General features: G+C 56.8%; 88 protein-coding genes and 10 pseudogenes. 43 read left to right on the plus strand and 55 right to left on the minus strand.

Going from position 1 to position 115,343, the window contains the following annotated elements; genetic code table 11:
• Positions 1-184: 184 nt before the first annotated feature.
• The 6 genes from ACUN0E_RS16800 to ACUN0E_RS16825 all read left to right on the plus strand — a co-directional run bounded on the left by ACUN0E_RS16800 (position 185) and on the right by ACUN0E_RS16825 (position 6,894).
• Positions 185-940 carry an SDR family NAD(P)-dependent oxidoreductase gene (locus ACUN0E_RS16800; RefSeq protein ID WP_445567308.1) on the plus strand — a complete coding sequence of 252 codons (756 nt, stop codon included), beginning with the start codon at positions 185-187 and terminating at the stop codon, positions 938-940.
• Between the two features lie 183 nt (positions 941-1,123).
• On the plus strand, positions 1,124-2,533 hold the full coding sequence (locus tag ACUN0E_RS16805) for an acyclic terpene utilization AtuA family protein (RefSeq protein ID WP_445567309.1): 1,410 nt from the start codon (positions 1,124-1,126) through the stop codon (positions 2,531-2,533).
• On the plus strand, positions 2,526-2,840 hold the full coding sequence (locus tag ACUN0E_RS16810) for a DUF4387 domain-containing protein (RefSeq protein ID WP_445567310.1): 315 nt from the start codon (positions 2,526-2,528) through the stop codon (positions 2,838-2,840). Before ACUN0E_RS16805 ends, ACUN0E_RS16810 begins: the two co-directional genes overlap by 8 nt.
• A 161-nt stretch (positions 2,841-3,001) precedes the next feature.
• A complete protein-coding gene (locus tag ACUN0E_RS16815; RefSeq protein ID WP_093647309.1) occupies positions 3,002-3,940 on the plus strand; it encodes a LysR family transcriptional regulator in 939 nt (312 codons plus the stop codon).
• A 554-nt stretch (positions 3,941-4,494) separates the two neighbouring features.
• Positions 4,495-5,970: an aldehyde dehydrogenase gene (locus ACUN0E_RS16820; RefSeq protein ID WP_093647311.1), complete on the plus strand. Its 1,476-nt coding sequence runs from the start codon at positions 4,495-4,497 to the stop codon at positions 5,968-5,970.
• Between the two features lie 30 nt (positions 5,971-6,000).
• The gene (locus tag ACUN0E_RS16825; RefSeq protein WP_445570454.1) at positions 6,001-6,894 is read left to right on the plus strand and encodes an NAD(P)-dependent oxidoreductase; all 894 of its coding nucleotides are present in this window, start codon (positions 6,001-6,003) and stop codon (positions 6,892-6,894) included.
• Here ACUN0E_RS16825 and ACUN0E_RS16830 read toward each other — a convergent pair.
• Complete coding sequence (locus ACUN0E_RS16830; RefSeq protein ID WP_093647315.1) at positions 6,891-7,811, minus strand: LysR substrate-binding domain-containing protein; 921 nt, start codon at positions 7,809-7,811, stop codon at positions 6,891-6,893. The two genes, ACUN0E_RS16825 and ACUN0E_RS16830, sit on opposite strands and share 4 nt — an antisense overlap.
• A 1,220-nt stretch (positions 7,812-9,031) precedes the next feature.
• On the opposite strand from ACUN0E_RS16830, the gene ACUN0E_RS16835 reads away from it, so the two are divergent.
• The 7 genes from ACUN0E_RS16835 to ACUN0E_RS16865 all read left to right on the plus strand — a co-directional run bounded on the left by ACUN0E_RS16835 (position 9,032) and on the right by ACUN0E_RS16865 (position 18,232).
• Entirely contained in the window at positions 9,032-9,475 is a 444-nt protein-coding gene (locus ACUN0E_RS16835) for a hypothetical protein (protein ID WP_445567311.1), read from the plus strand.
• Positions 9,472-10,509: an amidohydrolase family protein gene (locus ACUN0E_RS16840; protein ID WP_445567312.1), complete on the plus strand. Its 1,038-nt coding sequence runs from the start codon at positions 9,472-9,474 to the stop codon at positions 10,507-10,509. Before ACUN0E_RS16835 ends, ACUN0E_RS16840 begins: the two co-directional genes overlap by 4 nt.
• 288 nt (positions 10,510-10,797) lie before the next feature.
• Positions 10,798-12,426, plus strand: coding sequence for an acyl-CoA synthetase (locus ACUN0E_RS16845; protein WP_445567313.1), 1,629 nt, complete (start codon positions 10,798-10,800; stop codon positions 12,424-12,426).
• Between the two features lie 569 nt (positions 12,427-12,995).
• Complete coding sequence (locus ACUN0E_RS16850; protein ID WP_445567314.1) at positions 12,996-14,786, plus strand: acyl-CoA dehydrogenase; 1,791 nt, start codon at positions 12,996-12,998, stop codon at positions 14,784-14,786.
• A gap of 527 nt (positions 14,787-15,313) precedes the next feature.
• Positions 15,314-16,558, plus strand: a complete 1,245-nt coding sequence (locus ACUN0E_RS16855) for a Crp/Fnr family transcriptional regulator (RefSeq protein WP_256456680.1) — start codon at positions 15,314-15,316, stop codon at positions 16,556-16,558.
• A 70-nt stretch (positions 16,559-16,628) separates the two neighbouring features.
• Complete coding sequence (locus ACUN0E_RS16860) at positions 16,629-17,393, plus strand: flagellar motor protein (protein ID WP_445567315.1); 765 nt, start codon at positions 16,629-16,631, stop codon at positions 17,391-17,393.
• Between the two features lie 125 nt (positions 17,394-17,518).
• Positions 17,519-18,232 (plus strand): OmpA family protein, encoded by a 714-nt coding sequence (locus ACUN0E_RS16865; RefSeq protein ID WP_445567316.1) that lies wholly within the window; start codon positions 17,519-17,521, stop codon positions 18,230-18,232.
• A gap of 369 nt (positions 18,233-18,601) precedes the next feature.
• On the opposite strand, the gene ACUN0E_RS16870 is transcribed toward ACUN0E_RS16865, so the two are convergent.
• The gene (locus ACUN0E_RS16870; RefSeq protein ID WP_445567317.1) at positions 18,602-19,297 is read right to left on the minus strand and encodes a GntR family transcriptional regulator; all 696 of its coding nucleotides are present in this window, start codon (positions 19,295-19,297) and stop codon (positions 18,602-18,604) included.
• Positions 19,298-19,829: 532 nt separating this feature from the next.
• On the opposite strand from ACUN0E_RS16870, the gene ACUN0E_RS16875 reads away from it, so the two are divergent.
• The 3 genes from ACUN0E_RS16875 to ACUN0E_RS16885 all read left to right on the plus strand — a co-directional run bounded on the left by ACUN0E_RS16875 (position 19,830) and on the right by ACUN0E_RS16885 (position 24,287).
• Complete coding sequence (locus tag ACUN0E_RS16875) at positions 19,830-20,918, plus strand: porin (RefSeq protein WP_445567318.1); 1,089 nt, start codon at positions 19,830-19,832, stop codon at positions 20,916-20,918.
• Positions 20,919-21,204: 286 nt separating this feature from the next.
• Positions 21,205-22,551: an ABC transporter substrate-binding protein gene (locus ACUN0E_RS16880; RefSeq protein ID WP_445567319.1), complete on the plus strand. Its 1,347-nt coding sequence runs from the start codon at positions 21,205-21,207 to the stop codon at positions 22,549-22,551.
• A gap of 1,010 nt (positions 22,552-23,561) precedes the next feature.
• Positions 23,562-24,287, plus strand: a complete 726-nt coding sequence (locus ACUN0E_RS16885; RefSeq protein ID WP_445567320.1) for an SDR family oxidoreductase — start codon at positions 23,562-23,564, stop codon at positions 24,285-24,287.
• Between the two features lie 1,193 nt (positions 24,288-25,480).
• Here the strand turns inward: ACUN0E_RS16885 and ACUN0E_RS16890 are convergent.
• The 4 genes and pseudogenes from ACUN0E_RS16890 to ACUN0E_RS16905 all read right to left on the minus strand — a co-directional run bounded on the left by ACUN0E_RS16890 (position 25,481) and on the right by ACUN0E_RS16905 (position 28,467).
• Positions 25,481-26,344, minus strand: coding sequence for a 3-hydroxybutyryl-CoA dehydrogenase (locus ACUN0E_RS16890; RefSeq protein ID WP_445567321.1), 864 nt, complete (start codon positions 26,342-26,344; stop codon positions 25,481-25,483).
• A 54-nt stretch (positions 26,345-26,398) separates the two neighbouring features.
• A pseudogene (locus tag ACUN0E_RS16895) lies at positions 26,399-26,566 on the minus strand (acetyl-CoA C-acyltransferase); the annotation flags it as partial.
• A 205-nt stretch (positions 26,567-26,771) separates the two neighbouring features.
• Positions 26,772-27,704 carry an electron transfer flavoprotein subunit alpha/FixB family protein gene (locus ACUN0E_RS16900; RefSeq protein WP_445567322.1) on the minus strand — a complete coding sequence of 311 codons (933 nt, stop codon included), beginning with the start codon at positions 27,702-27,704 and terminating at the stop codon, positions 26,772-26,774.
• Between the two features lie 13 nt (positions 27,705-27,717).
• Positions 27,718-28,467 (minus strand): electron transfer flavoprotein subunit beta/FixA family protein, encoded by a 750-nt coding sequence (locus ACUN0E_RS16905; protein WP_097390076.1) that lies wholly within the window; start codon positions 28,465-28,467, stop codon positions 27,718-27,720.
• A 178-nt stretch (positions 28,468-28,645) separates the two neighbouring features.
• Here ACUN0E_RS16905 and ACUN0E_RS16910 point away from each other — a divergent pair, with 178 nt between their 5' ends.
• The gene (locus ACUN0E_RS16910) at positions 28,646-29,656 is read left to right on the plus strand and encodes an AraC family transcriptional regulator (protein ID WP_445570455.1); all 1,011 of its coding nucleotides are present in this window, start codon (positions 28,646-28,648) and stop codon (positions 29,654-29,656) included.
• A gap of 460 nt (positions 29,657-30,116) precedes the next feature.
• Here ACUN0E_RS16910 and ACUN0E_RS16915 read toward each other — a convergent pair whose 3' ends face one another.
• The 6 genes from ACUN0E_RS16915 to ACUN0E_RS16940 all read right to left on the minus strand — a co-directional run bounded on the left by ACUN0E_RS16915 (position 30,117) and on the right by ACUN0E_RS16940 (position 35,279).
• Entirely contained in the window at positions 30,117-30,725 is a 609-nt protein-coding gene (locus ACUN0E_RS16915; RefSeq protein WP_445570456.1) for an NADPH-dependent F420 reductase, read from the minus strand.
• Positions 30,726-30,824: 99 nt separating this feature from the next.
• Positions 30,825-31,580 carry an SDR family oxidoreductase gene (locus tag ACUN0E_RS16920; protein ID WP_445567323.1) on the minus strand — a complete coding sequence of 252 codons (756 nt, stop codon included), beginning with the start codon at positions 31,578-31,580 and terminating at the stop codon, positions 30,825-30,827.
• 49 nt (positions 31,581-31,629) lie between these two features.
• On the minus strand, positions 31,630-32,031 hold the full coding sequence (locus tag ACUN0E_RS16925; protein ID WP_445567324.1) for a nuclear transport factor 2 family protein: 402 nt from the start codon (positions 32,029-32,031) through the stop codon (positions 31,630-31,632).
• A 58-nt stretch (positions 32,032-32,089) separates the two neighbouring features.
• Complete coding sequence (locus tag ACUN0E_RS16930; RefSeq protein ID WP_445567325.1) at positions 32,090-33,199, minus strand: alkene reductase; 1,110 nt, start codon at positions 33,197-33,199, stop codon at positions 32,090-32,092.
• Positions 33,200-33,222: 23 nt separating this feature from the next.
• Positions 33,223-34,212 (minus strand): zinc-dependent alcohol dehydrogenase family protein, encoded by a 990-nt coding sequence (locus ACUN0E_RS16935; RefSeq protein ID WP_445567326.1) that lies wholly within the window; start codon positions 34,210-34,212, stop codon positions 33,223-33,225.
• Positions 34,213-34,379: 167 nt separating this feature from the next.
• Positions 34,380-35,279 (minus strand): LysR substrate-binding domain-containing protein, encoded by a 900-nt coding sequence (locus ACUN0E_RS16940; RefSeq protein WP_445567327.1) that lies wholly within the window; start codon positions 35,277-35,279, stop codon positions 34,380-34,382.
• Positions 35,280-35,887: 608 nt separating this feature from the next.
• On the opposite strand from ACUN0E_RS16940, the gene ACUN0E_RS16945 reads away from it, so the two are divergent.
• The gene (locus ACUN0E_RS16945; protein WP_445567328.1) at positions 35,888-36,913 is read left to right on the plus strand and encodes an MFS transporter; all 1,026 of its coding nucleotides are present in this window, start codon (positions 35,888-35,890) and stop codon (positions 36,911-36,913) included.
• Positions 36,914-37,152: 239 nt separating this feature from the next.
• Positions 37,153-38,118: a D-2-hydroxyacid dehydrogenase family protein gene (locus ACUN0E_RS16950; protein WP_445567329.1), complete on the plus strand. Its 966-nt coding sequence runs from the start codon at positions 37,153-37,155 to the stop codon at positions 38,116-38,118.
• Positions 38,119-38,501: 383 nt separating this feature from the next.
• Here ACUN0E_RS16950 and ACUN0E_RS16955 read toward each other — a convergent pair.
• The 13 genes and pseudogenes from ACUN0E_RS16955 to ACUN0E_RS17015 all read right to left on the minus strand — a co-directional run.
• Positions 38,502-38,639 (minus strand): annotated as a pseudogene (locus tag ACUN0E_RS16955) (transposase domain-containing protein); the annotation flags it as partial.
• Positions 38,640-38,752: 113 nt separating this feature from the next.
• A complete protein-coding gene (locus tag ACUN0E_RS16960) occupies positions 38,753-39,754 on the minus strand; it encodes a tyrosine-type recombinase/integrase (protein WP_159004773.1) in 1,002 nt (333 codons plus the stop codon).
• Complete coding sequence (locus ACUN0E_RS16965) at positions 39,751-40,677, minus strand: tyrosine-type recombinase/integrase (protein ID WP_063498244.1); 927 nt, start codon at positions 40,675-40,677, stop codon at positions 39,751-39,753. The genes ACUN0E_RS16960 and ACUN0E_RS16965 overlap by 4 nt, the downstream gene beginning before the upstream one ends.
• A complete protein-coding gene (locus tag ACUN0E_RS16970) occupies positions 40,674-41,915 on the minus strand; it encodes a site-specific integrase (protein WP_445567275.1) in 1,242 nt (413 codons plus the stop codon). The genes ACUN0E_RS16965 and ACUN0E_RS16970 overlap by 4 nt, the downstream gene beginning before the upstream one ends.
• Positions 41,916-41,956: 41 nt before the next feature.
• Positions 41,957-43,531 (minus strand): annotated as a pseudogene (gene tnpC / locus ACUN0E_RS16975) (IS66 family transposase).
• A 93-nt stretch (positions 43,532-43,624) separates the two neighbouring features.
• Positions 43,625-43,804 (minus strand): IS66 family insertion sequence element accessory protein TnpB, encoded by a 180-nt coding sequence (gene tnpB, locus ACUN0E_RS16980; protein WP_445567330.1) that lies wholly within the window; start codon positions 43,802-43,804, stop codon positions 43,625-43,627.
• Positions 43,805-43,980: 176 nt separating this feature from the next.
• Positions 43,981-44,751, minus strand: coding sequence for an IS21-like element helper ATPase IstB (gene istB, locus ACUN0E_RS16985; protein ID WP_445567331.1), 771 nt, complete (start codon positions 44,749-44,751; stop codon positions 43,981-43,983).
• Positions 44,748-46,376: an IS21 family transposase gene (istA, locus tag ACUN0E_RS16990; protein ID WP_445567332.1), complete on the minus strand. Its 1,629-nt coding sequence runs from the start codon at positions 46,374-46,376 to the stop codon at positions 44,748-44,750. Before istA ends, istB begins: the two co-directional genes overlap by 4 nt.
• Before the next feature lie 230 nt (positions 46,377-46,606).
• Positions 46,607-47,593, minus strand: coding sequence for an ABC transporter permease (locus ACUN0E_RS16995; RefSeq protein ID WP_445567333.1), 987 nt, complete (start codon positions 47,591-47,593; stop codon positions 46,607-46,609).
• The gene (locus ACUN0E_RS17000; RefSeq protein ID WP_445570457.1) at positions 47,547-47,747 is read right to left on the minus strand and encodes a hypothetical protein; all 201 of its coding nucleotides are present in this window, start codon (positions 47,745-47,747) and stop codon (positions 47,547-47,549) included. Before ACUN0E_RS17000 ends, ACUN0E_RS16995 begins: the two co-directional genes overlap by 47 nt.
• 637 nt (positions 47,748-48,384) lie before the next feature.
• A complete protein-coding gene (locus ACUN0E_RS17005) occupies positions 48,385-51,555 on the minus strand; it encodes an EAL domain-containing protein (protein ID WP_445567334.1) in 3,171 nt (1,056 codons plus the stop codon).
• A 755-nt stretch (positions 51,556-52,310) separates the two neighbouring features.
• A complete protein-coding gene (locus tag ACUN0E_RS17010; protein WP_445567335.1) occupies positions 52,311-53,480 on the minus strand; it encodes a porin in 1,170 nt (389 codons plus the stop codon).
• Positions 53,481-53,706: 226 nt separating this feature from the next.
• Positions 53,707-55,101, minus strand: coding sequence for an ammonium transporter (locus ACUN0E_RS17015; protein WP_445567336.1), 1,395 nt, complete (start codon positions 55,099-55,101; stop codon positions 53,707-53,709).
• A 1,083-nt stretch (positions 55,102-56,184) separates the two neighbouring features.
• Between ACUN0E_RS17015 and ACUN0E_RS17020 the strand changes: the two are divergent.
• Both ACUN0E_RS17020 and ACUN0E_RS17025 read left to right on the plus strand, forming a co-directional pair.
• A pseudogene (locus ACUN0E_RS17020) lies at positions 56,185-56,943 on the plus strand (IS5 family transposase); the annotation flags it as partial.
• A gap of 135 nt (positions 56,944-57,078) precedes the next feature.
• Positions 57,079-58,116, plus strand: a complete 1,038-nt coding sequence (locus ACUN0E_RS17025; RefSeq protein WP_445567337.1) for a methyl-accepting chemotaxis protein — start codon at positions 57,079-57,081, stop codon at positions 58,114-58,116.
• Between the two features lie 5 nt (positions 58,117-58,121).
• Here ACUN0E_RS17025 and ACUN0E_RS17030 read toward each other — a convergent pair.
• Positions 58,122-58,692 (minus strand): annotated as a pseudogene (locus ACUN0E_RS17030) (porin); the annotation flags it as partial.
• A gap of 107 nt (positions 58,693-58,799) precedes the next feature.
• Between ACUN0E_RS17030 and ACUN0E_RS17035 the strand changes: the two are divergent.
• A pseudogene (locus ACUN0E_RS17035) lies at positions 58,800-59,054 on the plus strand (transposase); the annotation flags it as partial.
• On the opposite strand, the gene ACUN0E_RS17040 reads toward ACUN0E_RS17035, so the two are convergent.
• The 3 genes from ACUN0E_RS17040 to ACUN0E_RS17050 all read right to left on the minus strand — a co-directional run bounded on the left by ACUN0E_RS17040 (position 59,032) and on the right by ACUN0E_RS17050 (position 62,828).
• Entirely contained in the window at positions 59,032-59,970 is a 939-nt protein-coding gene (locus ACUN0E_RS17040; RefSeq protein WP_445567338.1) for a LysR substrate-binding domain-containing protein, read from the minus strand. The pseudogene ACUN0E_RS17035 and the gene ACUN0E_RS17040 sit on opposite strands and share 23 nt — an antisense overlap.
• Before the next feature lie 1,653 nt (positions 59,971-61,623).
• Positions 61,624-62,352 carry an SDR family oxidoreductase gene (locus tag ACUN0E_RS17045; RefSeq protein ID WP_445567339.1) on the minus strand — a complete coding sequence of 243 codons (729 nt, stop codon included), beginning with the start codon at positions 62,350-62,352 and terminating at the stop codon, positions 61,624-61,626.
• Positions 62,353-62,423: 71 nt separating this feature from the next.
• A complete protein-coding gene (locus ACUN0E_RS17050; protein ID WP_445567340.1) occupies positions 62,424-62,828 on the minus strand; it encodes a nuclear transport factor 2 family protein in 405 nt (134 codons plus the stop codon).
• Between the two features lie 363 nt (positions 62,829-63,191).
• Here ACUN0E_RS17050 and ACUN0E_RS17055 point away from each other — a divergent pair, with 363 nt between their 5' ends.
• Positions 63,192-63,788, plus strand: coding sequence for a TetR/AcrR family transcriptional regulator (locus tag ACUN0E_RS17055; protein ID WP_445570458.1), 597 nt, complete (start codon positions 63,192-63,194; stop codon positions 63,786-63,788).
• A 731-nt stretch (positions 63,789-64,519) separates the two neighbouring features.
• Here the strand turns inward: ACUN0E_RS17055 and ACUN0E_RS17060 are convergent.
• The 12 genes and pseudogenes from ACUN0E_RS17060 to ACUN0E_RS17115 all read right to left on the minus strand — a co-directional run bounded on the left by ACUN0E_RS17060 (position 64,520) and on the right by ACUN0E_RS17115 (position 80,722).
• On the minus strand, positions 64,520-67,111 hold the full coding sequence (locus tag ACUN0E_RS17060) for an autotransporter domain-containing protein (protein ID WP_445570459.1): 2,592 nt from the start codon (positions 67,109-67,111) through the stop codon (positions 64,520-64,522).
• A pseudogene (locus ACUN0E_RS17065) lies at positions 67,112-67,885 on the minus strand (IPT/TIG domain-containing protein); the annotation flags it as partial.
• A 1,018-nt stretch (positions 67,886-68,903) separates the two neighbouring features.
• Complete coding sequence (locus ACUN0E_RS17070; protein WP_445567341.1) at positions 68,904-69,029, minus strand: hypothetical protein; 126 nt, start codon at positions 69,027-69,029, stop codon at positions 68,904-68,906.
• A 379-nt stretch (positions 69,030-69,408) separates the two neighbouring features.
• Positions 69,409-71,358, minus strand: coding sequence for an AMP-binding protein (locus ACUN0E_RS17075; protein WP_445567342.1), 1,950 nt, complete (start codon positions 71,356-71,358; stop codon positions 69,409-69,411).
• Positions 71,359-71,612: 254 nt separating this feature from the next.
• Positions 71,613-72,800, minus strand: coding sequence for a porin (locus ACUN0E_RS17080; protein WP_445570460.1), 1,188 nt, complete (start codon positions 72,798-72,800; stop codon positions 71,613-71,615).
• Between the two features lie 206 nt (positions 72,801-73,006).
• Complete coding sequence (locus tag ACUN0E_RS17085) at positions 73,007-73,900, minus strand: SMP-30/gluconolactonase/LRE family protein (RefSeq protein ID WP_445567343.1); 894 nt, start codon at positions 73,898-73,900, stop codon at positions 73,007-73,009.
• 48 nt (positions 73,901-73,948) lie between these two features.
• Entirely contained in the window at positions 73,949-75,274 is a 1,326-nt protein-coding gene (locus tag ACUN0E_RS17090; protein ID WP_445567344.1) for an MFS transporter, read from the minus strand.
• 257 nt (positions 75,275-75,531) lie between these two features.
• On the minus strand, positions 75,532-76,401 hold the full coding sequence (locus ACUN0E_RS17095; RefSeq protein WP_445567345.1) for a fumarylacetoacetate hydrolase family protein: 870 nt from the start codon (positions 76,399-76,401) through the stop codon (positions 75,532-75,534).
• A 24-nt stretch (positions 76,402-76,425) separates the two neighbouring features.
• Positions 76,426-77,178 carry an SDR family NAD(P)-dependent oxidoreductase gene (locus tag ACUN0E_RS17100; protein ID WP_445567346.1) on the minus strand — a complete coding sequence of 251 codons (753 nt, stop codon included), beginning with the start codon at positions 77,176-77,178 and terminating at the stop codon, positions 76,426-76,428.
• A gap of 73 nt (positions 77,179-77,251) precedes the next feature.
• Positions 77,252-78,703, minus strand: a complete 1,452-nt coding sequence (locus ACUN0E_RS17105) for a flavin-containing monooxygenase (protein WP_445567347.1) — start codon at positions 78,701-78,703, stop codon at positions 77,252-77,254.
• 114 nt (positions 78,704-78,817) lie between these two features.
• Positions 78,818-79,648 (minus strand): SDR family NAD(P)-dependent oxidoreductase, encoded by an 831-nt coding sequence (locus ACUN0E_RS17110; RefSeq protein ID WP_445567348.1) that lies wholly within the window; start codon positions 79,646-79,648, stop codon positions 78,818-78,820.
• A 144-nt stretch (positions 79,649-79,792) separates the two neighbouring features.
• On the minus strand, positions 79,793-80,722 hold the full coding sequence (locus ACUN0E_RS17115; protein ID WP_445567349.1) for a LysR substrate-binding domain-containing protein: 930 nt from the start codon (positions 80,720-80,722) through the stop codon (positions 79,793-79,795).
• 422 nt (positions 80,723-81,144) lie between these two features.
• On the opposite strand from ACUN0E_RS17115, the gene ACUN0E_RS17120 reads away from it, so the two are divergent.
• The 3 genes from ACUN0E_RS17120 to ACUN0E_RS17130 are packed head-to-tail and all read left to right on the plus strand — an operon-like array spanning position 81,145 to position 83,651.
• Positions 81,145-81,600 carry a nuclear transport factor 2 family protein gene (locus ACUN0E_RS17120; protein ID WP_445567350.1) on the plus strand — a complete coding sequence of 152 codons (456 nt, stop codon included), beginning with the start codon at positions 81,145-81,147 and terminating at the stop codon, positions 81,598-81,600.
• Positions 81,601-81,630: 30 nt separating this feature from the next.
• Entirely contained in the window at positions 81,631-82,506 is an 876-nt protein-coding gene (locus ACUN0E_RS17125; protein WP_445567351.1) for a TauD/TfdA dioxygenase family protein, read from the plus strand.
• On the plus strand, positions 82,503-83,651 hold the full coding sequence (locus ACUN0E_RS17130; RefSeq protein WP_445567352.1) for an alpha-hydroxy acid oxidase: 1,149 nt from the start codon (positions 82,503-82,505) through the stop codon (positions 83,649-83,651). The genes ACUN0E_RS17125 and ACUN0E_RS17130 overlap by 4 nt, the downstream gene beginning before the upstream one ends.
• A 138-nt stretch (positions 83,652-83,789) precedes the next feature.
• Here the strand turns inward: ACUN0E_RS17130 and ACUN0E_RS17135 are convergent, their stop codons facing one another.
• Complete coding sequence (locus ACUN0E_RS17135; RefSeq protein WP_445567353.1) at positions 83,790-83,921, minus strand: hypothetical protein; 132 nt, start codon at positions 83,919-83,921, stop codon at positions 83,790-83,792.
• Between the two features lie 186 nt (positions 83,922-84,107).
• On the minus strand, positions 84,108-85,211 hold the full coding sequence (locus tag ACUN0E_RS17140; RefSeq protein WP_445570461.1) for an IS5 family transposase: 1,104 nt from the start codon (positions 85,209-85,211) through the stop codon (positions 84,108-84,110).
• A gap of 399 nt (positions 85,212-85,610) precedes the next feature.
• Here ACUN0E_RS17140 and ACUN0E_RS17145 point away from each other — a divergent pair, with 399 nt between their 5' ends.
• From ACUN0E_RS17145 to ACUN0E_RS17165, 5 genes and pseudogenes are all read left to right on the plus strand, one after another.
• Positions 85,611-86,615, plus strand: coding sequence for a porin (locus ACUN0E_RS17145; protein ID WP_445567354.1), 1,005 nt, complete (start codon positions 85,611-85,613; stop codon positions 86,613-86,615).
• A gap of 213 nt (positions 86,616-86,828) precedes the next feature.
• Positions 86,829-87,251: a DUF6431 domain-containing protein gene (locus tag ACUN0E_RS17150; protein ID WP_445567355.1), complete on the plus strand. Its 423-nt coding sequence runs from the start codon at positions 86,829-86,831 to the stop codon at positions 87,249-87,251.
• Between the two features lie 130 nt (positions 87,252-87,381).
• Positions 87,382-88,731 (plus strand): DDE-type integrase/transposase/recombinase, encoded by a 1,350-nt coding sequence (locus ACUN0E_RS17155; protein ID WP_445567356.1) that lies wholly within the window; start codon positions 87,382-87,384, stop codon positions 88,729-88,731.
• A 1-nt stretch (position 88,732) separates the two neighbouring features.
• Positions 88,733-89,527, plus strand: a complete 795-nt coding sequence (locus ACUN0E_RS17160) for an ExeA family protein (protein WP_200568535.1) — start codon at positions 88,733-88,735, stop codon at positions 89,525-89,527.
• Between the two features lie 312 nt (positions 89,528-89,839).
• Positions 89,840-90,016 (plus strand): annotated as a pseudogene (locus ACUN0E_RS17165) (porin); the annotation flags it as partial.
• A 341-nt stretch (positions 90,017-90,357) separates the two neighbouring features.
• On the opposite strand, the pseudogene ACUN0E_RS17170 reads toward ACUN0E_RS17165, so the two are convergent.
• Positions 90,358-90,945, minus strand: a pseudogene (locus ACUN0E_RS17170) (OsmC family protein).
• 523 nt (positions 90,946-91,468) lie between these two features.
• Between ACUN0E_RS17170 and ACUN0E_RS17175 the strand changes: the two are divergent.
• Positions 91,469-91,750, plus strand: a complete 282-nt coding sequence (locus ACUN0E_RS17175) for a hypothetical protein (protein WP_445567357.1) — start codon at positions 91,469-91,471, stop codon at positions 91,748-91,750.
• Positions 91,751-92,034: 284 nt separating this feature from the next.
• Here ACUN0E_RS17175 and ACUN0E_RS17180 read toward each other — a convergent pair whose 3' ends face one another.
• The 3 genes from ACUN0E_RS17180 to ACUN0E_RS17190 all read right to left on the minus strand — a co-directional run bounded on the left by ACUN0E_RS17180 (position 92,035) and on the right by ACUN0E_RS17190 (position 95,416).
• Positions 92,035-92,499: a GAF domain-containing protein gene (locus ACUN0E_RS17180; RefSeq protein WP_445567358.1), complete on the minus strand. Its 465-nt coding sequence runs from the start codon at positions 92,497-92,499 to the stop codon at positions 92,035-92,037.
• 489 nt (positions 92,500-92,988) lie between these two features.
• The gene (locus ACUN0E_RS17185) at positions 92,989-93,687 is read right to left on the minus strand and encodes a response regulator transcription factor (protein ID WP_445567359.1); all 699 of its coding nucleotides are present in this window, start codon (positions 93,685-93,687) and stop codon (positions 92,989-92,991) included.
• Positions 93,688-94,822: 1,135 nt separating this feature from the next.
• Entirely contained in the window at positions 94,823-95,416 is a 594-nt protein-coding gene (locus ACUN0E_RS17190) for a TetR/AcrR family transcriptional regulator (protein WP_445567360.1), read from the minus strand.
• Between the two features lie 762 nt (positions 95,417-96,178).
• On the opposite strand from ACUN0E_RS17190, the gene ACUN0E_RS17195 reads away from it, so the two are divergent.
• The 3 genes from ACUN0E_RS17195 (at position 96,179) to ACUN0E_RS17205 (ending at position 98,715) form a co-directional block, all read left to right on the plus strand.
• Positions 96,179-97,168 carry a zinc-dependent alcohol dehydrogenase family protein gene (locus ACUN0E_RS17195; protein ID WP_445567361.1) on the plus strand — a complete coding sequence of 330 codons (990 nt, stop codon included), beginning with the start codon at positions 96,179-96,181 and terminating at the stop codon, positions 97,166-97,168.
• Between the two features lie 217 nt (positions 97,169-97,385).
• Entirely contained in the window at positions 97,386-98,033 is a 648-nt protein-coding gene (locus ACUN0E_RS17200) for a glutathione S-transferase family protein (protein WP_445567362.1), read from the plus strand.
• 190 nt (positions 98,034-98,223) lie between these two features.
• Positions 98,224-98,715, plus strand: coding sequence for a TetR/AcrR family transcriptional regulator (locus tag ACUN0E_RS17205; RefSeq protein WP_445570462.1), 492 nt, complete (start codon positions 98,224-98,226; stop codon positions 98,713-98,715).
• 109 nt (positions 98,716-98,824) lie between these two features.
• On the opposite strand, the gene ACUN0E_RS17210 is transcribed toward ACUN0E_RS17205, so the two are convergent.
• Together ACUN0E_RS17210 and ACUN0E_RS17215 are read right to left on the minus strand one after the other, a co-directional pair.
• Positions 98,825-99,145: a DUF4387 family protein gene (locus tag ACUN0E_RS17210; RefSeq protein ID WP_445567363.1), complete on the minus strand. Its 321-nt coding sequence runs from the start codon at positions 99,143-99,145 to the stop codon at positions 98,825-98,827.
• A 413-nt stretch (positions 99,146-99,558) separates the two neighbouring features.
• Positions 99,559-100,026, minus strand: a complete 468-nt coding sequence (locus tag ACUN0E_RS17215) for a hypothetical protein (protein WP_445567364.1) — start codon at positions 100,024-100,026, stop codon at positions 99,559-99,561.
• 99 nt (positions 100,027-100,125) lie between these two features.
• On the opposite strand from ACUN0E_RS17215, the gene ACUN0E_RS17220 reads away from it, so the two are divergent.
• Positions 100,126-101,856 (plus strand): methyl-accepting chemotaxis protein, encoded by a 1,731-nt coding sequence (locus ACUN0E_RS17220; protein WP_445567365.1) that lies wholly within the window; start codon positions 100,126-100,128, stop codon positions 101,854-101,856.
• 13 nt (positions 101,857-101,869) lie between these two features.
• Positions 101,870-102,166, plus strand: coding sequence for a hypothetical protein (locus ACUN0E_RS17225; protein WP_093647707.1), 297 nt, complete (start codon positions 101,870-101,872; stop codon positions 102,164-102,166).
• Positions 102,167-103,158: 992 nt separating this feature from the next.
• Here the strand turns inward: ACUN0E_RS17225 and folE are convergent.
• From folE to ACUN0E_RS17245, 4 genes are all read right to left on the minus strand, one after another.
• Positions 103,159-103,797: a GTP cyclohydrolase I FolE gene (gene folE / locus ACUN0E_RS17230; protein ID WP_445567366.1), complete on the minus strand. Its 639-nt coding sequence runs from the start codon at positions 103,795-103,797 to the stop codon at positions 103,159-103,161.
• A 942-nt stretch (positions 103,798-104,739) separates the two neighbouring features.
• On the minus strand, positions 104,740-105,624 hold the full coding sequence (locus ACUN0E_RS17235) for a haloalkane dehalogenase (protein ID WP_445567367.1): 885 nt from the start codon (positions 105,622-105,624) through the stop codon (positions 104,740-104,742).
• Positions 105,625-105,698: 74 nt separating this feature from the next.
• Positions 105,699-107,228 (minus strand): AMP-binding protein, encoded by a 1,530-nt coding sequence (locus tag ACUN0E_RS17240; protein ID WP_445567368.1) that lies wholly within the window; start codon positions 107,226-107,228, stop codon positions 105,699-105,701.
• A 167-nt stretch (positions 107,229-107,395) separates the two neighbouring features.
• Positions 107,396-108,715 (minus strand): MFS transporter, encoded by a 1,320-nt coding sequence (locus ACUN0E_RS17245; RefSeq protein ID WP_445567369.1) that lies wholly within the window; start codon positions 108,713-108,715, stop codon positions 107,396-107,398.
• A 718-nt stretch (positions 108,716-109,433) separates the two neighbouring features.
• On the opposite strand from ACUN0E_RS17245, the gene ACUN0E_RS17250 reads away from it, so the two are divergent.
• The 4 genes from ACUN0E_RS17250 to ACUN0E_RS17265 all read left to right on the plus strand — a co-directional run bounded on the left by ACUN0E_RS17250 (position 109,434) and on the right by ACUN0E_RS17265 (position 111,518).
• Positions 109,434-109,745: a hypothetical protein gene (locus ACUN0E_RS17250; RefSeq protein WP_445567370.1), complete on the plus strand. Its 312-nt coding sequence runs from the start codon at positions 109,434-109,436 to the stop codon at positions 109,743-109,745.
• A gap of 114 nt (positions 109,746-109,859) precedes the next feature.
• Positions 109,860-110,162 (plus strand): hypothetical protein, encoded by a 303-nt coding sequence (locus tag ACUN0E_RS17255; protein ID WP_445567371.1) that lies wholly within the window; start codon positions 109,860-109,862, stop codon positions 110,160-110,162.
• A gap of 350 nt (positions 110,163-110,512) precedes the next feature.
• Positions 110,513-110,893 carry a helix-turn-helix domain-containing protein gene (locus ACUN0E_RS17260; protein ID WP_445567372.1) on the plus strand — a complete coding sequence of 127 codons (381 nt, stop codon included), beginning with the start codon at positions 110,513-110,515 and terminating at the stop codon, positions 110,891-110,893.
• Positions 110,894-111,386: 493 nt separating this feature from the next.
• On the plus strand, positions 111,387-111,518 hold the full coding sequence (locus tag ACUN0E_RS17265; RefSeq protein ID WP_445570615.1) for a hypothetical protein: 132 nt from the start codon (positions 111,387-111,389) through the stop codon (positions 111,516-111,518).
• 54 nt (positions 111,519-111,572) lie between these two features.
• On the opposite strand, the pseudogene ACUN0E_RS17270 reads toward ACUN0E_RS17265, so the two are convergent.
• Both ACUN0E_RS17270 and ACUN0E_RS17275 read right to left on the minus strand, forming a co-directional pair.
• A pseudogene (locus ACUN0E_RS17270) lies at positions 111,573-111,668 on the minus strand (IS5/IS1182 family transposase); the annotation flags it as partial.
• A gap of 133 nt (positions 111,669-111,801) precedes the next feature.
• Positions 111,802-112,620, minus strand: a complete 819-nt coding sequence (locus ACUN0E_RS17275; RefSeq protein ID WP_445567373.1) for a Crp/Fnr family transcriptional regulator — start codon at positions 112,618-112,620, stop codon at positions 111,802-111,804.
• A 636-nt stretch (positions 112,621-113,256) separates the two neighbouring features.
• On the opposite strand from ACUN0E_RS17275, the gene ACUN0E_RS17280 reads away from it, so the two are divergent.
• Entirely contained in the window at positions 113,257-114,366 is a 1,110-nt protein-coding gene (locus ACUN0E_RS17280; protein WP_093647846.1) for a TauD/TfdA family dioxygenase, read from the plus strand.
• Positions 114,359-115,195 (plus strand): class II aldolase/adducin family protein, encoded by an 837-nt coding sequence (locus ACUN0E_RS17285; RefSeq protein ID WP_445567374.1) that lies wholly within the window; start codon positions 114,359-114,361, stop codon positions 115,193-115,195. Before ACUN0E_RS17280 ends, ACUN0E_RS17285 begins: the two co-directional genes overlap by 8 nt.
• Positions 115,196-115,343: the final 148 nt, after the last annotated feature.

Raw genomic sequence — 115,343 nt, forward strand, 5'->3', positions numbered from 1 at the left:
CCTGGCTAGTCGCTGAAGAACGTGATCGATTCAACGCGTAGATATTTCTCATGAACTCGGACTTGAGCGCGAGGTTGTGACTAGACGAGTTTCACCCACTCGCGATCGAGACACGTGTTCTCTCGACTCCTGGTCGTGAATGACAGACGCCTCAGCGAGCAGAGTCCATTCTTAAAGAATAAACATGAATCTGAAACTGGAAGGTCGACGCTGCCTCGTCACCGGAGCTAGTGCCGGCATCGGCGCGAGTATCGTAGAGTCGCTGGTCCGGGAGGGAGCTCGCGTCGTGGCGACCGCTCGACGCTCCGACGCACTCGATAAGTTTGCCGATTCGATCGAACGTGTTGGCCATCATCGCCCCGTGACGGTTGCCGGCGACATCACTGAAGCGGATGAAGTCAAGCGGATTGCGAAAGAAGCTGCAGCCGCGATCGGCGACATCGAAATTCTCGTCAATTGCGCTGGCGGGTCAAGACCGTTGCCCATTGATGCCAGCGAAGAGGCGTGGGAAGAGTCTTTTTCACTCAATTTCACACAGGTGCGCCGCATGACAGGCGAAGTCCTACCGGCAATGCGCCGCGCTCGATGGGGTCGAATTATCAACATCACCGGCATCATGGAGCCGCGTGGGATCAACGGGGCAATCGCTGCAAAGGCAGCCGTCCACTTGTGGGCGAAAGGGTTATCTCGCGACGTTGCCCGTGAAGGTATCACGGTTAATAACGTGCCGCCCGGCCGCATCGAGAGCGAGCAGATTGCGAGAATGTATCCACCGAAGGAACGTTCTGAGTTCGTCGATGCGAATGTGCCGATCGGCTACTTTGGCGAACCTTCTGATCTCGCCCCGCTGGTCGTGTTCCTTGCCTCTCCCATCTCCCGATATATTACTGGAACCGTCATCCCGGTAGATGGCGGTATGACTTATTTCGGAGCGGCCTGATCGGAAGTCAACGGTAGTTCATCGTACCAGCTGGTTGGCAAAACATACAACCGCGGAGAGCGCGCGAAGAAGCCTCCAGAACAAACGGCGTGCACTTCCGCTGGATCGTGTTGCTGACCAGCCCGAACGCAGTCAGCATTACCACTGCCTCGCGAGAGGCGAAACATTTAGTGCCCTGAGACTATGCCCTCTTCAAACTTCTCGTCATCTACTGCGGCGTCTGCCTCTACCTGCAATGTGCTTGTCCCCTGTGGCGCCCTCGGCATCGGCGTTCGGGAGAACGACATTTTCGCGGCGCTTCCCGATGCTCACGCTATCGCCGTCGATGCTGGGTCAACCGACAGCGGGCCTGCCTATCTAGCCACCGGGAGAGCAAAATACTCACGCGATGCTGTACGGCATGACCTGTCGGTTCTGATGCGGGCTCAAGCCAAGGCGGGCATTCCGCTCGTCATCGGCTCCTGTGGGACCTCCGGCAATGACGAGGCACTCGAATGGATGCGTGACATAGCACTAGATATCGCACACGAGCACGGCTTGACTCCGCGGATCGCGCTGCTTTACTCCGAGCAGTCTCCCGAAAGCATGGCCGAGCGCGCCCAGGCTGGCCGAATTACTCCCCTCGCACCGTTACAAGACACGAACCCGGAAGATTTCCGCTCGTGCGACCATATCGTTGCCCTGATGGGCGTCGAGCCCTACATAGAGGCCCTACAGGCCGGGGCCGACATCGTTCTCGGTGGGCGCACGACTGACACGGCTGTCCTAGCCGCTGTTCCACTAATGCGAGGCGCCGGCGCGGGACCTGCATGGCACTCGGCGAAAATCGCTGAATGCGGTGCGCTTTGCACAACTCACCCGCGCGAAGGGGGTGTGATGATACGCGTGGGCGCCGAGCATTTCACGGTCGAACCTCTTGCCGCACACAGCCGTTGTACTGAGGAAACCGTGTTCGCGCACATGCTCTACGAGAATAGCGATCCGTTTGTCCTGTACGAGCCGGGCGGCGTACTCGACGTAACAGACGCTGAGTATGTGGCGATCGACGACCGCGTGGTGCATGTAACAGGTTCACGTTTCGAACCGCGTCCGTACACAATGAAGCTCGAAGGTGCGCGCGGCGGCAGTTATCAGACGATCATGCTGGTTGGAATCGAGGATCCGAAAGTACTCGCAAACATCGACCGTTTCGTTGCCCACATGCACGAAATTCTCACGGCACGTGTTGGGGAAACGATGGGCGCACGTAGCGGGAATTTCGACATCTCGCTTCGTCCCTATGGCTGGAATGCCGTGAGCGGTTTGCCTGTAAGCGCTTCAGCTCAACCACCACGCGAGATCGGCTTGATGTTTGTTGCGACCGCAGAGACTCAGGCCATCGCGACGCAAATCGCAAAAACCTGCAATCCATGGTTTTTCCATCTGCAGGTCGAGGCTAGCCTTGAGTTGCCGAGCTATGCTTTCCCGTTCTCACCGGCGGAGCTTGAGCGCGGCCAAGTCTATGAGTTCAAACTCAATCACATTGTGCATGTCGATCACCCTATGGAACTCGTACGCCTTCAGTTTGTAAATACAGAGGTGGCGCATGCCTAAGATTATTGAAGTCTGTAACCAGGTACGCTCGAAGAACGCGGGACCGTTTTGGATTACCATCGATTTGCGCTTCCCGGACGATGCCAGTTTCCAGCGCTACCATCTGGCGCCGGCCTTGCAGCCCAACGCCATCGCCGCTCTGTACGGCGTTGACCCCAACCTGATCAAGTATTTTTCCCTGCCTACGCTGCGAGTCGTTAAAATTTCATATCCACGTTTGTGCCCACAGGGCGGGGCCGTCGAGCGAGACATGCACGGTGGGCAGCAATACGTGCGGCTGCTCGACGTAGAACTTGAAGCCCAGTGAGATGCGTCCGGGTGATACGAAGAAAAGGCAACGTTTGCATCAACGGCTTCTTGATGTAACACTCCGCAAACAATGTCTGGGGGAAGCTCCGCGTTGTGCGGAACTCACGCGCGGGGTATTCCCTTGGTTCTCGACACCACTTCGGATCCCCGCACGCACACATGAAACCGCCGCAACCGCAGGTCAGATTCCACCTTCCCGAACTGGAAACATTTCTTGTAGTCGTCGAGGAAGGCTCATTCAGCAAGGCTGCCGATCGCCTTTGCATCTCCCAACCGTCAGCTTCCAGCCGCATTAAACGCTTGGAGGAAGTATTACGCGTGAAATTGTTGCGACGCACAACCCGCAGTCTGGAACTCACTGAAGACGGCAAATTGCTGAAGGTGGCTGCGGAGGAAACACTCGCCGGACTATATGAGGTTCTCAAGCAATTTCGCGACCGGTCGGAAGCCGCTCGCAACCGGGTCGTCGTTGCTGTCACGCCAATGATCGGCGCGACTTTCATGCCGTGGGTTCTGCAATCGTATCAGGAGCGATATCCCGACGTTGAGGTGGAGTTGCGTGACGTGCCCTACGATCAACTTCTTCGTATGATAAATGACGGGGGAGCAGACGTAGCGGTAGCGGGCGTCGACAGCGATCATGATCATCTTCTGTTCCGCTGTCTCGCTGAAGAAGCTTTGGTGTTGATGGTGCCCGCGAAGCACCCGTTGTCTGGAATGTCGCAGATTCCCCTTTCCACCATCCTGCCATTCCGTATAAATCTCCTGAACCGCTATTCGAGCCTGAGGGAGCACCTAGCTGCTGAGTTTCACCGTCTCGGTACCGAGTTTGAAGCAGGCACGACGGGTACCATGCCTACCCTGCTCGGACTGCTTGATGCTGGCAGTTGCATTACGTTTCTCCCGCGCTCAGTGGCGAAAACGAACCTTCGAGCTGGCCGAGTGATAGTCACGATGGAGAATTTTCATCACGTGCGACGATACGGAACACTCACGGCACCCAAGGTTGCACAAACACCGGCAGTTCAGAGTTTTCGGGAGCACTTGCACCGCGAATTTGGACCTCTCATAGAACGGCTGGACCAAACCACAGACTGACTCCGTGGAGAGTACGCCTGCCGATGCGCAGACACACGCATACGCGGCGCGCGGCAGTCCACGCCAGTGGGACCCGCTCGGCCATTCCATGTGATGGACGCTCGCTCCCGCCAGATTTTCCTCTTCATCCATTGTGTGTAGACCGTGCGCGCATTCCTGCGTACTCAATTTTCCCGGGAAACACGTAGTCTCTCAATACTCAAGCTTGCGTTGATGTATGCGTAAATATCGGAACCACTCTGATGCCGACTGTGACAATACCGATGCGCCATCGCGTCCTAGCCACTCCTTCGGTCTCTGAACATCGATCTTTCGTCTAATTTCACCGCAACTTATTTTGTTCTCCTTTGCGTTCCAGAATCGCATAAAAATGGCCGCCGGCATACGTTCTCCCACGACTGAGGATTGCGCAGTCGACACTCGAATAGCTGAAAGACGAAATACATATTGGACGAAAGCCGCACACTGACACTAAATTCGGTTTTTAGGCATCGCCGCCCGGATACACAGGGCGGCTCCATTACACGCGCTTGAGATAACCCGCAGGAGACAGCATGATCGAGCACAAGCTTTACATTAACGGCCAATATGTCGATGGCCACAGCGGCCGCAGGCTGATCAGCGTGAATCCCTATACGGGTGAAGGCTGGGCCTCCGTCCCCGAAGCCGACGCGCAAGACGTCGCTGCCGCCGTTTCCGCAGCGCAAAGTGCCTATCGCGAGACATGGCGTCAAACCTCCGGGATTGCTCGAGCCGGGATGATGCTGAAGCTCGCATCATTGATCGAGGCATCTGCTGAGCGTATGTCCGTTACCGAAAGTAGCGACAACGGGAAGATAGTGCGAGAGACTTTCCCGCAAATGAAATGGGTGGGACGTCAGCTTCGCTTTGCCGCCGGCTACGCTGACAAGCTCTATGGTCAACATATTCCGCTTGACCAACGCGACACCCTCGACTACTTGATTTATGAGCCGTATGGTGTTGTTGCCCTGATTACGGCATGGAATTCACCGCTATCACTGTTGGCCAACAAGCTCGCTCCGGCACTTGCTGCTGGTAACTGCGTCGTTGTGAAGCCATCCGAGCATGCATCAGTGTCCACGCTCGAATTCGCTGCCCTCGTCGAGGAAGCGGGCTTCCCGCCGGGGGTGTTTAATGTCATCACCGGCGGAGCCGAAGCAGGGCGTGCTTTGGTCAATGCCGAAGGAGTGGCGAAGGTCAGCTTCACGGGAAGTCCTGGAGTGGGTCGTGAGATTGCGGCGGCTGCGGGTCGACGTCTGGTTCCGGTCACGCTCGAGCTGGGCGGAAAGTCGCCCAACATCATTTTTGACGATGCCGATGTTAATAAAGCCGTTGTCGGAGCGCTTGCCGGAATTTTCGGTGCTACGGGCCAGACCTGTATTGCTGGCTCACGTCTTCTGGTACAACGCGGCGTTTATGACGAAGTGGTGCGGCGCGTGGCAGAGCGCGCAGCCAACATCCGCATGGGAAATCCGCTCGATTCCAGCACGGATATGGGCCCAGCAGCTAACGAACCGCAGATGCAGAGAATTCTTGGCGCGATTGAATCGGCTAAGGCTGCGGGTGCGCGCCTGGTCACCGGCGGGAGCCGTGCTAACGGCGCGGGTCTCGATAACGGGTTCTTCATTGAACCAACGGTGTTCTCGAACGTGAGCAATGAAAGTCATCTCGCGCAAGAGGAAATTTTTGGTCCGGTCCTGGCCGCAATTCCTTTCGATACCGAGGAAGAGGCTATCGCGATTGCAAACAATTCGCGATATGGCCTGGCAGCCGGGATTTGGTCCCAGAATATCTCACGAGTTATGCGAGTGAGTCGCGAAGTACAGGCGGGTAGTGTATGGGTAAATACCTACCGCGCCGTCGCTGCGCAAGCCCCGTTTGGCGGTTTCAAGGAGTCCGGCATTGGCCGCGAACGCGGAGAGGCCGGATTGCGGGAATTCATGACGACCAAGAACGTCATGATCGACTTCTCAAGCGCGGAACGCGATCCGTTTTCCGCCAAGCTCTGACAGGAGATAGCTGAAGTGACTTCTCCTTCTATCAGGAAATTGAGACTCGGATTCGTGGGGCTAGGCGTCATGGGCGAACCCATGTGCGCGAATCTGATACGCAAATCCGGTGTTCCAGTCTATGTGCACGACCTCGATTCGGAACGTCTCATACGTGCGGTCGACGCAGGGGCCATTGCCGTAGATTCGGTGGAAGCCGTCGGCGCTGAAGCAGACGTGATTTTCCTGTCGCTCCCTTCGATCGTGCAAGTCGAGGCTGTCTGTGCTTCCCTTCTAGACCTAGGCCGTCCGATCCTGGTCGTGGATATGAGCACCAGCGACGTTGCGCGCACCCGATTGCTCGCGGAACGTCTAGCTGCAGCAAACATTCAATTCGTGGATGCTCCCGTTGCGCGCACGAAGGAAGCGGCCGTACAAGGTACATTGTTCATATCGGTCGGAGGTAGCCACGAGCTATTTGAGACCGTACAGCCATTCCTTGCGCACATGGGAAGCGACGTTTTGCATTGCGGCGATGTTGGTTGTGGGCAGATTGTGAAGGTCCTGAACAACATGATGGCTTTGATGACCATCAATGCTCTTTCCGAAATTTTGACAATCGGACGTCGTGCGGGAATGGACGGAAAACAACTCTTCGACGCTCTCGCCCGCAGTTCAGCGGACAGTTTCATCCTTCGCAACCATGGCATGAAGTGTCTTGTTCCGGACAGCTTCCCGGAAAAGGCTTTCCCTGTGGACTACGCAATCAAGGATGCGTCAACGGCACTGCAACTGGCCGAACAGGTGGACTTCCATCCACGCATCGCTCGATACACTCACGACGTGCTTTGTACGGCTCAGGAGGCCGGTTACGGCCTCAACTATCACCCGGTGGTGATCAGGGTGGTCGACGGGCGTGTGGCGTCGACGTTAGGCGAGCTTTAAACGGTCTTGCCGGATTGCGATCGCGCCAAAGCTCCGGCGAGTTTTGGCGCAAGTTCTGCAACGACCTTACGAGCGAGATCGGCCCCGAGCCGGTCGCTCCAGATTAGCTCCAGACGCAACAGATTCTGACCGTCATCCGGTAGCTCCCGAAGCACCACGCCGGGATAGCACGCCGACTTGTACGATGCGGGAACAAGTCCGAAACCGAAGCCCATGGATACCATCTGGAATATGGTGAATGCACTTCGGGCGGAATGCTTGATAAGTGGACTAAATCCGGCACGCGTACACGCCGAGATAGCGGCGTCGTAGATCGACGGACCGTGGCTTCGCGCAAGCGTCACCATCGGTTCATCTGCGAGGTCGCTTAACGTGAGGTCGTCCTTTCCCACACATTCGTGAGATTCCGGAAGCACAAGGGTCAGATGATCGGTGAAAACACGTGCGCGATTGACGCGAATACGCTCCGGCAATGCGTGAACGATTCCGATGTCCAACGCACCCTGAAGCACAGCGCGGGCTTGCTCGTCAGATTGTATGTCGTTCACCAGCACGTCAATATCGGGAAAAGACGTCCTCATTATTTCGAGAAATGTTGGCATGACGCTGAACAGGGCCGAAGTTGCGACGCCGACTCGGAGCGTGCCCGCATTTGATTCGCTCGCATGAACGGCCGAGTTGACGGCGGTCAGAAACTGCTCCAGAAGTATACGGCTTTCCCGAAGGAATACGGTTCCGGCATGGGTGAGACGAACTTCACGCGAGTTCCGCAAGAACAGTTCGACACCCATCTCCTCCTCCAGAGCTTTGATCTGTTGGGACAGTGGCGGCTGTGACATGTGAAGTCGAGTCGCCGCCTTGCTGAAGCTCAGTTCTTCAGCGACGGTGACGAAGTACCGCAGTTGCTTGAGGTCCATGAACGTGTTTCGACGATCGTAATCGTTGGCCTCGAAATTCCGAGACCAGTGGATGAGCCTCGCGACCTCTGCTATCTGGTCGCGGTGGTGCGTAGTGCCAGAGTGTACGGGATCAGGCGGAGGCAGGCTCGCGAAGAAATCCGATGCCAATTAGCGCCCGGCGTCAGCCGAGGTGGCAACCATATCTCCCAGTCGACTGCACAATCGCCGCCGTTGATACGAGCGAAGGCAGCTACATCGACACAGATCAATAGCCCACCCGTCGCGGGTGGTGGCACAGCAAGAATGCGATTTGCGTTCCGCTGCTCCGGAAGCAAATAGTCATCTCGAAACACGCGTCAGCAATCCCATTGCGCCCATCCGGTCTGACCGCTCCGACCAGCACATCGGTTGCGTTTGAGTCATATCGTATAACGATTTGCTGACAACAGGCCGACTTCCGACAAAACGTGAGAAAGGTCACACACGCCGTCTACGATCTCCTCACGTCAAGGCTGTTATGGAAGAGCGTCCTACAGCGCGCCACCACTAAAAATCAAGCGACACGCCTCGACACCGTCTGCATAGCACACATACTCGAAAATACCCGCGTTGCGATGCCCCGTATCGCAGCCCATCGTGCCACAAACATGTACAAGTCATCACCCCACAACCTGCGAACCGGACTCATAAAATTTCTCTATCAGTCTATTCTCATTGCGACATTGTGCGGTTTCGGCTTCTTCTCAATACTCTGTTCTGTGGTGCTCAGACGAGATTACTTGATGAGATATCTGCCTCAAGTCCGTCCAGCGTCTATACATGCTGCGCTGTGTGCCTCGTCTGTGCTCAACAAAGTTTGACGAAAATGGAGATGAATTGCGAGTTGAAACGGATTCGTTTCGCCAGAAGCACGAGATGCGAGATGCAATCATCTTCGCAACGACTTTGGAGGGAATGAATCTGCATCAAATTGACGTCCGGGACACCAAATATCCTGACGGCCGTGTCCTCGTTGTAGGCGCAGCAGATCGGCGGGTCAACTGTGTCCTTTCGGCGGCGGCGCCGCTAACGTCAGCATCGATCGCGCTCAAGCTACTTATCGGAACCATGAATTACGAGGCACATTTGACATAGCTGTACGATGCCCGACAAAAGGAGATACGGCGCATAGATGTGTGATCTAAGCGGCGCTCTATGCACACTGAGACGTTTTCGTAATCTGCTCGATCAGAGACAACATGGGAAAACAGGACGTCCATGTCCTGTCTAGCGACATCTTTGTGAAGTTCGGGCCAGTGGACTACGTAGCTCGAATCGTTCGAATATCGCTACCCATGATTGTTTCCGAACGCGACACGCACGGCAGTACAGACTTGCAATGGGGTACATACGTTCTAGATCGCATATCCACGACCCTGCATGGTTTTGTGATTGGCGCTATGAATCTCACGTCGAGACTTTTACTAAACCAAACGTGCCTTCTCGAAATTGATGAAGACGTAACTACATGTATTCCTATGACACGCAAAGCGAAGAAATTGAGTATGCGGATTTCCTCCTCTTCTCAAGAAGCTGGAAGTCAATTCCCGATGAGCGATGCTACGCTTCCGACGGTTGGATATGGCGCGCTGTGCAGGAAATTTTGTCTATATGAGCAGCTTACCGAGGAGTTTCAGAAATGAGTGTTGAAGATGATCAAAACCTGTTGCAAATCGTCCAGACCCGCCCAGATCCAGACTGGCTGAGCGTCAGCCGTGAAGATCCTATCGAGCCCGATCTCCCTATTATCGATGCACATCATCACTTTTCGGAGCATTGGGGCGGCTATATGCCCGCCGATCTTATCGAGGACAGTCAGGGCCACAACGTTGTCGCGACGGTATACGTCCAATGTGGATGGAACTATCGCGATGGCGGCCTCGAACGAATGCGTCCCGTCGGTGAAGTCGAATCTGTAGTTGACGTGACTCGTCAAGCCAATTCCAAACAGTCAAAGACGAATCTGGCGGCCGCGATCGTTGGATTCGCAGATCTACGACTCGGTGATACTGTTGACGACGTACTTGCAACGCAAGTTGCCGTCGGCGATGGGAGATTTCGCGGAGTCCGAGTAAATGGGACTCGTCACGCGACGTTTCGATTCGGCATTCTGCCGCGCCCCCCCTTCCATCTCTACACCGATCCGATGTTCAAGGAGGGCTATGCCTGTCTTGGACGTCACGGACTCAGCTTCGACGCGTGGGTCTATCACACTCAACTCGATGACGTAGCCGAACTGGCCGCCGAATTTCCATCTATACCGATTGTACTGAATCATTTGGGCGGACCCATAGGTGTCGCCGGCTATCAAGGTAATCAAGACGTGACGATCAAGGAGTGGATTCCCGCCCTCAAACGTGTCGCGCAACTGCCGAATATAACAGCGAAAATCGGCGCCCTTGGCGCGACAGTATTCGGCTACGACTTTGTCTCGCGCCCTGCCCCACCGACCTCGAAAGAACTGGCGGACGCCTGGCGACCGCTGGTCGAACCGGTCATCGAAACATTCGGCCCCGACCGATGCATGTTTGAAAGCAATTTTCCGTTAGATCGGAGCTCCGGTAGCTATGGTGTGGTTTGGAATGCTTTTAAACGACTTGCTTCGGGGACAAATGCTGAAGACAAGAGAAGTCTCTTTCACGATACGGCTAGGCGGGCCTATCGGATTGGTCAATGACATGCCAATAGACAGACGGTGGACTAAATTATTAGAAGAGGAGTTTCTTCTCGCGGGAGCTCGCCGCACACCACTCATTAGACCGTGGTTGTGAACTTCGTCGAATCGGTGCAAATGATCAGTCGAAAGACGCAATCTCCGGGATTGCTTGATGACCCGATGAAAGGAGACGGCATCGGACAAAGTAAAAATAGAAGGCAGCAAAAAAAATACCGATAGACGAATGTCATTTCATGCGTTCTTTTTCCTCGTACATGTACCGAATCATTAATTCAACAAATACAGATCATGAATCACTACGACGAACTTGAACGAAATAGTGCCAACTATGTTCCGTTGAGTCCCCTCAGTTTTATCCACAGAACTGCCGCAATCTTCCCTGATCGTCTCGCTATCATCTATGGCACGCATCGTCAGACGTGGAAAGAGACTTTTGAGAGATCGCGTCGGCTCGCCAGTGCATTAACGAGGAACGGAATTGGTAAAGGCGATACGGTTGCCGTGATGCTGCCGAACATCCCCGCTATGTTTGAGGCTCACTTCGGCGTGCCAGCCACAGGTGCAGTCCTTAACACGTTAAACACACGGCTTGATTCCGCGTCGATCGCTTTCATGCTCGACCACGGCGATGCCAAAGTCATTCTTTACGATCCGGAATACGCTGACGTGGTCGAAGCGGCAGTGAAATCTCTCGAACGGCCGCCTCTAGTCATTTCTGTTCCCGACGGTCAGTTACAAGATGTCGCACCGACAGAGGTCATCACTTACGAAGACTTTTTGAAACAGGGAAATTCACTACATCCGTGGGACCTGCCCGTGGACGAGTGGGACGCCATCGCGCTGAACTACACCTCCGGTACGACCGGAAATCCGAAAGGAGTGGTAACGCATCACCGCGGCGCATATTTGAACGCATGTAGTAATGTTATCAGCTGGCAAATGCCCCAGCACCCGATTTATCTCTGGACATTGCCGATGTTCCACTGCAATGGCTGGTGCTTTCCCTGGACCATGGCTCTCGTGGCCGGCACGAGCGTATGCACACGGCGCGTGGATCCTCAGACAGTCTACTCTCTCATTAGAGAGCACCATGTCACCCACATGTGCGGGGCACCGATCGTCTATAGTATGTTGGGTGCAGCCCCAGCATCCATGCGTTCAGGCATCGAACACACTATTCAAGGACTCATAGCAGGCGCAGCGCCACCAGCAGCAGTCATCGAGAGTTGCGAATCGGTTGGCATCAAACTCACACATGTGTACGGTCTTACTGAAGTATATGGGCCAGCAGCCGTGTGCGCCAAGCAGCCTGAATGGGAACTTTTGCCGCTTTTCGAGCGTGCGAGACTCAACGGCCGCCAAGGCGTGTCATATCCGTTGCAGGAAGCCGTGGCCGTTCTTGATCCTGTTACGTTCGAGCCCGTCCCCCCAGACGGCGAATCTCTGGGAGAAATCTTCTTCAGAGGAAACGTGGTGATGAAGGGCTATCTGAAGAACGCTGCAGCGACTTCGGAGGCGTTCGCTGGCGGCTGGTTCCACACAGGTGATCTTGCCGTCGTTCATCCTGACGGCTACATCAAAATCAGGGATCGAAGCAAAGACGTAATTATCTCAGGCGGCGAGAACATCAGCTCGCTCGAAGTCGAAGACGTGCTTCACCAGCACCCCTGTGTTCTTCTTGCCGCAGTAGTCGCCATGCCGGACACCAGATGGGGTGAAGTCCCTTGCGCGTTTATCGAACTGAAATCAGGACTCGAATGCACCGAAGGAGAATTTCTGGAGTTTTGTCGTTCTCGACTTGCCCGATTCAAATTACCAAAGAAGATCGTGTTTGGAGAATTGCCCAAGACGTCCACGGGAAAAGTTCAGAAATTTCTTCTTCGCGACCGAGTTGGATCGATTTCGGCTATTGAGTAAGTTGTCCGGTCCGCCGAATCATTTAGGGTACCTCGTTACCTGTCGTTCTGGGTGTACGACATCGCAAACCTGTCATTTCGGTGCCGCGAACGATTGTTTGACGGATGAGCTTCTGCGCAGTCCTGTTCGTACGGGCCGGACTATGCAGAAGCCCAGAAAATTGGTGAACGAGCTCATTAAGACGCAGGACGAGGCTGTGAGTCGTGTCTGATGCGGCGACATCGGTAGCATCGCGACGCCAGTTAATCACGTGCTCTAGACGTTTCGTCAACTATTCCGGAAATCAGCAGGTCTAGCTCCGTCACTTGAACCGTCCAACCGCGTTGAGAATTTTGCCACGTCGACTTCTCCTATTTGATAAGCGCTAATGTTTGACCAAACGTGGCTACGAATTTTGAAACGCATCATTCAAATCTCGTCTCATCGGCACATGTCGAGATGTCTCATTCTATGTTTCCTCTCGCCCTGTATCGACCGTTTTAATCTCGCCGACCCCATACGAACGTTATTGTCATACATATCGCCGGCCGAAAGTCCGGTATCTATATTTGTTTATTTCGGAGTTTGCTATGGATTACAGAGCGCCTCTCAAGGACATGATGTTCGTCCTCACCGAGCTTGCTGGTATCGATAAGATTGCGACATTGCCGGGCTTTGACGATGCCAATGTCGACACAATTCAAGCAATCCTTGAAGAATCTGGACGGTTCTGCGGCGAAGTCGTCGCCCCGTTAAATGTTGACGGAGATCAAAATCCAAGTGCATGGAAGGATGGAAATGTGGCGGCCACGCCCGGTTTCGGCGACGCTTTCAGACAATTTTCTAAAAGCGGTTGGCAAGGAATTCAGCATCCAGACGCATACGGTGGACAAGGTCTCCCAAAGCTGATCGCCACGCCATGCATCGAAATGTTGCATGCAGCAAATATCTCATTCGCACTTTGCCCCATGTTGACCGATGCCGCGATTGAAGCTCTCCTGATCGCAGGCAGCGAATCGCAGAAAAATACCTTTGTCCCAAAACTCATATCAGGAGATTGGACCGGGACTATGAATCTGACGGAGCCTCAGGCGGGATCGGACCTCGCCGCGATACGGACCCGTGCAATTCAGCAATCCGACGGCTCGTTCAGAATCTTCGGGACGAAGATTTTTATCACATGGGGCGAGCACGATATGGCGGACAACATCGTGCACCTCGTCCTGGCACGTACACCCGATTCGCCTGAAGGAGTCAGAGGAATTTCCCTTTTCCTCGTTCCCAAATTTTGTGTCAAGGAGGACGGCTCGCTAGGCGACCGCAACGACGTGCACTGCACATCCATTGAACATAAACTAGGCATCAAAGCGAGCCCAACAGCCGTGCTTCAGTTTGGTGACCACGGGGGTGCTATCGGTCACCTGGTAGGTGAGCAGAATCGTGGCCTCGAATACATGTTCATCATGATGAACGCGGCGCGTTTCGCGGTTGGGATTCAAGGTGTCGCCATATCCGACCGGGCATATCAACATGCAGTTTCTTATGCTCGCGACCGTATCCAGAGCGGCCCAGTCGACGGCTCGACAAAGCAGGCGGTGCCCATCATTGACCACCCCGACGTTCGCCGGATGCTCGCAACGATGCGCGCGTTGACCGAGGCCTCCCGTGCTCTAGCTTACGTGGCCGCGTCCCATTGCGATATAGCTCATCGCGATTCAGATGACAACGTCCGCGCCGAACACAAGGCGATCTTTGAATATATGGTTCCGATCGTCAAGGGCTGGAGTACTGAACTCTCTCTGGAAGTAACCAGTCTCGGAGTACAGGTACACGGAGGTATGGGTTTCATAGAAGAGACTGGCGCCGCCCAGTACTATCGTGACGCGCGTATCCTCCCGATTTACGAAGGAACCACCGCGATCCAAGCCAACGACCTCGTAGGTCGCAAAACGGTTCGCGATGGCGGAGCGATCGCAAAGCGACTGCTTAACGAAATTAACGACACTTTGAAATTGCTAGAGGAGCATAGCGACGCAGCCTTCCTTTCAATGCGTCGTCAACTTGCGCTCGGGCACGCTTCGCTCGCGTCAGCTGTTGACTTCATTTTGGCGACAATGAAAACGGATCCGAATGCTGTATTCGTCGGTAGCGTTCCATACCTGAAACTTGCCGGCATCGTGCTTGGTGGCTGGCAAATGGCCCGCGCCCTCATCGCATCCAAGAAAAAATTGAACGATGACCCTTCGTTCTACAATACAAAAATTGCGACTGCGCAGTTTTATGCTGAGCACCTGCTTCCATACGCTTCGGCGCTCGAAGGAACGATCATCTCTGCTAGCGGATCAGAAGGAATTCTTGCACTCGACGCAGCTGCATTCTAACTTATCCTCTCGGACAACGGAGTCGATCCCTGGCACTCTCACGCTGGGGATACCACTGACCGGTAACTGTCAGATTGAATCGTCTATCATCCACCGGTAGTTTCTTGTTGCTGATGACGCCAGCCGGGCGCGTGCGATTCAAGTGAAGGTAGCATTGAACGAAAAAACACGGCGAAGTGCCAAGCGTGCTATAGCTTGACACATTCAGCGCCGACACCTCGTCTTCGGCATTCCGTTCACGCTTGAGCCATTTGTTCAGCGCCGTTTTGTCGTGCTTTTCAGTCTCATGAACCTGAAGGATGTTTTTTTTCAGATCGATGCCAATGATTATAATCGAGCCTCCTTTCGCATGCCAAACGTTTGCGCCAGAACGCCTGCTTTGCATCGCATGTCTGATGATTCTCGTGTGCTAAAGATTTGCGTTTTGCATGTCGTTATCCAGTCAAATAAGTCAGGACCATCGCACATACCCGCGCCTCATGAAGACGCGGGATGAGCGAGGCAATAGCTCTACGGGGGATTGAATTTTGAATCAACAACGATCGCCATGGTCGCGCGCAGCGGCTCCGGGCGAAGTCATCTATTCCGAAGGCTTCGCGGGCGACGCCGTCATCTACGTAATCGCAGACGGCAAAGTCGAAATCTCCACCCAATGCGACGAAAAGAAGGTCATTCTCGCCACGCTCGGCAAGGGCGAGTTTTTTGGCGAAGCCTCGTTGTTGCCAGCCGAGCCACGAGCGCACACCGCGAAAGCCATCAGCTTCTGTCAATTGACCGTCATCGCGGCAAGCGTGGTGGAAGAGGAGCTCGAACGCGTATCGCCGCTGCTGCGCCATATCGTGCGCACCATGATTCGACGTGTGAGAAAGAAGGACGATGTCCTCGCTACCAACACGCACGCTGATTTTCTGCCAGGGGTTCTTTCCTACGCGCATGTTCTGTCGCTGATGGCGGGTATTGAGAGCGCGGACCGGGTGGATGGGCGCGCGCGCCGCGGCCAGGGGGAGGAGTGCTCGGTGCCGTTGCCCGAAGTCATCAAGAAGTGTCATGCAATTGCCGGTCATTCCCGTCCGCATGTGATGGCGATGCTCAAGCGCATGGAAAAACTCAACCTCGTTACGCTCGAACCAGGCCGCTCCGATCGCGTGAGCACCCTGTCGGCGCGCTATTCGGCGCAGGACGGCGCAGCCGGTCGGCAGCTCGTGACTTTCGATCCCGTGCGGATCACGGAACGGGCCCAGCAGGTGGCGGACCACGATCTCGACGTGTCGATCAACAGCGAACTGGAACTGATCGAACTGGCCGACCTGGAAGCCCTGATCGGTGTCGAGAAGAACCTGATTCTCAACAAGCTCGCGCATGCGGAAATCGCCGAAGACATCTTCGCGTTCCGCAAGACCAAGGTACTGAACTACGTCGAGGAAAAGGGCGTCACGTATTTTTCCCGGCGTACGCCCCGTGGCGCAAGCGAGCTGAAGTCGCTGGCCGATCTGGAGTTTGTCGACCAGCGAACCCTATTCGAAGCCATCAGCGCTTTCGACACCTATGATCTCGCGAAACTGCTTTCTGCTGTCACAGGCGAGCCGATTTGCGATCGCCTGTTCTCGGTGATGACCGAGGCGCGCAAGAAGGAGGTGTCGTGGGTCATGCGCCGTGAAATCAAGATCGATCCGCTCGAGATTGCCGAGATCGAGGAGCGCTTCATCGAGACCGTGCGCGCGATCAAATCTCCGGCTGCCGCTGCAGCGCCGCTTTCCAATGTGGATGCCTGAGGCCTGATGGTCGGACCACGGACGCTTTCAGGTCCGGTCCGATCACTGGCGCAGCCGTGCGAGAGGATGTATGGATCTGTTGACGCTATTTGGCGCCCTGTTCGGCGTGACGGCTATCGTGGCCGGATTTTCGCTCGAGGGTGGTCACTTCACCTCGCTGTTTCAGCTGGAGGCGTTCGTCATCGTATTGGGCGGCACCTTCGGCGCGGTGATGATCCAGAACACGTGGGCGAGGTTTTATGACGGCATGAAGCAATTGCGGCTCGCGTTTGTGAAAGCGCGGCAGGTCGACCGGCAAAGCTTGTCGGTCCTGCTCGAGTGGGGTGATCAGGCGAAGCTGAACGGCATGCTCGGATTCGAGTCGATCGAGGCGGGCGGCATTAACGCGTTTGCCAAACGAGGCCTGGAGCTTCTGGCCAACGGGGTGTCGACGGCCGTGCTCGAAGACGCCCTGCAACGGGAACTGGATGCCTATGAGCGCAATCACATGGCGGCGGCGCGGATATGGCAGCAGGCCGGTGGCTACGCGCCTACGTTCGGCATTCTGGGGGCGGTGCTTGGCCTGATTCAGGTCACGGGCCATATGCTTGAGCCAGCGCAACTCGGACAAGGCATTGCCGTCGCCTTTGTGGCGACGCTGTACGGTCTTGCGCTGGCGAATCTGGTTTTTCTGCCGCTGTACGGAAAGATCAGGGCGCAGGTGGATAGCGAATTGCGCTTCAGACGTTTGTACCTCGATGGCTTGCTCGCGATTTCGCGCAAGGAGTCGCCCCATACGATCGAAACCCGGCTCGCGGGCGACGTCCGGGAACGATCGGCGGAGTTGCTGGGGTAACCAGGGGTCGCCCTGGGATTGCCCTGGGATTGCCTTGGGATAACTCGGGATAGCCGGCCTCGATCGGTTGGCGCTAGCGCGCGACGCGCCCATTCAAACGCAATTCGGAAGCACACGTTTCGAGCATGACAATCTCCTCGGGTAACAAACGCCTTGCGGCGGACAAAGCCGGTTATAGGCACGACGACGACGACGGCGATGGCGAGGCGCAGTCCGGGCGTTGGTTGATTTCCTACGCGGACCTCATCACCACGTTGATGGTGCTGTTCCTCGCGCTTTACGCGCTGCAGCTGGCGAAAAACCGGGAGCTCGAAGTCAGGATGCTGGAGCGCCGCGAGGTGAAAACGGCGACGGCTGCCGGCACCGCCCACGCGCCGGTGGCAGCAGTGCCGGGCGCACCGGAAGCCGCGAGACGGCAGCTTCTTGCCTTGCTGGCGCCGCTTCAGGACAACCGGCAGATCACGATTTCGAATGCCTCACAGGGCGTGGAAATCGCCATCAACGCGAAAATTCTCTTCAACTCGGGCGACGCGCGCTTGTTGCCGGAGTCGTTCGGCGTCCTGAATCAGATCGCAGGGGTGCTGCGCGACCGTTCAAAGAACAACATCCTCGTCGAAGGGCACACGGATAATGTGCCGATATCGACAGCGAAATACGAATCCAACTGGGAGCTGTCGTCGGCACGCGCCGGCGCCGTGGTTCGATTCTTTGCCGACAAGGGCATTGAGCCTCACAGAATGGCCGCCATCGGCAGGGCGGACAACTTCCCCCTGATCATCGGCGACGCTGCCGCAGCGCGCGCTGCGAATCGCCGTGTCACCATTCTTGTGGATTATTGAGGCACATGCGGTGGCTGCAATGCGTCCCCCGCATGCAATCGCTGACGCATTCTTTGCGACAGCGCCCTCTCCCACGAAAACTCTCGAATCTTGCACAAGCACCCACCGGACAACTAGCGCCTCAAAGCCCATCGAGCAATTCCCCGTCCGGCCCTGACAATTGATATATTCGGAGCGCTGCGGGTCGGACGCTAGCGCTGCCCTTCATGATACGGCCGCAGCTTCAACTGAAAGCTTAGCTCCTGCACCACGCACACGAACGTGCGCAAGATCGCGTGCGAAATCTCCCGTGGGGTTTGCGACACTTTCAACCTCGAGCGCCACATTGCGCGCGAGCAGTCATAGTCGCGGACAGGAGCGCAATCCCCGTCACTCCACGTTCCGGAACACCTCACGAAGGTCGGCGGCGCCCTGCGATGGCCGATCAAGCATCTTTCGCTCGACGCTCTGCAGGTGATGAGACATCAAGCTGACTGCTACTTCTGTGTTCCCGGCCTCAATTGCTTCGAGAATGACTTCGTGCTCCTCATAGGAACACGAACTCCGCCCGAACGATTCGTACAGCGCCGAAATCAGCGTCGAGCGAGCGACCAACTCATCGAGACAATTGCAAAGTACGGAGTTACCAGTGAGTCGACCGAGCTCCGTATGAAACTCACCAGAAAGCCGTACCCACAACGGAAAGTTGCGTCCTTCGAAGGCCTTTTGTTCGCGTCCAATCTTTTCCCGTATTGCACCAAGTCGTCGCGCACGAAGCGATGAGATTCTCTCGACGACTGCAAGCTCGATGATCCGTCGCATTTCAAATACCTCGTGTACATCTTGCAACGACGGGCTAGCAACAAATGCCCCGCGGTTCGGCTCGAGATCGACAAGGCGATCGGCCGCCAGCAGTGCGAGTGCCTGCCGGACAGTACCTCGCTTGGTTCCAAAAACCTCACACAATTGCCCTTCTCCTAATTTCGCTCCCGGCGCCAGCCGGTGTTCGATGATAGCGGCCCGGATGTGGCCGGCAATTGTCTCGGGCTTCGGGCCACGTGAGGTGACAGCTTCTTTTATGGACATGACTTCGTGTGTTAGGGAGCCGAACTAGATCAACTAGAGTCTGGCAGGGTTGCTTCAATATTGTTGACAATATTTTGCATCGACTACAACCAATTGAATGGATTTCTAAGGAATCCGATGACATTGTAGGTGCATTGATGCTTGCACACTTTCGGAGCATGCGGTCGGCCGCCTTACGGCAACCTATCAACGGTCTCACCTTCGACGAGATGCTCTCCCAACTCTCCGGTTAGCCCATATTTTCCGGCATATCCATGCCAACAAGCAATGCAATCATCAAATGCCGACGAAACAACAGGCGAGTACTCGCCGGGTCCTTTCCATCTCTTGGACCATCACTATCGATCCGTCACATGATCGATCTCGGGTCGCCAACAATATTTTATAAATCGTTGACAATGTTTATGTCGTCGCTAGCATGCAGGTTCCATGTGCATACGCACGTAAGCACCGGGGCGGCTATATCAGATACTCGCCAAGTCAATCGTTCGCCGAGTCGGTGCGTGAGGCGAATTATTTAGGAGCCTTCATCTTGAAGAACCATATGAACATACCCCTGCTGTCGGCTTTGACCGCCTCGGTAATCGGCATGAGTGCGTCCTCGTCCTTTGCACAATCAGTGACGCTCTACGGACAGATAGATACAGGGTTCGCTTACGCGACACATGTTGGCGATGGTCATCAATCTGTGCTCAAAGCACAAGACAGCATCCTCGGCGTGTCTAGCTTTGGCTTCAAAGGAAGTGAAGACCTCGGCGACGGAGTGAAGACAATCTTCAATCTTCAGTTCGGGTTCAATCCGTCAAATGGCAAGATGGACAATCCGAATGACCAGGGCTTCGATCGCAACGCTTATGTTGGACTCGAGACCCGGGTCGGAACTGTGACCTTCGGACATCAATGGGGTCTAAACGACGACTGGCTGGTGGGCAGCGTCTTCGGCGGCGGATATAACTCCGGAGCGGCCTTCAAATTTCACGAGTTTGACGCTATCAGCGAGTACTACAACAACGCGGTCAAGTACGTCACACCAGTTATGTATGGCCTGCAAGGCGCGGCGTTTTACTCGTTTGGGGGCACGCCCGGCGACTTCACCCGCGGCTCGGTGTTCAATGTTGGTGCGCGCTACTCTTCCGGTCCGATCTATATTGGAGGCACCTACGACCAGGAGAGTTCCGGTTCCGCAAGCGGTGCCAAGTACAAGCTGCTGACGCTCGGCGCACGCTACGACTTCGAAATCGTGCGTGCCCGCTTCGGATATTCCCATGCCGATGTGACAGGTTCAGGATCGTTTCAGTCAATTGCTGGACAGCCTGCTCAACGTGCGAGTCTCTATGAGGCGGGTATCGACATTCCGTTCACCCCAGCGTTCACAGTGTCGGGCGACTATCTTTATAAAAATAATTCCTCCTTCTCCAATCACACGACGGAGTACAGACTGCTGGCGTCTTATGCGCTTTCGAAACGGACGACGTTGATTGGCAACCTTGCCTACTTGAAGAACTTCGGTGGCGCAACGGAGGCTATGTACAACATGGACAACGTCCCAGCGGGCACTTACGGAGCGTTGCCCAATGGCAGCCAGTTCGCAGTAACAGCTGGTATTCGGCATTCGTTCTGAGTCCACACGCATGAACGGGATGCCCGCTGCGTCACATTACTTGCAGCGGGCTGATGAAATTTTTCTGCGTCATCGTCGGGAGCGCGACATCAGCAAGCGAACCATTCAGAGCCTTAATTCATGGCGCCTGACCCGCGCAACGCTATTCCGTAATTCGCGGATCCTGTGTTCGCTGGTCGCAAACCTCCAAGCATGAAGCACCGACACCAGTTGGTGCATTTCTCCAATGCGCGAGATGACGGCTGCTAATTTCGTTTAACCGGTGCTTTATCCACAAGAGATCAGAATGACCAAACTATACAAACACAAAGAGCTGTCCAAACAAAGCGAAATCGTGACACCAGACCAACCCGTCCTGATCAACTCCAGTGTTGACGAAGGAAATGGGAAAAGTCTATCGCGCCGTACGTTTATCAAGGGGGCCGTCGCCGCTGCCGGTATTGTCGGATTCCCGTATGTGCATGCGCAAGGAAAGATTGCTCTCCGCTACCTTGGCACCGCTGTGAACCAGAGCGCTGACATTGCGAGGAAATTCAAGGAAGACACTGGCATCGAAATCCAGTATGTGCCAGTGACCACCGATGACGTCGCCAAGCGCATCATCACGCAGCCGAACTCGTTTGATATAGTCGATACCGAGTATTTCTCGCTTAGGAAGCTTATCCCAGCCGGCACGCTCGCAGGAATGGACGCGAAGCGCATCAAGCTCTCCGACAAGATTACGCCGGTGCTGACGCGCGGCGAGATCAACGGCAAGAAGATCGGAGATCAGGGCACCGCGCCGAAGAAAGTGATGTTTCTGACCGGTCCACGCTCCACCGAATTCTCTGCGACACCGACAGAATGGATGACGCTGATTCCCACCACATACAACGCCGATACGCTCGGCATCCGTCCGGACCTCATCAATCGTCCGATTGACAGCTGGGCGGAACTGCTCAATCCGCAGTTCAAGGGCAAGGCGGCGCTACTAAACATTCCCGCGATCGGCATCATGGATTCGGCGATGGCGATCGAAGCGATGGGTCACGTGAAATACGGTGACAAAGGCAATATGACGAAAGCTGAGATCGACCAGACCATCAAGATCCTGATCGAAGCCAAGCGCGCCGGCCAGTTCCGTGCCTTCTGGAAGGACTTCAACGAAAGCGTGAATCTGATGGCTTCCGGTGAAGTGGTGATCCAGTCGATGTGGTCGCCGGCGGTGACGAAGGTGCGCACGATGGGCATCGCCTGCAAATTCCAGCCGCTCAAGGAGGGCTATCGCTCCTGGGCCTCTGGGTTCGGCTTTCCGCGCTCGCTGCAGGGCAGGAAGCTCGATGCCGCGTATGAGTTCGTCAACTGGTTCCAAGACGGCTGGGCTGGTGCCTACCTGATGCGCCAGGGCTATTACTCGGGTGTGCTCGAGACGGCGAAGACTCACATGCAGCCTTACGAATGGGACTACTGGATCGAAGGCAAAGCTGCTGCGCAGGACATCAAGGCACCTGATGGCCAGTTGCTCGAAAAGGCCGGCACGGTGCGCGACGGCGGCTCGTACAACCAGCGCATGGGTGCGATCGCCTGCTGGAATGCGGTGATGGACGAGAACATCTACATGGTTCAGAAGTGGAACGAGTTCATCGCTGCATAGGCACCACATGTCAGCGAAGCTGGGGACGCGCCGCTGGCGCGGTCCCACTTCCGTATGTCCACTGGCCAAGCGACGTTCGCAGCCTTGACCTGCGTCACTCACCTCTTTACTTCAGCCAATATCCGCGCTTGATCAGCAATTACAAGTAGATCCTACCGTATCCAAAGCATGCGCTGTTAGCGTAAAGTCAGCTAGTGACCCAGTACTCGCCCACGATACTTCCTAATGAAGTCTGGTCCAAATGGGAAACTACGTCCCGCGAACACACCATCATCGCTCGTGAGCAAGGTGATTGACGAATCAGCGAATCCCGGATGTGTGTAAATCACACAATAGCCCATCGTGGCGCGCGTCAGTTTCAAGCGCCTGACTATCTCTATTTAATTCGCCATCGTCCGCAGACAGGACAATGCGTGCATGTAACCAACGCAGCCGCTTGTCGAGCGCGACCGCACCGTCGAAGCAAGTTGCGACTATTCCGGTTCGCTCAGCGCCAACTCGACCTTCTGTCGTCCACGTCACCCCTTCCGTCTTTTCTTTGATATCCGCAAACGAGATGTGGGCCCGCATAAGCAGTTGCCCCCGCTTCAGCGCCCGAACGGATCGTGCGATCGAAATGCCGCACGCAACGCCGCGTCCCCGTCCCTTCCCGCTCAGCTCCATGTCAACTGGGACACTTCTCGCACCAGGGACACCGCACTAAAACTGCAAACGTCGGCGATCGCCACGAAAGTGGCCCATCCGAAGAATCCGCGACCAAGCATTTGTGAATTTGCTACATAAGCATATGAAACTCTAGCCCATTGCTACGGTGAATGAGGGTGCTTAGACTCACGGCAAGCCGTATCGGACCGACTGAGGCCAAAGCGGAGACGCAAGATCTCAAAGAAAGCCTTGCTGATCCGGACGACGGTGCTCATACTCAATAACGCACTCGTCGTTTTCTTTCTTTCAGACTCGAGTCTGAACTGGCTGCGAGCTACAAATCGACAAGGTTCAGGAGAAACAATATGCAGATGCAGAATTTGGCGGGCAAGGTTGCCGTTATCACAGGGGCATCCAGCGGTATCGGCGAAGCAGCAGCCCGACTTCTAGCAGCCGAAGGCGTACACGTCATACTCGCCGGGCGCCGCAGGGAGCGCATCGATACACTGACAAGCGAAATTGGCGCCCTTGCAACAGCTGCCTACGTGGATGTACGGGAAGCCGACCAAGTGACCGAACTGTTCGACATTGCACGCAAACAGCATGGCGGTCTCGACCTGCTATTCAACAACGCCGGTCTAGGCATTCATGGAGCCTTTGTCGACAGCAAGCCGAGCGAGTGGCGCGAGCAAATCGACGTCAATCTGTTTGGTTTGCTCAATTGTTCACGAGCGGCCATCCCACTGATGAAAGGTCGCGACGGCGCAATGATCTCATCAGTGTCGAGCGTTGGCGGACGGTATGGCGTGCCAGGCTGGTCGGTGTATAGCGCAACCAAGTTTGCCGTCATCGGCTTTCACGACGCATTGCGCAAGGAACTTGGCGGGGAAGGCATCCGTGTTTCGGTGATCGAGCCAGGCGCCGTGTGGACTGAATTTGGTCACAACATCGACCAACAGGCACGCCGCAGTGAATTGAACGCGCTGACACCGGAAGATGTCGCACGGGCACTTGTCTACGCTTTCGCGCAACCCTCGCGCGTACTCGTCGAAGAGATACTGATTCGCCCTGTCAAGCAGGTCGTGCCGTAAAACCATTTCCTTGCGCCCATTCAGAAGGAGAAGCTCGGATTGCCAACAGGACTGCCCGAACAAACGGGTAGCTGACATGAGACAGGAGGGTCAATATCGAATGTATCTGGTCGATTATGGAGTACTCCACCGGTCTTGCTGACGTCTTACCCGAGTGTGGGGAAGGTATCTTTCCGGCAACTTGTCTTTGCACGTCTCATATTGGCGCAAGCAATCCATTCCGACAATTGAATTAATGTTATATATTTTCGCATTGGATAAATGAGCGAACTGCCTCCGAATAGGTGCGGAGATCGACTCTCTTATCCAACCGAAACGGCTAGGCTCCAGATGTTTGGCCAACAGATATTGCCTGCTTCCAAGCGAGTAAAGGTACCTGACGGGTCACCAAGTCACACGATTCAATATATCGAGCGCAAACCGTCGTTGTTGCGTACAATCGGCATCGCGGGTATGCCCGTGACTATCGACTGGTCCGTCATTAGGACGCTGCGGCAATCGAATGACTCATATAAAAGCGCCGCAACAGATCCCGCGCGAAGACGCTCGACGCGTCAATATGTTCGGCAATGTCGGTGGGCGAATCGCATGTAAGCGCGGACGCGTTTTATTTTTTCGCCAGATCCTCCGCGGCCCGAAACAGCCATCATGAGTCGGTCAATCATCAAACCCTGTATCAACAGAAGGACACTCTGTCGATGGCGTCGAAACCATTGAACCGGCATTTCCAAGCGGCCGTGCCGAATGAGGCATGAAGCGATATAGCCTTCATTGCGATCAACGAAAGCTGACTGCACCTCGCAGGCCTGAAGGACTTGTCCAGCGGCGAACCAACCAACTACGCCATAAGCGTGCGTATGACGAGGCATCACGGTAGGTGCGCATTGTTTCGCGCGGTGACCTGACAGTATCCGACGGTCATTCTTATCTGCCACCTGCGTACCAGTTCTACCATTTCGTCGAGAATCGCAGCAGCGGCCAGCAGTTGGGCCCCCCAAGGTGGGCAATTCAGCAATACCGACAGGCCCGGCGAGTTTGGTGAGAACAGAAGTTCATGTCTCCCTGGGGCGCGTCATACCCGGGCGCGATCCATCTCCTCTATCGCATACGCGTAACGAGTACAACGCTCGAAATCAGACTAATCTGTAGTCAATGCGGGCTCTTCCCCCGCATTGGAAAGGCGAGCGGACAGCTCACGTGCGGCTTGGGTTATAGTCATAAACCCCACGGTCGGTTTTCCGACCGAGGAATCCCGCGCCAACCATTTCGCGCAACAGTGGGCTCGCACGGTATTTCGGATCGCCGAAATCCGCATGGAAGACATCCATCACGGCCAGACATACATCCAGCCCGATCACGTCAGCAAGGGCGAGAGGGCCCATAGGATGATTGGCACCCAGTTTCATGCCTGCATCGATCTCTTCGGCCGCCGCCACACCCTCGGCGAGAAGGCAAAACGCCTCGTTGATCATCGGCACGAGCAAGCGATTCACCACGAAACCCGGAGAGCTACTGACGACAATCGCCGTTTTACCCAGCGCGACCGTCAGTTCACGCACGACCTCAACCGCTTGCGTGCCGGTTTGCAAACCGCGCACGATTTCCACCAACGGAAGCAAGGGCACTGGATTAAAGAAATGCATGCCGACCAAGCGTGCTGGATTCGAATTTGCCGCTGCCAACCGTGTGATCGATATCGACGACGTGTTCGACGCCATCACAACGTCGTCGCGGACAGCCTCGCCGATTTGTCGCAGGATACGCAATTTCGCATCAATATTCTCGGTTGCCGCTTCGATCACAAAGTCGACGGCTCGCAATCTCGCGTAGTCTGTCGACGTGGTGATGCGAGTCAACGCATCCTCTTTTGCAACGGCAGTCAGCTTGTCTTTATTGACGAGCCGGTCGAGATTGCCACCGATACTCCCGACTGCATTTTTCAGTGTTGCATCGCTTAGATCCACCAGAACTACGCTAAAACCCGCACAGGCAAAGATCTGGGCGATACCCTGCCCCATCGTTCCCGCGCCAACCACGCCTACCGATTTAATATTCACTTGTGCTCCTTCACCGGACTTTGCCGCATCGGACCAATCGTTCTCAATTCACACTCACATCCGCTCGAACACAGCGGCAATGCACAGTGCACCACCAAAGCACATCGCGACTAGCACATAGCGTCCGCCTACGCGAAGCAACTCATCGACCGCCTTGACGATAATCTGTGCATCTGCCGCGCCAATCGGATGGCCGACTGAAATGCCGGAATCATTGGCGTTTCTTCTTCCGCCTCCCTCCGGCTTCGACACGCAAGAGCACCTCGCGTACAATTTATGCGGCCAAATCCGCCGGCGCGATGTCTTTCAGGCGCCCGTCACAAACTGCCGATCGCAGTCCGCACACCGTCGACCGCAATTTCGCGTTTCATGGTTGTCTAACGGCGTCAATCCGATCCGATCATTCCTGCGTTAAAGAAAACGAGGGTTAAAGGGCTGCAGTCAGTTCGGGGATTGCGCCGAAAAGGTCAATTTCGAGACCATAATCAGCGACGCTGAAAATCGGCGCTTCCGGATCCTTGTTGATCGCCACGATAACCTTCGAGTCCTTCATGCCGGCCAGATGCTGGATCGCACCCGAGATGCCGACCGCCACATACAGTTGCGGCGCGACGATCTTGCCGGTCTGGCCGACCTGATAGTCGTTCGGTACGAAGCCCGCATCGACGGCCGCGCGCGATGCGCCCAGCGCTGCGTTCAGCTTGTCCGCCAGCGGCTCCAGAACCTTGGTGTAGTTCTCGCCATTGCCAAGACCGCGGCCACCCGAGACAATGATCTTCGCCGAGGTCAACTCCGGACGGTCCAGCTTCGTCACTTCACGGCTCACGAACTGCGACAGGCCCGTGTCAGCTGCCGCTTCGATCTTCTCGACCGTTGCGCTGCCGCCTTCTGCTGCGACCGGGTCAAAGCCGGTCGTGCGGACCGTGATGACTTTGATCGGGTCTTGAGATTGAACCGTGGCGATCGCGTTGCCCGCGTAGATCGGGCGCTCAAACGTGTCTGCGCTGTCCACGGCGGTGATGTCGCTGATCTGCGCGACGTCGAGCTTCGCGGCGATGCGCGGCGCGATGTTCTTGCCGTAGGCGGTCGCCGGCGTGAGGATGTGCGTATAGTCCTTCGCGATGTTCATCACGGTTGCCTGGACGTTTTCCGCGAGACCCGCTTCGAGTTGCGCGGCGTCAGCCAGCAGCACCTTCGAAACACCTGCAATCTTCGCTGCCGCATCCGCCGCAGCCTTTGCGTTGTGACCTGCGACCAGCACGTGAATATCACCGCCAATCTTCTGCGCGGCTGCAATCGTGTTCAGCGTCGCAGCCTTGATCGACGCGTTATCGTGTTCAGCAATTACCAGATTCGTCATTTCGTCCGTCTCCTCACAGCACCTTGGCTTCGGTCTTCAGCTTCTCGACCAGCGTCTTCACATCCGGCACCTTCACACCGGCGGAGCGCTTCGGCGGCTCAACGACTTTCAGCGTCTTCAGGCGCGGCGTCACATCAACGCCGAGGTCTTCCGGCTTGACGACTTCCAGCGGCTTCTTCTTCGCCTTCATGATGTTCGGCAGCGTCACATAGCGCGGCTCGTTCAGGCGCAGATCGGTCGTGATCACAGCCGGCAGGCTCAGCGACAGCGTTTCCGCACCGCCGTCGACTTCGCGCGAAACCGTAGCCTTGCCGTCCGCCACGACAACCTTCGACGCGAAGGTAGCTTGCGGCAGATTCGCCAGCGCAGCAAGCATCTGACCGGTCTGGTTCGAATCGTCGTCGATGGCCTGCTTGCCGAGGATGACGAGCCCAGGCTGTTCCCTGTCGACCAGCGCCTTGAGCAGCTTGGCGACCGCCAGCGGCTGCAGTTCTTCACCCGACTCGATCAGGATCGCGCGGTCCGCGCCGATTGCCAGCGCCGTGCGCAGCGTTTCCTGCGCTTGCGTTACACCGGCCGACACGGCGATCACTTCAGTCGCCACGCCCGCTTCGCGCAGACGCACCGCTTCTTCAACCGCGATTTCGTCGAACGGATTCATCGACATCTTCACGTTCGCGATGTCGACGCCCGTGCCGTCCGATTTCACTCGAACTTTCACGTTGTAGTCGACCACTCTCTTGACTGGCACCAGGATTTTCATTGTTGCTCCTCTCACTTTGCAAATCGCACATCACAGCGGACAACACAAGCTCGGCCCGAGCGTAACGCCGGATACTGTCTGGCCCATTACCCAATGATGCCGATTTCATGACAAAATCTGCCAGCTTCGAACATTGCTACACCACGGTTCAATCTATGCAGGGTTCCATCCGCTAGTCATGACATCACCTCAGGCAACCGTCCCGATATCCCTCGTCAATGGATTTCTTGCAGCCGTTAACGTAGAAAAAATGTCCATTGACCGATTCGTGGCTCGCGCGGGCATCTCTCAATCGTTACTCGGCAAACGCGGTGCCCGCGTCACCCAAGTGCAGTTCGCTACGCTTTACCGCATGCTGGCTGTCGAACTGGACGATGAAATGGCCGGGATTTTTTCCCGCCCACTGCGCAACGGCTTCCTCAAATATCTGTGTTTGAGCTTACTTGATGCGTCAAGTCTCGAAGTTGCAATGCATCGTTTCGAGCAGTTCTTCCATCTGATCCTCGACGATGTGGAAATCGAGTCGTCAGTGAACGCCGGCCGCGCGCGCATCGCCGTCGTCAAACCGCACGGCGGCCCTGAGGTGAGCGTGCTTGGTATGGAGTTGACGCTCAAGCTGGCGCACGGCGTCGCATCGTGGCTGGTGGCACAGAAGATTCCGTTGCTGCAGGTGGAATTCGATTTCACCCGGCCGGCGCATGCGAGCGACTACCTCTATTTGTTCCCCGGTCCCGTTCAGTTCAACTGCGAGCAAACCTCGATGCAATTCGAGGCGAGCTACTTCGCATTGCCGATCCGTCAGCGCAAATCCGGCTTGCGGACGTTTCTTGCGCGTGCACCTGAGGACTGGATTTTTACGTCATTCAGCGATCAGGTTGCAAGCCACCGGGTGCGTCAATATCTCGAGTCGAAGCTACCCGAGATCGCGACCGTCGACGTGGTCGCGCATGCACTGCTCTACTCCGCGCGAACGCTGGCTCGCCGTCTCCGCGCCGAGGGCACGACCTTCCAAGCGGTCAAAGACGAACTGCGCCGTGATATTGCAATTCAAAGACTGACCACGACTGACGACGCGCTGGCATCAATCGCCTTCGACATCGGCTTCGACGACCCCACCGCGTTTCATCGCGCCTTCCGGCACTGGACAGGCAGCACGCCCAGCGCCTACCGGGACGTAAGCCGAAATTGAAGTAGTTCAACTGTTCCACGGACGTCTGCCGTCCGCAGACAGGTCAAAACATTCTCAGTCAGCACCTGCTCATATCGCGCAGTGTGCGCAGATCGACCCGCGATCGACGAAGCTATTCCACCTATCGGAGGGGCGTCTGAATCAATCGGCAAGCATCTTCATCGTTTCCGCGATAAAGTCATTGACCAGCCCGTGTTCATCGCGACTCGAAGTCCCGCAGAGTCGCCGTCTGCCAGCGGTTTTTGCGTATGAGCCTCGACTTATATCCGTCACTTTGTACCGTAAATCTGGTCATCTTGCGGCGATAGTCAAATATCGTCATGGGGTGCGAGATTGATCAGAAATAAAAAACCTCTTCGCGGCCTGTGTCGCCTAGCGTCGACGACCAGCATCCATCGATGCAGTCGATATCTCCTTCGCGAAGCGCATCACGCAAACGTCAGGGGGAGCCAGAGATTGATCAGTCCGCTCGAAACGCATGAAAACTGATCGTGCGGCCGTAACCTGAATCCATTGCCAGGTGCACCGCAAACATGCCCATCATCTCCGCATAAAGCGCCGCCGCAAGTTTGCCCCCACTGATCGGCTCGAACCCCAGTTCAGTCGCCAAGCCCGACACTACGTCCTTCGCATCATTTTCGTCCAAGCATACGAAAACGCTAGTCTTGCCAGACCTCCCCGGCTCGCGAATGACGTTAGACCAGATCGATGAAAAAGCGCTAACAAGTGTTGCATCGGGGAGTAGCGCCGGCATGCGTGCCGCAGCGCTGAGTAAGCCGTCGTATCCGACACTGCCGGATACCGATACCGCCGCCACGATGCCCCGATAGTTATTCAAGGTTGCGATCGCCTGCTCAATTGCCGCAGCCGGCGCGACAACAAAGACAATATTGCTCGCAAGAAGATCCTCCGTTGTTGCTTCCCCGACTCCGAGCTCATCGATCAACCTGCGCGCCGACGCGCTACCGGCCTGCGAACCGCGCACTCTCAGCGAATGGCGCGTCTTTCGGCTGATGGCGGTAGCGATGGCTCCCCCCATGTCGCCAGTCCCCAGTATGGATATCTTCAGTTTTTGCGTTTTCTCCCGAAGGCCATCTCAGCTACACTCCCTCAATAGCGAAAATCTTTAGCTTATTAAACACACCTCATTGCTGAAATCGCATATGGGTCAACCGGCCAACATTTCCATCATTTGCGCGTTGAAGCCGTTGACCAGATTTCGTTCTTCCGGTCCAGGATTGCCGCGGAACAGTTTTGCTCGTTCAACCAGAATCTCATCCGCCTCAGTTCCGAGGACAGCGATCGCTTTGTCAATGAAGGCATCAAGCGGCATCGCCTGCTCGGCCTCGCGGCTATTCATGAGATCCGTGCGCACCCAGGGTGGCGCGATCTCTAGTACCTGAATCTTCGTGTTCCGCAGCATGAAGCTTTGCGAGAGGATGTACGAATGCAGCGCGGCTTTGGTTGAAGAGTATACGGCTGTCGCGGCCAGTGGCACGAAGGCCAGCGCCGAGGTGGTATAGGCGACCACGGCGTCGTTCCGGGTTTTGAGATGATCGAGCAGCGCCGATGTCATGCGGATCGGCCCCATGAGGTTGGTCGTAATGGTGGACACCATCAGCGCATCGTCAATGTGGCCGCCCGCCTGGTCAGGCTGCATGATCCCGGCGTTGTTGATCAGCACGTTGAAATCGGGATAGTCCGCGATCAGTTTCGCCGTTACCTTCTCGATGCTGGCCGGGTCGGCAATGTCAAGCTCGATTGCCGACATGCCGGGATTCGCCGCCACCACCTCGTCGAGATGGCCGCGCCGGCGGCCGCTGATGATGACCTTGTTGCCGCGCTTGTGGAGCGCCTCGGCAAGCCCGCGGCCAATGCCTGAACCGCCGCCAGTGATGAAGATCGTGTTTCCGGTGAGTTTCATGATCGTCTTCCTGATGAAGTTGAAGTTGCGGAAAGTGAGGTTGGCGCGGTCAGGCAGGGAACCGGTCGCCAAACATCGGCAAGCCGCTTGCGGATTCGGGCCGGGTTACTTCGTCCTGGAGCACGTCCCAGTGCTCGACGAGCTTGCCGTCTTCGAAGCGGACAATTTCCACGGCAATCCATGCGGCGGGGCGTTCATTGCCGGGAAAACGGCCATGTGCAATGACATAGTCGTGCTCGGCCATGATCAACTGGTTCTCATAGCGCAAGGTGTCGGGAAGGGTGCGGATCAAGGCAAACAGGCCTTCGCGCCCCGACGCGATATGCGCGCTGCGCTGAATGTAGCGATCGGACCAGAAATGTTCGGCAGCCGCGTAGTCGCGCTTGTTGAACCGGGTGTCGAAGTCCTCAAGGACGAGGACTTTGTTCCGCTCAGGTGTGGAACTGTTCATTCTAGTCGGGTGAGGATTCGGTGAGTCAAATCATCTCGACGGGTCAACGAGACGCTGCTTAGAAGTTGGCAACGTGAATATCGGGATAGTCGGAATAACCTTGCGGACCCGACGAATAAACGGTGGGCCAGTCGATTTCGGCGAGCGGCAGGCCTTTCGCCAACCGCTCGACCAGATCGGGATTGGCGATATAAGGCCGCCCAAACGCCACCATGTCGGCGAACCCTTGTTCAAGCAGGCGGTTGCCGCGTTCGGCGTCCATCCCGACGTTCGCTATCAGAGTGCCGCTGAATATGGGACGAAAATGGCGGAACATACCGTCGCCCATCAAGGATTCAATAGGCGTGCCGGTGAAGTCCGTCGTGTTGCCCATCAACAGCAGATGCGACAGGTTGTACCCATTTAATTCTCGTATTGCGTACTCCGCCATCGGCAGCGTCTCTTCGTTCGCGGCGAACGGGCCACCTTCGTGCATCGGGCTGATTTTCACGCCGACCTTTGATGGTTCGACCTCGTCGAGCACGGCCTCAACGACCTCGAACAGAATTCGCGCTCGATTTTCCAAGTTGCCGCCGTATAGGTCGGTGCGACGATTGGTCGAACGATTGAGGAACTGCGCGAGCAAATAGAGATAATTGGCGAGGATTTGAACACCGTCGAAGCCCGCCTCGATTGCATTGCGAGCCGCGCGTGCATAGTCCGCGACAGTCTGGCGAATTTCGTCCCGGGTCATTGGGCGCGGTGTGACGGTTGACTTACGTCCACCCGGCGTCACAGATTCCTGAAGCGGATTGATGTCTGACGCCGACAACGGTTGCGCGCCGTTGCGCAGATCTGGATGCGAGATCGCTCCCGTATGCCACAGTTGCGCGATGATGCGCCCGCCCTTCGCATGCACAGCGTTCGTGACACGGCGCCAGCCACGTACCTGCTCCGGACTCCAAAGCCCCGGAGTATCGGCCCAGCCGAAACCTTCGGGACTGATTGCGGTCGCTTCCGCAACTATCAATCCGGCAGAGGCACGTTGCGCGTAGTACTCCACCTGGAGATCGGACGGTACGTGATCGTTCGATCCTGCTCTCATGCGGGTTAATGGTGCCATCACGATTCGGTTGGGCAGATCGAGGCCGCCCATACGAATGGGTGTAAAAATTGATTGGGTGGACATGTTTCGGACCTTGAGTTAATTAGTTAAAGCGTCACGACAATCTTGCCGACATGCTCGCCCGCTTCGATAAACCGATGTGCAGAGACGATGTCGTCAAAGGCAAACGTGCGGGCAATCGTGGGACGTAGCGTGCCGTCGGCAATGCCCTCGTCAACAAAGCGTTTAAGCGCCGTCAGCTGCGTGTCATCGCGCGTGCGGGTCGGGAGGGCAAGCCCGCGAATAGTCAAATCACGCGCCAGGATCTCGAATGGCGGCACAACCGTGTGATCGGTCGCCAGAGCGCCATAGAGAATCAGCATGCCGCCGTTGGCGGTCGCCCGCGCGAGGTGAGCAAAGCCAGGGCCGCCCACTGGGTCGAAGACAAGATCGGCACCCCGATCCTTGGTCAGCCGCTTGACTTCAGCAACCACGTCCTGCTCATCGGCGGATATGGCGGCTACGGCGCCATGGCTTAGCAAGGCATTAACTTTCGCCCGCGACCGGGTCAGCGCGACAGGACGCGCGCCGACACGATTGGCGATTTGAATAGCGGCAAGGCCTACGCTGCTCGACGCAGCCGAGATCAGCACAGTCTGCCCGGCCGTAAGGTTACCAATCGCCATGAGTCCGGCCCACGCGGTTCCATAGGCCGACCACGTCGCAGCCGCCTCGACGAAACTAATGCCATCGCGGACCGCAACCAGTGAACGTGAGGGTGCTACCGACACTTCGCCGTAGAGCGCGTATTCCGCGGCACCGTACGCGGGCACCAACGCCACGCGATCACCCACAGCGAAGTTGAAGACATCAGGCCCAAGTGCTTCAATCACGCCCGCCGCTTCGAAGCCGAGACCGCTCGGCAGCATCGGCCTGACCGGACTTCGACCGGAGCGCAACGTCAGCTCAGTCCGATTCAGACCAATGGCATGAATGCGCAGGCGCACTTCGCCTACCCCAGGTTGAGCCATCGGCACGTCTTCGATGTGTAACACATCGGGATTGCCAAACTCGTGGATGCGCACAGAACGGACCATCGTTTCTTCCTTCACTTCTAATTGCGTTGTGAAGTAGAAGATAACGTTGGTCCCACGCGAGCGGTAGCTACCCGATTCTGCTATCTCTTATGTATGAGGCGCATAAACGACTAGGCACTGACATCTGGAGCCGCGGTACCAAAGAAACCTGCGACCCAGCCACCCGGTCAGACAGAAAAGCGCTCGTCGCGCTTGAAACCCGCGGTGAGATACTCAACGACTGCGCGGCCTGCGGCCCGCGTTGCACGTCCCATGGGAAGGTAGGCGTAAACCGGGATGTCAGCAGTCGTCCAGTCCACCAGCAGCCTGACGAGTGATCCATCGCCCAGTTCACGGCGACACGCCCACTCGCTCGTCGAGGTAATGCCGAGGCCCGCTGTTGCCGCCGCCACGGAACCTTCGTTTTCGTCGGTAAAAAAGTGCGGTTCGAGATCGATGACAATCTCGTCGACCCCGCGCTTAAATTTCCATGCAGCGGAGACCACCGATGCCGGGCCACCGACGATCCGATGCTGCTTTAGTTCTTGCGGGGTAGCTGGCGCGCCGTTGCGTTCGATGTAGGCGCGGGATGCAACGATTACGCGCGGTATTTTGGCAATCATCGACGCTGTTGCACTTGAGTCGAAGAGTCGCCCGAGCCGGATAGCCACGTCCACCGCTTCCTTTACTAGATCCTGTGGGCGATCGCTCAGCAAAATCTGCACTCGAAGCTCCGGGTGCAGGTCAACGAATGTAGCCAGGCGCGGGATGACTTCACGGATCGCCACGCTACTCGGCATGCTCATCCTAAGCGTGCCGCGCAGCTCGTTGCCTTCACGTACGCTGTGTTCGGCCTCATCGAGCGAGATGAGAATCGGGTCGAGCCGGGAGAGAAACTCGGCGCCAGCGTCCGTCATCACGACCGCACGAGTCGTGCGCGTGAGCAAACGGGCCCCCAAATCGCTTTCGAGATCGGCGATGATCCGGGAAACCTGAGGTTGCGAAAGCCCGCACTCGCGCGCCGCAGCAGAGAAGCTGCCAAGCCGCGCAACACGCGTGTACAGCTTCAATGAGAGAATGTCCTTCACGGGGCCAACCTATTGTCAGAGCGAACGAACCTGAGCAAGGCTATCGGATTGATGCAAATTCCGCAACGCGCGCGCAAGACTCAGCAAACGCATCTCCGAGAATCTCCGTCTGCGTTTTTTAGATTAGCGCGCGATGGCTCCAACCATTCAGAACAGGATTTGCCATCGCGGGCGTGATCACTGTCGCGACTGCGAACCTATCTTGCGACGAGTACCCTCAGCAACGATAAGTGCAGAAATCTCTAGTAGAAACGCCCATGAGGCGTCGCCAAGTCACGCGCATCCCCACCAACGCCTATCTGCGGCGCAACCGCTCACACATCGCTCGGATCAGTGAAATAGTGAATTCAGTTCAAGACGCTTGAAAGAATCAATACGGTCGTCCGTTTTTTTTCGACCGTTACTTGTTTTTGAGAGGTCGGTAGTCGGTCAATTTTAAGAGCATCTCAATAAATAGCCTGAATTTCCGCTTGTCCCGTCTGTACGCACATCCATGAGCTCAAAAATAACTTGATTTTTAAGACGGACGGCCATATTGTTCGTCAACAATGAAAACAGGCGTTTCCGACGATCAAGGCGACCGACGACCATATTTTTGAGAGCTGTCAATGGTGAAATCTACCGATGTGCCATCTGCATTAGGCCCAACGATTGTCGCGAAACAACCCTCTGGTTCACTCTGCTGGCTTGCACTGGGCACATTTTCTGTCGGCACAGAGGGCTTTATGATCGCCGCGCTGCTGCCAACAATTGCTGCCGATTTATCTGTCAAGGTCGCGACCGCTGGACACCTGGTCACAATCTTTGCGCTTGCTTATGCCGTTAGTTCGCCCATTCTTACTGCGGCACTAGGCGGTGTCGACCGTCGACGCCTGCTGATCTTTTCGCTGGCCGCGTTTGCTGTTGCTAATCTCGTAGCGGCGCGCGTGCACAGCTTCTGGACACTCGTCGGCGCACGTATCCTGCTGGCGCTCGCCGCCGGCCTCTATGTACCTGGCGCAAGCGCGCTCGCGAGTGCGCTTGTCACGCCGGAGCGCAGAGGACGGGCGCTCGCGATCGTCAATGGCAGAATCACTATAGCCATCGCACTCGGTGTACCAATCGGCGCATTGGTCGGCGAACGATTCGGCTGGCGGATGACCTTCGTGGCCGTCGCCGCCCTCTCCGCGCTGGCAACGATTGCATTGAAACTCCGACTGCCCGTACATATTGGAGCCTGGCTGCACACGGCCACGCTTCGCGAGCGGCTCGTCGTGGTACGGCAGCCCGTCGTGGCGTGGTTGCCTCCGTGGCAATTTCAGCGCCGAACTGCCGAGCCAAAGTTTGCTGATCCGCGAGCATCTGTCGACCGCCTATGCGTCCTGGATGTCGGTGATCGAGAAAGCTGTCAGCGACGGACAGGCCGATGGGTCGATCACGCGCGGCTCTCCCGCACGCCAACTTGCAACAGCGCTACTCGACGCACGGGAAGGGGCGGCCTTGCGGGCGAAGGTGGAACGCAATCACGACGCGTTGAGCGCGCTCATGTCGGTCATCTTGCGCCGAACGTTGGCGTAGTCCGTTTCCCACTCATTGCCGCCAGGTTTACTGCGATCGGGCCGGCGGCTAGCCGGCTGGGGGTCGAGCATGGCTAGCCGGCTGGGGTCAGCCTGGATGTCCCAGATAGCTTCGATGCACATAGTTCCGTCATCCTCAATGACCTCGTCGTTGATCGGGCATATCTCGTTAAGCCATCGCACGCTGTGATCACCATCTAGTGTGCGTACCTGCAAACAGGTCCGTTTGCGTCCAACCGGCGGATCACCCCTGGCGGGACCGCGCACGTGCGCCCGGTCGCCCTGATCGTCAGCCATACCAGAAGGGAGAAAGCAGCATGTCCACTGTGGCTCGAGTCAAGGCGGCAATCCTTGACGATTACCAGAACGTCGCGCTGAACATGGCAGACTGGTCGCCGCTAAACGGCCGCGTAGACATCACCGTCTTCAACGATCACGTGGGCGACGTTGAAAAGCTGATCGATCGCTTGAGGCCCTTCAATGTTTTGTGTGTGATGCGCGAGCGTACACCGCTCACGCGCGACATCATCGAAAGGCTGCCGCACCTCAAGCTGATCGCTTCGACCGGTCCTGCCAACGCATCGATCGATCTTGACGCCGCGGCTGCGCATAACATTCAGGTCGTTCACACTGGATACAGTTCCACGCCGACGATCGAGTTTACGTGGGCACTCCTCCTCGCCATGGTCCGCAACATACCGCTCGAAAATCAATCGCTGCGCCAAGGTGACTGGCAAGTGTCACTCGGCGAGGAACTCGCGGGCAAGACGCTCGGCCTACTCGGTCTGGGCCGCGTCGGCTCGGCTGTTGGGGCGATTGGGCGGGCGTTCAGAATGAACGTCGTCGCGTGGAGTCAGAATCTCACCCTAGAACGCGCACAAGAAAACGGTGTGCAGTTAGTCAGCAAGGACGAGCTGTTTTCCACCGCGGACTATCTGTCCATCCACGTCCGCCTGAGTTCCCGAACCCATTGTCTCGTCGGGGAAACCGAATTGGCCCGGATGAAACCGACAAGCCGACTGATCAACACGTCACGCGGCCCGATTGTCGACGAGACCGCGCTGCTCAAGGCGTTAACGAGCGGACAGATCGCGGGGGCCGCCGTGGATGTCTACGATGTCGAGCCACTCGGCAATCCGCATCCATTGCGCGAACTACCCAACGTGCTCGCAACCCCGCATCTCGGATACGTGTCGAAGGAATTGTATCGAACATTCTATGGCGACACGGTGCAAAACCTCGTTCGCTGGCTCGATGAGACAGCGACGACCTCCGAGGGCTGACGCCCCCAAATCGCGAGCGATGCCGCACATGCGCCGATTCTGACAAAGCGCCGGCGCGCAGTTGTGTCGATGCTTACGCCTGCGCAGCGTTCAAAACCGAACGTGGAGCACCACCTTCAGGAAAACAAGGCGATGAATACTCCCTCCATTGCGAACGTCAACGGGTATGCGATCTGGCTCGATTACGCGAGCTGAAACGCGTGCCGACACAGCTGGTCCAATAGTCAAGCGATGCCCCCTCCTTTGTCGCCCCCACCTACTTTCCACAAGGACGAGTTGCGGATGCTGACGGTCAAGCGGGACCTGTTATGCGGTAACCGTCCGACCACGACCGTTCTTGACAGCGCGTTGATACCGAATGGTTGAACGGCAGCGCATTGAGTTCAGGCGACGTCGTGGTGAAGCTGATCGGCAACGACCCATGGCAACAGTTCGTCGACGCGATTGACGGGATGCTCGGCGATGCGAGCGATGACGTGGCGCAGGTAGGCCTCGGGATCAAGGCCATTCAGTTTGGCGGTTCATGCCGAATCCCGTGCTATGCCGAACGGCTGATGCTGATGGCGATTTGGGCACCGCAAAAGCGACCTCGCTGCCGATCATACATCGGTCGCGCTCGGCATAGTCGGACTCTTCACAACGCGGTTAGGAACTCAAGTAGTTTATCGCCTGCACGGTATCGACCCAATGGTTTACCGTTCGAAGACTTGACTTTAGCCAGCGCGGCTTCCTTGAGGGCTAAATGAGCGTGCAAATAGACCTGAGTGGTTTCGACCGATTCGTGTCCTAACCACAATGCAATGACGGAGCAGTCGACGCCGGCATGAAGTAGTTCCATTGCAGCGCTGTGCCTGAGGACGTGTGGCGTGATTCGCTTACGTTTCAAGGACGAGCAGCAGGCACTCGCGGTGGATACATACTTGCCCAGAAGATGTTGCACAGAGTCAGAGCTGAGCCGACCACCACTTATATTAGGGAATAACGCGTGCGCGCCGTTGCGCGGGGGCTCTTGCAGCCAGGCTTTGAGCGTGGCGATGGTATGCGTTGTCAATGGCGTGCATCGTTCTTTGCGCCCCTTGCCAAGGCAGCGAACGTGTGCGCCGCAACCCAATTGCACCGAATCACGATCGAGCCCTGTCAATTCGGAGAGTCTCAACCCCGTCTGAATCGCGAGCAATAGCAGAGCATAGTCCCGACGTCCAAGCCACGTTGTTCTATCAGGAGCAACAAGAAGCGCTTCGATCTCGGTGCGTGTCAGAAACTGAACGAGTTGCTTATCGTATCGCTTGGTAGGTATCGCGAGCACGCGCTGGATGTGGGCGGCGTATGCAGGCTCCTCGAATGCGGTGAAGCGGAAGAAGGACCGAATCGCGGTTAGACGAAGGTTGCGTGTCCGTACGCTGACTGATCGCTGCGTCTCCAGATCCTCGAGAAACGCGGCAATCAGCGGCGCGTCAAGATCGCACAGGTCGAGACTGGATGGGGGCTTACGCAGGCAGACTTGTGCGAACTTGAACAATAGACGAAACGTGTCTCGATACGATGCGATAGTGTGTGGGCTGACGTGGCGTTGCCGCATCAATCGCTCTGTGAAGAAGCGTTCGATCAACGCAGGCAAGATGTGGGTTGGTCTCATGATGGGGCTCCCCAGCGCACGTCGAGCCTTCGCGCGGCGAGCCCCATCAATTCGGGACACGCCGACAGATACCAGTACGTGTCGCGCACACAGGTGTGCCCCAGATACGTGGACAGCACGGGTAACCATGATTCGACGCTTTGACCCGATCGATACCAGGTGAGCAGCGTCTGAACTGCGAAGCGATGCCGGAAGTCATGCAGACGAGGACCGGAATGGGCATCGGGGCTTCGAAGCCCCGTTCGCCGTGAAAGCTTCAAAAATACCGGATGAACGTATTGGTGCAACAGTTTGCCACCTTGCTCAGCGATGAAAAAGTATGGACTGTGCGGCGGCCAGATGTGCGCGTCTCGTCGTTGCGCATAGTGCGCCAATACGGCTCTGGTTGTGTGGTGGACCGGGACAAGGCGTGACTTACCGAACTTGGTGTCGCGGATCGTGATAACGCCGTCTTCCAGATCAACGTCTTCTCGTCGCAGGTTAAGTACTTCACCGATCCTCAGTCCAGTCACGGCCAGCAGTCCGAACAGACAGTGATACGTCCACCGACGCAAGCCATCTGCCGGAGGAAGTTCTAACGCAGCCGTCAACAACTTCTGTATCTCTACGTCGGTGTAGAGATAGGGTCTCGGGCGTGAGGGACCAACAAGAATGCCCAACGGTGGCACTTCCGTCCTGATTTCCGCAATGCGCCGATAGCGTGCAAATCCGCGCACGTCCGTTAAGCGTAACGCCCAGGACGCGCGCCCGTCTATAGGCAGCATTGCCCACTCAAGAGCGAGCTTGTGCGTGATAATGGTAGCGGCGCGGCCATCCATAAAACGGACAAAGCTCGTTAGCCGCCTCTCCTGGTTCTCAAACTTGAACCCAAAACCACGACGCATGAGCACGTACTGCCGAAGCGCTTGCGAGAGAGTGTTCATCGCACACCTCCCGGCCATGGCAGGCCAAGCGTGCGCAGCGAGGCGATATCGACCTTCGCATAGATTCGGGTCGTGTCATGATCCTGATGACGGAGAACTTGACCGATCTGTGTCAATGACGCACCGGCTCGGAGCAACTGAGTCGCGAGGCTATGCCGGAAGAGATGTGCGCCCTTGTGCGAAACATTATCGATTCCCGCGCGTGTGAGCGCCATCGTGGCGATCATGGAAACCGCCGCCGACGATGCAAACCCTATGTGCGGAGCCAGGTGCCGGAGAAACACGCGTCGGCTCCCGGATTGCGGCCGCCCGTGCTTTAGATAGTCCACCATTGCGGCGCCAACCTCCGCCGGCAACGGTAGCTCAGCTCGTCGCCTTCCCTTGCCGTGAACGGCGAGTTGGCCAATACGCCAGTCAATATCATCGAGCGTCAGCAACGCAATCTCATTTGCTCGCAGTCCAAGGCGAGCAAGCAACAACAAGATCGCGTAGTCTCTGCGTCCGACGGGAGTATGCCGGTCACAGCCGTTGAGCACGGTTTGAACCTGGTCGGGCAGCAGATAGGTAGGAAGCGATGTGAGCTGCCACGCTCTCACACCTGGTACGCAGCTCGCAAGATCGGCGGCAATGTAACCTCGGTATTGCAGAAATCGCATGAACGCGCGAATGGCCGAGCACATATGTTTCGCGGATTGCGGACTGTGGTCTCTTGCATGACGTTCGATGAATGTCATGACGTCCGAACCAGTCAGGCTGGTGATTTGCGGATAGCCAGACAGGCAATACTCCCGCAGAAACTGCCGAGCGAAAGGGACATGGCGAACGGCAGACACGCGCGCCAATCCGCGCTCCTGGATCAGATATCGGTCAAAATCCTGCACAACCTGTTCGAGCTCGTCCAGTGCGAAAGGTGGCTTGGCAGGAATTGCATCGATCTCTCGAAGCAGACCGAGCAGTCTGATCAATGCAGGACGATCACTGAGAAATGGACATCGATATCGGCGACGGAACTCCTGATACTCTTCTATCGATTGCTCGTTGATGTCGTCAAGCTCAAGCCGTTTGCGTGCGAGCCAGTGACTGAAGTCGCAAGCCACGCGAAGATTGCGCCATGCTCCTTGTCGACAATGTCCCTCTCGCAGCAGCCGCGCTGCGAACAGATCGATATGAACTCCCAACGGCCCTTCGTGAAGCCGTTTAAGCATCTTGGGACTGTCGTAATACGCTTCGATGGTCATGTCTACTCCTTCCCGCCAAAATGACAGGAGAGAGCCTCAGACTATGCCGAATGCGCAAACCGCATCGCATGACCCGGAGTGAATGATACGAACTGCTTCGGCATAGCGCGGGATTCGGCATGATCTGCCCTATGCCGGATGCGGCATAGCGCGGTGCCGACCAGGGTGTAGATTGCGGCCCCGCGTTCGCCGCCGCTGTCGGAACCGAAGTGCAGGAAGTTTTTCCGGCCGAGAGCGACGGCACGTAAAGCGCGTTCGGCTGCGTTGTTGTCGATTTCCACGGCGCCGTCGTCGACGTACATCGTGAGCGCGGTCCAATGGTTCAGCGCGTAGTTGATGGCTTTGGCGGTATCGCCTTTCTGCGACACCGTACCCAATGTCGACCGCAGCCAGATCTCGAAGGCATCGAGCAGCGGACGCGCCTGCTCCTGCCTGACACGTCTTCGTTCGTCTGGTGGCTTGCCGCGAATCGCGGCCCCGATTGCGTACAGTTCGCCGATCCGGCGCAACGCTTCAGTGTTGACCTCGCTCCCGCGTGCGACGAACAGATCGTGGAATTTACGGCGCGCGTGCGCCATGCATGCAGCCTCGCGCACATGACCACCCTCATAGATCGCGTTGTACCCCGCGAACGCATCGGCCTGCAATGTTCCCCTGAAGTCCTTCAGATGGGCCTGTGGATATTCACCAGCCCGCGTGGGACTGTATGCGAACCAGACCGCCGGCGCCTCCTTCGAACCAGCTGGCCGGTCATCCCGAACATACGTCCAGAGCCGGACGGTACGGGTCTTGCCGTTCCCCGGGTCGAGCACGGGTACCGGCGTGTCATCCGCGTGGATCTTCGAGGCGGCCATCACGTACCGGCGAACGACCTCTACGAGTGGCCGGAGCAACGCACTGCACTGGCCGACCCAGTCCGCGAGTGTCGAACGGCTGAGGTCCACGCCGTCGCGCGCGTAAATCACTGATTGTCGATACAGTGGAAGGTGGTCACAGAATTTAGCGACCAGAACATGCGCGAGCAACCCGGGACCGGACATGCCGCGATCGATTGGCCGGCTGGGCGCGGCGCCCTGCACAATGCAGTCACAGCAGGTACAAGCCTTCTTGAGTCGCCGGTGACGAATCACTCGCCAATGCCCCGGTACATAGTCGAGTTGCTCGGAAACGTCCTCGCCGAGATCGCCAAGCGCGCCGCCGCATTGCGGACAGCTCGCGTCGTCGGGCTGATGAACAACGTCTTCGCGCCGCAGATGTTCCGGAAGTGGCTTGCGTCCCGTCGGCTTGCCGGCTTCTGAGCGGGACCTTGTCGGTGTGTCGACCATCACCGCGCCGTCGTCGGCCTGCAGATCTTCGAGACGCAATTCCAGTTGCTCGATCTGGCGATCAATCTTCTCCGACTTGCGCCCGAACTGCATGCGCTGGAGCTTCGCGATTCACAGCTTCAGGTGCTCGATCTCGAGCGCCCGGTCGGAGAGTGTCTTCTGGAGCGTCGTTACAGTGTCACGCAGATCCGCGAGGTCGCCTTCGCGCTCACGTAATGCCGCCTCACGCGCGAGCAAGAGAGCCTTCAAGGCCTCGATGTCGTCCGGAAGGGTAGCGTCGCTGGATGCCATGCCGGCAGTTTACGCGCGTGCATTGCGCTATGCCCGCGTTGTCACATACGTTTACAAAGCGCTGGAGGGGCGCGCTGCATCGACGGGTTGTCGTCAGTCGAATCCTTCGAGCAGAAGGCCGAGTTGAGCGCTGGTCAGCGAAACAACACCGCCGTCAGCACGAGGCCACGCAAAGCGCCCACGCTCCAGGCGTTTGGCGAACAGGTGGAAACTATCGACTGAACTAATGCTGTCGAAGGTCGCGGCGATGCAAAACGCGAACAGGCGGCCCATGACGTCAGTTTCGTATTTCAGCAGCCACGGCAACAGTTCGTCATCGTTTTTCGGCAGCAGTTTTTGCCCACTTAACCTAGCCAGCCTCGATCTGCATCCCGGACGGTCAGTTGAAACTCCCCCACTTATGGTCGCGCAAATTCCCCCACCCTGTGCAGCAGGACTAAGGGTTTTATTTAGCTGGTTTTCGATTTCCGCGCAAGCGTTTCAGCGGCTTCCTTGAGGCGATAGCTGCGGCCGTCGAATTCAAGCAGATGACAGTGGTGCATAAGACGGTCGAGAATCGTGGTGCTCATCGTGTTGTCGCCAAGGTATGCGCCCCAATCCTGCACAACGCGGTTGGACGTGACGAGAACGCTGCGATGGAGTTTGTAGCGTTGATGGATCAGGGTTTGCAGCAGCGCGCCGGCGGCCTCGGGGATCGTACGCGACAGGAACAGGTCGTCCAGCACAAGCAGATCGCTCTCGAGGATAGCCCGCAGCCGGGCTTCGCGCTGGGCAGTCGGGCTCAGCGCGTAACGGTTAAAGAAGTCGTCGGTCTCAAGATACTGCACCTTGTGGCCTTGCAGGACGGCCTGGTAAGCGACGGCCTTCGCAACGTGCGATTTGCCGGTGCCTGGTTTACCTATGATCAGCGCGTTGTCGCCGGCGGCGATGAACTTCAGCATGTGCAGCTGGAAGCAGGCCTGACGAGGCACTTTGGGATTGAAGCCCCAGTCGAATTCGGCGAGAGTAAGTTTCTCTTCGAGGCCGGAGAGCTTGTAGCGGCGTTCGATGAGCCGGGACTGGCGGCGATCCAGTTCGTCCTGCAGGATCAGTGCGAAGGTTTCAAGGAACGGCTGCTGGGAGCCTTGTGCTTGCAGTACGCGCGTTTCGAGCGTGTCACGCACGCCGGACAGGCGAAGCTGTCCGAGAGCCCGTTCGATTTCCGGTAACGTCATGGTCATGCCTGTGTTTCTCCCGTTGGAGGTTGAGGTTCGGCGCCGTGCTGCGCACCGAGGGTAAAGAGTTCGCCGTACTCGGCGGCAGGACGGATCAGCGGGTGATCCTGCGTGAGAGGCAGCTCGAGTTGCGGTGCCTGATCGAGACGCTCAAGTGCCTGTTCGAACAGCCGTTCGACGATCGCGCGCACCTGTTTGTAGCGGTAGACGTGATGACGTAACGCGTGATCGCAGGCCTGTTCAACGAGCCGGGCGGGATACTTCTTCGCCAGACCGACGATGCCCCACATGGCGCGGTGGCCGACGCGACCTTCGCTGTCGAACATGTGCTGGCACAGCGCCTTTGTTCGTGGCCCGACGTCGCCGGCGCTCGCAAGCAGGAAGGCGCTTTGGCGGGACGGATTGAACGGGCGTTCGTCTTCAGGCAGTTCAAGCGAACCGGCATTTACGGCGCGAGGATGCGTGCGCAGCAACGCCTGCGTCCGGCGATCGCGGATCTCGATGGTGGAATCGTAGATACGCACTGAAACGAGACTGCCGATCGGTGCAGGCCGCGCCGCATAGTTGCTGCGATCGATGTTGACAGTGGTATCGTCCCAGACAGTACGCACGACCTCCGTGAAGTAGCGAAAGCCGGTGGTCGGCAACGGCCGCAGATGCGGCCTCTCCTCCTGGAACATGGCCTCGACCTGTCGCCGGGTGCTGCCGTGTATGCGTTTGGCTGCCCAGTTCGCCTCCCAATGCATCAGGAATTCGTTCTGTGCTTCGAGCGACTCGAAACGGCGGCCGGCAAGCGCGGTGCCCTGCGTGTGTTGAATCGCGTTCTCGACGGTCCCCTTTCGATTCGGGTCGCGCACTCGGGCAGGGTCGGCGACGACACCGTAATGCTCGAGCATCGTCTCGTAGAGCCGGTTGATCTCGGGTTCGTACAGGTCGGGCGTGATGACGCCCTCCCGGAGATTGTCCAGGACGACATAACTGACAGCGCCGCCGAAGTAGCGGAAGGCTTCTTCGTGAAGCTGGGCCCAGACCTGCTTGCTGGACTTCCAGACCACGCGCCGGAAACTGCGCCGTGAGTACCGCAGGGTCATCACGAACAACCGCGGGCGCCGGTACCGGCCGCTCTTCGGATCGCGGGTCAGTGCGCCTTCCCCATAGTCGACCTGGGCTTCCTCGCCGGGGGCAAACTCGAGACGGTCGAACTGCTCGGGATCGATGTGACGCAAAGCGCGAACGAAACGCTTGACGCTCTCGTAGCTGGCTGCAAAGCCGAACCGGTCGACCAGATCCTGATAGATCGCCTGCGCGTTGCGCCTCAGGCGGACCTGCTGCTCGATCCATTCGCGATGCGGTTCGCTTGCCGAGCGCGCGAAATTGAACGTTGTGGTCTTGCCGGAATTGTCGGTAGCCGGTGGTCGCGGCGGTGGAGGAGTTTGCGTGACCGCCGCTTCAGAGCCGGTGGTCACCGTGGGGGAGTTTGCCGAAGCGGACTTCTCCGACGCGAAGATCGCCTGATAGCGGCGGATCGTCTTGCGGTCGATACCCGTGAGTCGCTCGATCTGGCGCTGGCTCTTGTTGCGTTCGAGTAATGTGAATACGGTGCTTTGCAGGTGCGGCTTCAAGACGTTCACTCCCTGAACTCCTTCTTGTTCGAAGGAGACGAAGATAGACGTCCTGCAACACCTCTCCCGGCAGCTTTAGTTGCTCAGCTGACGGGCGTCAGGTGGAGGAGTTTGAAGTGACCATACCCGGAGGAATTTGACCGACCGCCGGGGATCTGCATAAAGGCCACGCTCGCTTCCATCTTGATGCACCACGCTGTCTGGGGACGGTGGGTCAGCATTCGGTGGAAGTCAACAAGCTACGGCTGGAACAAGTGGGTCGCAAGCGTGACTAGAGAGAGGGCGTGCTTCGAAACAGCAACCTGATACGGCATAAAGCTTGTCCAGAGCAGCATGCCTAAAGGCGCTATGACCGCGAGAAAGAAGTAGAGCATCACGCATGCGAGTGCGGCCCATTTCGAGCCAGCAAGCTTGAACTGGCGTGCTCTGAAACCTTTGCCTGTCAAGGTGACATAGCGCCCAGCCTGCCCCATCGCACGCTGGTAGCCGAACGCCAAAATCACCAACAGTCCGAGAAAGAGCACTGCCATGGCGGAAACGCCGCCGTAGTCTGGTAATCCCGACGGGTTGAGGCTCAGTAGTCGATAGATTCTGGTCGAAAGAAAGTCGATGCGCGCGGGCATCCCAAGTGTGCCGGGCACATCGAATACAACGAATGAAACGATAACAAGAAACATGCAGGTACCCAGAAGAGCTGGCCGCATCAACGGCAAAGCAATCCGCCACATCATCATCCGAGTGGTGGCGCCTGACGCAGCTGCGGCCTCTTCTAGCGCTGGATCGATATTTCGGAAGGACGGCGACAGGAGGAGAAAAGTCGAGGGAACCAACGACAAGCCCTCAACGAATACCATTCCCGCCATCGAGTAGATGTTGAAGGGCGCCGTGGCCAGACCAAATGTGTTCTTCAACAACAAGTTGAGGAACCCGTTACGCGGATTCAGCAGCAGCGTCCAACCGACCGCGAGCAACATCGGCGGCGCTGCCATTGGCAGGATCACGAAAGCCCGGATCGCCCGCCGCAGCGGAACATCCGTACGTTCGACGAGCCACGCAATGAAGATTCCGAAGATCATCGCAATGACCGTGGCGCCTGCCGCGAAAGTCACTGTGTTTCCAATCAGTTTGTAGAAACTTCCGTCGAGAAAGATTTCGGAATAATGGGTGAGAGTCCAACCCTCACTCAACGGAAATCGTCGGGTCGAGCCGGGAGAGAAGCTCGGCATCAGCGTCCATCATCATTACCGTACAAGTCGTACGCGTGAGCGGACGGGCTCTCAAAACGCTTTCGAAGTCGGTGATGATCCGGGAAACCTGAGGTTGCGATAGCCAGCACTTGCGCGTCGCAGCCGAGATGCTGCCAAGCCACGCGACACGCATGTACAGTTTCAAGGAGAGAATGTCCTTCGCGAGGCCAACCTTTTGTCAGAGCGAAACGAATCTGAGCAAGGCTATCGGATTGATGCGAATTCTGCAACGCGAGCAAGGCTCAGCAAACGCATCTTTGAGAATCACCGCCTGAGCTTGTTTGGTCAGCGGACAATGGCCGCAACCGTACAGAACATGATTTACAACCGTGAGCACGATCACTGTAGTGACTGCGATCCTATCTTGCGACGTGGGCCTGCAACGGAGGTAAACGCGCATCGTTGAAAGCTCGCAGCATCCACTGGGCACAATCCGCGTCAATTTAATCGGTCAGAGATTTCGCAGTGGAACGGTTAACAATCAGCATTCGATAACTCGCTGCGCCGCAATCCGAGGAGACAAATCTGTGGTGATTCCCAGTTATCGATTTCAGTAAGATGACGTTTGCTGTCGGATAATGGGCCTCGAAATTGAGACTTAACGCTTTGCTTCGAAAAAGTTGTCCTGGTGCCAGCGTCATTCAGAAATTCCCTCCTCGTCGTCCTTTCCCTGTATCCGAGCACCTACAATGCCGCGGGCAGAATCCCCGCGTCTTTCGTTCGGCTAACGACCAGATGCACGAAAATGTCGGCCAGCGCCCACTCGCGACTTAGGCCACCTTTCGCTCGTTCGACCAGGAATACAATTCCGTCGGCGACAATGCTTTCGAATACAGGAAGCCCTGTAGTTCATCGCAGCCGACGCCGCGCAGGATCTGCGCCTCTCGCTCGCTTTCGACACCTTCAGCGACTACCCGGAGGCCTAGCTCGTGGCCCAGCTCGACGATTGCCTTGATGATCGCGAGGTCGGCGGGTGCATCCAGCATGTCGTGCACAAACGCGCGATCGATTTTGAGCCGGTCAAGCGGAAAGCGGTTTAGGTAGCTTAAGCTCGAATAACCCGTGCCGAAATCATCGAGCGATAGCTTGACGCCGAGCGCGCGAATCGCCCTGATTGCTTGCAAATAGTTCTCGGCGTTGTCCATCAACACGGTTTCGGTAATTTCCAGTTCAAGCCCATCCGGCGGCACCCGGTGGGTCGCGAGACTATCGCGCAGTGTCGCGAGCAGCTCCGGATCGCGCAACTGAATCGCCGAGAGATTGATCGAGACGCGAATGTCGAGCACGCCTTCGGCTCGCCATTGGGCAATCTGACGGCAGGCTTCGTTGATCACCCACGCGCCGATCGGAATGATGAGACGGGTTTCTTCCGCCACCGGAATGAACTGCGACGGCGCCACGGTACCGATCTGCGGGCTGTTCCATCGCAGCAGCCCTTCGACCCCGACGAGTGCCCCGGTGCGAGCATCGAGACAGGGCTGATACGCGAGCTGCAACTCTTTCCGTTCGATCGCGGTACGCAGACATGCTTCGAGCGCCAGGCGATAGCGCGTTTGCTCGGCCATGTCCGGCGAAAAGAACTTGACCAGATTGCGCCCCGCCGCCTTGGCCTGATACATCGCCGCGTCGGCATTCTGCATCAGCGTTTCGATGTCTGGGCCATCGTCCGGATACATCGCGACACCGATGCTACAGGAAACCTGCAGCGTGACTCCACTGATCTCGTGCGGTTCCCGCACAAGCAGTATCAGGCGCTCGTCGATGGTACGCGCCACGTCCGCCGCGTTCGTGACCCCGTTCAGAATGACCGTGAACTCATCGCCGCCGAGTCGGCTGACCGTATCGTTGCTGCGCACGGCTTGAAGCAGGCGTCGCGACACGGATCGCAGGAGCCCGTCGCCGATGTGGTGGCCGAGCGAGTCGTTGATATTCTTGAAACGGTCCAAGTCGATAAACAGAACCGCGACGCGTTGTCCGGTCAGTTGCGCGTTGCCCAACACGACGCCGAGTCGTTTGGCAAATAGCGCGCGATTGGGCAGCTCCGTGAGGACGTCGTGTTCGGCAAGAAACTGGATGCGTGCCTCGCTCTTCTTCCGGTCGGTGATGTCGATCAGCGTACAGATGTAATGCGACACGTTACCACGCTTATCACGCACGGCGCTGACCATCAGCCACGTCGGATAGTCGCCGCCCTCGCGTCGACGCACCTGCGCTTCCCCGTGCCACGTGCTGGAGCGATCGACCCTCGCGGTGACGCTTTCGATCACACTGTCGCCTTTCGGGTCGACGATAAAAGCCGGTGGCTTGCCCGCGACATCGTCAGCACGATAGCCGGTCGCGCGATAAAAGGAAGCGTTTGCGGTCACGAGCCGCTGGTCGTGGTCGAGTATCAGGATAGCTTCAGACGAGGCCTCGAAAACCTTGCCCCACAACTCAAGACGTTGCTCCATCAGCTTGATCTGATGGATCGGCGTGAACGCAGTCAGCATCGCGTCCCGCCCCTGGAAATTCAGCCGCCGCGCCGACAGCATTGCCCATGTCGGCTCACTGGTGGCTTTCCAGCGCACCTCGAACTCGTCGACCGCTTCACGATCCGACAGTTGCTGGAAAAACCGCGCCCGCACCGCGGAGTCAAGACCGGAGGCCCACGGATCGGTGGTACAGCCATTCAACCAGTAGAGCGCGGGCTGGTTGGCATGCAGCACCTCATGACCCGGAATGGCCGTGACCATCATCGGAACCGGCGTAGCTTCGACCAGCGCGTACTGTGCAGCCGATGCGCGAGCCGTGGCGGCCAGCTCCTTCTGCACGTCCCGCTCGCGATCGAGTTGTTCCAGCATCTCGTTAAAGCCGCTCACCAGTTGGCCGATTTCATCCTGGCTTTCCCAGCTCGCGCGCAGCGAATGATCACCGGTACGGCGCACCGTATCCATCACGCGCGCAAGTTGGCGCAACGGCCGCGAAATTTGCTGGGCGACGAAGTAAACCATGCCGAGAATGCTGCACAACAGGAAGAGCGCGGTGCCCATATGCAACCACATCCGCTGGAACAGTCTTCGCACTCGCGCTTGCAGCAAGTCATCCAGTTGGGTGCCGGTGTTGCTCCACGCATCCTGAATGCGGTTGACCACCGTCTGCTGGGCAGCGTCGACAGTGCGCACCTGGTCTGGATCGACCACGCCGCTGTCCACTACGGCGCGCGCGGCACTACGAAAGGTCTCGATCGAGAGCAGCATCTGCTCGACCGATGGCCCAAGCGCGACATCGAGAGTCGGGTTAGCCGCGGTCGTCTCGGCGAAATCGGAACGCAGATCTTGAAGCACTGCGTCGAGTTGCCCTTCCAGCACGAGATAACGCGTGCGCAATTCGTCGTGCGTCCTCGATGTGCGTGGCGCGCTGTGCAGTTGCCGACCTATCCCATTGAGGGAATCGAGCAACGCCGGGTAGCGCAGAATCGACAACGACATCGAGTAATAGCTATCGAGGTCTGGATCCAGAATCAGATTCGATTGATTGCCGACGCGCGTGATCAGTTGGCGGCACATTTCAAGCGCCTCGCTCACGACTGCCGGCGTGGGTTCCGATTGGTGCGCCAGCACTTCAAGCGCTGCGCGCACGCGCTCGTTCAGCGCAGCACTCTCCATGTTGGCACCGTAAACGCGTTCCGCAACGGCGAGACTGGCTGCGGTATGTCGCAGTGAGACCGCGGAGGGGCGCTCGCCAGCGCCGGCGAGGGCGACGTCGACCAGCGCGTCGCGCACGGTCCTCACATAGGCATTGCCAACAATTTCCTTGTCCGAGAAATCGATGCCTATATATTTCTCACTGATCAGAATGCCGCTGATGTAAAGGACTGCGCTCAGATCCAGTAGATAGATAAGCAGGAGTTTTCGACCCACGCGAAGACGCGCGAGCAGCCGGAAGAAGGGATTGCGCTTCATAGATGGTGCGACGTCCCGTTGAGGGCTTGAGTCGGAACTTCAGGCACATTGGCTGGCGGCGAATTGTGCCGATTGTTCTCAGGACAGGTCTCGACAGCCTTCACCCTACACGCCGAACGATCCACAGTCGAACTCCAACGAAGGAAAACACCGAGCGGATTGCAGATCCGCGCATGATAGAAAACAGCTCACCTACGCTCAATATCGGCGTGACAATCACCTTCTTTAGCTTTCGCTTAATTTTCACCAATCCGGTGCGATAGCGCGACAGAACGGCCGGGAAACGCGTGCGCGAGCTTGTGAAACCCGGCTTGTTCAAGCGGCAGATCACGCAACTAATCCGAAGCCGCTGGGCCAGCGGAATAATTCTTTTGTTCAGTTAAATTTGGAAAAAAGCGGCTCGAGGACGCGCTGCAGCGATTTGAGCGGTCAATCTCGGAGCGCCGGGGGCGATGGAGACCGATACTTCGACCGAGGTAGATCAGTGGCTATCCTAGCTCAACCCGACGACCGCGGCCATCGCATGCTCCGCAAGAACCATGATCCCGATCGCATCTTGAATATCTTCAGGATCCGACCGGGCCTCGACCATGAGCCGACAGTCTACGATGCCTTTCTAGTCTTCCACCTTTGCTACCTCAGACGTTACGACCGGCACAGATGCTGCCAAAACTCGACATGCGAAAGAGAGCCCGAGTGCATGCCCCCAGCTCTTTTCCTGATGTACTGAACCGACGAATCGAGAGCCCGCTTTATCAGAACTGCTGACGAATGCCGATGCGAGCCATGAACTGCTTGCCATTCGACGAGGGAGCAGTGGCATCCGCGTTCGCGGCAAATTCCAAGCCAGTACCCTCCACGCCAGAAGCGCTCGCAACCTTGATATAGGTACTCTGCACGTACACGTCGGTCCGCTTCGACAAGTTGTAGTCGACCATTAGACCAAACTGATGATACTTCGGCTTGGCACTACCGCCGGACGTGCCATCGTACGTACCTTGGGTGTATGTGTACATGCCACCAGCGTAGAGTGTCGGCGTAAACTGATACTTGGCGCTCACCTCAAAGTTGTTGAACTTGAGCGATGATGCTGCCCCAAGTGTGGGACTCGCGGACAGACTAGCGTACTGCGTCCCCGACGGCTCCGACAGATTCGTATTCGTGTAGACAAAACCCAACGTTGTGGCCGCGATCGTGTAGTTTATACCCGCCCCAAATACGCGTTGCCGAACGGCAGTCCAACTGCCGTCCGTGCCGCTAGAGCCAAGATTCGCAACAGCGCCAGCGGCACCATTATTGGGGCTATCGACGTTCAGATAAGCAGCGGCAACGGACAAGGGGCCGTTGGAGTACTGGACCCCCACGCTCTCTGCTCGATTGACGGCGAAGTTGGTCGAGTTGCTGAAAGCGTACGCGCCTCCGAAGGAGAAGCCTGCATAGCTTACGCTCGCGTACTTGATCGCGTTGTTGACACGAAAAGTGTTGTCCGTATTGTCGTTATCGTACGGATGCGAGAACATCTGGCCACCCCAGTTTCCATTGACCGTCAACGGAGCCAAATAGTCAACAACAGAATCGTATTGGCGGCCGAACGTGAGCGTGCCTAGCGTCGCGCTGGAAAGACCGACAAATGCCTGGCGGCCAAACTCCTGACCCTCTTGTCCCAGCTTGCCATTGTTAACGTTAAATCCGTTTTCCAACTGGAAGACAGTCGACAAACCGCCGCCCAAGTCTTCGGTGCCCTTGAGGCCCCAGCGCGACCCTTGAGCGTCGCCGCTCGACATTGCATAGAGACTATGGCCACCAGCGTTATTCGTATAGTTCAGCCCTTCGTCGATAAGCCCGAACAACGTGACGCTGCTTTGTGCATGCACTGCACCAGTAAATGCGCCTAAAACACTCAATACAAAAAGAGATTTTTTCATGCTCGTTTATCCCCGAGTAATCACGTTGACCCGCTGGATATCTCGTATCCAGACGGACTTCAGTACATGCTTCTACAAATCACTTGCGCTATGACCTGGACCGCGCCGACGAAATCATCAGCGTTGATGATCGCGGGCACGATAGCGACCGGCGTCCTCTCAGTTTCAGTCTTTGAGGTAGATTCAATCGTCTGTTAGTGTCTCTTCGAGATCCGTGGCATGCGTACTACTCGACTAGTTCGCCGTGCAGGACTATGTCGAGACCTTCACGCTCTCCCTCTTCCGTCACGCGGATGCCCATGACCGTGTCGATGACTTTCAGCAGGATGTAGCTCACCACGCCGCTGTAGACCAGCGTCGTCAGCACGCCCTTGGCTTGCAGGATCACGCTGCCGTCCGCGCCGCCGATGTCCTTGACCGCGAACACGCCGGTCAGGAGCGCACCCACGATACCGCCGATGCAGTGCACGCCGAACGCGTCGAGCGAATCGTCGTAACCGAGCTTGTGCTTGAGCCACGTTGCCGACCAGAAGCAGATCACGCCTGCCGCGATACCGATCACCAGCGAACCCGCCATACCGACGAAGCCCGAGGCCGGCGTAATCGCCACCAGACCTGCGACGGCGCCCGACACGATACCGAGTACCGACGGCTTACCCTTGGTTGCCCATTCGGCGAACATCCATGCGAGTGCTGCTGCTGCGGTTGCCACTTGCGTTGCGAACATCGCGAAACCGGCGCGGCCGTCTGCTGCCACTGCCGAACCCGCGTTGAAGCCGAACCAGCCTACCCACAGCATGGCGCCACCGATCAGCGTGAGCGCCAGGTTGTGCGGCGCCATCGCTTCCTTGCCGTAGCCGACACGCTTGCCGAGCACCAGACAGCAGACCAGACCGGCAATACCGGCGTTGATGTGCACCACGGTGCCGCCCGCGAAGTCGAGGATGCCCGCACTTGCCAGCCAGCCGGTCGGCTCCCAGACCATGTGCGCGATCGGCGAATAGACGATGATCGACCACAGTGTCATGAACACCAGCATCGCCGAGAACTTCATACGGTCGGCAAACGCACCGGTAATCAGCGCCGGGGTGATGATCGCGAACGTCATCTGATAGACGAAGTAGACCGTTTCCGGGATCGTCGGTGCGAGGTGGCTGACGGTCAGCGTCGTTGCCTTGTCGCCCTTGACGTAGTTCATGCCCGCCATGAGGACACGCGAGAAACCGCCGATGAACGAGCCGCCCGGCGTGAAGGCGAGGCTGTAGCCGATCACCGTCCAGACGATCGTCACCACGCAGGTGATCGCGAAGCTTTGCATCAGCGTGGCGAGCACGTTCTTCTTGCGGACCATGCCGCCGTAGAACAGTGCCAGGCCCGGGATCGTCATGAACAGCACGAGCGCGGTGGAGGTCAGCATCCAGGCTGTGTCGCCCGAATTGATCTTCGACGAATCTACCGAGAACGGCGCGGTCGGGGCGGCAGGTGCGGCAGAGGCATCTGCAGCCGGCGCAGATGCCGCTGCGGCGGCCGACGCGTCATCGGCCATTGCGGGTCGAACGATTCCCGCGCCGGCCACGATCAGCAATACTGCCATAACAAACATCATAATTATCTTACGCATATCGGTTCCTCATTTTCCGTGTCCTTTTGGTTGGTTCATTAGTGTGCGTTGTCTTCAGAATGCTCTGTCATCCGGTTCCTCGGTGCCGACGCTGATCGCCTTATCGGTCAACGAACAGAATCTTGCGCAAAGCGATTCTTCCCGTACGTGCCGCGCTCCGGATCGCTCCGATAGCCGAATCAACAGCAAGAGTCGATGACCCCTGTTGAAAACGACGGCGCAACAAGAGCAACTGCCGTGCCAACCGATTAGATGTAACCACATCAGATTCAATGAAGTGCCTGTTTCTTGAGGAGAGGCGCTCACGGAAGCACGCTCGAGTGCAGGCGCGGTGGTCAATCGGACAGACGTGGATCACATTTTCTATGTAGCCGCAGTCGACATCACTCAGTAGCCCATATGGATATTTTGGTTGGCATTTCTAGACGAGCCTCTGCACCATGGCGAGGCGCATTTGAAAATGAGCGACCTGGTGAGGTGCGGTTTGAGGATATTTTGTAGCACCGACCTCTTCCAGCGATTGGGAATTGTGGATTCCTAGCACGGCCTTTGCTCGGGAACCTAGAACAGGACGGACACTTGCGTCGATAGTCCGCGAGTCGAACACCATGCCGTAGCAACGCCCGTTGCTTGGTCAACGGACACCGTCAAGCCCGCCATTTCAACGTCAGGTCGCAAACATGGCAAACGTAATAACTCGCCCGCCGACGACTAGGCCTGACCATCGCGTAACTGAATCTACAATCCATCGGACATCTCTTGACAATTCAATACGGACGTCCATAATGCTCATGATCGAGCCGGTTCATCTGCCGTATCGCAATGAAGATCTGATGAATTTCGCGACTCACATAGTTAGAACAATCGACTAAAGTTGGACGCGCAACTGCATTCGCCGGCGAAGACGAATCGTTCAAGGTGACTGTGCTGGAGAGGCAATGAATCACACCGAAGTCCAAGACGATTGAAAGACTGACACGGCAGCATTCTGGGCAGGTGCGGCTAGATGACCCAGTAGACCAATTCACACAATGACCAGCATGCAGCCGCGGTTTGAACATTGATGACGAATTGTGGACCCTGATGGAACCGTTACTGCCGCCGCCCAAGCCCCGACGCAAAGAGCATCCTGGTCGCCCACGCGTATCGGATCGGGCGGCGTTGAATGGCATCTTGTTCGTGTTGAAAACCGGTCTGCGATGGAACCACCTGCCGACCATATTGGGCTTTGGCTCCGGCGCGACCTGCTGGCGACGACTGAACGACTGGCGCAAGGCAGGAGTACGGTATCGACTGCACGAACTGCTGCTCGACAAGTTGCGCGAGGCCGGGCAGATCGATCTTTCATACGCTGCCGTCGATTCCTCGTCGGTACGAGCTGTTGGGGGCGGGCAAAAAACTGGCCCGAATCCCACGGATCGCTCGCGACCCGGTTCCAAGCACCACATCCTCGTAGACGCCAATGGCGTGCTCATCAGCGCCATCCTGACCGGCGCGAACCGCAACGACGTCACCCAGTTGCTGCCGCTCGTCGACGCGATTCCCCCGATCCGCGGCGCGCGCGGCCGACCACTTCAGAGACCCTAGGTCATCTATGCCGATCGTGGTTACGATTCCGATCCGCATCGTCAGCGATTGCACGAACGCGGCATCAAACCGGTGATCGCAAGGCAGCGCACTAAGCATGCCAGTGGTCTGGGCAAATTGCGTTGGGTCCTTGAACGGACTCACTCGTGGTTCCACAACTTCCGTCGTCCTCGCATACGCTTCGATCGTCGAGCTGACATTCACGATGCATTCTTGAAATTCGGCTGCGCCCTCGTCTGCTGGAACATCCTCAGGGTACGGAGCAGCTTTTTTGAACTGGCCTCTAACTTTGCTCGATTCCCTACGTACCAGTACGCGCCGACGCTACTTCAACAGGCTCGATCCTTGCATGGCCGGATATGTGTTGAACCATCTACCAAGGCGTGACCAATGTCGAATCCTCAAGAAATCGTTGAACTTGCACATCGCGTTAAAAAACTCGCGACAAACAAAATATCAGACATTAACGACATAAATAGAGAAACCACGTTTCTCGCGCTTAATGCACTGATTGAGGCGGCGCGCGCCGGCGATGCCGGCAAGGGATTCGCCGTCGTAGCGAACCAGGTCAAGCAGGTGTCAACACGTATTTCAGACATCACGACAGTACTCAACAAGGAACTCGCCGGGTCGTTGTCGAAACTAACCGAGCTGGCCGACGGCATGATTGAGCGTCTGCGCTCACACGAGGAGCAACGATGCACCGATCTTGCGCTGAATATGATCGATATCATCGACCGGAATCTGTATGAGCGATCGTGCGACGTTCGTTGGTGGGCGACCGACTCGGCAGTGGTCGACTGCCTCGCGAATGGAAATGCTGCTGCTCAAGAATATGCTTCGCGTCGATTGTCGGTTATCTTGGATAGCTATACCGTATATCTGGATCTCTGGATCGTCGACGCTGGAGGCACGGTAAGGGCCAATGGTCGCCCTAGTATGTATCCGGTCGTAGGTAAGAACTTCGCCACTGCCAGATGGTTTGCGGATGCTATGAAAATCAAGTCGGGTTCAGATTTCGTAGCCGGGAACGTGGAAGTGCTCCCGCAATTAAGAGATGCACACGTAGCTACCTATGCCACGGCAATTCGCGAACGGGGTGCAGCTGATGGCCAGCCGCTGGGCGCCCTTATCATCTTCTTCGACTGGGCACCACAGGCCTCTGCTGTCGTACGTGGAGTGCGCCTTAGCGACGACGAGTGGGCGCGGAGCCGCTGCATGATCGTGGACGCGACGTTTCGCGTTATCGCAAGCTCCGATGCGAACGGAATATTGAGTGAACCGTTCCGACTCGTCACTGAGGGAAAAGCCCGTGGATCTTACCGACTATCGGACGGACGGACAGTCTCCTTCGCAGCGACACCGGGGTACGAAAGCTACCGGGGACTAGGCTGGTACGGTGTAGTCATTCAGGCGCAGACTGCCTGACGCTATCCGGCAGCAAGATTCACATGCCCTTGCATATAGGAAACGCCGAAGCCATATGAGTGGTTGTTCGCGAGGCTGCCTGCCTTATTGCTGAACGAATACATCGTTTCGAATGTGACGCCGCTGAACGTCGGGCTCGTGTATTTGACCGAGTTGTTGAAAACGCCCGAATTGGCGGCTAGCTTGTTGTTTTTGAACGGATGCGCAACCATGTTGCCGCCCCACGTGTTGAACTCCACCGTGAGCGGACCGACCAGGTCGTTCACCATGTCAAACTGGCGACCGAACGTCACCTGCCGTATGGATCGCTTTGCAAACCGACCCACGCCTGGGAGCCGGGACCGTCACCGGAGAAAGCCTGGGCGCCGATATTTCGAAGGGATCCCTGCTCCAGCTTTAAAACCGCATGCAAGTCTCACCGAGATCTTCCGAACCCTTGAGACCGAAGACCGTGTTTTGCGTCGAGTTGCTCACTTCCCAACAGTTACTATGTCCGCTATAGATCAATCCAGCATCGATTAGACCATACAGCGTCACGCTGATTTGGTAACCGTCCGACCGTGATCGTATAGACACCCGATGAAGGCGACGCCATGCTTTCCCGGGGCACATATGTCACTGTGCCCATAAAGGAAGTCATGGACACAGTCAATGGATTCACCGAAGTCAAGGCCGCCCGCAAGTATCGCCGGCGTACCGTGGACGAGGAACGCGAGATCGTCGAGGAGACGTTATCCAGTGGACGTTCGGTAGAGGAGATTGCACGCAGTCACGAAGTGAACGCCAACCAGGTGTTCGACTGGCGCAAGCAGTATCTCGAGGGTCGCCTCGGTGTCGACGGTCGCGAATGTGCCTTGCTGCCTGTCACTGTGAACGAGGTCAACGAAAGCTGCGCCGACGAAGCTGGTGATCGCTCTAGTGAACGTCTTCTTGCTTGACGTACTGTCGCGCTTCCGACCAGTTCTCGCGTCCACCAATACGTTCGCGCAGAAAGTCGACAAACGCACGCACACGCGAGGGCAAGTGACGGCGGCTCGGATACATCGCGTAGATGTCCAGCCCGATCGGCGTGAATTCCGACAGTACGATCACGAGTGCACCGCTCGCCAGATCGTCCTCTATCATGTAAAGCGGGTGCATCGAAATGCCGCGTCCAAGGCGTGCAGCGTGCAGCAGTGGCTCACCGAAGTTCGCGCGAACAGAGCCCTTGGGCCGTATCGAGTGCGCGCCGTTCGCGCTCTCGAAGGTCCATAGCCCGTTCGGCGACTTCATCGTGTTCAATAAGCAATCGTGTTTGTCGAGATCGTCAATGGTCGATGGCGTGCCGCGCTGTGACAGGTATCTGGGTGAGGCAACCAGATACTGCGGCACGCGGGCAAGCTTCACCGCGACATAACTCGTGTCTTTGAGTTCAGGCGCGATGCGAATTGACAGGTCAAGGCGTTCGCCAACCAGGTCCGCACTCCCATCATCCAAATAAAGCAGCACCTGTACATCCGGATAGCTCTCGGCAAACGCGGTCACTACCGGCACTAGGTGATATGCGCCAAACGACGGCTGCGTACCAACACGCAATACGCCACGCGCACCGCCGACCGAATGTCTGAGGCGTCCTTCGAGGTCAGACATCTGCTCTAGCATCACCTGTCCACTTTCCAGCAATGTCATTCCAGCTTCAGTCATGCTGACGCTTTTTGTCGTACGCGACAGCAACTGGACGCCCAGGCTTTGTTCGAGCCACGCCACGTGCTTTGTGACGTTGCCCTTCGACATCCCGAGTCGCTGTGCTGCGGCCGAAAAACTCGCCGCGTGAGCCACTTCGACGAACACCTCAATGCAGCGCAGACGGTCCATACACGCTCTTAAAAAAATGGAGGTGGCAGGTCAGTAGCTGCAACCCTGTCTCCGTGATGCAAGTTACGCCGTTTTAGGCGGGGTATGGGACGTCGGAAACGACGTTTCTGGATACGATTCTAGTCCGGCAAGTCGAGACTTAAGCAAGATTAATGGAAACTCACCGTTCTCGATTTGGAAACAGATGCCGCGTCGCCGCGCACAACATCGCCAGAGTGTTCGTATAACCGCAGGGACGAAGGGTTATCCCCTATGAGGTTATGCGCACGTAGTTCCGCGAACTGGCTGTTCTCAATTTGGAAACCAACTGTTCTCCACTGCCCCTTCCCGCGCCTCATGACGCAATCCTAGAATCCTCAGTAAGCGATGATCGATTCAGCCCCATTTACTGTAGACAACTCATGTCGGCAAACATTGATTCATCACCATTTCCGTCCGCCGCACTCGCGTTGCCGAAGCTGACCGAGACACAGTATCGCTTTTTTCTTTGCTTGGATTGCTTCGACTATGACCGATTTGCTCGCTGTGACCTGCGAAGATCTGCGCTGGCATCGACAGGGCCACCTTTTGGTCGGTCACGACGAGTTGCTCGCCGCAATGCACGACCGGCCCGTAATGCAACGTTTTGCGCATGTAATCAGCAACATTTTCGTCGTAGAGTAGCGGACGAATGCAGCACGAAGTCGTACATGACGGCCTATCGATTCGATGACGGCTGCGAGCACAACGGGCCAGTGAAAACCGAGCGATCCTTTCGAATCGATCGTGTAACTACGCGTTTCCACCTTACTGCGGACCGAGATCGGCAAATCGCGCAGCTAGCGCCAACAACGGTATCCGAATTTTAAGGGGTTGCGTGAGTTGTAAGTAACCAGTCGCAGGAGGAAACTATCGTGCGGATCACTCCAAGCTCTCGCGCCTTAGGCGCAATGGTTGAAGGCATCGACTTGAGCCAACCTCTTTCGGACGCAACGTTCGGCTGTTGAAACATCTATCGGACAAGCAGGGTGTGTTGTAGTACCCGCGCCAGCAGTTCGAAGCGACGCAACTGAGGGACTCGCAGGGCTCTTCGGCACGCTGGAGATCAACGTCGAAAATAGCCATCAGGAGCCCGGCATTCCCGAGGTAATTGTGTTTCGAACATCGTTCGCGACGGCAAGCCAATTGGGCTGGTGGATGCCGCCAAAGTTGACACACGGACTTGTCGTATAGCCGCACGATCGCGTTCACGAACATCCTGTACGGCGCCGCAAATCAATTGAAAAGTCATTGACGGCGGGGCTAATGGCCACGGAAAACCGCTTGCGTCTCCTGACTGAAAAAATCGCTCATATCAACTTCCGCGATGCAGGTGCAAGTTACCCATTTCCGTCGCGCGCGCGCCCCGACGCGAGGCGTTATGTACTCGTTGGGGCAGTGCGGCCGGAAGACACGGTTGCGATTTCTTCTTCAAGCACGATGATGGTATGTGACGAGTGTTTCCTCCCGAGACATGACGCCTAGCGACAATTGGTTATGCAAGTGTCGAACAATTGGAACTTCAGCTAACTAGAAGAACAGCGAATGCGAATTAATAGACTGGCGCATCCGCGCGCCCTAAAAATTGAAGCCTTAACGAATCTTAGTGATTGAGTGCATGCCGTTGGCCGTTAGTTAGACCTGCGCTCGCCCACCGTCAACAAACAGTTCGATACCCGTTACGAAACTAGAATCATCGGAGGCCAGAAACAGGGCAGCCTTGGCTATTTCTTCGGGCGTTCCCATCCGACCCATCGGGATGGTAGACACAATCCGCGCAATTGCATCCGCAGGTTGCTGCCCCACCGCTGGTGTTTCGGTCGGACCCGGGCTAAGGACATTTGAACGGATGCGACGGTCCTTCAGCTCAACGGTCCACGCCCTGACGAAACTACGTATAGCAGCCTTCGTGGCTGCGTAAACCCAAAAATTGGGCGTGCCTTTTACGCTCGCAACCGAACCAGTGAGGATGATGGATGCACCGTCATTGAGTAGAGGCAACGCCTTTTGCACTGTGAACAGCGCACCCTTCACGTTGGTGTTAAAAAGCCCATCGAAGTGCTCTTCGGTCATCCCCTCCAACGAGGCAAACGCTCCGTAACCTGCGTTAGCAAAAACAATGTCGATTCGACCTTTCTTTGCGACGGCACCGTAGAGCCTATCCAGGTCGTTAAAGTTGGCAACATCACCTTGAATACCGGTGACGTTGTGGCCAATTGTTTCTACGGCCTCGTCCAGCTCCGTCTGACGGCGACCAGTAATGAAGACATAGGCGCCTTCCTTTACGAAGAGCTGAGCGGTCGCCAAACCAATACCCGTGGAACCGCCTGTAATTACAGCAATTTTTCCTTGCAACTTACCCATAGCTAATACTCCGATTGCTAATCAAAAATATGTATTTGATGCTAGTAGTCACGTCGCATGCATCACGCACATTAAGCAGGGAAGCGGTCTCCGAACATCGGCAGCCCGCTCTTGGATTCCGGCTGCGTCGCTTCATCTTGAAGCACATCCCAGTGTTCGGCCAGAAGACCATTTTCGATCCTGACTATATCGGTGGCAATCCACGCTGTCGGGCGGCCAATACCTGTAAATCGACCATGAACGATGACGTAGTCATCTTCCGCGACGATCAGCCCGTGCTCATATCGAAGGGTGTCGGGGAGGCTACGAATCAATCCCAGGAGCCCATCACGGCCCGGTTCGATATGCGCACTATGTTGGATGTAGGTATCTGACCAGAAACGAGCGGCTGCCTCGTAATCCCGTTTGTTGAAGAGGGTATCAAATGCTTCCAGCACAAGCGTCTTGTTTTCTTCGGGTGTTGTTGTCTTTGACATGAGCTATACCTCGGTAGCACTACATGCGATGGCGCGCTTGGGTGCCGCGCTGTCAAACTAGGGCCTTGAGACGACTGCGCGCAAGGACGTACCGCTCCTAATTTAGGGACCGCGCGAGTTCTGTCCGCCGCCGTCAGTATTGCCAAGTTCGTAAATTGCGCACAGCGATCTCATTCACCGTTTCGCGTATCAACGCATCAACTTTCTGGATACCTTCGTCGCAAGCGCATCACGATGGCCATCGCCATCGTCAGCTCAATGATGACTGCGTCGCACATAGATGTCAATGGCATTCGCCATTGTTTTGTGGGAATATGGCACGAAGCGATGCGCGGGCAAGTAAAACAGCAAGGAGAACAGTTCATGGGTGTCTCAAAGCAGCAAGCCAATAAGAATCGGCAATCGATCATTACTGTCGCGGAGAAGCTCTTCCGCGAACGGGGCGTGGACGCGGTGGGGCTGGCCGAGATCACGAAGGCCGCAGGCTTCACCCAGGGCTGCTTCTACAACCATTTCGAGTCAAAAAATGCCTTAGTGACAGCTGTGATGAACAACGCCATGAAGAACGGTATAGATCGACTACATGAGGATATCGAACAATCCAAGGCAAACGGGATGGATCCCATCAAGCGCCAGATCGATTGGTACCTGTCCCCCGATCACCGGAGCGACGTCGATTCCGGCTGCCCTGTATCCACCTTCGCCGGCGACGCCCGGCGGCTGAACACGGAGGCGCGCAAGGTCTACGCCGAGGGGATCGCACTGAATCTGGATCGCCTCACCGATGCGTTTGCCGGTATCAATATAAAAGAATGCAGAAAGAAGGCTATCGCACTCTTAAGTCAATTGGCGGGGACTTTAGTGCTGTCGCGTGCAATAGCCGACGCCAATCCCGAACTGGCCGACGAAATATTGCAAGACGGCCGTCGACGATTGCTGCTCAATTTGGCCGACTATTGAGACTGTTCGAGAAATGATTGATCCGGGGCGATTTTCCGCGACTATGAACGTCTCGGGCTATCAGGCTGAAGAGAAGAGATGGCATCGACGAATCATTTTGACCGTCTTTGTTGAAGCAAGAAGCTGTGTTAACTTAAGTGCGCGCACAACCCGACGGACGCCATCAATAGCCCCTGTTCGAGTGAACGAGCGACCAGACCGATCAAGTTGCTCAACGTATATGTGCCCGTTCCCAGATTCACCTGGGCAAACATAGAGCTATGTTCGATATCTCGAACGGATTTCCGCCTCCTCTTGTTACCGAAGACTCGAATACATCAGGATGATTCTCTGCCAATGTGCGTTGCCACTCATTAGGCGCATGGATGACACCGCACGCGTTTCGTGGAGATTAACTGGAGGTCCAACGGCGTCAATTGACTCGGCTACGCGACTGGATCACTTCGGACTTCCCGCTCTCGCCTTCGAGCGAACGTAGCTCACCGCTGAAAACGAGGTCACTATGACTATTTGGAGTCAGCGACCGGCAGGCCCACCCAGTCTTGCACATTTCCCCAACGCCGCTCCGATATGTAACCGTCCGACCACGACCGTTCTTGACGGCGCCATGGGGGTAGCGGAGCAGGCGACTGCGGATGGCCGTCGCGCCTCGCATCGCCATGTTGGGCCGTGAGCGTCGCCACAGCCAGTCTCCGGAAACACCCCGCACCGGCAGGCTTCGGACGCGCGGCTCAGAACGGTGCCGAAAACGACAGCCGGACCCCCTGCTGGAAACTGTTCACGCCGAACATAACAGTGTAATCGAGCCCGAACGTCATCGACCGCATCTGGAACTTCGAGCCGACGCCGACCTGGGTCCGGTTCTGGCCAAATGGCGTCGACGTCACGAAATAAGCCGGACCGGCGCCGGCCAGATCGGCGTAAGCGAGACCCGCTGTACTCTGCCCGTTGAAATCGTGTTGAAATTCGATTCGAGCGTAAGGCAGAAGTACACCCCACTTCGTCGGTTGTGCGTATTCTGCGCGCAACCCGAGCGTGCCCGAGACCGTTGTCACCGTTTGTCCAAAATAGCTCAGCGAATCGGTGCCTGCGCCGCTTTCACTAAACGTGTCCAGCGTCGCCTCCGAGTAAGACATCCGGGCGTATGGCGAAATGAGCCACACGTTGGTGCGCCGTTCGTATCCGGCCGAGAGTGACGCGAACGTCTGTCTGCCGTTGCGCTGGCTGACTGCAAATGACCTCGCGCCGTCGTCCCAGCGCCGCGAATCGAAACTGAGGGTGCCGAAACCGACAACGCCGTCGACGAAGAGTGCCGGTTGCGGCCGGTAACTGCCGTATATGGCGAAGCTGTAACTGTCACCGGTGCTCTTTGTGCCGTCGCTGCCGATATCGGTCGCGTCGTGACCATAACCGCCACCAACGCCGATCGAGAACTGATCCGAGACGCGGTAATCTGCGCCGGCCGTGACGCCCGGCGTCGTGAAGCGGAATCCTGAGCGTTGCGTACCCGCATGGTTGAACCCCAGATCGACGACCCCTGCACTCCAGAAGGCGAGGTCAGATAAGCTGCCGCCGGTTGCTGGCGGTTTGCCAGGTGTGGCGTCGCCTTGGCGGGAGCCGCCGGGCGTGGAAGTGGCTGCGCTCAACGTCTGGTTCGCTCGCAAACACACGCCGCGCAGCGTCGGTGCCGACGCGTCGTCGCATGCGGGGGGCGCGTCGGGCGCCTGGCCTGGCAGCAACAGGGAGATGCCGTTGGCAGACGGAGCATGTCCTGTCCCGTGAAGACTTTCGAGCCGCTGGCTGTAGTTCGAAATCTGCGCGTTGGCGAAGCGGCGCGCGGCTTCGACCTGCGCATCGATCAGGCCGACGACGTCCGGGTTGGTCGATGGATCCGGACGTGCCGCGACCACGACGCTAATGATTCCAGGGGCCGATGTCGCAATCGCATTGCTCAGCGTGTAGTTGATCACAGCCGTGCCCGCAAAGGCGGCCGCAGGAACAAATTTGACGTCGAACTGACCTGACTGCGCCGCTGCGGCGGCTTTCATGGCCATCGATGAGACCGTCCCGTTCACGATCGTCGCGGTGCCAGCCGAGGCCGGTGTCACCGAGACGATCGACGCTCCCGTAAATGGACCTCCCGTTGCACCACCGGTGATGTCGATCAACGCGGTCTGGGTGGCCGCCGTGCTCACCTGCTGCGCAGCAGCCGCAACCGGCACGGCATTCACAGTGACGGTCACCGCGACGGGTGCAGAAATGCCCGCACTGTTCGCAATGGTGTAAGTGAAGCCGACATTGCCAGACGAGGCGGCCGCCGGCGTGTAGACAATGTCCTGCCCGTTGACGACTGCCGTGCCGGTCTTAGGCTGTGCTGCAATGACGACTGCGGTAAAGGGCGCACCGCTCGCATTGGCGGTCGCGTGAATCGTCACCGGCGCGGTGGATTGCGTCGTCACCGTGACCGCGGGCGCAACCGGGACCGTTTGATCAATCGCGCGCACATAGCTTTTCGTACCCGCAAACGGTCCTGTTCCGCTGCTGCTATCCTTTGCCTGAACGGTGAAAGTCGAGCTGCCGGTCGTGGTGGGCGTTCCTGAGATGAGCCCGGCCGACGACAGCGAGAGGCCGGCGGGTAGCGCACCGCTCGCCACGCTATAGGTGTAGGGCGCCGTTCCGCCTGTTGCGACTAGTTGTTGGCTGTAGCTTGCATTGAGCACGCCAGTCGATAGCGATGCCGGACCGATAGAGAGGGCGCCGCTGCCGATTGTCAGCGTGTAGCTTGTCGTTCCGGCGAGGTTGTTGGCATCTCTCGCCTGTAGGCTAAACGCGAATGATCCCCCCGCAGTCGGCGTGCCAGAGATGTTGCCAGTGGCGGGATTCAAGGTCAGACCGGGCGGCAATGCCCCGGACGATAGCGTATAGGCGTAAGGCGCCGTGCCTCCACTGGCGCTGACCGACTGGCTATATGCGGTGCCGACTGTCGGGGCAGATAGCGTCGAAGGCGCTACCGTGATGACCGGCGCGGAGACCGTAAGCGTATAGGCCCGCGAAACGGAGACGGGCGCGGCGGGGCCTGTGGTGCTGTCCGTCGCCGTCACCGTAAATGCCACGGTGCCTGTCGTGGTGGGCGTGCCGGACAGGACACCCCCAGCGAAGGCCATCCCTGTCGGGATCGCGCCTGCCGTAACCGAGAGGGCGTAGACATACGGCGGATTGCCGCCGGTGGCGGCGAAGATCTGACTATAGGCGACACCCACGTTCGCCGCCGGCAAGCTAGCGGGCCCGATGGATAGTGTCGGTGCGGAGACCGTAATCGTCACGGTCGCCGGCGAAGATGTGCCGGCAATATTGCTCGCCGTGTACGTGAACGAATCGGGTCCTGCATATCCGACAGCCGGTGAATAGGAAATGGATGCTCCGCTGACCGTCGCGGTCCCGTGGCTCGCCCCGGACGCCACGGCCACACTGGTGGTCGCGCCACCGCTGAGATTGAGCGGAATCGTGTTGCCACTGCTGTCGTTCCCGACCGTCGCGCTAACCGGGCCTGCGACAGGTGGGGCAATGTAGGTGAACTGGTCTGAGCCGCTCGCGGCGCTCGTGCCGCTGATCGTCGTGACCGTGATGTCGACTGTCCCGGCGCTGTTCGCGGGTGTCACTGCGACGACCTGGGTCGCGGACATGACCGCGAATGAGGTGGCGGCGCTGCCGCCGAACTGGACTGCAGTCACGCCGGTGAAATCGGCGCCGGCGATCGTGACCACCGTGCCGCCCGCGGTCGATCCCGACGAGGGGCTGACAGCCGTGACTGTTGGAACCGCAGCGCTGGCAATGCCCGGTAGCGTGAGTAGCGCGGCAAATGCGACAAACGCGAAGCGGATCGCCGCATCGCGCGGCCGGCGCGATCGCGCCAATCCGGTCAACGCCGCAACGGACGCCGCAACGAGCGCGAATGCAGAGCTGATGGGCGGCCGCACCGCGCGGCAGCTAGCGGCCCACGATTTTGCAACACACAAGCGTGACCAGAAAAGACTGGCTACCCGAATTGCCCGGTCCGTATTACCGGACAGGCGTGTTCCCCGATGAATCGTTATCATTTTTCCCCTGGCGTCGTTTACGCCTTTCTTACGTTTTTATTTATCGTTGTTAACGGCAGGTCGCGTGGCCACTATCGCGGCAAACGCCGATCCGTCTTTCATGACTCCCCTTCAGTCGCGCGATCAAATTGGCACGCCCCTGTTCGCATGACGCAATGGCGCGAATCGCAATCGGTCAAATTGCGGTTAATGGCCAATGCTTGCAGGCGGGTCACCGTGTTGGCCGGACTGCGACCCTGCGGACGGCGTCGGTTATTTTCCGCGACGTGGCAAATCTAATATTGCTCAATCGATTAGGTGTGCTGCTCGGACCACCTTCGACAGACTGGATTCTATCCCGACAAATATTTTAATCTGATGAATCAATACCGCGCCTGGCAGGAACCGCGCATGAGCCCATGCTTAACTTACCCGCATTTCAATTGTGATGGCACAAAACACAATGAGCACAGGCAGCGCCGGCCCGTTAGGCTACAGATGTGCGTGCGCACGTAGCAGGGGAGTACGGGCTGATGCGGTGGCGTCTGCAACGATCGGCGACTTTCCACGCTCGATACCTCCCCCTCTGCTCCCGGACTTGGCTCTACCGTGAGTAGATCACACTAGCGAAACTCACTAGCATGGCCTAGCCTGCGCCAAAGTGGCGACGATTCACCCACCTATGCCGAACGGATGATTGCTCCGCCGCAGATCGGGTCTTCGTGGGCAACGTCACCTTGCACGGAACGGCTGCTCTTGAAAATCGCTCCCCGTCTCAGAAGACTATTCGGTAGTCGTAGACTGCGACAGCTGGGTGCCGCTGGATGTGCGACTGCGACCTATGGTCGCAACAAAAGCCACACGAAACAAGAGGCCGAACGATGGACAAGACACCGCACTTTGCCCATCGCAACGGCGATATCAATGGACAAGTCGGCACCTGCTCTCTGCTTGATTTCAAAGCAAAGTGCTCTGTCCATTGCTGACATCCTTAGGTGTCAACCGAGTGCGAGGCATGAGGCCGCGAAACTCGCACCGATTAAAGAGCCGCGCCCGCGTCGGGTTGATAGCGCCATTCGATATAGCTGCCGAACGCATCGATCGTGCGCCCGCGTGACAGGTAGATACAGCGAGGATGACAGCCCTCGGTGATCGAGCCTCGCAAGTTGACCTCCTCGTAACGTGCTCCCGATTTGGCAGGTACATCACCGACTTCAATGCGTGCAATTTCGCTGATTCGCATCCCGCAAGTGACGCCCAGAAGGAGGATCAGTGCGTCGAGTTCCTTGACATATGCCGCATTCGACCTTCGAAGTGCTTCCAGATTCCCCTCTACGACGCCTCCGCGATGACGTGCGTCCCCTGGCTGAACTCCAGCGACTGGATTTCCTCCCGACACGGGGTCTCGTCCAGTTCCGCAATGCACGCTGCGGAATCGAGTCCTTATGGACGCGCGCGCTGACGCCCGATCCCGAGGACTGCCCGCTTCTCTTCTGCCCGTAATTCGCAACCCCGCTAGAATCGCTCCTCGTCATTTTACAGCGCTACGCGGCGGGATAATGTGGTTCGTCAAACAACGATTCACCCTTTATTCCCCGGCCGTTCAGGAGTTCTTCAATTTCAGACAACGCCTCGGGATTGTCGATTGTTGGTGGAATGGAGACGGCTTTGCCGTCAACGATTTGAAGCAGCGACCGTCTGAGGATCTTTCCCGAGCGCGTCTTCGGCAAACGCTTGACCACAAACGCGGCCCGTACGGCTGCTACCGCGCCGACGTGTTTCCGGACAGTCTGCAGTGCTGCCGACTCAATCTCTGCTCGATCAATACTGACGTGGTCCTTGAGGACCATAAATACCACGGGTACCTGTCCCTTTAGCGGATCGGACATGCCCACGACGGCACATTCCGCTACCGGCGAGAGTCTAGCTATAACCTCCTCAATCGCACCCGTCGAAAAACGATGTCCGGCAACGTTAATAACATCGTCGGTGCGTCCCATGACATAGATAAAACCATCCGCGTCGATGTACCCGGCGTCACCCGTGTCGTACCAACCCGGAAACCGCTCGAAGTAGGAGCTTTCGTAACGCGAGTGAGCGTTCCAGATGCCCGTCATGACGCCTGGAGGCAAAGGCAACGCGCAAACAATGTTACCCGAGACGCCTGCAGGAACTTCATTGCCATCGTCGTCGATACAACGCACGTCCCATCCAGGCATGGCGCGCCCCGCTGCGCCTCTTCGTCGTTCACCACACGCATCCTCTTCCAGTGTCGAAGCGGCAATCGCCCAACCGGCCTCGGTCTGCCACCAATGATCGATTGCCGGCACACCCAGCATGTTTTCTGCCCACGTCACCGTCGGCGTATCACAGCGCTCTCCTGCGAGAAAAACCGACCGCAAACTACTGATGTCGTGATGCCACCGCCGCTTGCCCGCGCAAGACTCCCAAAGGAACGAGCCGTCCGGATCTTCTTTCTTTATCGCGCGCAACGCAGTGGGCGCGGTAAACAGGACATTCACGCTGTGCGTGGCAATCACCCTCCAGAACGATGCAGGATCCGGCGTACCGACGGGTTTCCCTTCGTATAGTACAGTGGTGCATCCGTTGAGTAGAGGGCCATACACCATGTAAGAGTGCCCGACGACCCAGCCTATGTCCGAGGCCGCCCAGAACACGTCACCTGGTAGGCATTTGTAGATGTTGTTCATGGACCAGGCGAGCGCTGTCATGTAGCCACCTGTGTCCCGGACGATACCCTTCGGCGCACCGGTCGTGCCAGAGGTATGCAGGATGTAAAGCGGATGCCCCGATGGAACGGAAACGGGGTTGACCGCATGCGCGCCGCGCATGGCTGTATCCCAATCGATGTCGTCCGGCTTCAGCGTGACAGATTCGATTTCGCGCTGGTACACGATAATCGACCCTTCCCACGCCGCAAGCCCGACCGCTTCGTCGACCGTCTTCTTGTAAGGTATGCGGCGTTCACCCTCAAACCCGAACGATGTCGTGACGATTACCGTCGGACGTGTGTCGCCCAGCCGCGCGGCCAACTCTTTGGCCGCAAAGCCTCCGAACACCACGCAGTGCGTTGCCCCGATGCGTGCGCACGCAAGCATAGCCACGACTGCTTGCGGTATAACGGGCATATAAATGACAACGATATCGCCAAGACCCACGCCATAGCTTTGCAACACGCATGCGAATTTCGCCACCTGATCCGTCAGCGCGGCGTATGTAACCGTTTGCGCGCTGCCGGTCACGGGACTCTCGAAAGCGATGGCTGTCTGTTCGCCACGACCAGCTTCCAGATGCCGATCGAGGCAATTATGGCTCGCGTTAGTGCACGCGCCGTCGAACCACGAAAAACGGTTCCCCGGCTGGGTCAGGAGCACATCGTCCCATGGGTTCATCCACTGCACGTGCCCAGCCGCATTTGCCCAGAAGGCTGACGCATCCGACTTCCAGGCGCCTCGGACCTCGGTGTAGTTCATCGGGTCACCTGCACACTTGCTTTGAAATGCCGATCGTTGTCGAGTGTTTCCTTAGCTGGCATGCCTGATTATCCTTTTTTCCGAGCAATGTTGAGGCTTCCGACAGATCAACGAATGTTCTCTGTCGCAATAGAGTTCGACTTATATTAGGGTGATCCGGAAACAAGATGCCCGTGATCGAACGAAACATACTGTTCGCAAGATGGAAACGAACTTGCTCAAACGACCACGGGCCTGCTGCATTCCCCGCTGACTCAGAAAGCGTGTCGCAACACAGTGCGGACGACAAACTGATGGTTGTTCGATGAATCACCTAGATTCACGACATCGGCAACCGCAGGGGCGCCGGTCGAGGATGTCCCGGATGCATGCTGCCAGGCGGCCTCGACATAAATATCGGTCCGCTTGGATAGAAATTGATCCGCTAGCAAACTGATCTGATGGTAGTGTTGATTCCCGACCGTTTTTCCGTTCGCACCGGTAACGCCTTTGCCTGTGAGGTAGTCATAGCCGACGGTAAAAAACAGGAAGGGACTGTACGTGTATATCGCGCCCGAATCAATGTCATTGAAGCGAGCCGTCCCGCCCGCGAGAGCGCCGCCCAAGTTTGCATACTGGATGTTAGCAAACGACGTTACCAGGCTAACCGGGCCGATCGCGTAAGTCGCACGGACGATAGCCACTTGGTAGGCGCTCGCGCTTGCGTAGCCCTTATTCAGTGAATTGGCGAGCTGGGAAGCTCCGTTTGGGTTGTCGGTGAACAGGCCCGATCCGGCCGTGGACGAAGTGGGATTCTTAAAATATTGGAACGCCGCGCCGATCGATAACGGCCCACCCTCATATTTAGCCCCCAACGAATATCCACTATTCGCTGTAGTATTTCCGGGCACGCCGCCGACGCTATACTCGGCACCGTAAGAGAAGCCGCGATAGGTCGGGCTCATATAGCGTATCGCGTTATTGACCCGGACCGAGTCGGCTGTGTTGGCGAGATCGCCCGGCGGTGAAAAGAGGGAGGTACCAATCGCTCCGCTGTTCCGCAAGAATGCAATAAAATAAAAAACCATGTCGTATTGCCTCCCAAACGTAAGGCTGCCGGCCTGGTCGCTTTTCAGTCCGACGAAAATCTGTCGACCGAATAAATCTCCGCCTTGAGCAAGCGCCCCGCTATTCAGATTCACCCCGGACTCGAGCGTGAAAATTGCGTGCAACCCTGAACCAAGATCTTCATTGCCTTTCAATCCCCACCGACTTCCTGTGAGACCGCTTGTCGAATCGAGAAAAATTCTTTTCCCGCCATTCGCGCCGCCTGTATTGCTTTGATAAACGATCCCTTCGTCAATAAGACCATACAACGTGACACTGCTCTGCGCATGCACGGCGCTCGAGAGCATTCCGAGAGCCGTGCAACACAAAGGCGCTATAATTTTTCTTGTCTCCATCATTAGTTCTCCTAATATATTATTTAAATCCGCCGATTTTGTCGGCGCATGCCTCGCCATCTCACTACGTCAAAAGTCAGAATTTCCGCTGTATGACCAAACAAACAAATACTTCGGTCTGGCGACAGCCCGATGGTGTGCCCATCATGCAGCGGCTCGCCGCCATCCCGACACCTCTCAGACTAACTTCCTTCGTTGCGTCTCAATCATCCAACCCAGTGCCGCATCGGCGCGCCAGCGACGGGTGAACGAAAACTTGCTATCCGGTTCATCTTCAGTGAACCGACATAGACGGTCTGTAAATCTTCTCCGCCGAACGTCACGCTGGTCGGGAATTCAATCGTTGAGCCAGCCGGATCATCAAACACTGTCACCGCCGTGCCGTCTGGCTTCAGCACGACGATTTGATTGCGCGTCACTTCTGTCACCCAGAGGTTGTTGTGTGCATCGAACGCTATTCCGTCAACCATCGCGCCTTCGAAGAACGGCATTGGACCAAAGGGCTCTCTTCCATCGAGCGACCCGTCGGCGTTCAGCCGATAACGGGTGATTCCGCCGGCCATGGTTTCGGCCACGTACAGGAATTCCCCGAGAGCGTCGATTCTTACCTCGTTGGTGAACCGGAGTCCATCGGCAACCCGACGCACATCCCCGCCGTCGATCAACAGAATATACCCGTCAGGAATCGCCGCCTTGAGCGCATCGGAACGCGGCTCGGTCACCGTCGAGACGGTTACCCAAAGCCGATCCTTGCTGTCTACGTAAACGAAATTCACCGCACCGAGCCTCTTGCCGTCCAGGCCGTCCAAAAGTATCGTCTTGGCACCACTACGATCGATCCGGTATAGGTTGCCTGCGCCGATATCGGCCACGACGAAGTCGCCGCAGGCCCTCATCGCAATGCCGTTTGGCACTCCCTCGTTCGGGCCAATCAAGCGTTGAGCACCGGTTTGGGCATCAATGTGGGTCATCGCGCCACGGTTGTCGGCAATCCACAACGTGCCGTCGCGTTCTGCAATGATGCATTCGGGCCGGCTCAGGTCGTGACCGATATAGGTAATCTGGTCAGGGTTCACTACGAAATCGTCAATACGGTTCATCACAGTTCCTCTGAATAAATGGCCTTTCCAGAATGACGATGCTACTCGTCACGTTACCCTCCGGCGGTTTTCAGACACCATCCGCTGCGAAGTGGCAATATCCACGTCGGTGGGCAACATCAGATGAGCACACAGCGACCCGAGTAATCCTGTCGCGCCCACGTAGATAGCCACCGACGTCATATTCCCGTAGTGTTCGGTCAGTTTGGTTGCGATGATCGGCACAATGCCGCCGCCAATCGCCGCTCCGATCTGAATACCTAACGAAATTCCCGAATAGCGCAACTCTGCAGGGAACTGGGCGCTGTAAAGCGCCGCTTCGGCTGCATACATCAATGGATGCACAAGCCCGAGCGCAATCGAGATCGCGAGCGTCAAATAGAGCGGCGTTCGCAGTTCTGCCAGAGCGATGATCGCGGAAATGCACACAGCGACGGCGATGCCACCCATCCTCGAAATATTGCGCGCGCCGACCGTCGAACAGAGCCAGCCGGCAACTAGCATGCCTACAAGTTGACATGCCGCGCCGATCATCAGCGCTTCAAGCGTATCGCTTTTGCTGATGCCCAGTCGTGGTGCATAGGAGATCAGGAAGACAGACGCGGTATAGTAGATCGTGACTTCGCCGATTTTATTGCCGATGCTAAGCAGCAGAAACTTCCAGTGAGCGCGCAAAACGCCGAGCGCAGGAATCCTTGCAGTCTTGTTTCGCTCCTGAACAGCCACAAAATCCGGCGTCTCCGGTATAGATTGTCGAATGTAGTAGCCGCCGATCACTAACAAAACGCTCGCAACGAAGGGCAGACGCCATCCCCAGGCGAGAAAATCGCTCTCCGGAAGCCGCGTGACAATCGCGAACGATGTTGCTGACATCAGCAACCCTACCGGAGACCCCGCGAGCGGCAGAGCACCGAGAAAACCCTTCAGCTTCGGAGGCGCATGTTCGACCGCGAGCAGGATGGCCCCTCCAAATTCACCACCGAAAGCGAGACCCTGCAGCAAGCGCATCAGCACAAGGAGTATCGGGGCCCAGACGCCAATCGAGGCATAGCTCGGGACGAGGCCGATCATGCCCGTGGACAGGCCCATCATGATCAACGTGATCGACAGCATCGTCTTGCGCCCGATGCGGTCTCCGTAGTGTCCGAAGATCAGCCCACCAAGAGGGCGTGCAAGCAATCCACTCGCAAAGGTGCCAAACGACGCGATGGTTGCCGTCGCAGGATCGAGATTCGCAAAAAACACCTTGCCGAATACGAGCGCCGATGCCGTTCCATACGCGATAAAGTCGAATCCTTCGATCGCGGAACCTGCCACAGCCGCCGTGCATACACGCCACAGCGACGGTCTGTCGTGCTCCTTTTTTGCATCCATTTATGTCTCCTTGGTTTGTGTTCTTCGGCGTCAGCCGCTAATGAGCGATTTTCTAGAGTGCTCTATGGTTGATATCAATTATTTCGTATAACGTATCTTTAAACTCCGGCGTTGTCCGGCGTCGCCCTTTCCGGCCTTACCCGCGCATCGGCTTTCTCACCGATCCGATGCTAACCGGGCCGAAGGATCAAGAACGGCCGGTGACGGGGTCGTTGGTGGACGCTCCACTAGACTGCCTCTTCGGCCATAGCCGTGAATCACACCGCCACCACGCGATTCAGGAGTGTTCCGATACCCGCAACGTCCATGCGAATCCGATCACCGGGCTTCAGCCAGCGCGGCGGGTCGCGGAACATGCCAACGCCAGACGGCGTGCCCGTCGCTATGACATCGCCCGGTTCCAACGTGAGGTATTGGCTCAAGTACTCGATCAGGACAGGAATCGGGAAAATCATCTGGCCGGAGCGGCCGCGCTGTACGAGTTCGTCGTTCACGCGGCATTCGAGGACGATGTCGTCCAGAGAGCCTACTTCGTCGAGAGTAACGAGCCACGGGCCCATTGGGCAAAACGTGTCGAGACTCTTTGCGAGACTCGTCGAGCCCGATTTTGGCATCATCTGTATCTTGCGTTCGCTGACATCGTTGACGATCGTCAGGCCAGCGATATGTCGCGCCGCTTCGCTGCGCGAGACATTTCGGGCTGTCTTGCCGATCACCACCGCGATTTCCACTTCGTAATCGAGCTGGCGGATTGAAGACGTATAGTGGATGTCCGCGCCATGTCCAATGACTGATCCTGGCCATTTGAAAAAGATCTTTGGCACATCAGGCAATTCAACCGCCATTTCGTTTGCGTGGTCCACATAGTTCCGACCCACGCCTATAATTTTTCCGGGCCGCTCGACCGGCGCAAGCAGGCGCACCTTTTCGATTGGCAAAGGCGGTTCGCCAGTGCGGACCCAACCAGCCGCTTCCGGTGTCACGTGATTCGCTAATGCAGCAAGCAGTGCGGCAAACGGGTCAGTCGCAGCCGATATTTTCGGCCCGGGAGTAATGCCGACGATGCGGTCTTCGTCGACAAAACCGAATCCAATAAGATTGGCGTGCTGGTAACGTGCGATCTTCATGATTGTCTCTGGATTAGCCGGTGTTCACGCAGACGCGGGAATAAAAGCCCCGCGGGTACCACCGTCCACGGGAATCACCGTGCCCGTTACGTAGTTCGACTGTTCACCTAGATAGAACTCGATCACCGCGGCCACGTCCTCGGGTGTTGCGACCCGGCCGAGAGGTGATGTGCCCGACGGTCGATATCTACCAGTGCGGCCAGGATCGCTATTCGCGCGGATCATCGGAGTATCAACAGTGCCGGGTGCCACAGCGTTGACGAGAATGCCGTCCCCACCGAGTTCAGCCGCTAGCACACCCGTCAAAATGTGCAGCGCCGCCTTTTGTGCGCCATATGCCCCATTTCCTACTTTTGGCCGAATTCCCGAGATTGAGCCGACGAACACAATCCGGCGTAGCGCGTCGCTTCGCTGCATTCGCATCGCCTGGATCGCGGCACGCGCGCAAAGCCATGCGCCGCGCGTGTTTACCGTGTAAAGCGTGTCGAAGTCGGTGGGGTCCATGTCGGCGAGCGCACCGATTCGCAATACACCCGCCGAACAGACCAGAGCATCTGGTGCGCCGAAACGATCGGTAATCTGCGAGAACGCCGAATCGATCGATGTGCGGTCCGCGACATCGCAACGCAGCGTGTAGGAGTGTTCATTGAGTGCTGTCATGCCGGCGTCGAATGCGACGTCCAGCATGATGACGGTCCACTGCGCGTTGAGCAAGCGTTGCGCAGCAGCCTGGCCGATACCTGATGCCGCTCCGGTGACAACAGCGATCCTGTTCATATACTGCGCTCCATCAAGAACTGACTGACGATGTGGGTCCGCAAGCCACGTCGATGCAAGACTAACTGTTTCATCATGGGTGTTGGGAGTTGCTGATGCGATTGCCGGAAAGCGTATCCTCGCGAAGCAACGCGCCTGCCGCACCGCGTACGGGATCTTGAGGAGCGCGGCGTGCGCGATGTTTCGCCTCCTTTAGCGATTTGCGCAACTCCCGGAAGTAGATAAGATGTGGCTCCTCGATGGTGTGCCGAAGCGAAGCTTTGTAATATCGCTTGATGAAATCCTTCTTCGCCTCAATAGCAGTGTGCATTTCGTTGACCGCCGGAAGCGTCGCTTGCCCCAGTTCAAACGGCAAGATCCAACGCATCTGGTGCTCGAAGGCATTGGGAAGTGAGGTTGTAGTATTAAGCATGCCAATGAAGTACAGGCCATCCCAGCCAGGAGGTACGATCCGCTGGTAAAGGTCCACCGCATTGTCCTTGATCGGCACAATCGATTCGGAGATGAAAGGCAGCTCAATCTGATAGCCAGTGGCGGCGATCAGCACGTCGAACTCGTCATTAGATCCGTCTACGAAGTGAATGCGGTTCCCTTCAATCCGCTCGATGCCCTGCTTGACATTAATCCGGTCGTAGACGATGTGCTGGACGAGGACCGCGCTGCTGGTTGTGTGAGCCCGTTGGGCCAACGCCTTAAAGCCAAGATCGGTCATGCGGCCGTGGAACAGGCGGACCAGTGTCGATGTAATGCGACTGCGCAGCCAGTTCGGAACCCATTTTCGTTCGAGTTTGATCGTAAAGTCGGTGAACGGACGTCCGAAAATTAGCTTCGGCACGATCATCACGCCGGAACGTGCGACCATTACGGTGCGTTGCGAGTTGACGCAAACGTCGCTGGCAATGTCACAGGCGCTATTGCCAACGCCCACAACACATATGCGCTGGCCAACGAATGGCTCCGGCTCCCGATAGTAATGCGAATGAATGTAAGTGCCCGAGAATTTTTCACGAAATTCATTGACATGCATCGGCAACGACAAGTGGCCGCTGGCCACCATGACGCGGTCAAACGTCGTGATCTCCCCGTGTTCTGTTTCGACTTCCCAGAGCGGTGCTTCCGCACGATAGCATCCGGCCGGCCGGACATCGACGATGGTCGTATTGAACCGAATACGCCGCGTCAGATCGAAATGGGCCGCATAGTCGACCAGGTACTTGTGCATATCCCGATGGTCGGGAAACATCTGCACGTCTTCACGGAAAGGGAAATCGCTAAAATTGGTGAGATTTTTGGCCGAATTGATATGGAGGGTTCGATACGCGGAAGACCGCTCGTTGTCGTTTCGGTAACACCAGACACCACCAATCTGACTGCCGATCTCGAAAATCGTCACATCCTCAAAACCAGCCTGGATCAGATTTTTGGCGCAGCAAAGACCCGCTGCGCCCGCGCCGATGACGGCAAATCGTCGGGTCTTTGAGTCAGGCGCAAGCGCGGATACACGTGTTCGCTGTTGATATTCCATTTCTACTCTTTCCATACGTGTCACAAAATGAACGGATTCCGGAAGGTCGAACTAGCGGTGACCTGGCGGTAATTTGACGCAATCTACTGATTTGGGGAGAAAACGCGCCATATGCTATGAGTGCTGCGTCGCGATCCGATCGCCCCCTGCCGGCGCGTCTGTTTTAGTGGCGACGCCGTGCCTGCCTCCAAAGTTGTCCCACGAGCTACTGACCAGCCAGCCGCAATCCACCGGCAAATTAACTCCGGTAATCGCCGAGGCAGCATCCGACAACAGAAACAGGCAAGCGTCAGCGACTTCGTCAGGTTCTACCATGCGGCCCATTGCCGAATTGCTGTACACATGCGGATCACGCTCGCCAAGCTTGAGACGGCGTTCTACTCTCGCCGTGCGGGTAAATCCTGGCGATACACAGTTGACGCGCACACCGTCCCTTCCCCACTCGGCGGCCAGACATGCAGTCAACGAGATAATTGCCGCTTTCGCCGGCGCATATGAATACAATGGCGCCGAGCGCATTCCGGCCACCGATGAAATGTTGACGATGGTTCCGCCACCCCGCTTCGCCATCGCAGTACCGAACGCGGCGCAACTGAGATACATCCCACGCAGATGAGTTTGCTGCACGGCGTCCCAAGTCTCCAGCGATAACTCGTCCGGTGAATCCGTTGGTTGTGAAATCCCGGCAGAATTAATGACGCCGTAAACCGGCCCAATCTCAGTGTCGATGCGCGCAGCAAGCGTTCGCAACTCGTCGACGCGAAGCAAATCTAATTCGTAGAACACGCCGCTCAGCTCACTGGCGACCTTCTGTCCTGCCTCAACGTCCCGATCAAGGATGACGATGCGCCATCCCTGTTCATACGCAAGCCGTGCGCATGCCTCGCCGATGCCGCTAGCTGCGCCTGTGATAGCTAGCGTCGGTTTTTTTGAATCGTGTCTCATATGCTTTTCCCAATCAATTGATTTCGCTTAACGAATCGAATAATTAATATTCCATTCTCCCGATATTTTTATCGGTATCCGAATTATTATTTTTTCCGAATTTCGATATCGCTATATGAAGCAATGTGTTGCTTGACCATGTTCCTAGTGAATCCTCTCCTGCGGCACGTTCGCTTGCTGAACGTACGATCGAGTTTCCGACCATTTTTGCCGTCCACCGATCTGTTCGCGCAGAAAATCGATGAACGCGCGCACCCGAGATGGCAAATGGCGGCGGCTCGGATACATCGCATAGATGTCCAAGCCGATCGGCGTGGACTCGGGCAATACGATCACCAGCTCGCCGCTCGCCAGATCATCATCGATCATGTAGAGCGGATGCATTGAAATGCCATGCCCAAGACGTGCAGCATGTAACAGCGGCTCACCAAAGTTCGCTCGAACCGAACCCTCGGCCCGAACAGTGCGTGGGCCGTTTGTGCTCTCGAAAATCCATAGCCCGTTGGACGACTTCCTCGTGTTCACCAAGCAATCGTGCTTATCGAGATCGTCGATGCTCGCGGGCATGCCCCGCTGCGACAGGTACCTAGGAGAGGCAACGAGATACTGCGGCACGCGGGCGAGCTTTATCGCGACATAGCTTGTGTCCTTTAGCTCCGGCGCGATGCGAATCGTCAGGTCCAGGCGTTCGCTGACCAGATCCGCGCTGCCATCATCGAGCTTGAGCAAGACTTGCACGTCCGGATGGCTTTCGGCAAAACCGGTTACCACGGGTACCAAGTGATACGCGCCAAACGAAGGTTGCGTTCCGACACGCAACACACCCCGCGTACCGCCGACCGAATTCCTGAGACGCCCCTCCATGTCTGACATTTGCTCGAGCAACGTCTGCCCGGTTTCAAGCAACGTCATCCCGGCTTCGGTCAAACTGACGCTCTTTGTCGTCCGCGACAGCAGTTGCATGCCCAAGTTTTGCTCCAGCCACGCGACATGCTTGGTGACATTACCCTTCGACATCGCAAGCCGTTGCGCAGCGACGGAGAAGCTCGCAGCGTGAGCCACTTCGATAAACACCTCGATACATCGTAGACGATCCATACACGCTCTTACGAAAAATAGGCGGCAGCATCACATGTGTGCCGTCTCCGCCGGGTCAGCAAGGCCGTCTTCAAGTGGCGCGCGATGCGTCAAAAGTCACGCTTCTGGATTCGAATCCTAGTGCCGAGATCACCCGACTCAAAGAGAAAGCGTGGAAACAAGTTGTTCTCATTCTGGAAACATGGAGATGAGCCGAATTTGAAAGACCTGCACCACGTTCAGGCTTTTGCGACACACGGGTTATCCCCTAGGTTTCCGTTATTGTCTTGTCGCGCTCCGGGGTTGTTCTCGTTTTGGAAACAGGCTGTTCTCTGCCGGCCCCCTTTCGGCACTCTACGGGCAACCCTAGAATTCCCACCAGGATGACCGATTCAGCACCCATTTACTGGAGATAACTCATGTCCGCAAACCTCGATTCGACAACAGCTACGCCCACGACACTCTCGCTACTAATGCAGACGCAACATCGTTTTTACCGTTGCCTCGATCGCTTTGACTATGACGGGTTACTTGCCGCGACTTGCAATGACCTGCGCTGGCATCGTCAGGGCCAGTGGCTGATCGGCCATGACGCGCTACTCGCGACTATGCACGCACGGCCGGCAACACAACGCGTCGCGCATGTGATCACCAACACGTTTATCGTCGAATCGACCGTGGACGAATGCACCACCGAGTCATACATGACGGCGTATCGATTCGACGATGGTAGCGAGCATGACGGGCCCGTGAACATTGAACGGCCCTTTCGGCTCGATCACGTTATCACACGCTTTCGCCACACGGCGCAGCAAGGCTGGCGAATCGCGGAGCTGGTGCCGACACCGGTGTTCCAGTTCTCCGGCGCCTCTTGAGCCATTTGCCATCGCATAAGGAAAGCAATCGTGAAAATCACTCCAAGCCCTCATGCACTAGGCGCGATGGTCGAGGATTTCGACCTGGGTCAGCCGCTTTCGGACACGTCGTTCGCGGCGCTGAAACACGCGTTGGGAAAGCATGGTGTGTTGTGGTACCCGCGCCAACAGCTCGAAGCCGCGCAACTGAAGCGGTTCGCTGAGCACTTCGGCACGCTCGAAATCAACGTCGCAAACAGTTTTCAGGAGCCGGGGATTCCCGAAGTAATGGTGCTGTCGAACATCGTTCGCGACGGCAAGCCGATTGGGCTTGCTGATGCCGGACAGAGTTGGCACACGGACATGTCGTACAGCCGCACCATTGCCTTTACGAACATTCTGTATGGCTTAGAAATTCCGTTTCGCGACGGGCGTTCGCTCGGAAACACAGAGTTCTGCAACATGCACGCCGCCTACGACGATTTGCCGACATATCTGAAAACACTTCTGAATGACAAGACCATCGAACACGATTTCAACAAATTTTGGGAGATGATGCGACGTGAGAAAGGCAGTAGCCGCCCACCGCTCACCGCAGAACAGCGCGCTGCTAAACCACCGGTATCGCACCCTGTCTTCCTCACGCATCCAATCACGAAACGCCGCGTGCTTTATGCGAACCCCGGCTATGCGATGCGCGTCAATGGGATGTCCGAGGATGAAAGCCGAGATATTCTTGACTATCTCTTCAAGCATCAAGTGCAGGACAAGTACCGCTACAAGCATCCGTGGAGCGTAGGCGATGTACTGATGTGGGATAACATTGGCACGATTCACAATGCAGTTGCCGACTACCGTCCGGACGAACACCGTCTAATCAAGCGCTGTCAGGTCATCGCCGACAAGGTCTTTGCGGAGGCCATGTGAGTGCGAGCGCGCGCGCACATTCGATCGACGAGTTACGGGCTTTAGCGAAGCGCCGACTGCCACGCGCCATCTTTGACTTTTTCGACGGCGGCGCAGAGGACGAACTGACGCTGGCCGGCAACCGCGCGGCGTTCAGACAGCATCATCTCGTGCCTCGAGTACTGCGGGATGTCAGCCGCGTATCGGTCGACACAACGCTTCTCGGCAAGCGAAGCGCCCTGCCTCTTGCCATCGCACCTACGGGAGCGGTGGGATTCGGTTGGCGCGGTGGCGACATCGCGATCGCGCGATCAGCCGCGCGGTATGACATTCCATATGGACTATCGACATCCGCAACGGCCTCCATCGAGGCCATTGCCGAGCATGCTGCGCCCTCGCGACGATGGTTTCAGGCGTACATCCTGCGCAATCGCGCCTTCACTGACGCGCTGATTGAACGCGCGCAAGCGGCCAATTATGAAGCGTTAGTGATTACCGTCGATTTGCCGGTCGGCGGCAAACGCGAACGTGATTTCCGCAATCACTTCGCGATCCCGTTTCGCTACACCGCCCGTAATCTGCTCGACTTCGCTTCCCGCCCACGATGGGCGCTTGCGATGCTACTCCGCGGCGTTCCCGAGATGTCGAATCTGCGCGGCCTTGACTCGGCCGTAAACAACGCCAATGCGACTGCATCATCAGTTGGCCGCAACTACGACCCATCGTTCAGCTGGAATGACCTGGAACGCATTCGTGCGCGCTGGGATGGGAAGCTGATTGTCAAGGGCATCGTCCATACCGACGATGCCCGCCGTGCCGTTTCACTCGGTGCAGACGCCTTGGTCGTATCGAACCATGGCGGACGTCAGCTTGACGCAGGCATGTCAACTCTTGCAGCATTGCCTGCAATTGCAGCCGCTGTGGGCGATTCCGTCGAGGTCATGATTGATGGCGGTGTGCGGCGGGGTTCCGATATCGTCGTTGCCCTTGCACTTGGTGCCAAGGCTGTACTAATCGGACGCGCGACGCTATATGGCGTATGTGCCGATGGCGAAGCCGGCGCGACACGCGCGCTCGATATCCTGCGTGACGAACTCGTACGTACGATGCAGTTGTGCGGCGTCGCATCAATCTCAGAGATCGGACCGCACCTGCTTCAGCAGTGACCTTTGGCCGGAAGGCAAACCTATCGCCCTGGCTCGTGCAACACGGAGCGGATCAGCGGAATGAAGTCGACGGAGAAACGGATGTGCGCTGGAACGTCTTTGCGTCTGCTGGTCGATAAGTGGCTGATGCCTAATTCGTCAACGCCAGTTCGGGTGGTTCGATTCGGTCGCATCCAGTTTGACGGGACGCGATTCGTGCGCGTTGAGGTATTGCGCCTGGAAAGCTCGGTGGCGCTTTATTTCTTCCGGCACCGCGACGGTACGTGGCACGTCTTCCCTCCTGAAAGGAGACGACCAACGATACATGCCTAGCAGGCTGCGGAAATACCCGAAGCAATCACGAGCGGCTTTCCTCCCGAAGGGGAAGCTGGAGTCGTTTTTCCCACCATCCGGGAATTGATTGTCCGATTCCCGTCTCTGGTGGCTAGTCGGTGCCTTTTTTAGCCCCGATTTAGCTTATTGCGCCACCTGCGGACGGATTTGCCCCAAGGTGCGCATGCGGACCAGGTTGTACGCTGCCATCGTCAGCACAAACATCTGATCCACTTTCTTCAAACCGCGCACCATCACCTGACGCATGCCGCCAACCGTCTTGGCCCAGCCGAAGCCTTGTTCGATCAGTTTGCGCTTTTGCTGCGAGATGGCGTAGCCCTCGCTTTGGGCAATCGCCTTCGGTACCGCAGATTGGCGCCCTGAATTGTTCTGCGCCACATGCGGCGTGACCTTCATGTCCACACAGGCTTCCACGAACTCCTGGGCGTCATAGCCCTTGTCAGCTCCGAGCGTAATCTCACGCGCCGGGTCATCGAGCGCCTGTCTGGCATCGTTAATCATGGCCTTGGCGGCTTCGCGCTCGGCATAACCATCAGCGATCGTCACCACGGCACTGGCCACCAGACCGTGGCGGTTGTCGCTCAAGGTATGGCCCATGTAGCGCAATTCACTGGCCGTGCCGCCTTTGCGAAAGAGTCGTGCATCAGCATCGGTCTTCGACTCATGGGTGTCGTTGCTGCGCTTCTCGCCTTTGAAGTTGCCCCCATCGCCATTGGCCTGGTCGTCATCGTCACGGCGCACAAAGCTCTTATGGCCGGCCCAGGCCTGGATCAGCGTACCGTCAACGCTGAAGTGTTCGCCTGATAGCCAGGCCTTCTGCTGTGCAATGGCCAGCACCTCATTGAAGAACTCGATGACCGCGTCATGTTTAATCAGCCGTTCCCGGTTCTTGGTGAACACGGTCGGCACCCACACGCTATCGTCCATCGACAGCCCGATGAACCAGCGGAACAGCAGGTTGTATTGGACCTGCTCCATCAACTGCCGCTCGGAGCGCACGCTGTAGAGCACTTGCAACAGCATCGCCCGCAGCAGTTTCTCCGGCGCAATGCTGGGCCGCCCGCCCTTGATGTCGGCCTCATACATGCGGGCAAACAACGGCTCCATCTTCGCCAGCGCAGCATTGGCCATCTTGCGAATCGCGCGCAGCGGGTGACTCGCAGGAACAAAGTCTTCCAGCTTACGCATCGTGAACAGGCTCTCGGTGAAGGTATCGGCGCCGCGCATCATCTCTCGGGGTTAGGGCTTCATCACAATAACGTTTCAGCCGTCTCATCCGCTGACTCATCAGCGTCGGTATTTCCGCAGCCTGCTAGGCGAATACCGGGTAAAGGAAACATCGGCAGTTTCTATGGCTTTGTGCGGTCCGCTTAGATTCCAACCGGCTCAACAACGCTCAGCAAAAGGCAAAACAAGGCCGTTCCGACGATATACAAGAACTCGCCGGCAGCCTCCGGCGATACGAAAGTCAATCCAATGTTGTCAACGGGAGACATAAAAATTGAAAACAGATCCCGATTTAATTTGACGGAAATATCATTGCGCGCAGGCCAAAAGCCGAGCATGAACCGCACCGGTTATATAGACCAGCGGTTTGTCTTACAACTAAACATGGGGAGATACTCTGTGAAAAAAACCATCAGCGCCATCGGTGGCGCACTTATCGCCATCGCGGCCCAATCCGCTTTCGCGCAAAGCTCGGTCACCCTGTACGGCATCGTCGACACGAGCGTCCGCTATCTCACCAACGCCAATGCGAGCAACGACAGCCAGGTATCGATGGGCGTCGGCCCGATCACCGGAAGCCGTTGGGGCTTGAAGGGTTCTGAAGACCTGGGCGGCGGCCTTTCTACGGTGTTCCGGCTTGAGAACGGCTTCAACCTGTGGAACGGCCAGTTTGCGAGCCAGAATACCCTTTTCAACCGGATGGCTTATGTTGGGCTGTCTAGCAACCAGTATGGCACGGTGACCTTCGGTCGCCAGAATACGCCGCTATTCGACCAGCTAGGGAACGTCTACGACCCGCTGACCGTCGGTAACTACGATCAGGACGGCTGGCTGCCTGGCGCACTCGGATACGGCCTGCGCCAGAACAACTCCGTCAAGTACAACGGCCAGTTCGGCGGCCTGAACGTGGAAGCCATGTATAGCTTTGGAGGTGTGGCCGGCAGCACCGGCGCGAACAACATGTACGGCTTGACGGCGACCTATACGTACGGCGGCTTGTCCCTTGATGCCGGCTTTCAGCAGAACAGCGATGCACACAACAACAAGTTCAATGTTGTCAACGTGAGCGCTGTCTATGCGTTCAGCACGGTCAAGGCCTACGCAGGCTGGCTGCATGCGCAGGACAACACCGGTATGGTCGACCTTTTCATGTCGGCCGCGAACTCGCCGGCTGCCGCCTTTTCGGCGCCGGTGACGAACACCAACCGCATCGACGACGGCTTCTACGTCGGTACCACCTGGCAGGTCACGCCGCCGCTGCTGCTGACTGCGGCGGCATACTACGATCACTCCCGCAATGCGTTGAACGCCGATGGCACCACGCTTGGTGTTACGTCCCGCTATATTTGGGTTCCAGCGGAGGTGTTTATCTCGGTATCAAATAGGATGAAGTTTGGAACTTAACCCTGAACATCATGAGATGAGACGGACGTAAAGAAGGCCAGTACTGCTCTGTTATCGTGGGAAGTTACGAAGCCCCACACGAACAACAAAGTAGACCGGCCTATGCATCGAATTGTATTCGCGTTTCCTGTTCTTGAACAACATCTCAATGCGGTCGATCGCACGCCGCAAGTGTATCGACCTGTCGCTTGCGTACATTGCGGCTGCTCGGGTGTGTGGTGTCACGGTCGTTACCATCGCAAGGCCGACCGCAGCGCCGCTGGCGCTCTCAATCCGATTCCCGTTTTGCGCTTTCGCTGTCGAACCTGCAGCCGCACGTGTTCGCGCCTGCCGCTGTGCATAGCTCCCCACCGTTGGTACAACTGGGCGGACCAACAGCGTGTCTTACTCCTTCTGTTGGCCGGCTGCTCGCAGCGCCGCGCCAGTGCGATCTTCGCGCTCGGCAGACATACGGTACGGCGCTGGTGGCAGCGGCTTGGCGAGCGTAGCCTCTCGTTCGAATTTCATTTGCGAAGCCGTTTCGCCGAACTCGGGCGATCAGTCGATATCACTGAATTCTGGCTGCGCTGCCTGCAGCGCATGCCGTTGTGCGAAGCCATGGCCTGGCTCGACGGCGACGGCGTTTGCGTCCCGTGATCCGTTTATCCTGATTGGGTACGCGACGACGTAATTTTCGTCATTCCGGGCTCTCCACACACTTTGCCCACTCGCGCCGAATTCGGTTCGCGGTTCTCATGGCACTCCCTTTTTAACCATAGGAGTGAGCATGAAGGACATCGACCCGAAGGCCCTGTTTCGCCTGTCCGTACTCGGACCACTTGTCAGTCGCGAACGGCTTGATCGCGGCGACTTGCAGCAGATCATCCGCCAACTGGCTCAGCAGGAGTACGCAATTCCCGGTTCTCGTCGTCGCCATATCGGCGAGAAGACGCTTCAGTCCTGGTATTACGCCTGGAAACAGCACGGGCTGGAGGGCCTGTGCAGCAAGCCCCGTATGGATCGCGGGCAATCGAAGCTGCCATCGGCCGTGCAAGCTGCGATCCTTGCAGCTAAGCGCGAGAATCCGCGACGCTCGATCCGCCAGATCCGTTTGCTGCTCGAATCTGCGGGTATCGTGGCGCACGACACACTCTCGCGCTGCGCCGTTCATCGGCTGCTGCAAGCCCACGGGCTCTCGCGCATCGTTGGCTCGGCCAGCTTGCCCGAGGAGAAACGCAGCTTCGTGGCCGAACACGCCGGCTCCATCTGGTACGGCGATGTCCTGCATGGCCCGCACTTGTCGCTTGGCCGGGGGCGCCGCAAGACCTACCTGGTCTCGTTGATGGACGACGCCTCGCGGCTCATCGCCCATAGCGCGTTCTGCTTCTCGGAGAGCGCGATCGACATCGAGGGCGTACTCAAGCAGGCCTTGCTCAAACGCGGTGTGCCCAAGATGTTGATCGTCGATAACGGCGCCGCTTATCGGGCGGCGACATTGCAGGGCATTTGTGCACGGCTGTCGATCAGGCTGGTTTATTGTAGACCGTATGCTCCCGAGGGCAAGGGCAAGTTGGAGCGCTGGCATCGCAGCTTACGGGCTCAATTCCTGAGCGAGCTCGACACCACGCACATCCATGATCTGGCGGACCTCAACGCGCGCCTGTGGGCTTGGGTCGAACAGATTTACCATCGCACCGAACACAGCGGCCTGTGTAACCAGACGCCGCTCGCTCGCTATCAGCAGGACCTACCCCGTATCGGCACACTCGGCGCACGCGCCGCACAACTGGACGAACTGTTCCTGCACCGTATCGAGCGCTACGTGCGCCGCGACGGCACCGTGTCATTTCAGGGCAAGCGCTTCGAAGTGCCATACGAGCTGGTCGGCAAGACCGTGTTGCTCGTGGTGGATCCCCATACGGGAACCGTCAAGGGCGTAGAAAGTGAGGCGGGCGAGCCCTTGGGCGCCGCAACCCTGCTCGACGCTGTCGGCAATCGCACACGCAAGCGGCGCAAATCTCAGCCTGAGACCGTCGAGCCGGCCGTGACAGGACACGACGCGCCGATCGAGAACGCGGCGCACGGTCCCAATCTTATCGAGCTTGCCTATCAACGTCACTACGCCCGGGAGCTGTGACATGTATCGACAACACTTCGGTCTACGTTGCGCGCCGCTTTCCAAAGAACATAGTGAGTTGTGGGACGACGGCGCCTTGGCGCAATTCAACGAGCGCTTCCAGTGGCTACTGCATAGTCCCGGTATTGGCTTGCTCACGGGCGAGCCCGGTGTGGGCAAGACTGCCGCGTTACGCCACGCAGCACTGGCCTTGAATCCCCATCGCTACCAGGTCATCTATCTGGCTGAAACCGAGTTCGGGCGCATCGATCTGTACCGCAGCCTAGCTCGGGCGCTGGGTCTGGAGCCCGCCTATCGGCGTGCCGACCTGTGGCGGGATCTGAAGCTGCGCATCCTGGAGCTCGTCGAGAGCAAACAGTTGTTGCCCGTGTGGATTATCGACGAAGCGCAGAACCTGCCCCTCGAATTCTTCCGCGACTTCCCGGCCTTCCTGAACTTCGCCTTCGATTCGCGCGACCTGCTCACTGTCTGGCTCGCAGGCCATCCGAGTCTGGGCCAAACGCTCGAGCGTGCGCCGTACGCAGCTTTATATGGACGTATCCAGGCACGCGTTCAACTCAAACCCGTGATCGAACGCGAGCGCTTCGCCCTGTTCATCCAACACGCATTGAAGAGCGCCGGCTGCAGTCATACGTTGCTGGCCGAATCTGGCCTGGAGTTACTTCGCCAGGCCTCTCGCGGCTTGCCCCGGCAAGCGGGGCGGATTCTGCGCACCGCTATGCAGATGGCCGTGCCCAAAGGACTGAACCATCTACCCGACGAACTGCTACAACAGGCGATCGAGGAGTTGAAATGACGCCCGAGTTTGACACGCTATTCCCCGACGGTATCCCTGATTCTTGTGCTCGTGCTCTGACCGACTTCCTCTACCGCCTCGCCCTTGTATGCGAACAACGATACGAGCACGAACTGCGTCGCGACTCCGACAAACGCTATCGCGAGACAATGGATCCCGATCAACCTTGGCGCCGTAAAACCGACCCTCCAATCTAGCGCCGCCGTCGCGCACTAAACGAGGCCCATTCCATTCCTCATTTAGTGCGCGACGCCCCTCGCAATCTCACGCCACATAGCTCGCGACGACAACCCTAATTTAGGCCGGGACGTAACACTTGGCCGCGGCGTCCGTTACTCGGGCGTGCTGCTAGCCGAATACTCGCTGTCCAAGCGGACCGAAGTGTATGGCACGGTTGATTTCATCCGCGGCACTGGCGCGGCGAAAGCAGACTTTCCAGGCCGCAACAATCAGACCGGCGTTGCGCTCGGCTTTCGCAACATATTCTGACGTGTATTGCCCGGGTTGCCACCGGGCGTTACATTTCGATCTATGAACGCGCGCTCACCGTTGAGCTTTTTTGCGCGTAGGCGTGGCGCAACGTGCTACGGATGCTGGCTCCAAGCAACAACATGCGTGACATGTGCGGCGAGCGAAGAGCCGTTAGCCGCACGTACCAGTCCTTCGAACGACCCTGAAGCGCCGTTCGGACTTGATCATCGCGACAACCGCTTCCGAAATTCCACGGCCGTTCCCTCTTTCTCGTTTTTGTTTGCCGGTTTAATGCGTCCTTGCCCTTTCTAAAGGGAAACGGCGAACGTGGCACAGCTGTCAGTCGAGCCGAGCTCGATTTAGAGGCACCACTGCCTACGCATTTTTGACAAAATCACGAACTCACAAACATTAAATTTCAGGGGGAAACAATGGGGCAGGCGAATGCGCGAGGCACACACATGCCGCAATTCGCCCACGATCGTTTGCGGATTCTTCAGCAAGTTGAAAATCGCGCATACCGCTTCATGCAGCGCGCGAATCGCTTCGGGTGGCTCAGGCGACACGATATCGAGCGTGCAGCGGAAGTTATGCGGAAAAATCGGCACCTATTCGAAACCGGGTTGCTGCACGAGCGGATGCTGCCCGCCGGTTACTTCGACGTCGATCGAATCAATCCGCAATTCACGCTCGGCAGCCTGAATCAGCGTGATACGTGTGATACAACTGCCCAGTACGCCCAGTTGCAGTTCAGGCGAAGCTGGCCCGAGGTTTTAACCGGCGAAATCCACCGGGCTATCACTGATGACCTGGAAATCTCGGATGCGGATTTGCCGCACACCGCTGCGACCCAACGCACGCACGTTGGCCTGCAACTGATTTGCCTTAATATTCGGGTCTTTATGTGCCGCCTCGCGTTATGCGAGTCACGCCGCACGCTTTTGCACCGGGTATTCATTGAGAATTGTCTTGGTGCTACCGTTTAGAAGATGAAGTGTCCGAAGCGAGACGCGTCAACCATCGCGCACCATTCTCCGCATGACAATAGCGAATTGACCTATCCTGACGAGCCAAGCGATGCTTCTTTACTTTCCCTGATGAGTCGCTATCTCATCAGAGATGAAAAGACTCAACGCTAATTCATCAGATCACAATAGCAAATACAGTTCGCCGCTCCCCCAAAGTCCTTTTTCGACGTACGCTTCGCCGTTCGATATAGTTTCGCCGAACTCGCTCAAGATCCGTGTCGTCTGCTTTCTGATCCAGCCTCCTTTGTGCGCACGAGAACTCTTCATTAGCCGAAACGCCGTGACAGTCCTATTGTCCCCTCTTCATCCAAATGAAGCATTGACCATCCAGCCCGAATTGGATGATACCGATGGCAAAAATCGCATGAAGGTCGGTATTGCCCAGATTGTCGCGCCCAACGATTGAGATGTGACTCGGGCGTGGCTCGTTCGAATCGTCGACGTGAAAACTACCTTCGATCGCTATCACAAGGACGTCGAACGATCGCTGCTGTGGCCCGTGCTTGAGATTCGCAAACCTTTTTCCTCGCCGACTCACGACGATCTTCTTATTCAGTTTCCCTATCCGGCCGAGCAGCGTGCTACTGAAGTGGGCGGGGAAAAAAGAACCGATTTCTTAGTCGTTGAGACGCAAAAGGCGAAAATCGATGGTGAGTCGAGGCACTGGTCAATGGCGGCAAGAAGCGGTCGGGCAGACTACCGCCGAAATAATGGCGGAACTTGATGTGTACCGCCGTGATCGCACCACGTATGTGCGATTTTCCCACGACCGCTTTTTTTAGGAACGCAGTAATATAGGTTCAATGTCAGGGCGACGTCATCGAAGCGCCGACATCGTTGATGTGGTCTGCGATGACATTCACCCATTGGCGAACTGCGCCAATCTCGCAGTTCGCCCAGTGCTTTGCACACCGGCATGGATCATTCGTCAATACAACTTCGCGTTAGCCAACCAACTCCGACAAAGCTAACTTCGCCGCTGCCGCGCCGAGTCTTCAGAACCGTGGGTCATTCCTCCCGCTTCAGAAGCTCTTCCACTCGGTTACGAATCGCTTCTATGCTCTCTCGATCTTCTGCGCTGTAGTCTCGTGGAGCGTCGTGGAGCACACAAACTGTGCCGAAAATCGAGCCATCTCTGCCTTTCACCGGGAAACCCAGATAGTTGACCAAGCCAAATTCAACTTCATCTTCATTTCCCGACCATTCCGCGCTCTGACGAGAATCGGGCACGAAAAGCTCCGTACGCGATTCGACCACACGCTCGCAATACAGTTCATGAACATCCGGACCGGCAATGCTTTTCTTCCCCTCGGCACCAACCGCATAGACAGACTCGAACGGCCCACCGGACGCCTCCACTTTCATGTGCCGTTTCTGGGAACTCATGATAAGAATCGACTTAACACCCAGACGCTCCGCCACTCGATCAAGCTCATTTTGAAGAATATTAAATATTTTCGACGATTTCGCCATACAGGTCTCCGCGTCAAATTTTCCCAAACCATCAGTATAGAAAAAAACTCGATCACGGCTAGTACATTTCATCATATGCTTACCACGTTTTGATCTAGAACTTTAGGATGGCTATGGTTTTAAATCAAGATGACAGAAGAGCATGACAGTGCCTGCGCTGAAGCGCCTTGTTCAGCCACGTTCGAAATGATCGACTGACCACATTGGAGTAAGCCGATTTCGCTACACATAACACAAAATCTGTCCAACTCTCTGCTTTGCGAATCGTTTCGTCACTACGTTGTTGGAATCCTATCTTCAAAGCTTATCCATTCTGTTCAACAATCACAGCGAGAGCGCTTTCGACAGCCGGCTAGAAGCGGCGGCGCGGACTTGCAGGACCATGCTCTGCCAAGGCAAATGTTCTAGGAAGTTCTTTCCACCGAAAATTCGGAATCGACTCGGCACTCGTTGGGCAGCATCGGAACTACTGAGTCTCCGTTGAGTTCGCTACCTGTTAGCGGATAATGGATAACGGATAACAGGATCGAGCCTATAGCCGTAGTTGTAGATCGGTATAAGCACGTAGTCAGCGTTCTCCCGCAACTGCAGCTTCGAGCGGATCGCAGAGATGTGCGTCGTCATCGTACGAGTATTGATGCGTTCATCATGGCGCCACACGCATCCCGCGATATACACCCGCGAAACAGGCCGGGAGAGATTGCGAAACAGCAGCAAGGCCAGCAGATACTCCTTTCGCGTCAACGCGACGCGAGTACCGCTGATCAGCGCGCTACGCCCTTCCGGTTCGAACAGATATGGGCCGAATCGCACCGTATCGAGATTCGCGTAGCTATCCCATGCCCTGGCGAGGGTTGTCCTGACACACGTGAGAAGCCTGCTTGTGGAGACGGGTCCGACGAGACGACCGTCCTCGTCCCGGACAACTTGATCGAACTGGTAGTTCCGGCTGCCGATGAAAAGCATCGGTCGGCCAGAACAGAATCTCTGCCGCAGACGCTCGATAAGCTGCCTGTCAAGGTGCATTGCATCTCCATCGATAACGGCAAGATCGGCCTCCTCCGCCCAAGGGCTGTCCATGAGCGTCTGAACCGTTTGATAGCCGCGGCAGTGATAGCCAGCCTGCCGAAGCGCACGTGTCAAGGACCATTGATGATTCGGATCAATCTCAAGTGCAACCAATTTCATGAGGTCTGCTCGCTTAGATAACCGCGCATGAACCACACTGACGGGCAAGCGTCGTGCGTCATTGGGATATCTCTATTACGGCGAAATCCGCGCAAGAGTCAAGACGAATTGCATATCAAATTACTCAATAAATTAGAAAATTGTTTTGCAAAAATCGAAACCGCAAAAACGACCAGCGATAAGATAAGATTGTTTCGTGCTTTCTTGTTTCGGATGCCTTCAGATTCTGCGTCGAGAGATTAATGATCGACCATGGAACCAAGCCACGCGTTGACGTCCCGACGCTTACCACGACGAACCTTGCCCATGGCGGTCTTCGTCTTGTCGTGCGACCGGTGCAAAATACCGTCCCAGGCGACGAACGCGTGATGGTGCGTGCGGGACAGTATCTCAATAGTTGTACTAGATAAGCGCACAAGAGAACGCGCGAGTGCAGCTAGATCTAACTGCGCGACCTGCGGTTTGGTTCGCTCGCCATTGATGACGCGCCCAGTCCTCATTCCAGTTAAACCGGTTCGCTTCAGCAAGAGCAAACGCAGACCGCACGGAGATGCATCGACTTTCGGTCATTACCTATCTTTGTCACCCGCGCCGCTCGAAAGAGCCACTCGATCGGAAGATCCCGTGGATCCCACCACGGTAAAATCAGAGTGAATACACTGGAGCATTCTGTGCCGTTTGCATGAGCGGTTTACTTCCGTCTTTAATCAGCTCGCCTGTATTGCGGGAAATGTGCATCCAGCCTGCACGGGTTTTACTGCCCCACATGGCTCGGCAACGCAGTGCAGCCGCCGATATATAGCGTCCGGTTACGTTTCTTGAAACATCAAGCCGCTTGGCGATCTCGAGTGACGACAGATGATCGAACTATTGATCAACGCCGAACAACGCCCAATATTTCCACGACGACAGCTCAGTCTTCGTTAACTGCCCGGCCCGGCCGTGTGTTCTGTGCCGGCCACCAATATCCGGTACCAATCACTGCGTCATGCGGGCCAGAATCAGCGCAAGTCAACAAACTGACGACCAACAGGATTCGCTATCACTATCTCTCCTCATCGAACTGAGGGCGTAAAACCGTAAGAAATTGATATCCATCGAAAAACAAAATCACTTGCTCCTCTCCAGATGAAATTCATTCGGCCAAATCAAGCAACAACTGTCGGCGACCGTCCTTTAATATTTCATCAGCCAAATCTGGATCGGCGTCGACCAGTGCACGCGACAACACCAAAGTCCCCACCAACTGACCCAGGACTGCGATGGCCTTCCTTCTGCGTTCTCTTTTATTTGCGCCGTGAAGCACGTCGGAGAGGCATTCAAGATTTGTCTCAACCCCTTCCGCGTAGGACTTGCGTGCCTCTGCATTCAGTCGCCGAACATCGCCAGAGAAGGACGACACCGGACAGCCGGAATCAATGTTGGTGCGATGTTCGGGAGAAAGATACCAATTGATCTGATGCGTGATGGGGTCCGCCCCCATATCTTTCGACTCCTCCAGCGCTTTGATCAGTCGACTTCTTCCGTCCTCCATGGCTTTGTCGATCACGGCTACCACTAATGCATCCTTCGACTCAAAGTGGTTGTAGAAGCCGCCCTGAGTGAAACCTGCGGCCTTAGTAAGCTCCGTCAGACCCACCGCGTCCACTCCGCGCTTGCGAAAGAGTTTTTCCGCAGCCGCAATAATCGACTGCCGATTTTTAACAGCCTGCTGTCTTGATACACCCATGAATCGTTCTCCTCACCTGCCCTACTCACGATTTTCCCACAAAACAATGTTGTATGCCATTGACATTGATGGACAGCCGCTTCATGATTGCCAAATCGATGGCGACTGCCATTGTCAAGCGCTTGCAGCTCCGGGAACTAGAACATTCGGGCAGCCGGTCCGCGGGGCGATCTATGTGTATTTTTTGCGCAAACTTGCGAAGTTGGCGATCGCGAACTCCGCCATGTGGTGGAGCGTAATCATGCGGATCTTGGATTCAAAGCATCTACGCGCCCGCCTATGTCGCCTATGTATCAGTTCCGAAGGTTCGGTATGATTGTTCTTCACCCATGCGTCTCGTTGCACCGTTGCTGCAAAGGGAAAACTCATGTCAAAAACCATAGCCGAGCAAAGCGAAACCTTCCTGCTCAAGAAGTTCGACACTTTCGTCCACGGGCAAGACTACGAGACGGGAGTTCATTTCTAGTCGAGTAACTACATTCGACAAAGTGTGCATATCGAAACGGGCAACGATGGCCTCCGCAGATTGATTGATAATCTTTCTAATACCTTGCAACGTAAGCGGGCACTGATTGTCGCAGAAGGGCACCGCCCGGTGATTTTCTGATCCCAATCTCCGCTGCTGAGGCGAACCATCCCGACGTTTTGGTAGCCACAGGAATGTATTTGGTCGATCGGCACGGCGCTATAGCGCATTCCTGTCAGATCGGAAATCAGTCGGGAACCAAATAGTTAGTATCTCCCTCCCCTCAGGAAAATCTAATGTCACGCAGCATCAAGTTTGCAAAGGCCGGCGGCCCGGAAGTTCTCGAATTCGTTGAGGAACAGATAGCTGCTCCGGCCGCCCATGAAGTGCGCATCAAGGTCAAGGCAATCGGCCTGAACCGGGCAGAGGTAATGTGGCGCAATGACGCGTACATCGAACCCGTCAAGTTTCCTGCGGGACTCGGCTACGAGGTCTCCGGCATTGTCGACGCCGTGGGCGAAGACGTCACGGGACTCGCGGTGGGCGACACGGTCAGCACGATCCCGACGTTTTCAATGAACAGGTACTCTGCCTACGGCGAAGTCGTGCTCATGCCGGACTACGTCGTCGTGAAGCATCCGCCGTCACTCTCATTCGCCGAAGCCGCCTCGACCTGGATGATGTTCATGACGGCCTACGGTGCGCTGATCGCGGATGCCCAGTTGACCAGGGGCGATTTCGTCATCATTCCTGCCGCTTCCAGCAGTGTTGGGCTGGCTGCCATTCAACTCGCGAACTATGCCGGAGCGACGCCCATCGCATTGACGCGTACGGCGGCTAAACGGGACCGTCTGCTCGAAGCCGGGGCGGCACATGTCATCGTCACGGACGAGGATGACCTGCTGCAGGAAGTGATGCGGATCACCGACGGGAACGGTGCGCGTGTGATCTTCGATCCGGTCGGCGGCCCAAACTTCCCCAAGCTGATTGCGACACTGGCTCATCGGGGCATCGTCTACCTGTATGGCTTACTTGACGAGGGTGAAACCCCGATACCGATCCTGCAGTTGCTGCGCAAGTTGCCCACCATCAAGGTCTACAGCCTCTCTTCCATCGGCGCCAGTGAGGTCAGCCGGAAAGCAGCTGTTGAATACATCCTCAAGGGACTCGAGAGCGGTGCGCTCAAGCCTGTCGTTGACCGGACCTTCAAGTTTGACGAGATGGTCCAGGCACATCGCTATCTGGAAGGCAACAGCCAGTTCGGCAAGATCGTTGTGACGACCTAGACGACCGGGCGTCTACTGGCGACGCCACGGGATGCACAGGCGCTCTGCGCCCGCACCTGCCAACGACGCGCGATCAATGTGTGATTTTCGCGATCGCGTTGGCGGCGGAGCGCCGAATCGATCTTCGCGTCGTCGGGCGCTTTTTGCATGCTTCCATGAGCTACTTTGCTGAATCAGATGCCTGCATCCAGTCAAATCATCCGAAGGAGGATTCAAAGTGACAACTGCTGCACCGATACTGTACGAATCGAAAGGTTCCCCGAACGCGCGCCGTGTACGCATTTTCATTGCGGAGAAAGGAATCGACATCCAGGTACGGCCGGTTGACCTGGGCGCCAAGGAACAGTTTTCCGATAGCTACCGCGCCATCAATCCGCGCAGCCAGGTGCCTGCTCTGGTCCTCGCAGACGGATCCACTGTTGCGGAAGTGCCCGGCATCTGGCGTTATCTGGAGGAAGCGTATCCGCAGACGCCATTGCTCGGTACCACAGCAAAGTCGAAGGCGCTCGTCACGATGTGGGAGCGCCTGGCCGAACTGGACGGTTTCGCGCCAGTCATGGAAGGCGTGCGCAATGCGGCCGCTGGATTGAAAGGGCGCGCCCTGTCCGGTCCGCATGCGTATGACCAGATTCCCGAACTGGTCGAGCGAAGCCGACAGCGTGTGGGCAACTTCTTTGCCGACTTCAACGATCGACTCGGCGCGGTCCGATTCGTCGCCGGCGATGAATTCTCGGCCGCGGACATCACGACGCTGGTGACGGTTGACTTCGCCACCAACGCGTTGAAGATGCCAATTCCCGCTGGGCACACCGGGCTACAGCGGTGGTATGACATAGTATCCGCACGGCCCGGGGCCGTCGCATAAGGAGTTGAACCGGTAGCAAATGGCGCCCGGGACGCCGCCGAAGCCAGTCAGGTTAGGCAGGGTCGAGCTTCAGTACTCTATTCAGGAGTTTGTCTTGCCACGCAATCGCATGAAGCCGGGCCCGGTTCCAGATGCCGTGTTCGGCCCCTCGCGAACACGCGGGCGACCCCGCGAGTTTGACATTGATGAGATGGCGGCTTGCGCTGCCCAAGTATTCTGGAAACAAGGCTATCACGCCACCTCGATAGAGACCATATGTGATGCTACCGGCCTTCTTCGCGGAAGTCTCTATAGTGCGTTCGGCGACAAGCACGGGCTTTTTGTCGCTGCCTTTGACAGCTATGCGAAAGACGCCGTCACGCGACTTAACGAACAGCTCAACTCGGAGCCCTCCCCCCGCGAAGGGCTTCATCAAGCTTTGCTCCCATACACTCATGTCGCGACACTACCGACCGAGCGGCACGGCTGCTTCATCTCCAACGCAGCGCTCGAACTACTTCCCGCCGACGATGTCATGCGGCCACGCATCGAGGCGACGCTCCAGCAGATGGCGACGCATCTGACTGCCGCGGTGGTTCGAGGCAAAGAAACTGGAGAAGCTCGAAGCACATCTCGACGAAATGGCCGTTGGCACGTTCCTGTTGTGCGTGGTCCAAGGACTACACGTGCTAGGCAAGACTAGCGTCGATGAACAACAGTTGCGTAGCGTTGTGGGCATTGCGATGCGGGCGCTCGTTTAGAACACTTTCCAACTTTCCGAACAGTACATCTGAGTCGGGCATCGCCGAGGATTAGTCGGGAACCTGCAGATCCAGTAGTGGTGCGTACTGCTGGCTGCCATAGACATCGTTGTCGAGTTTCGATTCGAATATTTGCGATCGCGGAAAGCTAACCTTGACAGCCAACGCCGCATCGTAATTCACCACGATGACCTTCTTCGGGTCTTGGTCGAACTTGTGAGCCACGTCCTCCCGGTTGATAACGTGACTGTCTCGGACTCGCTCATACACCTCCACGTCGTCGAACATAATCTCAAACGTCCACCCGAGCGGAGTAACATCTTTCGAACGCACGAGCACTGCGAGATCGCCGATGGTCTTGACTATGATCAAATTCCTCAGGTTCAGTGTTAAACAAACTGGTCAGTCAACCCGGCACCAGTACTTGATTCAGATGGAACTCGTCCATCGTATAGCGATGGGTTTCGTTCGACGAGTACCGCCAGCTCTCGTCAAAAATGAGGCCATCCAGCTTCGGGGTCGGACTGTGCGTGGTCGGACGCGAAGCAGTGCAGGCGATGATATACGACGGGTCCTGCGATTCATTGGTATTGCCCGAGAAATCATGATTTCCTGCCGCCGGCGGCCGGCTCCGGTTCGAGCTCGCTCGTCACGTGTTCTCAGCCGTACACCCATGTGACGATCTCGTACGTCGTGCCACCAATCGTTCCCGACGTTATCGTCGAATCGCGCGAGCCGCTAGTCAAACCTCCTCATGACGTATCTCTCTTGGGTTGCGTCGGGAACTACGGTCGATCAGCCGCGATGCCCCCTTCTGTCTTGATCGTGTACCCAGACATCCGCTTGAAATGTGAATCAAATAGCGACACCGCACGATCGGAAATGACTTCGTGATTCCAGTTTCGGATGAACAGCGTCCCCCAGGGCTCCTTCAGATTCAAATGATCTACGTTTTCGTACAACGCGTGCGAAGCCGGCCTTTGCGGGGTGTGGCGATAATAGTCGCAAAGCGGAAAGACGTCGGACGAATCTTCATTCAGCGCGTCCATCATGTTGTCGGACGTGAGTCGTGCCGCTGCCGAACAGCAATCGCACAATATCCAGCGACCCCCTCGACGTCTTCCGCAGCGGGCGGCTTCGCCCGAGTTCATGGAAAAAATATTTTGCAAATTTAACAATAAAGTCAAAGGCACTAAGTGCCGTTGTATGTTTGTCGGCTTGAATTCATTGCTCGCGCACGAACTCGCCTTCATAGTAGAAGTGTACTCCGTGTATTTCAGCAAGAGCACCGCATCGAAGTGATAAGTACGACGCGTGCGTTTTGCCTCCAACAAAATAAGGAGCGACCTTTCGTGCAATTCCTGAAAAATTTCAGGGTGTTGACTCAACTGATCGTGGGTTTCTTCACCGTAGTCGTCTTATTGATCGGCTTGGGCGCATTCAGTCTGTTCGAAATGAACGCGCAAAACAATCATGTTGTGCAACTGCATAACAACTGGTTGCCGTCCATACGCAGCAGCATGCGGCTGCAGACTACACTTCTGAACATCCGCGCTGCCGAATATGCCATTGAAACTGCGACAAGCCCCACAGTGATTCAGGCCGCCGACGCCCGGATCGAAGAGAGTATCCGCCACTACGACCAAATTGCCGCCGAATATCAGAAGCGCATCACTACTCCAGAGGAACAGGCCGCGTTCTCTCACGTTCAAACACTGATGCCGCAATACCTCCAGATTGACCAGCAGGTTCGCGCGCTCGTCGGACAGGGCAAACAGACGGAGGCAATCGAACTCACGCGAGGTCCCGCACTCGCTCTTCGAAATGGAATAGATAAAGATATCAACACCATCGTTGACTTCGACGGTGCAAAAGCGGATCGCGAAGGGGCAGCCGCGGACCAGGCCTATTCGAATGCTGTTGCGCTCGTGATCGGACTGGTTGCCGTCGCGACGATAGTCGCGCTGATACTGGCATGGATCATTGCAAGCGGTGTAGCAAAACAACTCGGTGGCGAACCCCGCGATGCCGCAACACTGGCAGGCGAAATCGCAGCCGGCAATCTCCGCGCGGAAGTTCGACTAAGATCAGGCGACCGTAGCAGCCTGATGTTTTCACTAAGCGTCATGAAAGATCAGTTGACCACTATGGTGCGGGACATCCAGACTTCCGCCGAGTCCATCTCGACCGCTGCCGACCAAATTGCGCAAGGCAACAGCGATTTGTCACAGCGCACAGTAGAGCAGGCGGCGTCATTGGAAGAGACTGCCTCCAGCATGGAAGAGCTGACCAGCGCGGTCCATCAGAATTCCGACAACGCAAAGCAGGCGAACATTCTGGCCAATACAGCGTCCGGAATCGCGCAGCGCGGCGGTGAAGAGGTCGGCCGCGTTGTCCAGACGATGCATGGAATCTCCACAAGTTCGGCCAAAATGTCCGAAATTATTAGCGTGATCGAAGGTATTGCCTTTCAGACCAACATCCTCGCCCTGAACGCAGCGGTAGAAGCCGCTCGCGCGGGCGAACAGGGTCGAGGATTTGCCGTCGTGGCCGGAGAGGTACGCACGCTCGCCCAGCGTAGCGCGAGCGCGGCCAAGGAAATCAAGGATCTAATCGACGAGTCGGTGAACCGGGTGAACGCCGGCTCCCGGCTCGTCGAAGAAGCAGGCAGCACGATTAACGAGATTGTCCAGTCGGTAAACCGCGTGACCGGCATCGTGAGTGAAATCTCGTCGGCGTCGGAAGAACAGGGCACCGGCATTGAGCAGGTTAGCCAGGCGGTCAGCCAAATGGACCACGTAACCCAGCGCAACGCCGCGCTGGTTGAAGAAGCATCGGCAGCTGCTCAGTCAATGGCTCAGCAAGTCCAGGGATTGCGTGCCGCGGTCGCCGTCTTCAAAATCACCAATACGGAACCGTTGGCATCTCGAGCATTCGCCCCGCAGAACGAACGACGTCAGTCAACACCTATAGTTCGCGCATCCTCTCGCACAACGTCGACAAAGACGTCCCCAGCTCCGATCGCAGATAGGGCCACTGCACTCGCGACCGAAGTAGGCAACGCGGATTGGCAGACATTCTGAAAAGGCTTGGGAAATGAACGAAATCAATGAACCGCTGAACCACATGCGCAGGCTCGTGACAGCCAACACGAAGACCATTAGCATCCTTGGCGCACGGGCGATGGTGCTGGGTAAGTTCTTTGATGCGGTCCTGCCACAGCTCAAAAATTCACAGCATGAAGACATTGCCAGGTCATTTCGGGAAGGCATTGAAGATACCATGTCACGCATGGACGATGTTCCTTTGCCCGCTGAATATCACTCTGCACTTCTTCAACTCACGAATTCGATCCTCGCCGCACTGGATCAAAAATCGGCCGCGTGTCGATAACTGACAAGCTCAACCTTTGCAGAACATAGTGCGCGTCAGGGCGGTCGTCAATTGATGCCAGGACTGACGCTCGACCGGATGTGTCAGGGTAACTGGATCTGAAGCTAACTATCGGAGACTTGACCTCATTTTTCAGGTTCTGACGCGCAGCGCCTCTCCTAACCCCAGAACTTTTTGCCGACCCTAAACCAGTCGGCCGTTTTTAATCGATCATACCGCATGAGCACACCACGTCCCGCCACCGGTTGACCATATTGGCGTCGCGGTTGCATCGCTGCGTCCGTCGAACATTACATTTTTAGCAGCTTCTGTCTCAAATCTCATCTCTGTGACGGGATGGTCTGTGACACTTCGTTTCGCCTAACGAACATACTTCGTATAACACGTTTAGTCGGAAAGATTCGGGAAAACGGTGCTTTCCACCATCTCTAATGCCCCCACCCACAGCACGGTGGTCAACTTTGCCTCCAGTTGCATTAGTCGATCCACCCGGGACGACTTGCTCGGCGGGCAGATTCGAGCCGCAACCGGGTCCGTCCCGAAAGCAGGACGACGACCGTTGTTTTTTATTCGCGGGCATCCGTCAATCAGTATGACTGAGAGGGCATGCGCGACGGCCGTGAAAACAGTCGCCTTACCTAGAGTCAGCATGCGGCTTTACGGCCATAGCTCCCGCTGACGACATCACAAGGCAACCGAGAACGACAAAAATGGAAGTAATTCTAAGATGCGTGTTGCGTCATCGCGAGGACGTCTCAACTATAGACTCGAACGCTCGGAGGACCTTCACGCGCAGTCACATTGACTATCGCGTGCTCGCCGACAACAATCGGTTGAAAACCAGATACGCTCTAAATCACCGAACGCTCAAACTGGCCATTCGTGAGCCCGCTACGGTCTCGACGGCTGGAAAACGATTAGAGGTAGTTATCGCGTCGTTCCAGGATAGCGGAACTTTTGTAGGGAGAAAAACATGAGAAGTCGATTGTCCGTTAATGTTCAATGGCGCGCAGGAATTCTGTACGTGCCTGAATATTTTGTTCGAATTCGCCCGCGTAACATTGCGTGATAACGCGTTCGTCGCCACGTCGGTCTTCGCCCAGCAACAGGCACAGATGTTCGGCCTTTATCAGGCACGCTGCTCCGAGTGCGTGCCCATGAATGATCAGCGTGTTCGCGATCTCGCTTGTTATCCATTCTTGATAGGTGTAGCGATGACTTATCGCATCGATCATACGAGCGATTCGGCCGAAGCCATGCAGGCTTCCGCCAGGTAGATACGCGACATGCGCCACTCCTCGAAATGGCAACAGGTGATGTGGACACACGCCATGCACGGCGATGCCGCGAATAATCACCATGTCGCTCCGAACGTCGGCGAATCCGGAGCCGAGCGCCTCGGCTGGATTAATATCGTACCCATCCAGCAATCGCTTCTGCCACAATTCCCGCACGCGCTGAGCGGTCCGGCTGATGTGAGTGGCACCGATATCGAGGCCACTCGCCTCAAGCATGTCTCTAACCGATTTTTCAAACGCAGTCGCGTCGAACGCGCGAACGCGTTGAATGCCAATTGCGGGCAGGGGGTGTCCCGGGAAGTCGTCACTATCATTCACGGAATGCACGTCCATAAATCGCCCTCGGTATAGGTGTTCCTGAGCATGAAGCCCATACACAGTGCAGCCGGCCTTTTTGCTCGATTGATCCAGTAACAGTCCATCCGCGCGTGGGACGCGAAGGCGGAACTATCGGAAGGCGCCAGATAGAAAATCAAATCAAGATGAACGGGATCGAGTCTACTACGAACCGGTGTGACCGGCATCACGGAGATGCAGGCAACCTACCGCCCCGATCGCTTGTCTGAACTGGTAAACGCTAACAATCTCTATACACAGCTCAACGACGTACCCATGTAACCGCCGACGCAAGGGCTTGCACCAACGCAGATGTTGGAAACAAATTCCGATCCGAAAATCGCCCTACAGATCGTCGTCGAGACGCGCTCGCCCGAGTGTCGTCAGTGCTTCGGCATATCGGTCAGCCGCGGCTGAACCGGAAGCATCAATACGACGTGTTTCGGATCAAGGGGATTCGCCTCCGCGGCATTTGCACTCGCCGGACAACTGGATTGGCATCGAGGTAACGACATCGACGCCACGTCGTGACGCCAAAGTCTTCCGACCTCATTGTGCGACGTGAGCGTAACGCACTTGCAGCGGCTTGGGCTGGATGCCCATGAGCACACGGGGCGTCGGTGCCGTTCAGTCTATCTTGCCGTTGAGCTTCGCGCTCCAGCCGCCGATGAAACGGTTGGCCCTAAGATGCTTAGATAAAGACGACAGCATCTACCGAACGTTACACCAGCGACACCCAAGCGTCGTCGCGCCCGACGCTAATCCCCCCGAATCTCGCCGCCGCCTGCTTCCTTCTATCTCCGGTGTTGCGCACTTCTCGATGACCGTATTTGCTGGTCGAAGTCGCACAACAATTCCGCCGCGGGATAATCGGTTGCGCCGGCACCGCCCCGAGGCCGAAGCAACGACAGTCCCTTTACCATACTGCCGACTAAGCCCCTATTCCAGAGCCGAAATCCATCCGGCTATGGCATCGCCAATTTCATCGGGAGAATCTTCTTGGATGAAGTGCAGTCCCTTAACAGTGACCTCGGTCTGATTGGGCCAACTGCGACAAAACTCGCGTTGAGCTCCCACAAGAATTGAACCTGGCTCTGCGTTGATGAATAGCTTCGGTACGTCGGATTGCCGCAGCCAATCGGCGTACAACTGAACAACTGCAACCATGTGTGCGGGCTCACCTGCGATAGGAAGTAAACGGGGCCAATTCAGCATGGTTTGACGGTCGGCCTCATTTACAAACGGCGCGTAGTAATGCCAAATCTCTTCGCTACTCAATTCGCGCAGCACAGATCCGGGAAGGACGCGCTCGATAAAAAGGTTACGTTGCAAAATCAGATCTTCGCCAATCGGCGAACGAAATCCCTGAAATATTCCTCTGGCCTTCTCTGGCCAATCGTCCCAGGAGGCCCATGGCGCAACAATGCTCTCCATGTACGCAAGGCCTCTCACCCTGTCTGAATGCAGGCGTGCCCAGTGAAAACCTAGTGCGCTGCCCCAGTCGTGAAGTACCAACGTCACCTGTGTGTCCGCACCTATTGCCGACAGCATCGCATTCAAATACGAGAATGCCACTTCGAAGCTGTACCGTGCCGACCCTTCCGAAGCCGGAAGCTTGTCCGAATCACCGTGACCTATGAGATCAGGCGCGATGACTCTGCCGCTGCCAGCTATGTGCGGAATGATATTTCGCCACAAATAGCTTGAGGTCGGATTTCCGTGCAACAGGACGATGGGCGGACCCGAGCCGGCTTCCAAATACGCCAATCTGCGCCCGGCGATGTCACAGAATTTCCGCTCCACGAGTGGCACAGTTGTTTCCATTATTCAATAACGCTCCGTCAAAAGGCACGAGAGGTGAGATCATCAATTTTGCTGCTGACTTGATGCCGCGTCTTTCAATTCACTTGGCGAGAAAGACTTTCCCAATATGGTTTGCGTAATAGATATTTCTGTAGCTTGCCAGTAGCATTCCGCGGAAGTTCATCGCGAAACTCAATGCGTTTTGGGCACTTGTAGCCAGCCAAGTGCAGGCGGCAATGTGCAACAAGCTCTGCGGCAGTCGCTTGCTGATCAGCCTCAAGGACAACAAGGGCAGTTACCAGTTCTCCCCATTTTTCGTCCGGAATACCGATAACCGCGACGTCGCGCACAGCAGGATGCGACGCCACCGCATTCTCGACCTCGACGGACGCGACATTCTCGCCACCCGAAACGATGACATCTTTGATTCGATCAGAAATCGTAAGATAACCGTCTGAAATGACTCCACCGTCACCCGTTCGGAACCAGTCGCCGTCATGTGCCTTGGCAGTTGCCTCAGGATCATTCCAGTATGAATCGAGAATTCGACTTGAGCGAGCAAGCACTTCTCCGTCGGCCCCCACTCTCAGTTGCACACCCAACACCGGTACGCCCGCACGCCCAAGCAACCGGGCTTGCTCAAACGAATCCAGATCATCCCACTCCGCACGCATGCGATTCAGCGTAAGGAGCGGACCTGTCTCAGTCAGGCCATACATCTGTATGAACTCCCAGCCGAGTTCGTCACGCACGCGCTGGATTGTTCGGGTCGGTGGGGGCGCACCCCCACAAATGATACGCAAGCGGCCGTGCCCGGGAATCGGACCATTCCAGGTCTTTGCGCCATCAAGGACAGCGCTCACCACAGCTGGGGCGGCGCAAAGATACGTCACGCCATGCGCCTGGACCCGCGTAAGGAGTTCCGTTCCGTCCATCTTCCTTAAGACTACGTGCTTGACCCCCATCGCAGTTGCGGCATAGATGTGCCCCCACCCGCTTCCGTGGAATGCTTGAACAGCATGCAGATAAACGTCCCTATCGGAGACGGATGTCTGCCAGCCAAACACTGTGGAGTTTAACCACAGATGCCGGTGCGACAATTGCACACCTTTCGGCTGCCCTGTCGTTCCCGAGGTGTAGTTGATGACGGCGGTGGCCATCTCATCTTCGACCCATGGCACCGGGTCCGCGGCGCTGCTCCAAATCCTGTCATCGTCGTCCCCAAGGACAAATGTTCTCTGACATGGGACGAGCTCCGCAAGGTGCCGGAACTCAGGGTCAAGCAAAAGAACCTCCGCGCCTGAGTGAGCCATGATGTGACGGATCTCGGCAGGAGCAAGGCGGAAATTCACCGGCACAAGGACCCGCCCCCACCCTGACACCCCATAGAAGGTACAGATAAGTCGCGCAGAATTCTGGGAAATGATAGCAACACGAGCCCCTACGGGGACTCCCATCTCGTCGAGAGTTGCGGCCTGCGCACGAACCTTACGTCCGAGTTCCGCGTAAGTCACCTCACCCCAAGACCTACCGGGCTGAACCTCTTCGTCGACAATCGCCACCCGATCGGGGTATGCAACGAGCGCACGGTTCAGAAAATCGTTGATAGTCAGTGATTTATACATAGATAGTCCCAAATGATTCTTTGCCAGCGAGATACTCGATCGATCTCTTGAATTTGTACTTACTCTGGGAGACAAACGCGTCAATTGAGTCGAATCCGAAAATCTGTGAAATTTTCCATTTACGTTATCCGAATAGAGACGACGATCAATCACCCCTGAATCAACAACTAAAACGAGTCCGAGCGAAGAAGAATGCTACTTTCTCCCTCGTTTTCCTCTTGGAGCCCGAGAACGGCAATGCAACTCAAGAGGGCCGTCGCTGCTAGCAATAATCCGATCGAGTAACTTCCATAAATCCGTTCGATTTGAGGTGCCACCAGTGGCACGACCCCCCCGCCAAGAACCCCACCCACGCTATACGAAAATCCTGCAGCGCTATACCGATACTTGGTGACAAACAGCATGGGAAGCATGGCCCCCATCGGGCCATAAGCAAACCCGATCGAACCTAGCAATAGCACCATCCCGAGCAGAAAGAATAATGGCGTGGCTTGATTTATAATTGGAAAGAGGAGTAACGCCGCAACAAAGGAGACCGCTCCCCCGAAGAGGATCACTGTCTTTCGCCCGACACGGTCTGACCAGAGTGACCCAACGACGGTGGTAATCGCCCATGAGCAGCCAGAAACAACGCCGATTGCGAGGATGGTGGTCTTACTCAGGCCGAGTACTCGCGTCGCGTAGGAAGTTAGGTTTGACGCGCCGACATAGAAAAACGCAAATGTCGGCAAAATTGCCAAACCGCCAAGTATCGCTTCTTTTCCCTGCTTTCGAAGTACTTCAACAATCGGGACGCGAAGCGTTTGCTTTCGTTCGACAGTACGTCTGAAATCCAGGGACTCTTCGATCGAGCTTCGAACGACGAAGCCAATTACGATAAGTATCGTGCTCAATAAGAACGGAATTCGCCAACCCCATGAGATGAACGATTCTGCACTCATCGTAAGCGCAATGATCAAATACGTTGAACTGGCAAGCGCGAACGCAATCGAGGGGCCTAGTTGCGGAAATATTGCGTACATCCCTCTGCTTGACGGCGGTGAGTTCTCTGCGGCGAGAAGAGCTGCGCCAGCCCATTCTCCGCCGATTGCGAGTCCTTGAGCAACTCTCAGAGCGACTAGGGTAATGGGCGCCCAAATTCCAACCGAGGAGGCGGTCGGGAGAAGGCCAATTGCGACGGTGGAACATCCCATCAGAAGGAGAGTCGCAACCAAGGTTTTTTTCCGTCCCAACTTGTCGCCGAAATGTCCAAAAATCATTGAACCAAGTGGTCGTGCAACAAAGGCTACTCCTTGAGTGGCAATCGCGAGCGCCGTACCTGTAGCCTGCCCCAATTCCGGAAAGAACACCTTGGCGAAGACCAACGCTGCGGCAGTTCCGTAGATGAGAAACTCATAGAACTCTATGACTGTTCCGGTCATGCTAGCGGCAGCAACTTTTTTCATGCTGTTTCGCCCGACATCCTCGGGCGGTACGCCTTTAATCATGACTTATCCTTTCAACTTTAAAGCCGCGATGTAGGGAGGGCCGCAACATGCACAGTGAGAATTAAACGAGTCAGCGGCGTGTCGCAGGCACGAGGGTCGCCTTGAATTCGTCTCGTTGTTGCCTAGTTTGACAAAGTACCGCCCGGAACTCTGTATCAAAGGATACGGGGCGATACAGGGGTTTTCCCGTGCGGTCATGGTACTGGCGTATGTTTACGTTTGCTGGAACTTCCTCGGTGAGAATTGAATGAAAGCGAGGACCAAGCTCATCTATTCGCAAATCGCGAAAGAGCGGGCAAAGGTTTTTGGTTGTCGCCTCGCTGTCTCCAGGAAAATGCTTTCTTCAGCTATCCTTATTATTTCTTGATCGACGAGTCATCGTGTTCTATTTTTGGTAAAGGTTGCAGCGTAACTTCGCTGCAGTCAAACTTTATCGCCAAAGAATTCAAATCGGCCCGACTGTCTGCGACGACCCACAAGTGTCCTTCCCAACGATCCGTGATCGCGCGAAACGCGATCATGCTCGGTGGCTGAAAGGAAAACGGGGAAATTCGCCCGACACATCGAACGCTCTTGAGTCCAAGCCGCCGCTGGACTCCGCTTGCCCACGAGAATTGGCAATGCATCGCCGTTGTACACGGCATTCATCCAGCACCGACTATCGAGGTTATCGGATGTGGTAAGCGCTCTGCGATGACCACCGCGCACAGGGAAAACCATGGGAAGAATTCTACCAATCGCGTCGGCCTGCCTGATGTTGTACGGCTGCGGTACTTTCCGGTTGCAATACCAAACGCCTGCTCCGCCGGGCGACTTCTGCGCAGCAGACCACCAGGCGTCGGATCATTTCGAATGCGTCGCTTCAAATGAATCTTTTGTTCTGGGGTCGCCGGCTTTGACAACGACGCAGGTCAAACCGAAAACGGCAAACGATGGGTGCGGCAATGCACCGCTCGCCGGTGCCGGCGGAAAGCCGACGCTGACGAAAAAGGAGAACGGCTCACGCAGCCAAGCCTGCCGGCGCCAGTGACAGTGGTCGCGCTGGTGCCCCGGCCCAGTCTCAGCGCCAGCTGCGGGAGACGGCGACACGCAGAACCTAGCCGCTCCTGCGACCGGCCCGCTGGCCTGTGTCACAATCGACAACGTGGAATGGAGCCCGCAAGTCGTACCGATGTCTGGTTCTCGATACGGTGTTTCGGTCAAAGGCGTCAGCCCCCTCTGGAAAACCATCACGATCGGTGTGTCGAAGTACCCGAACTCAGATTTCGTCAACTCGGTCAGCAGCAAGGCGGAGAACCTGGTGTCCAAACGCATCGGCCAGATTGCCGGCATCGTCGCGGCCGATGCTCCCCCTCGAGTCTTTCAGCTTCGTCGTCAGCGACACGGCGACGACCGGCAATTTCAACGCCGATTGGAATTACGATCTCGCAGGATCCGCGCGAGATGAGGTCCATCTCTATTTCCTGATGTTATTCACTGACCATTCGCCCTACATGGATCAAGCCTTGCGTAAAATTAAGACTCACCTTGGAATATGGAATATCTGAGGGGCTGTCAAGCGCGATACCGTCCGTGTTAGTACCAGGAAGCTACTGGGCGCTGCGCAAGTAAAGCCTTGCAACCCGGGCGATTGGCCATGCCATATTGGAAACGGAAGGTGCTTATGGCGTGGGCTAGGGGTCGCTTTACGGGAAATCCGGCCGCATGCGAATGCAAAAATGACCGTGGATTGAAACGCAAGATCTAGCTAACGCGCCACGCGTTCGCACCCGCCGCCGCGGCGCAGACAAATACCCGTTGATCCTCAAGGCGGCGCGAGGACTCGTCGCCGACGCGGGATTTCGCGAGGGCCAGATGTCGTTGATCGCAGACGCCGCAGGAATAGCGGTTGACACGCTGTATTGCTACTTCCCGTCGAAGACTGAGTTGATGGTCGAGATCGTGAAGACGACCGCGCAGCGGGAGTCGACGTTGTTGCTGGGATTGCGATGCGCGATGGCACCGCGCGCGAGCGACTCGGTGCTGCAGCCTGGACGTTTCCCCGTCGAGCGCTGCGGCGTCACAGGCTTACCTATGCACTGGTCGCCGAGCCGGCGGAGCCAGATGCCGAAGCAGCCCGAATGGTGTATTGCCGTGCGTTATCGCGGGTTTTCAAGACCATCATCGAGCAGGGAATAGCGACAGGTGAGTTCCCCCCTCAAGGACGCAAGGCCTTCAGCCGATTGCATAGTGGGGTGCCTGTTTGAAGGCTTGGTGGCACCACTGACCAATGACGTTGCCAACCGTGGCGAGCACGTGACGACCCATGCATCGGCAATCATCAGCTTTTGCTTGCGGGGCGTGTCGGGAAGTCCATTACCTTACGAGCCCGTGGGCCAATAGCGATCTCCAATAGCGACCTCGACAGGTTGACACGACGCCGGCCACTAAGTGAACGACGATTACGTTCGCTACCGTTTGCCGGGCGAGACGGCCGATCGCGAAATCACCGGAGAGGTCGACTAGGTGCCATTGATCACGTGTGAGGGCGTTTCGGCCGATTCAAGCGGCGGGAAAGACACATGGGCATTCAAGACCGACGGCCATCCGCGCGCCGGCTGATTGTTTCGCGCACGGGCGACCGCCACGCTCAACCGTCCGTGCCAAGCCAAGATTTCCCGCGATCAGCCCGTTGCACATCAAACCGCACGCAACGGTCGATTCCACTGACGACCTGTCTGCTGCAACCCCGGCGAAAGACGTGACGATTGCCGCCGAGGCGGTCCGCGAGTTCGTTGCCGCCACCAACCTCCAGACGCAATAGCAAACCTGTTTTCTCCTTCACGTAGAGTAGACCACGAACCGCTGTGTTAGGGTCTGTCTGCATTTTCACCGGCGGACCGCACGCACACGCAAGCGAGGCAAAGACGAGATAGCTGCTACCGAGCTTGTCATGTCGAGCGGAGACACGACGACGTCGGATCGACATCCTCATTGCCCATGCGCATATCGTTGCAGGGCAGCCGACAACCCCGTAGCGATGAGTTCATCGAGCGGGAAATCATTTTCGACAGTGATCCGGACAGAGAATCTCTACGGCATGATGGTCAGTCGTTTGCGTACTGATGTACCAGTCCGGAAGTGTCGGCGACGGCATGCAGTGCAGCGATGTCCGAGATAATGATTTCCCGACCCATTTTCAGGAGAATTCCTTCCTCCACAAATCGCGCAAGTTCGCGACTCATGGTCACACGGGTCACCCCTACAAGGTGAGCAAAGTCTTCAACGCGGTGACTTTTTGACAGACGCGCGGTATTGTTCGCCTCCAGCGTTCCGTATGCATTGAGCAACTGGACGAACAGCGTCGCCACACGCACGCGCGCTGGCAGACCGGCATACATGACATGCATACATCCGAGGCGGGTCTTCTGCGCCAGTCGACGGGCTAGTTCAATGAAGATCTCGGGGTCAGCCCGACCGGCTGACATGATCGCGGCATTGTCAATCACGAGGACCCGCGAATCTTCAACCGCGACCGCGGATGTGTAACGCGGCTGCTCATCAAAGATGCCGTATTCGCCAAACGTTGTACAAGGTCCCGCAAATGCAACATCCCGGTCCGACCCGTCTATTCCAGTCATGAACACCCGGATTCGGCCTGCCAGCGCGTAGTAGAAAGATGTGGCAAGTTCGCCCTGACGGTACAAATGTACGCCGCGGGCGAAAATGCGTTCCATGCCCAGTTTGGCAATGCTGCGCGGGAGCTCCCTTACTTCCGGGAGCAAAAACGGGGAACTTGCTGGATCACGCGGTGCCGCTCGCGTCTGCGAAACTGTTTCTTCGCTCGGCTGTAATCCCGTCAAGGCTGCGGAAACCCGAACAGCCGTGAACTCGCCCGATAACCCGGTGCTTTGAGCATTCCTCATTCGACGCCTCCTTCGTTCCCTGCCAAGGGAACTCATCGCGCAGTATCGAAGGCGTTCCAGGTGGCTCTTCGCCTCTGTTCGGAACGCATGATCGACAGGGTCTCCATTGAGGTTACTACTCGATATCCGCAGCATCTCTGACCACTTTTCGCCAGAACCGGAGACGGGCTAACCTCGAATTTAATCTGTCGCTCGCTTAAGGATGCCTAATCGTCACGCGCCTGGCATCAGCAATTACACCTATCTTGCCGGTCGGTATCAGGGAGCCTCAAGGCGGAGAACAGGCTGTCGCCGTTCATGTCATCGACGCCGATCGTAGCGATCAAACTGACAGCGAGGATTTGATGCGCTTCTTGACATCGCCTATCTCGGCTCATCGATATGGCCCATGCGGATATAGGTGCCACAACGCTGTGTCAGTCCCATGTTCATCGCTCAATTGCTGCGGATCTAGAATATTTTTTTGATTCGGCCGTCGGTTTTGTATCCGCTGATACAGCGGACTGCAGAACCGGGAAATACAGTGGTATTACGCGAAGCACGCGAAGCACGCGAAGCACGCGAAGCACGCGAAGCACGCGAAGCATTGAATCGTGCAATGCGACAAGATTCTAACCTAAAGATAGAGAGACTTTAATGAACGAAACAGCCTTGAGTCCGTCCAGCTCCGAGACACTGGACATTCGGTCCTCAAGTCCCGTTCCTGGGAGCCACGCCGCTTTGGGCGACGAAGTGACAGTGCATCTGCATCCGCAGGGCATTCCGTTGTTCATCATGCCTGTATCCACGCGCCTCAAGTTAGATTTTGCAGCCTTTCATGCGTGGTTGGTCGATCATGAAGACGCCATCGAGAAACTGCTGCTCGAGTTCGGCGCAGTGCGATTCCGTGGATTTCCAGTCAAAGGGCCGGAGCAATTCCGTGATCTGATGTCTCATTACCCCGTCGCCACCATGGGGTATAAAGGGGGTGGAGGGGCGCGCGCCGCGATTACAGGCAGGGTGATGGAGGCGACGCGTATAAACAATGACCGATTCATTCAGCTACATCACGAGATGTGCTACCAACGTCAATGGCCACTGAAGCTCGCGTTCTACTGCAACGTAACACCGAGTTCAGGTGGCGCCACCACAATTGGGGATATCCGCCGCTACGAAGCGAAGATTCCGCAGCGGATTCTCGACGAGGTGCGCAAGCGCGGTGTCCTCTATCGCCGCAATTTCCGCGACGGACGTACGTCGACGGAAGGCTGGACTCGCGAGTTTCTTAACATGCACCGTCCCTGGCAGGAAGCTTTCTTCACCGAGGACAAGAGCGAAGTCGAATCCGCATGCGAAGCAGCGGGGCTGCAATGGCAATGGCTGGACGATGGCAGCCTGCAAACCGAAGCTCCCAAATCCGGTTTCGTCACCCATCCGGTGCTTGGCACAAACCACTGGTTCAACCAAATCAACAACATGACAGGGTTGCCAATGGGTGATCGGCTTTGGCATAACACGCTGACGCCCGAGGACTATCGGCAAGGTAAGCGTTACCCCAATGAAGTTCTGTTCGGTGATGGCGGCAAGATTCCCGTTGAGGATGTCGAACTCCTGCGCCGGATCGATGACGATGTACTGGTTGACGAGCCTTGGGAGGCAGGCGAGATCATGATACTGGACAACATTCTGTGCACCCATGGTCGCACGCCTTTTGAGGGTAAGCGCGATACGCAGGTTCAACTTCTAGGGACCGGGAGCAATGTCTAAAACCCAAGAGACTGGCGACGCAACAGCGCTGGACTGGCCGGGCGCGGGGCCACTGAATCAAACGCAGGCCGTCGACACTGCGGACGACGACCCGGCCGCACAGGAGTGGCGGGTGCGGGTCGATCTGGCCGCCTGCTACAGACTGGTTGAGCTGTTCGGCTGGAGCGACCTCGTGGGGACGCATATTTCGGCCCGCGTGCCCGGGCACGAACATGCCTTCCTCATCAACCCGTTCGGTATGACCTTCGATGAGATTACCGCTACCAGTCTGATCAAGATCGACCTCGAGGGCAACGTGATCGGCACGTCGTCCGACTATGGGGTCAACAAGGCGGGGTTTGTGATCCACAGCGCGGTCCATCAGGTGCGTGATGACGCCAACTGCGTCATGCATCTGCATACCGTCGACAGCATGGCGGTGTCGGCGCTCTCTGACGGTCTGCTGCCACTGAATCAGACAGCCATGCTCACGACCGGCGACCTCGCGCTACATGACTATGAGGGGCCAGCCCTTCATCTGGACGAACGCGAACGGCTGCAGCGCGACCTGGGCGACAAGCATTTGATGCTGCTACGAAATCACGGCACGCTGGCGGTGGGTGCGAGCGTCAGCGAGGCTTTCGTCCGCATGTTCATGCTCCAGCGCGCCTGCTCTGCACAGGTACGGACCTTGAGCATGGGCCGGCCGCTGCATGAAGTCTCAGCCGCAGCACGGGCCAGCACTGAAGCGATGGGGACTAGTGCAACAACGTTGAGCCGCTATGGGCAGTTGGCATGGCCGGCGCTGCTGCGCAAGCTAGACCGGGAAATGCCAGGCTACGACGACTAGACTGCTACAACAGATCGTCGATCGCAAAAGGGATGCTGTGAGCGCAAGATGCGTGTGAGAGTCTCACACCGCGCTCCACGCTCCTTCCCACAGAATGCGATCGACATCATCGGAAGTCACACTTCGATTGAGCTGCGAATTCTTCGCA

Source organism: Paraburkholderia sp. D1E, assembly GCF_052682275.1.

Coding starts and splice junctions, on each gene's coding strand:
- ACUN0E_RS17075 (WP_445567342.1), bottom strand. CDS start 71,358: ATGAACTACACCGAGGTCCGAGGCGCCTGGAAGTCGGATGCGTCAGCC.
- ACUN0E_RS16885 (WP_445567320.1), top strand. CDS start 23,562: ATGCAGATGCAGAATTTGGCGGGCAAGGTTGCCGTTATCACAGGGGCA.
- ACUN0E_RS16850 (WP_445567314.1), top strand. CDS start 12,996: ATGGATTACAGAGCGCCTCTCAAGGACATGATGTTCGTCCTCACCGAG.
- ACUN0E_RS17285 (WP_445567374.1), top strand. CDS start 114,359: ATGTCTAAAACCCAAGAGACTGGCGACGCAACAGCGCTGGACTGGCCG.
- ACUN0E_RS16910 (WP_445570455.1), top strand. CDS start 28,646: ATGACATCACCTCAGGCAACCGTCCCGATATCCCTCGTCAATGGATTT.
- ACUN0E_RS17250 (WP_445567370.1), top strand. CDS start 109,434: ATGGGAAGAATTCTACCAATCGCGTCGGCCTGCCTGATGTTGTACGGC.
- ACUN0E_RS16925 (WP_445567324.1), bottom strand. CDS start 32,031: ATGAACAGTTCCACACCTGAGCGGAACAAAGTCCTCGTCCTTGAGGAC.
- ACUN0E_RS16815 (WP_093647309.1), top strand. CDS start 3,002: ATGAAACCGCCGCAACCGCAGGTCAGATTCCACCTTCCCGAACTGGAA.
- ACUN0E_RS17245 (WP_445567369.1), bottom strand. CDS start 108,715: ATGATTAAAGGCGTACCGCCCGAGGATGTCGGGCGAAACAGCATGAAA.
- ACUN0E_RS17280 (WP_093647846.1), top strand. CDS start 113,257: ATGAACGAAACAGCCTTGAGTCCGTCCAGCTCCGAGACACTGGACATT.
- ACUN0E_RS16960 (WP_159004773.1), bottom strand. CDS start 39,754: ATGAGACCAACCCACATCTTGCCTGCGTTGATCGAACGCTTCTTCACA.
- ACUN0E_RS17190 (WP_445567360.1), bottom strand. CDS start 95,416: ATGGGTGTATCAAGACAGCAGGCTGTTAAAAATCGGCAGTCGATTATT.
- ACUN0E_RS17240 (WP_445567368.1), bottom strand. CDS start 107,228: ATGTATAAATCACTGACTATCAACGATTTTCTGAACCGTGCGCTCGTT.
- ACUN0E_RS16930 (WP_445567325.1), bottom strand. CDS start 33,199: ATGTCCACCCAATCAATTTTTACACCCATTCGTATGGGCGGCCTCGAT.
- ACUN0E_RS16970 (WP_445567275.1), bottom strand. CDS start 41,915: ATGACCATCGAAGCGTATTACGACAGTCCCAAGATGCTTAAACGGCTT.
- ACUN0E_RS16835 (WP_445567311.1), top strand. CDS start 9,032: ATGGGAAAACAGGACGTCCATGTCCTGTCTAGCGACATCTTTGTGAAG.
- ACUN0E_RS17050 (WP_445567340.1), bottom strand. CDS start 62,828: ATGTCAAAGACAACAACACCCGAAGAAAACAAGACGCTTGTGCTGGAA.
- ACUN0E_RS17040 (WP_445567338.1), bottom strand. CDS start 59,970: ATGGACCGTCTGCGCTGCATTGAGGTGTTCGTCGAAGTGGCTCACGCG.
- ACUN0E_RS17080 (WP_445570460.1), bottom strand. CDS start 72,800: ATGGAGACAAGAAAAATTATAGCGCCTTTGTGTTGCACGGCTCTCGGA.
- ACUN0E_RS17275 (WP_445567373.1), bottom strand. CDS start 112,620: ATGAGGAATGCTCAAAGCACCGGGTTATCGGGCGAGTTCACGGCTGTT.
- ACUN0E_RS17120 (WP_445567350.1), top strand. CDS start 81,145: ATGTCCGCAAACCTCGATTCGACAACAGCTACGCCCACGACACTCTCG.
- tnpB (WP_445567330.1), bottom strand. CDS start 43,804: ATGGGCCGCCTGTTCGCGTTTTGCATCGCCGCGACCTTCGACAGCATT.
- ACUN0E_RS16995 (WP_445567333.1), bottom strand. CDS start 47,593: ATGCCGAGCTTCTCTCCCGGCTCGACCCGACGATTTCCGTTGAGTGAG.
- ACUN0E_RS16935 (WP_445567326.1), bottom strand. CDS start 34,212: ATGGTCCGTTCTGTGCGCATCCACGAGTTTGGCAATCCCGATGTGTTA.
- folE (WP_445567366.1), bottom strand. CDS start 103,797: ATGGACGTGCATTCCGTGAATGATAGTGACGACTTCCCGGGACACCCC.
- ACUN0E_RS16870 (WP_445567317.1), bottom strand. CDS start 19,297: ATGTCCATAAAAGAAGCTGTCACCTCACGTGGCCCGAAGCCCGAGACA.
- ACUN0E_RS17090 (WP_445567344.1), bottom strand. CDS start 75,274: ATGGATGCAAAAAAGGAGCACGACAGACCGTCGCTGTGGCGTGTATGC.
- ACUN0E_RS17095 (WP_445567345.1), bottom strand. CDS start 76,401: ATGAAGATCGCACGTTACCAGCACGCCAATCTTATTGGATTCGGTTTT.
- ACUN0E_RS16905 (WP_097390076.1), bottom strand. CDS start 28,467: ATGAAAATCCTGGTGCCAGTCAAGAGAGTGGTCGACTACAACGTGAAA.
- ACUN0E_RS16880 (WP_445567319.1), top strand. CDS start 21,205: ATGACCAAACTATACAAACACAAAGAGCTGTCCAAACAAAGCGAAATC.
- ACUN0E_RS17225 (WP_093647707.1), top strand. CDS start 101,870: ATGAACGAAATCAATGAACCGCTGAACCACATGCGCAGGCTCGTGACA.
- ACUN0E_RS17055 (WP_445570458.1), top strand. CDS start 63,192: ATGGGTGTCTCAAAGCAGCAAGCCAATAAGAATCGGCAATCGATCATT.
- istB (WP_445567331.1), bottom strand. CDS start 44,751: ATGACCATGACGTTACCGGAAATCGAACGGGCTCTCGGACAGCTTCGC.
- ACUN0E_RS17180 (WP_445567358.1), bottom strand. CDS start 92,499: ATGGCGAAATCGTCGAAAATATTTAATATTCTTCAAAATGAGCTTGAT.
- ACUN0E_RS17025 (WP_445567337.1), top strand. CDS start 57,079: ATGTCGAATCCTCAAGAAATCGTTGAACTTGCACATCGCGTTAAAAAA.
- ACUN0E_RS16965 (WP_063498244.1), bottom strand. CDS start 40,677: ATGAACACTCTCTCGCAAGCGCTTCGGCAGTACGTGCTCATGCGTCGT.
- ACUN0E_RS17140 (WP_445570461.1), bottom strand. CDS start 85,211: ATGCGCGGCGCCGATACCTTCACCGAGAGCCTGTTCACGATGCGTAAG.
- ACUN0E_RS17045 (WP_445567339.1), bottom strand. CDS start 62,352: ATGGGTAAGTTGCAAGGAAAAATTGCTGTAATTACAGGCGGTTCCACG.
- ACUN0E_RS17205 (WP_445570462.1), top strand. CDS start 98,224: ATGGCGGCTTGCGCTGCCCAAGTATTCTGGAAACAAGGCTATCACGCC.
- ACUN0E_RS17215 (WP_445567364.1), bottom strand. CDS start 100,026: ATGAAGGCGAGTTCGTGCGCGAGCAATGAATTCAAGCCGACAAACATA.
- ACUN0E_RS16830 (WP_093647315.1), bottom strand. CDS start 7,811: ATGGACCTCAAGCAACTGCGGTACTTCGTCACCGTCGCTGAAGAACTG.
- ACUN0E_RS16805 (WP_445567309.1), top strand. CDS start 1,124: ATGCCCTCTTCAAACTTCTCGTCATCTACTGCGGCGTCTGCCTCTACC.
- ACUN0E_RS17105 (WP_445567347.1), bottom strand. CDS start 78,703: ATGGAATATCAACAGCGAACACGTGTATCCGCGCTTGCGCCTGACTCA.
- ACUN0E_RS16900 (WP_445567322.1), bottom strand. CDS start 27,704: ATGACGAATCTGGTAATTGCTGAACACGATAACGCGTCGATCAAGGCT.
- ACUN0E_RS16840 (WP_445567312.1), top strand. CDS start 9,472: ATGAGTGTTGAAGATGATCAAAACCTGTTGCAAATCGTCCAGACCCGC.
- ACUN0E_RS17000 (WP_445570457.1), bottom strand. CDS start 47,747: ATGCGTGTCGCGTGGCTTGGCAGCATCTCGGCTGCGACGCGCAAGTGC.
- ACUN0E_RS17100 (WP_445567346.1), bottom strand. CDS start 77,178: ATGAACAGGATCGCTGTTGTCACCGGAGCGGCATCAGGTATCGGCCAG.
- ACUN0E_RS16820 (WP_093647311.1), top strand. CDS start 4,495: ATGATCGAGCACAAGCTTTACATTAACGGCCAATATGTCGATGGCCAC.
- ACUN0E_RS17085 (WP_445567343.1), bottom strand. CDS start 73,900: ATGAACCGTATTGACGATTTCGTAGTGAACCCTGACCAGATTACCTAT.
- ACUN0E_RS17005 (WP_445567334.1), bottom strand. CDS start 51,555: ATGAAGCGCAATCCCTTCTTCCGGCTGCTCGCGCGTCTTCGCGTGGGT.
- ACUN0E_RS16800 (WP_445567308.1), top strand. CDS start 185: ATGAATCTGAAACTGGAAGGTCGACGCTGCCTCGTCACCGGAGCTAGT.
- ACUN0E_RS16920 (WP_445567323.1), bottom strand. CDS start 31,580: ATGAAACTCACCGGAAACACGATCTTCATCACTGGCGGCGGTTCAGGC.
- ACUN0E_RS17235 (WP_445567367.1), bottom strand. CDS start 105,624: ATGGAAACAACTGTGCCACTCGTGGAGCGGAAATTCTGTGACATCGCC.
- ACUN0E_RS17110 (WP_445567348.1), bottom strand. CDS start 79,648: ATGAGACACGATTCAAAAAAACCGACGCTAGCTATCACAGGCGCAGCT.
- ACUN0E_RS17010 (WP_445567335.1), bottom strand. CDS start 53,480: ATGAAAAAATCTCTTTTTGTATTGAGTGTTTTAGGCGCATTTACTGGT.
- ACUN0E_RS17160 (WP_200568535.1), top strand. CDS start 88,733: ATGTATCGACAACACTTCGGTCTACGTTGCGCGCCGCTTTCCAAAGAA.
- ACUN0E_RS16810 (WP_445567310.1), top strand. CDS start 2,526: ATGCCTAAGATTATTGAAGTCTGTAACCAGGTACGCTCGAAGAACGCG.
- ACUN0E_RS16845 (WP_445567313.1), top strand. CDS start 10,798: ATGAATCACTACGACGAACTTGAACGAAATAGTGCCAACTATGTTCCG.
- ACUN0E_RS16945 (WP_445567328.1), top strand. CDS start 35,888: ATGGTGAAATCTACCGATGTGCCATCTGCATTAGGCCCAACGATTGTC.
- ACUN0E_RS16865 (WP_445567316.1), top strand. CDS start 17,519: ATGACAATCTCCTCGGGTAACAAACGCCTTGCGGCGGACAAAGCCGGT.
- ACUN0E_RS16860 (WP_445567315.1), top strand. CDS start 16,629: ATGGATCTGTTGACGCTATTTGGCGCCCTGTTCGGCGTGACGGCTATC.
- ACUN0E_RS17185 (WP_445567359.1), bottom strand. CDS start 93,687: ATGAAATTGGTTGCACTTGAGATTGATCCGAATCATCAATGGTCCTTG.
- ACUN0E_RS17015 (WP_445567336.1), bottom strand. CDS start 55,101: ATGCGTAAGATAATTATGATGTTTGTTATGGCAGTATTGCTGATCGTG.
- ACUN0E_RS16950 (WP_445567329.1), top strand. CDS start 37,153: ATGTCCACTGTGGCTCGAGTCAAGGCGGCAATCCTTGACGATTACCAG.
- ACUN0E_RS17195 (WP_445567361.1), top strand. CDS start 96,179: ATGTCACGCAGCATCAAGTTTGCAAAGGCCGGCGGCCCGGAAGTTCTC.
- ACUN0E_RS17155 (WP_445567356.1), top strand. CDS start 87,382: ATGAAGGACATCGACCCGAAGGCCCTGTTTCGCCTGTCCGTACTCGGA.